The organism is Streptomyces sp. NPDC002536, assembly GCF_053594995.1.
This window is the reverse complement of the sequence record NZ_JBSFWU010000016.1, coordinates 1-89,043: the sequence shown is the minus strand read 5'-3', so window position 1 is coordinate 89,043 and position 89,043 is coordinate 1. Positions and strand designations below refer to the sequence as shown.

Annotated in this window: 86 protein-coding genes and 8 tRNA genes; 73 read left to right on the top strand and 21 right to left on the bottom strand. The window is 72.0% G+C overall.

Annotated features, from left to right (window positions below):
* Positions 1-106: 106 nt before the first annotated feature.
* Positions 107-775: a lysophospholipid acyltransferase family protein gene (locus tag ACWD4B_RS08945; protein ID WP_451420145.1), complete on the bottom strand. Its 669-nt coding sequence runs from the start codon at positions 773-775 to the stop codon at positions 107-109.
* Between the two features lie 222 nt (positions 776-997).
* Here ACWD4B_RS08945 and ACWD4B_RS08940 point away from each other — a divergent pair, with 222 nt between their 5' ends.
* The 3 genes from ACWD4B_RS08940 (at position 998) to ACWD4B_RS08930 (ending at position 3,388) form a co-directional block, all read left to right on the top strand.
* Entirely contained in the window at positions 998-2,167 is a 1,170-nt protein-coding gene (locus tag ACWD4B_RS08940) for a glycerophosphodiester phosphodiesterase (protein ID WP_451420144.1), read from the top strand.
* Between the two features lie 115 nt (positions 2,168-2,282).
* On the top strand, positions 2,283-2,813 hold the full coding sequence (locus ACWD4B_RS08935) for a sigma-70 family RNA polymerase sigma factor (RefSeq protein ID WP_451420143.1): 531 nt from the start codon (positions 2,283-2,285) through the stop codon (positions 2,811-2,813).
* 74 nt (positions 2,814-2,887) lie between these two features.
* Positions 2,888-3,388 carry a GNAT family N-acetyltransferase gene (locus ACWD4B_RS08930; protein ID WP_451420142.1) on the top strand — a complete coding sequence of 167 codons (501 nt, stop codon included), beginning with the start codon at positions 2,888-2,890 and terminating at the stop codon, positions 3,386-3,388.
* A gap of 134 nt (positions 3,389-3,522) precedes the next feature.
* On the opposite strand, the gene ACWD4B_RS08925 is transcribed toward ACWD4B_RS08930, so the two are convergent.
* Positions 3,523-3,975 (bottom strand): hypothetical protein, encoded by a 453-nt coding sequence (locus tag ACWD4B_RS08925; protein ID WP_451420141.1) that lies wholly within the window; start codon positions 3,973-3,975, stop codon positions 3,523-3,525.
* Between the two features lies 1 nt (position 3,976).
* Positions 3,977-4,336 (bottom strand): hypothetical protein, encoded by a 360-nt coding sequence (locus ACWD4B_RS08920; protein WP_336414313.1) that lies wholly within the window; start codon positions 4,334-4,336, stop codon positions 3,977-3,979.
* Between the two features lie 501 nt (positions 4,337-4,837).
* On the opposite strand from ACWD4B_RS08920, the gene ACWD4B_RS08915 reads away from it, so the two are divergent.
* The 8 genes from ACWD4B_RS08915 (at position 4,838) to ACWD4B_RS08880 (ending at position 15,694) form a co-directional block, all read left to right on the top strand.
* Complete coding sequence (locus ACWD4B_RS08915; RefSeq protein WP_336414314.1) at positions 4,838-5,887, top strand: methionine ABC transporter ATP-binding protein; 1,050 nt, start codon at positions 4,838-4,840, stop codon at positions 5,885-5,887.
* Positions 5,884-6,663, top strand: a complete 780-nt coding sequence (locus ACWD4B_RS08910) for a methionine ABC transporter permease (RefSeq protein ID WP_451420140.1) — start codon at positions 5,884-5,886, stop codon at positions 6,661-6,663. The genes ACWD4B_RS08915 and ACWD4B_RS08910 overlap by 4 nt, the downstream gene beginning before the upstream one ends.
* 91 nt (positions 6,664-6,754) lie before the next feature.
* Positions 6,755-7,624, top strand: coding sequence for a MetQ/NlpA family ABC transporter substrate-binding protein (locus tag ACWD4B_RS08905; RefSeq protein WP_451420139.1), 870 nt, complete (start codon positions 6,755-6,757; stop codon positions 7,622-7,624).
* A 154-nt stretch (positions 7,625-7,778) separates the two neighbouring features.
* Positions 7,779-8,429: a GNAT family N-acetyltransferase gene (locus tag ACWD4B_RS08900; RefSeq protein ID WP_451420138.1), complete on the top strand. Its 651-nt coding sequence runs from the start codon at positions 7,779-7,781 to the stop codon at positions 8,427-8,429.
* 108 nt (positions 8,430-8,537) lie between these two features.
* Positions 8,538-9,749, top strand: coding sequence for a precorrin-6y C5,15-methyltransferase (decarboxylating) subunit CbiE (gene cbiE, locus ACWD4B_RS08895; RefSeq protein ID WP_451420137.1), 1,212 nt, complete (start codon positions 8,538-8,540; stop codon positions 9,747-9,749).
* A 219-nt stretch (positions 9,750-9,968) separates the two neighbouring features.
* On the top strand, positions 9,969-13,478 hold the full coding sequence (gene cobT / locus ACWD4B_RS08890; protein WP_451420136.1) for a nicotinate-nucleotide--dimethylbenzimidazole phosphoribosyltransferase: 3,510 nt from the start codon (positions 9,969-9,971) through the stop codon (positions 13,476-13,478).
* Positions 13,479-13,595: 117 nt separating this feature from the next.
* Entirely contained in the window at positions 13,596-14,807 is a 1,212-nt protein-coding gene (gene cobA, locus ACWD4B_RS08885) for a uroporphyrinogen-III C-methyltransferase (protein WP_451420135.1), read from the top strand.
* 68 nt (positions 14,808-14,875) lie between these two features.
* On the top strand, positions 14,876-15,694 hold the full coding sequence (locus tag ACWD4B_RS08880) for an RNA methyltransferase (RefSeq protein WP_336414321.1): 819 nt from the start codon (positions 14,876-14,878) through the stop codon (positions 15,692-15,694).
* A gap of 3 nt (positions 15,695-15,697) precedes the next feature.
* Here ACWD4B_RS08880 and ACWD4B_RS08875 read toward each other — a convergent pair whose 3' ends face one another.
* Entirely contained in the window at positions 15,698-16,927 is a 1,230-nt protein-coding gene (locus ACWD4B_RS08875) for a protein kinase domain-containing protein (RefSeq protein WP_451420134.1), read from the bottom strand.
* 591 nt (positions 16,928-17,518) lie between these two features.
* Between ACWD4B_RS08875 and ACWD4B_RS08870 the strand changes: the two genes are divergently transcribed.
* Positions 17,519-17,728, top strand: a complete 210-nt coding sequence (locus ACWD4B_RS08870) for a hypothetical protein (RefSeq protein WP_336414323.1) — start codon at positions 17,519-17,521, stop codon at positions 17,726-17,728.
* A 189-nt stretch (positions 17,729-17,917) separates the two neighbouring features.
* Here ACWD4B_RS08870 and ACWD4B_RS08865 read toward each other — a convergent pair.
* The 6 genes from ACWD4B_RS08865 to ACWD4B_RS08840 form a co-directional block, all read right to left on the bottom strand.
* Positions 17,918-17,992, bottom strand: a tRNA-Val gene (locus tag ACWD4B_RS08865).
* Between the two features lie 23 nt (positions 17,993-18,015).
* Positions 18,016-18,087, bottom strand: a tRNA-Val gene (locus ACWD4B_RS08860).
* Positions 18,088-18,100: 13 nt separating this feature from the next.
* Positions 18,101-18,172: transfer RNA gene (locus ACWD4B_RS08855), tRNA-Val, on the bottom strand.
* 23 nt (positions 18,173-18,195) lie between these two features.
* Positions 18,196-18,267: transfer RNA gene (locus tag ACWD4B_RS08850), tRNA-Val, on the bottom strand.
* Between the two features lies 1 nt (position 18,268).
* Positions 18,269-18,342 (bottom strand) — tRNA-Cys (locus ACWD4B_RS08845).
* A 33-nt stretch (positions 18,343-18,375) separates the two neighbouring features.
* Positions 18,376-18,448 (bottom strand) — tRNA-Gly (locus ACWD4B_RS08840).
* Positions 18,449-18,608: 160 nt separating this feature from the next.
* Between ACWD4B_RS08840 and ACWD4B_RS08835 the strand changes: the two genes are divergently transcribed.
* The 3 genes from ACWD4B_RS08835 to ACWD4B_RS08825 are packed head-to-tail and all read left to right on the top strand — an operon-like array spanning position 18,609 to position 21,353.
* Complete coding sequence (locus tag ACWD4B_RS08835; RefSeq protein ID WP_451420133.1) at positions 18,609-19,676, top strand: chorismate-binding protein; 1,068 nt, start codon at positions 18,609-18,611, stop codon at positions 19,674-19,676.
* Positions 19,673-20,494, top strand: a complete 822-nt coding sequence (locus tag ACWD4B_RS08830) for an aminotransferase class IV (RefSeq protein WP_451420132.1) — start codon at positions 19,673-19,675, stop codon at positions 20,492-20,494. Before ACWD4B_RS08835 ends, ACWD4B_RS08830 begins: the two co-directional genes overlap by 4 nt.
* Positions 20,495-20,534: 40 nt before the next feature.
* A complete protein-coding gene (locus tag ACWD4B_RS08825) occupies positions 20,535-21,353 on the top strand; it encodes a GNAT family N-acetyltransferase (protein WP_451420131.1) in 819 nt (272 codons plus the stop codon).
* Positions 21,354-21,395: 42 nt separating this feature from the next.
* Here the strand turns inward: ACWD4B_RS08825 and ACWD4B_RS08820 are convergent, their stop codons facing one another.
* On the bottom strand, positions 21,396-21,905 hold the full coding sequence (locus ACWD4B_RS08820; protein ID WP_451420130.1) for a DsbA family protein: 510 nt from the start codon (positions 21,903-21,905) through the stop codon (positions 21,396-21,398).
* 165 nt (positions 21,906-22,070) lie between these two features.
* Between ACWD4B_RS08820 and ACWD4B_RS08815 the strand changes: the two genes are divergently transcribed.
* On the top strand, positions 22,071-22,520 hold the full coding sequence (locus ACWD4B_RS08815; RefSeq protein WP_451420129.1) for a hypothetical protein: 450 nt from the start codon (positions 22,071-22,073) through the stop codon (positions 22,518-22,520).
* A gap of 68 nt (positions 22,521-22,588) precedes the next feature.
* Positions 22,589-22,729 carry a hypothetical protein gene (locus tag ACWD4B_RS08810; RefSeq protein ID WP_336414329.1) on the top strand — a complete coding sequence of 47 codons (141 nt, stop codon included), beginning with the start codon at positions 22,589-22,591 and terminating at the stop codon, positions 22,727-22,729.
* A gap of 3 nt (positions 22,730-22,732) precedes the next feature.
* Here ACWD4B_RS08810 and ACWD4B_RS08805 read toward each other — a convergent pair whose 3' ends face one another.
* A complete protein-coding gene (locus ACWD4B_RS08805) occupies positions 22,733-23,266 on the bottom strand; it encodes a CGNR zinc finger domain-containing protein (RefSeq protein ID WP_451420128.1) in 534 nt (177 codons plus the stop codon).
* Positions 23,267-23,484: 218 nt separating this feature from the next.
* The gene (locus tag ACWD4B_RS08800) at positions 23,485-23,898 is read right to left on the bottom strand and encodes an SsgA family sporulation/cell division regulator (RefSeq protein WP_003959770.1); all 414 of its coding nucleotides are present in this window, start codon (positions 23,896-23,898) and stop codon (positions 23,485-23,487) included.
* 310 nt (positions 23,899-24,208) lie between these two features.
* Between ACWD4B_RS08800 and ACWD4B_RS08795 the strand changes: the two genes are divergently transcribed.
* From ACWD4B_RS08795 to ACWD4B_RS08785, 3 genes are all read left to right on the top strand, one after another.
* Positions 24,209-24,280: transfer RNA gene (locus ACWD4B_RS08795), tRNA-Val, on the top strand.
* A gap of 69 nt (positions 24,281-24,349) precedes the next feature.
* Positions 24,350-24,820 (top strand): SRPBCC family protein, encoded by a 471-nt coding sequence (locus ACWD4B_RS08790; RefSeq protein ID WP_451420127.1) that lies wholly within the window; start codon positions 24,350-24,352, stop codon positions 24,818-24,820.
* Positions 24,821-24,882: 62 nt separating this feature from the next.
* A tRNA-Val gene (locus tag ACWD4B_RS08785) sits at positions 24,883-24,954 on the top strand.
* A 58-nt stretch (positions 24,955-25,012) separates the two neighbouring features.
* On the opposite strand, the gene ACWD4B_RS08780 is transcribed toward ACWD4B_RS08785, so the two are convergent.
* Positions 25,013-25,738, bottom strand: coding sequence for an exonuclease domain-containing protein (locus tag ACWD4B_RS08780; RefSeq protein ID WP_451420126.1), 726 nt, complete (start codon positions 25,736-25,738; stop codon positions 25,013-25,015).
* A 165-nt stretch (positions 25,739-25,903) separates the two neighbouring features.
* On the opposite strand from ACWD4B_RS08780, the gene ACWD4B_RS08775 reads away from it, so the two are divergent.
* The 6 genes from ACWD4B_RS08775 (at position 25,904) to ACWD4B_RS08750 (ending at position 32,550) form a co-directional block, all read left to right on the top strand.
* A complete protein-coding gene (locus ACWD4B_RS08775) occupies positions 25,904-26,503 on the top strand; it encodes a DUF4365 domain-containing protein (RefSeq protein WP_451420125.1) in 600 nt (199 codons plus the stop codon).
* A complete protein-coding gene (locus ACWD4B_RS08770; protein ID WP_451420124.1) occupies positions 26,503-27,681 on the top strand; it encodes a hypothetical protein in 1,179 nt (392 codons plus the stop codon). Before ACWD4B_RS08775 ends, ACWD4B_RS08770 begins: the two co-directional genes overlap by 1 nt.
* 83 nt (positions 27,682-27,764) lie before the next feature.
* Positions 27,765-29,744 (top strand): threonine--tRNA ligase, encoded by a 1,980-nt coding sequence (gene thrS, locus ACWD4B_RS08765; protein WP_451420123.1) that lies wholly within the window; start codon positions 27,765-27,767, stop codon positions 29,742-29,744.
* Between the two features lie 70 nt (positions 29,745-29,814).
* The gene (locus ACWD4B_RS08760; protein ID WP_451420122.1) at positions 29,815-30,375 is read left to right on the top strand and encodes an HIT family protein; all 561 of its coding nucleotides are present in this window, start codon (positions 29,815-29,817) and stop codon (positions 30,373-30,375) included.
* 130 nt (positions 30,376-30,505) lie between these two features.
* Entirely contained in the window at positions 30,506-31,306 is an 801-nt protein-coding gene (locus ACWD4B_RS08755; RefSeq protein ID WP_451420121.1) for a polysaccharide deacetylase family protein, read from the top strand.
* Positions 31,303-32,550 (top strand): YVTN family beta-propeller repeat protein, encoded by a 1,248-nt coding sequence (locus ACWD4B_RS08750; protein ID WP_451420120.1) that lies wholly within the window; start codon positions 31,303-31,305, stop codon positions 32,548-32,550. Before ACWD4B_RS08755 ends, ACWD4B_RS08750 begins: the two co-directional genes overlap by 4 nt.
* A 28-nt stretch (positions 32,551-32,578) precedes the next feature.
* On the opposite strand, the gene ACWD4B_RS08745 is transcribed toward ACWD4B_RS08750, so the two are convergent.
* Both ACWD4B_RS08745 and ACWD4B_RS08740 read right to left on the bottom strand, forming a co-directional pair.
* The gene (locus ACWD4B_RS08745) at positions 32,579-34,234 is read right to left on the bottom strand and encodes a hypothetical protein (RefSeq protein ID WP_451420119.1); all 1,656 of its coding nucleotides are present in this window, start codon (positions 34,232-34,234) and stop codon (positions 32,579-32,581) included.
* Positions 34,235-34,402: 168 nt separating this feature from the next.
* Positions 34,403-36,610 carry an elongation factor G-like protein EF-G2 gene (locus ACWD4B_RS08740; RefSeq protein WP_451420118.1) on the bottom strand — a complete coding sequence of 736 codons (2,208 nt, stop codon included), beginning with the start codon at positions 36,608-36,610 and terminating at the stop codon, positions 34,403-34,405.
* Between the two features lie 231 nt (positions 36,611-36,841).
* Here ACWD4B_RS08740 and pgsA point away from each other — a divergent pair, with 231 nt between their 5' ends.
* Genes pgsA through ACWD4B_RS08725 form a run of 3 tightly spaced genes read left to right on the top strand, consistent with a single transcriptional unit; the run spans position 36,842 to position 39,617 of the window.
* On the top strand, positions 36,842-37,504 hold the full coding sequence (gene pgsA, locus ACWD4B_RS08735) for a phosphatidylinositol phosphate synthase (RefSeq protein WP_451420117.1): 663 nt from the start codon (positions 36,842-36,844) through the stop codon (positions 37,502-37,504).
* The gene (locus tag ACWD4B_RS08730) at positions 37,501-38,460 is read left to right on the top strand and encodes a phosphatidylinositol mannoside acyltransferase (protein ID WP_451420116.1); all 960 of its coding nucleotides are present in this window, start codon (positions 37,501-37,503) and stop codon (positions 38,458-38,460) included. Before pgsA ends, ACWD4B_RS08730 begins: the two co-directional genes overlap by 4 nt.
* Positions 38,457-39,617 carry a glycosyltransferase family 4 protein gene (locus ACWD4B_RS08725; protein WP_451420115.1) on the top strand — a complete coding sequence of 387 codons (1,161 nt, stop codon included), beginning with the start codon at positions 38,457-38,459 and terminating at the stop codon, positions 39,615-39,617. The genes ACWD4B_RS08730 and ACWD4B_RS08725 overlap by 4 nt, the downstream gene beginning before the upstream one ends.
* 12 nt (positions 39,618-39,629) lie before the next feature.
* Here ACWD4B_RS08725 and ACWD4B_RS08720 read toward each other — a convergent pair whose 3' ends face one another.
* Positions 39,630-40,340: a VC0807 family protein gene (locus tag ACWD4B_RS08720; RefSeq protein WP_451420114.1), complete on the bottom strand. Its 711-nt coding sequence runs from the start codon at positions 40,338-40,340 to the stop codon at positions 39,630-39,632.
* Positions 40,341-40,511: 171 nt separating this feature from the next.
* Between ACWD4B_RS08720 and ACWD4B_RS08715 the strand changes: the two genes are divergently transcribed.
* From ACWD4B_RS08715 to ACWD4B_RS08660, 12 genes are all read left to right on the top strand, one after another.
* Positions 40,512-41,054 carry a hypothetical protein gene (locus ACWD4B_RS08715; protein ID WP_451420113.1) on the top strand — a complete coding sequence of 181 codons (543 nt, stop codon included), beginning with the start codon at positions 40,512-40,514 and terminating at the stop codon, positions 41,052-41,054.
* An 83-nt stretch (positions 41,055-41,137) separates the two neighbouring features.
* A complete protein-coding gene (gene pdxS / locus ACWD4B_RS08710) occupies positions 41,138-42,049 on the top strand; it encodes a pyridoxal 5'-phosphate synthase lyase subunit PdxS (RefSeq protein WP_336414393.1) in 912 nt (303 codons plus the stop codon).
* An 89-nt stretch (positions 42,050-42,138) separates the two neighbouring features.
* On the top strand, positions 42,139-42,729 hold the full coding sequence (gene pdxT, locus ACWD4B_RS08705; protein WP_336414346.1) for a pyridoxal 5'-phosphate synthase glutaminase subunit PdxT: 591 nt from the start codon (positions 42,139-42,141) through the stop codon (positions 42,727-42,729).
* Between the two features lie 63 nt (positions 42,730-42,792).
* Complete coding sequence (locus ACWD4B_RS08700; protein ID WP_336414347.1) at positions 42,793-43,545, top strand: YebC/PmpR family DNA-binding transcriptional regulator; 753 nt, start codon at positions 42,793-42,795, stop codon at positions 43,543-43,545.
* Between the two features lie 144 nt (positions 43,546-43,689).
* Complete coding sequence (gene ruvC, locus ACWD4B_RS08695; RefSeq protein ID WP_336414394.1) at positions 43,690-44,238, top strand: crossover junction endodeoxyribonuclease RuvC; 549 nt, start codon at positions 43,690-43,692, stop codon at positions 44,236-44,238.
* Positions 44,235-44,861, top strand: a complete 627-nt coding sequence (ruvA, locus tag ACWD4B_RS08690) for a Holliday junction branch migration protein RuvA (protein ID WP_451420112.1) — start codon at positions 44,235-44,237, stop codon at positions 44,859-44,861. Before ruvC ends, ruvA begins: the two co-directional genes overlap by 4 nt.
* Positions 44,862-44,998: 137 nt before the next feature.
* On the top strand, positions 44,999-46,090 hold the full coding sequence (gene ruvB / locus ACWD4B_RS08685) for a Holliday junction branch migration DNA helicase RuvB (RefSeq protein WP_451420111.1): 1,092 nt from the start codon (positions 44,999-45,001) through the stop codon (positions 46,088-46,090).
* 166 nt (positions 46,091-46,256) lie between these two features.
* Positions 46,257-46,775 carry a preprotein translocase subunit YajC gene (gene yajC / locus ACWD4B_RS08680; protein ID WP_336414350.1) on the top strand — a complete coding sequence of 173 codons (519 nt, stop codon included), beginning with the start codon at positions 46,257-46,259 and terminating at the stop codon, positions 46,773-46,775.
* 151 nt (positions 46,776-46,926) lie between these two features.
* On the top strand, positions 46,927-48,693 hold the full coding sequence (gene secD / locus ACWD4B_RS08675; RefSeq protein ID WP_451420110.1) for a protein translocase subunit SecD: 1,767 nt from the start codon (positions 46,927-46,929) through the stop codon (positions 48,691-48,693).
* Between the two features lies 1 nt (position 48,694).
* A complete protein-coding gene (gene secF / locus ACWD4B_RS08670; RefSeq protein WP_451420109.1) occupies positions 48,695-49,828 on the top strand; it encodes a protein translocase subunit SecF in 1,134 nt (377 codons plus the stop codon).
* Positions 49,825-50,391 (top strand): adenine phosphoribosyltransferase, encoded by a 567-nt coding sequence (locus tag ACWD4B_RS08665; RefSeq protein WP_451420108.1) that lies wholly within the window; start codon positions 49,825-49,827, stop codon positions 50,389-50,391. The genes secF and ACWD4B_RS08665 overlap by 4 nt, the downstream gene beginning before the upstream one ends.
* Positions 50,392-50,556: 165 nt before the next feature.
* Positions 50,557-53,070: a RelA/SpoT family protein gene (locus ACWD4B_RS08660; RefSeq protein WP_451420107.1), complete on the top strand. Its 2,514-nt coding sequence runs from the start codon at positions 50,557-50,559 to the stop codon at positions 53,068-53,070.
* A gap of 60 nt (positions 53,071-53,130) precedes the next feature.
* On the opposite strand, the gene ACWD4B_RS08655 is transcribed toward ACWD4B_RS08660, so the two are convergent.
* Together ACWD4B_RS08655 and ACWD4B_RS08650 are read right to left on the bottom strand one after the other, a co-directional pair.
* Entirely contained in the window at positions 53,131-54,360 is a 1,230-nt protein-coding gene (locus ACWD4B_RS08655; protein WP_451420106.1) for a DUF349 domain-containing protein, read from the bottom strand.
* Positions 54,361-54,571: 211 nt separating this feature from the next.
* Complete coding sequence (locus ACWD4B_RS08650; RefSeq protein ID WP_451420105.1) at positions 54,572-55,075, bottom strand: peptidylprolyl isomerase; 504 nt, start codon at positions 55,073-55,075, stop codon at positions 54,572-54,574.
* Between the two features lie 526 nt (positions 55,076-55,601).
* Here ACWD4B_RS08650 and ACWD4B_RS08645 point away from each other — a divergent pair.
* The 4 genes from ACWD4B_RS08645 (at position 55,602) to ACWD4B_RS08630 (ending at position 59,742) form a co-directional block, all read left to right on the top strand.
* Positions 55,602-56,312 (top strand): MBL fold metallo-hydrolase, encoded by a 711-nt coding sequence (locus ACWD4B_RS08645; RefSeq protein ID WP_451420104.1) that lies wholly within the window; start codon positions 55,602-55,604, stop codon positions 56,310-56,312.
* A gap of 11 nt (positions 56,313-56,323) precedes the next feature.
* Positions 56,324-57,586 carry a histidine--tRNA ligase gene (hisS, locus tag ACWD4B_RS08640; RefSeq protein ID WP_451420103.1) on the top strand — a complete coding sequence of 421 codons (1,263 nt, stop codon included), beginning with the start codon at positions 56,324-56,326 and terminating at the stop codon, positions 57,584-57,586.
* Positions 57,587-57,644: 58 nt separating this feature from the next.
* Positions 57,645-58,295, top strand: coding sequence for a vitamin K epoxide reductase family protein (locus ACWD4B_RS08635; RefSeq protein ID WP_451420102.1), 651 nt, complete (start codon positions 57,645-57,647; stop codon positions 58,293-58,295).
* 88 nt (positions 58,296-58,383) lie between these two features.
* Positions 58,384-59,742 carry a replication-associated recombination protein A gene (locus ACWD4B_RS08630; RefSeq protein ID WP_451420101.1) on the top strand — a complete coding sequence of 453 codons (1,359 nt, stop codon included), beginning with the start codon at positions 58,384-58,386 and terminating at the stop codon, positions 59,740-59,742.
* A gap of 24 nt (positions 59,743-59,766) precedes the next feature.
* Here ACWD4B_RS08630 and ACWD4B_RS08625 read toward each other — a convergent pair whose 3' ends face one another.
* Entirely contained in the window at positions 59,767-60,483 is a 717-nt protein-coding gene (locus ACWD4B_RS08625; protein WP_451420147.1) for a DUF2470 domain-containing protein, read from the bottom strand.
* A gap of 188 nt (positions 60,484-60,671) precedes the next feature.
* Here ACWD4B_RS08625 and rpsD point away from each other — a divergent pair, with 188 nt between their 5' ends.
* The 15 genes from rpsD to nusB all read left to right on the top strand — a co-directional run bounded on the left by rpsD (position 60,672) and on the right by nusB (position 74,558).
* Positions 60,672-61,286, top strand: coding sequence for a 30S ribosomal protein S4 (gene rpsD, locus ACWD4B_RS08620; protein ID WP_336414362.1), 615 nt, complete (start codon positions 60,672-60,674; stop codon positions 61,284-61,286).
* A 198-nt stretch (positions 61,287-61,484) separates the two neighbouring features.
* Positions 61,485-61,916 carry a DUF948 domain-containing protein gene (locus ACWD4B_RS08615; protein ID WP_336414363.1) on the top strand — a complete coding sequence of 144 codons (432 nt, stop codon included), beginning with the start codon at positions 61,485-61,487 and terminating at the stop codon, positions 61,914-61,916.
* Between the two features lie 8 nt (positions 61,917-61,924).
* Positions 61,925-62,281: a DUF6167 family protein gene (locus ACWD4B_RS08610; protein WP_336414364.1), complete on the top strand. Its 357-nt coding sequence runs from the start codon at positions 61,925-61,927 to the stop codon at positions 62,279-62,281.
* Positions 62,281-64,950 carry an alanine--tRNA ligase gene (gene alaS / locus ACWD4B_RS08605; RefSeq protein WP_451420100.1) on the top strand — a complete coding sequence of 890 codons (2,670 nt, stop codon included), beginning with the start codon at positions 62,281-62,283 and terminating at the stop codon, positions 64,948-64,950. Before ACWD4B_RS08610 ends, alaS begins: the two co-directional genes overlap by 1 nt.
* A gap of 5 nt (positions 64,951-64,955) precedes the next feature.
* Positions 64,956-65,420: a Holliday junction resolvase RuvX gene (gene ruvX / locus ACWD4B_RS08600; protein ID WP_336414366.1), complete on the top strand. Its 465-nt coding sequence runs from the start codon at positions 64,956-64,958 to the stop codon at positions 65,418-65,420.
* A gap of 134 nt (positions 65,421-65,554) precedes the next feature.
* Positions 65,555-67,144, top strand: coding sequence for an endolytic transglycosylase MltG (mltG, locus tag ACWD4B_RS08595; protein WP_451420099.1), 1,590 nt, complete (start codon positions 65,555-65,557; stop codon positions 67,142-67,144).
* On the top strand, positions 67,141-67,986 hold the full coding sequence (locus ACWD4B_RS08590) for a shikimate dehydrogenase (RefSeq protein ID WP_451420098.1): 846 nt from the start codon (positions 67,141-67,143) through the stop codon (positions 67,984-67,986). Before mltG ends, ACWD4B_RS08590 begins: the two co-directional genes overlap by 4 nt.
* Positions 67,987-68,158: 172 nt before the next feature.
* Positions 68,159-69,343 carry a chorismate synthase gene (gene aroC / locus ACWD4B_RS08585; RefSeq protein ID WP_451420097.1) on the top strand — a complete coding sequence of 395 codons (1,185 nt, stop codon included), beginning with the start codon at positions 68,159-68,161 and terminating at the stop codon, positions 69,341-69,343.
* Complete coding sequence (locus tag ACWD4B_RS08580; protein WP_451420096.1) at positions 69,340-69,873, top strand: shikimate kinase; 534 nt, start codon at positions 69,340-69,342, stop codon at positions 69,871-69,873. The genes aroC and ACWD4B_RS08580 overlap by 4 nt, the downstream gene beginning before the upstream one ends.
* A 7-nt stretch (positions 69,874-69,880) precedes the next feature.
* Complete coding sequence (aroB, locus tag ACWD4B_RS08575) at positions 69,881-70,969, top strand: 3-dehydroquinate synthase (protein ID WP_451420095.1); 1,089 nt, start codon at positions 69,881-69,883, stop codon at positions 70,967-70,969.
* Positions 70,966-71,406: a type II 3-dehydroquinate dehydratase gene (gene aroQ / locus ACWD4B_RS08570; protein ID WP_451420094.1), complete on the top strand. Its 441-nt coding sequence runs from the start codon at positions 70,966-70,968 to the stop codon at positions 71,404-71,406. Before aroB ends, aroQ begins: the two co-directional genes overlap by 4 nt.
* 133 nt (positions 71,407-71,539) lie before the next feature.
* Positions 71,540-72,307, top strand: coding sequence for an AAA family ATPase (locus tag ACWD4B_RS08565; RefSeq protein ID WP_451420093.1), 768 nt, complete (start codon positions 71,540-71,542; stop codon positions 72,305-72,307).
* A gap of 87 nt (positions 72,308-72,394) precedes the next feature.
* The gene (locus ACWD4B_RS08560) at positions 72,395-73,504 is read left to right on the top strand and encodes an aminopeptidase P family protein (protein WP_451420092.1); all 1,110 of its coding nucleotides are present in this window, start codon (positions 72,395-72,397) and stop codon (positions 73,502-73,504) included.
* A gap of 50 nt (positions 73,505-73,554) precedes the next feature.
* Positions 73,555-74,121: an elongation factor P gene (efp, locus tag ACWD4B_RS08555; protein ID WP_451420091.1), complete on the top strand. Its 567-nt coding sequence runs from the start codon at positions 73,555-73,557 to the stop codon at positions 74,119-74,121.
* A gap of 2 nt (positions 74,122-74,123) precedes the next feature.
* The gene (gene nusB / locus ACWD4B_RS08550) at positions 74,124-74,558 is read left to right on the top strand and encodes a transcription antitermination factor NusB (protein WP_451420090.1); all 435 of its coding nucleotides are present in this window, start codon (positions 74,124-74,126) and stop codon (positions 74,556-74,558) included.
* A gap of 103 nt (positions 74,559-74,661) precedes the next feature.
* Here nusB and bldD read toward each other — a convergent pair whose 3' ends face one another.
* On the bottom strand, positions 74,662-75,162 hold the full coding sequence (bldD, locus tag ACWD4B_RS08545) for a transcriptional regulator BldD (protein ID WP_004948690.1): 501 nt from the start codon (positions 75,160-75,162) through the stop codon (positions 74,662-74,664).
* 219 nt (positions 75,163-75,381) lie between these two features.
* On the opposite strand from bldD, the gene pyrR reads away from it, so the two are divergent.
* The 13 genes from pyrR to ACWD4B_RS08480 all read left to right on the top strand — a co-directional run.
* Complete coding sequence (gene pyrR / locus ACWD4B_RS08540) at positions 75,382-75,963, top strand: bifunctional pyr operon transcriptional regulator/uracil phosphoribosyltransferase PyrR (RefSeq protein ID WP_336414377.1); 582 nt, start codon at positions 75,382-75,384, stop codon at positions 75,961-75,963.
* A gap of 93 nt (positions 75,964-76,056) precedes the next feature.
* Positions 76,057-77,040 (top strand): aspartate carbamoyltransferase catalytic subunit, encoded by a 984-nt coding sequence (locus ACWD4B_RS08535; protein WP_451420089.1) that lies wholly within the window; start codon positions 76,057-76,059, stop codon positions 77,038-77,040.
* A 2-nt stretch (positions 77,041-77,042) separates the two neighbouring features.
* The gene (locus ACWD4B_RS08530) at positions 77,043-78,329 is read left to right on the top strand and encodes a dihydroorotase (protein ID WP_451420088.1); all 1,287 of its coding nucleotides are present in this window, start codon (positions 77,043-77,045) and stop codon (positions 78,327-78,329) included.
* A complete protein-coding gene (locus ACWD4B_RS08525; RefSeq protein ID WP_451420087.1) occupies positions 78,326-78,892 on the top strand; it encodes a PH-like domain-containing protein in 567 nt (188 codons plus the stop codon). The genes ACWD4B_RS08530 and ACWD4B_RS08525 overlap by 4 nt, the downstream gene beginning before the upstream one ends.
* Positions 78,889-80,031, top strand: a complete 1,143-nt coding sequence (carA, locus tag ACWD4B_RS08520; RefSeq protein ID WP_451420086.1) for a glutamine-hydrolyzing carbamoyl-phosphate synthase small subunit — start codon at positions 78,889-78,891, stop codon at positions 80,029-80,031. The genes ACWD4B_RS08525 and carA overlap by 4 nt, the downstream gene beginning before the upstream one ends.
* Positions 80,024-83,335: a carbamoyl-phosphate synthase large subunit gene (carB, locus tag ACWD4B_RS08515; RefSeq protein ID WP_451420085.1), complete on the top strand. Its 3,312-nt coding sequence runs from the start codon at positions 80,024-80,026 to the stop codon at positions 83,333-83,335. The genes carA and carB overlap by 8 nt, the downstream gene beginning before the upstream one ends.
* Positions 83,336-83,392: 57 nt before the next feature.
* Positions 83,393-84,508, top strand: coding sequence for a quinone-dependent dihydroorotate dehydrogenase (locus ACWD4B_RS08510; protein WP_451420146.1), 1,116 nt, complete (start codon positions 83,393-83,395; stop codon positions 84,506-84,508).
* Positions 84,505-85,380, top strand: a complete 876-nt coding sequence (gene pyrF, locus ACWD4B_RS08505) for an orotidine-5'-phosphate decarboxylase (RefSeq protein WP_451420084.1) — start codon at positions 84,505-84,507, stop codon at positions 85,378-85,380. Before ACWD4B_RS08510 ends, pyrF begins: the two co-directional genes overlap by 4 nt.
* Positions 85,381-85,594: 214 nt before the next feature.
* Positions 85,595-85,918, top strand: coding sequence for an integration host factor (locus ACWD4B_RS08500; protein WP_390779081.1), 324 nt, complete (start codon positions 85,595-85,597; stop codon positions 85,916-85,918).
* 38 nt (positions 85,919-85,956) lie between these two features.
* Entirely contained in the window at positions 85,957-86,547 is a 591-nt protein-coding gene (gene gmk, locus ACWD4B_RS08495; RefSeq protein WP_451420083.1) for a guanylate kinase, read from the top strand.
* Between the two features lie 34 nt (positions 86,548-86,581).
* Positions 86,582-86,854, top strand: coding sequence for a DNA-directed RNA polymerase subunit omega (gene rpoZ / locus ACWD4B_RS08490; protein ID WP_049718421.1), 273 nt, complete (start codon positions 86,582-86,584; stop codon positions 86,852-86,854).
* Between the two features lie 98 nt (positions 86,855-86,952).
* Positions 86,953-88,155: a bifunctional phosphopantothenoylcysteine decarboxylase/phosphopantothenate--cysteine ligase CoaBC gene (gene coaBC / locus ACWD4B_RS08485; RefSeq protein WP_451420082.1), complete on the top strand. Its 1,203-nt coding sequence runs from the start codon at positions 86,953-86,955 to the stop codon at positions 88,153-88,155.
* A 208-nt stretch (positions 88,156-88,363) separates the two neighbouring features.
* Positions 88,364-89,043, top strand: a 680-nt coding sequence (locus ACWD4B_RS08480; protein WP_451420081.1) for an S-adenosylmethionine synthetase N-terminal domain-containing protein, incomplete at its 3' end; no start/stop codon positions are given.

Sequence of the window (89,043 nt, the reverse complement as noted above, 5' to 3'; positions counted from 1 at the left end):
GTGGGCTGCCCTGCGGTCGGTGGGCGCCTCCGCCCGCGGCTGGGAACCCTACGCCCACGCCCTCGGCATCCAGCCGGTGTTGCGCTTCGTACGTGGTGTGCGACCGTCAGGCCGCCCTGGCCTTGGTGGCGTACATGTCCACGTACTCCTGGCCCGACAGCCGCATGACCTCGCTCATCACCTCGTCGGTGACGGCGCGCAGCACATAGCGGTCGCGGTCCATGCCCTCGTAGCGGGAGAAGTCCAGCGGCTCGCCGAAGCGGACCGTCACCCGGGCGATGCGGGGCATCCCCTTGCCGCTCGGCTGCACCTTCTCCGTGCCGATCATCGCGAACGGCACCACGGGCGCGCCCGTCATCAGCGTCAGCCGGGCGATGCCGGTACGGCCGCGGTAGAGCCGGCCGTCGGGGGAGCGGGTGCCCTCCGGGTAGATGCCGAAGACCTTGCCCTCGTCGAGGATCCGGCGGCCGGTCATCAGCGCGGCCACACCGCCGTTGCCGCCGTCGCGGTCGACCGGGACCATGCCCGAGGAGCGGAAGAACCACGCCATCAGGCGGCCCTTGAGGCCCTTGCCCGTGACGTACTCGTTCTTGCCGATGAAGTAGACCGGGCGCTTGACGACCAGGGACACGAACAGCGAGTCGATGAACGTCGTGTGGTTCCCGGCGAGGATCACCGGCCCGGTCCCGGGGATGCGCTCGGCCCCCTCGACCTTCGGGCGGTACAGGACGCGCATGAGCAATCCGAGAATCGCCTTGAGCACAATGCGGGACAACGGGTCCTCCGGTCGTGGTGGTCATGCCGGCGCAGGGCGCTGACGATACTCGCGAGTACGGGGCATGCGCACCCCGGGTTTCGGCAAGGCGCAACAGAGTGTTGACGTGAGTTGTCCCTCTGTTCCCTCTACACCCTTCTGTGCGAGGGGCGGACGACTTTACGATCACCCCGTCTGACAGGTGCCGGACAGGCGCCGGAAGAACAACGAGCAGGAGCGTACATGCAGCAGGAGCAGCGTCCGGGCAGGCGTTCTTTGCTGGGGGCCGCCGCGGCCCTCGGCGCGGGAGCGGTCGTCCTGGGCAGCGGGGCGGGCCCGGCGGCAGCGGCGCAGCAGCGGAGCGCGGGCGGCCACGGCAAGGGCGGTTCCTACCAGGACCTCCCGGTGCCGACGATCATCGGGCACCGCGGTGCCTGCGGGTACCGGCCGGAACACACCTTCGGCTCCTACCAGTTCGCGCTCGACAACGGCGCGGACGTCATCGAGCAGGACCTCGTCCCCACCAAGGACGGGCACCTGGTCTGCCGTCACGAGAACGACATCACGCAGACCACCGACGTCGCCGACCACGCGGAGTTCGCCTCCCGCAAGACCACCAAGGTCGTCGACGGAGAGTCCCACACCGGCTGGTTCACCGAGGACTTCACCCTCGCCGAGCTCAAGCGGCTGCGCGCCAAGGAGCGCATACCGGGCAACCGGCAGCACAACACCCTCTACGACGGCCGCTGGGACGTGCCCACCTTCGAAGAGGTCCTCAAGTGGGCCGAGGAGCAGGGCCGCAAGCGCGGCCGGCGGGTCTGGCTGCACTCGGAGACCAAGCACGCCACCTACTTCCGCAAGCTGGGCCTCGGCCTGGAGGAGCCGCTGGCGAAGCTGCTGCGCCGGTACGGCCGGCACCGCGCCGACTCGCCGCAGTTCCTGGAGTCCTTCGAGCCGAGCAGCCTGCAGAGGCTGACGAAGCTGGGCGTCCACGCCCCGAAGATCTTCCTCCTGGACGACCTCAAGACCCGCCCCTGGGACTTCGTCGAGGCGGGCGACCCGCGCACCGTCGCCGACCTCATCACGCCGCAGGGCCTGAAGTGGATAGCCGGCTTCGCCGAGGGCATCGGGCCATGGGTGCAGCAGATCATCCCCCGGGACGCGGGCGGGAAGCTCGGCAAGCCCACCACGCTCGTCCGTGACGCGCACGCCGCCGGGCTCATCCTGCACCCGTACACCATGCGCAACGAGAACACCTTCCTGCCCGCGGACTTCCAGCGCGGCAGCGACCCGAACGCCTACGGCGACGCCTTCGGGGCCTTCAAGGCCTACTACGCCACCGGCATCGACGGCATCTTCTCGGACAACTGCGACACGGCGGCGTTCGCGCGGGCGGACTTCCTCAAGAAGTGACCCCTGGTCTCCTCTGATCTCCTTCGGTCTCCTCGTGGCGGTGGGTGATCACTCGGACGAGTGATTACCCACCGTTCCGGAAACCGCCCGGGCGGGGCCGGATGTCCCGTCCCGCATGACGCCGAACGATCTCCTCACCCGGCTGCGCCCCCTGCTGGCCGCCGAGTGCGCGGCCGAGGCCCACGCGGCGGGCATGGAGGCGGCCGACCTCGAACAGGCCGTCTGGCTCCGGCTGCTGAGTGGCGCCGGGGCACTGTCCCGGACGGCCGACACCGCCCTGCGGATACGGGCGGCGGTGCGCGCCGAGGCCCGCGCCTGGCGCCGCCGTGCCCGGCGCGAGGTGCCCTACGACCCGGTCGCCGCCGAACCGTCCGGCGAGCGGCTGGAGTCGGGGGTGGAACAGGCCGTGCTGGCCGCCGAGACCGGGCGGCAGCTGCGGGCCGCCGTCCGCCGCCTGCCCGGCCGCTGCCCCGGGCTGCTCTCGGCCCTGCTCTCCTCCCGCGATCCGACTTACCGAGAAATCGCAGGGGAGTTGGGTATCTCACAAGGATCTTTGGGGCCCGTACGTTCCCGCTGCCTGGGATGTCTGCGCAGAATGCTCATGGCGGAGATTGCGGCTCCTGGACGCGGGGGAGAGGAGCGTTAGACAACCGGCGCCACGGAGCGGCGTGCATCTGCGGCGGCTCCTGTCAGGGCGGACCGAATACGGGAGGCGTGCGCATGGGTATGAGCGTGACCATCTCGGCTGCAGGCGACAGCGATGCCGAGCAGATCCTCAAACTGCAGTACCTCTGCTACCAGGACGAGGCCGAGCTCCACGGGGACTGGTCCATCGACCCGTTGACCCAGAGCCTCGACGCCCTGCGCGCCGAACTGGCCGGGAGCCGCGTCCTGGTGGCCCGGCTCGGCGCGGAGGTCGTCGGCTCGGTGCGCGGCACCGCCGGGGCCGACGGCACGGCGGTCATCACGGGGCTCATCGTGCACCCGCGGATGCGGCGGCACGGCCTGGGCGGCCGGCTGCTGGTGGCGATCGAGGAGCGGCTGGCGGAGGAGTGCTCCGCCAAGCGCTACCGGCTCGCCACCGGCCGCCGCGGCGAGGGCGGCCTGCGGCTGTACCGCCGTTGCGGTTACGCGCCCGTCGGCACCGAAGAGGTCACCCGCACGCTGACCCTGATCACCCTGGAGAAGGACGCGGCGCCCGCCTATGTGACGAGCGCCTAGGGCGTGTGCGGCCCCGTAGGGGCACCGACGGCCTGCAGCCGACGCACCACCCCAGGCGTCCGGGGCGAAGCCCCGGGTACTTCGACTGCGGGTGCGTCGTGGCTGGTCGCGCAGTTCCCCGCGCCCCTACGGGGCTAGCCGCCTGCGGGCAACCGGCCGCCGGCCCGGCGCAGCCACATCATCGCGGTCAGCGGCAGGATCACCGGGATGAAGAGGTAGCCCATCCCGAAGTCCGACCACACGGTGGCGTCGGGGAAGGCGGACGGCTCGACGACGGTCCAGGTACCGACCAGCAGCACCCCGGCCAGCTCGGCGGCGCAGCACACCAGCGCCGCCCTGCGGGCCGTGTTCCCGCCGCGCACCAGGGAGTACGTGATGAAGGCGTACACCGCGGCGGCGGCCGCCGACAGGACGTAGGCCAGCGGTGCCCGGCCGAAGTCCAGGATCATCTGGACGATCGAGCGGGACGCGGCGGCGACGGTGAACACCCCGTACAGCCAGACCAGCAGTCGGCCCGGGCCCTGGCCGAGGTCGAAGCCGCCCTTGGACGCGGTGGTGGTGGGCTCGGTCACGTCGGCCTCGGTCACGTCAGCCTCCCCAGATGTCGTAGAGCCGTACTTCCAGCACGGCGAGGATCACGGCGCCCGCCGCCACCGTGGCCGAGCCCCAGCGGGTCCGCTCGGCCAGCGACATGAAGGCCGCGGCCGGGATCGCGGCGGCCGAGCCCAGCAGGTAGGCGACGAAGATCGTGGTGCCCTGGTGCGGCTTGTCTCCGCCGGCCAGCCGCACCACACCGACCACGAGCTGGATCACGGCGAGGAGGGTGACCACGGCCATGCCGATGAAGTGCCAGTCCTTGGTGGCCTGGTCGCGCGAGAAGGCGAAGCCGCACCAGGCGGCCAGCACGAGGGCGGTCAGACCGACGGCGAGCGTCAGCGCGTCGATCACCGCGGCCCCCGGGCGGCGCGGATGGACGGATGGGGCATGACAGGCATGGGACGACTGTAGTGGCCCGCGTGCGGGCCCCCGCGCGCGACCCCGGGGGTACCTCCCAGCGGTAGCTGGGGGACCGTCCACGGTGCGGTCGGCACTGTCCGGTATTCGGACAGGCGTGGCTGATTCGCACGCGCTTCTGTTTTACTGGCCCGCATGACCACGACGAGCAGCCGCACCTTTGCGACCGAGGCGATGATGACGCCCGGTGCTCGTTGCATGTGTCGAATGTGTGACTGCTGAGGGCCCCCTTTGCCTCGCGCCCCGAAGCGAGACCCCACCTGAGCCCGGTACTGGCCCTTCCGCCGTCCGGACCGCTCGGCCCCGCGTCACCAGGAACCCCCGACCCGCGCTCCAGCGCCTCCGGGGACGCTCCCCCCCTGATGCCGCATTCCGCAATGCATGCCCGTGCGCCGGCGTCACCATCGCCGCGCACTCGACAGTGACGGAAACTCTGTGATCACCACTACGGGCCTGACAAAGGTCTACCGCTCACGAGGCCGCGAGGTCACCGCCCTCGACGGCGTCGATCTGCACGTCCGTGAGGGCGAGGTGTACGGCGTCGTCGGCCAGAGCGGCGCCGGCAAGTCGACCCTCATCCGCTGCGTCAACCTGCTGGAGCGCCCCAGCTCCGGCACGGTCACCGTGGCCGGCCAGGACCTCACCGCGCTCGCCGGGCGCGGCCCGCGCGCCGGCGCCGAACTGCGCCGGGCACGCAGCCGCATCGGCATGGTCTTCCAGCACTTCAACCTGCTGTCCTCGCGCACCGTGCAGGCCAACATCGAGCTGCCGCTGGAGATCCTCGGAGTCTCCGGCAAGGAGCGCAGCCGCAAGGCGCTCGAACTGCTCGACCTGGTAGGCCTCGCCGACAAGGCCAAGGCCTACCCCGGCCAGCTCTCCGGCGGCCAGAAGCAGCGCGTCGGCATCGCGCGCGCCCTGGCCGGCGACCCCAAGGTGCTGCTCTCCGACGAGTCCACCTCCGCGCTGGACCCGGAGACCACCCGCTCGATCCTCCAGCTGCTGCGCGACCTCAACCAGCAGCTGGGCCTGACCGTCCTGCTCATCACGCACGAGATGGACGTCGTCAAGACCATCTGCGACTCCGCGGCCCTGATGAAGGGCGGCCGCGTCGTGGAGTCCGGCACCGTCGCCGAGCTGCTGGCCACCCCCGGCTCCGAGCTCGCGGCCGAACTCTTCCCCGTCGGCGGCGAGCCCTCCGGGCCCGACCGCACCGTCGTGGACGTCACCTTCCACGGCGAGGCCGCGACGCAGCCGGTGATCTCCCAGCTGTCGCGCACCTACAACGTCGACATCTCGATCCTGGGCGCCGCGATGGACACCGTCGCCGGCAAGCAGATCGGCCGGATGCGCATCGAGCTGCCCGGCCGCTTCGAGGAGAACGTCGTCCCCATCGGCTTCCTGCGCGAGCAGGGCCTGCAGGTGGACGTCGCGGACGTCAACACGCCGGCACCCGCCGCCGCTGCCCTGAAGGAGGGTGCCAAGTGACCTGGACCGAGATGCAGCCGCTGCTGCGCGACGCCTGTCTGGACACCCTCTTCATGGTGTGGTGGTCCACCGTCTACGCCGTCGTCGGCGGACTGCCGCTGGGCATCCTGCTGGTCCTCACCGACCGCGGTTCGCTGCTGCAGAACGTCGTGGTGAACAAGGTCCTCGGCGCGGTCGTCAACCTCGGCCGCTCGCTGCCCTTCATCATCCTCCTGGTCTGGCTGATCCCCTTCAGCCGCCTGGTGATCGGCACCTCCATCGGCCCCAGCGCGGCCGTGGTCGCCCTGACCATCGGCGCCATCCCGTTCTTCGCACGCCTGGTGGAGACCGCCGTCCGCGAGGTCGACCACGGCCTCGTCGAGGCCGTGCAGTCGATGGGCGGCGGCACCTGGACCATCGTCCTCAAGGTGCTGCTCCCGCAGGCCCTGCCCTCCCTCGTCGCCGGGCTGACCACCACCGTCATCGCCCTCATCGGCTACTCGGCCATGGCCGGCGCGGTCGGCGGCGGCGGACTCGGCAACCTCGCCATCACCTACGGCTACATGCGCCACGAGACCGGCCTGATGAACACCACCATCGTGCTGCTCATCGTCATCGTGACGCTCGTCCAGCTCGCCGGCGACCTCTTCGTCCGCAGCCTGTCCCGGCGCGGCGGCCGTCAGGCCGCCCCCGTGGGCCTGCGACGCCTGCGCCGGACGGCCGCCCCCGCCCCCGCTCCTGCCGCACAGCCCGTCCCCGTGCGGGACGGGGCGGCCGAGGTGGCGGAAACCCCCTGACCCCCGGGGCCGGCGGCCCCGCGGAACCCCCACGAGCCCGGACCCTTTGCCGGGCGGCATCACCTCGTGATCCAGGAAAGAGGCACTCTTCGTGCGTACCACCGTCAAGCTCACCGCCGCCGTCGCGGCCGCCGCCGCGCTCACCCTCGGCCTGAGCGCCTGCAGCGCCCCCTCCGACACCAGCTCTGTTTCGGAGAAGAAGGGCAAGGACGCCGACCCGGCGGCCAAGCTCGTCGTCGCCGCCAGCCCCACCCCCCACGCCGACATCCTCAACTTCGTCCGCGACCACCTCGCGGCCAAGGAGGGCCTGAAGCTGGAGGTGAAGGAGTTCAACGACTACGTCCTGCCCAACACCGCCACCCAGAGCGGTGAGGTCGACGCGAACTTCTTCCAGCACAAGCCCTACCTCGACGACTTCAACAAGAAGAACAAGACGGACATCGTGCCCGTCGTCAACGTCGAGATCGAGCCCCTCGGCCTCTACTCCAAGAAGGACAAGAAGGTCGCCGACCTCGGCTCCGGCTCCACCATCGCCGTCCCCAACGACGCCACCAACGAGGGCCGCGCACTCAAGCTGCTCGCCGACAACGGCATCATCAAGCTCAAGGACGGCGTCGGCGCCGAGGCCAAGCTCTCCGACGTCGAGGACGCCAAGGGCGTGAAGTTCACCGAGCTGGAGGCCTCCCAGATCCCGGCCCGCCTGGGCGACGTGGACGCCGCCGTGATCAACGGCAACTTCGCCATCTCCGCCAAGCTCAACCCGGCCAAGGACTCCCTGGCCCTGGAGAAGGCCGAGAACAACCCGTACGCCAACTTCCTCGCCGTCAAGAAGGGCAACGAGGCCGACCCCCGGATCCAGAAGCTGGCCAAGCTCCTCAACTCCGATGAGGTGAAGAAGTTCATCCAGGAGAAGTTCAGCAACGGCGCCGTCATCCCCGCCTTCGGCCCCGTCAAGAGCTGACACCTTGTAATCTCGGCCGTCCATACGGTCGCAGGCCCCGCGCACGCCCCGGCGTGCGCGGGGCCCACGCGCTTGGCGCACTCACATGCCGATGCTGCATGCTGGTGCACCCGAGCGAACCCGAGCCCACCCTCCCTCGGCGTTGGAGCAGCGCATGACATCCACCTTTCCGGACATCTCCATCAGTACGGACCGGCTGGTGCTGCGCCCGTTCGAGGCCGGGGACGTGCCCGCCCTCGCGGAGATGATGAACGACGAGCTCATCACCGCCTGGACCACCGCCCCGCACCCCTACACCACCGCCGAGGCCCGCGACTGGGCCCTGCGCCGCGCCCCCGAGGAACGCACCTCCGGTCGCGGAATCGTCTTTGCGGTCACCGAGTTCCTCACCTCCCGCCTCGTCGGCGCCGTGTACCTCCGCAACACCGACTGGCGCACGCTGTGCGCCGAGGCCTCCTACGTCACCGCGCCCTGGGCCCGCGGCGAGGGCTACGCGTGCGAATCCGTGCTCGCCGCCGCCCAGTGGCTGTTCCGCGACCAGAAGTTCGAACGCCTCGAAATGCGCACCGCCGCCGACAACACCGCCGCCCAGCAGGTCGCCCAGAAGATCGGCTGCATCAGCGAGGGCGTCCTGCGCAACGCCTGGATAGCGCGCAGCCGCACCGAGGACGGCGGCTGGACGGACATCCGCACCGACCTCATCGTCTGGAGCCTGCTCCCCGAGGACCTCGACGAGGTGCGCGAACAGCACACCGGCGGCTACGACCACTCCGACTACGCCGCCGCCTTCCCCGACTGGCGCTGACCGGCCTCCACCCGCCCCGCCCTGGTCCGGACCAGCCCGGGGTACTCTCACCCTGCCCGCACCGCCGTGCGCGGTCCGACCCGAGACAAGCCCAGGAGACAGACGACGATGGCCGACCGGGTCACGGTGATCGGGTGGGACGGCTCACCGCTGACGGACGCGGCCCGCTCCGCCGTGGGCGCCGCCACCCTGGTCGCCGGCGCGGCACACCACCTGGCCCTGCCCGAGATCCCGCCCGGCGCCGAGCGCATCCGCCTGGGCAGCGTCGACCTCGCCGCCCGCCGCATCGCCCAGCACCGCGGCTCGGCCGTGGTGCTCGCCGACGGCGACCCCGGCTTCTTCGGCGTCGTCCGCACCCTGCGCGCCCCCGAACACGGCCTGGAGGTCGAGGTGGTGCCCGCCGTCTCCGCCGTCGCCGCCGCCTTCGCCCGGGCCGGCATGCCCTGGGACGACGCCCAGGTCGTCGTCGCCCACGCCCGCGACCTGCGCCGCGCCGTCAACGTCTGCCGCGCCCACCCCAAGGTCGCCGTCCTCACCTCGCCCGGCGCGGGCCCCGCCGAACTCGCCCTGCTGCTCGGCCCCGTCCACCGCACCTTCGTCATCTGCGAGGAACTGGGCACCGAGCGCGAGCGCGTCACCGTCCTCACCTCCGACCGGGCCGCCGACCACACCTGGCGCGACCCGAACGTCGTCATCGTCATCGGCGGCTCCGGCACCGGCGCCACGGGCGGCGGCTGGATCGCCGGGCGCGACCCCGGCTACCCGCCGGCCGTCCGCGGCTGGGCCCTGCCCGCCGACGCCTACGGGACCCCGCTCGGCGAGGGCGAGTCCACCGAGCTGCGGGCCGCCCAACTCGCCCGGCTGGGGCCCCGCGTGGGCGACCTGGTCTGGGACATCGGCTCCGGCAGCGGCGCGGCCGCCGTCGAGGCCGGCCGGTTCGGCGCCGCCGTCATCGCCGTCGACCGCGACCCCGAGGCCTGCGCCCGCACCGCCGCCGCCGCGCGCCGCCACGGCGTGCAGCTCCAGGTCGTCCGCGGCACCGCGCCCCATGTCCTGGAGGACCTCCCCGAACCCGACGTCGTGCGCGTCGCCGGCGGCGGAGCCCCGGTCGTCGCCGCGTGCGCGGCGCGCCGTCCCGAACGGATCGTCAGCCACGCGGCGACCCGGGACGAGGCCGAGGCGGTCGGCCGCGTGCTCGCCGAGGGCGGCTATGCGGTGGAGTGCACTCTGCTGCAGGCAGTGGAGTTGGACACAAGCGCCTGGACCGAGCGCGAACGGGCCGTAACCTTCCTGCTCAGCGGCCATCGCCCCCACGGGTGAGATCGCGGACGTACACCCGGCCGGGGTAGGCTGGCGGACCGTTGTGCGGCCGCCCGGTGTCGGACACCACAGTCATCAATGCACCGAACGCGTCCCCCTTTTGGCGGGCACAGGGCAGGGTGGCAGCGGTGGCACGCACGTGCCGCGAGGCATGGACGCTCGTTGTGTGTATGGGCGTCAGCGGCTGGAAGGAGCACTACCGATGGGCGAGGGGTACGCATGACCGACACCGGCCGGTTCCCGGACGAGGGACAGCCGGAGAACGCAGGCGCACTGCCCGGGCACCCGCTCCCCGCGGATGCGCCGGCTCCTGCCGACACCGGAAGCCCGGCTCCGTACATCTTCCTCGACCAGGCGGACACCGCCGACGAGGACGACCTGCTGCTGATGCCGGGCGCCCAGGGCGCCTGGATGGAACAGCCGACCCTCCAGGGCGGCGGCACGCACGAGTCGGGCGGCCGGGACACCGGTTCCGTCGACTTCACCGGCGTCCGCACCTCGCCCCCTGCGGCTCCCGCCGCTCCGGCTGCCCCCGCGGCGGCCCGCCGTCCGCTGCACATGGGCCCGCCCGTGCCGGACCCGTCGAGCGGCGGCGTCGTCCGCTCCCTCGCGGACCGCGGCCCCGCCGCGCCGCAGCCGCCGGCCGCCACGCCGGTCCGCCCGCCCGTGCCCCAGGCCGACGCGGCCCCGACTGCACCCGCCGCGGAGCCGGTTGTGGCGTTCGTCCCGTCGCAGAACACCGGTGGCGTGCCGCCCCAGAGCACCCCGGCCGGGGGCGCCTCCGAGTCGATAGTGGCCGGTGCGGGATCGCCTGCCGGTGCTCCCGGGCCGGTGCAGCCGCCGGCCGAGGCGGCTGTTCCTGCGCAGGCTGTTCCTGTGCAGGCCGCGCCTGTGCAGCAGGCGCCGGAGCCGGTTGCCGTGCCGGAGCAGGCGGCGCCTGCCCCGGAGGAGCCGGTGCAGCCGGCGGAGCCCGAGCCGGTCGCCGTGCCGCAGGCCGCCGCCGTGGTCGTCCCGGAGGAGCCCGCGGCACCGGCCGCCCCGGTGCACGAGGAGCCTGCGCAGCAGGCCGTGGCCGCGGTGGTGCCGGATCAGGTCGCGCCCGTGGCGGCCGAGTCGGCCCCGCAGACCGGGCCCGTCCACCCCGAGCCCGTAGAGCAGCCGGTCGCCGTCGTGGAGGAGAGCGCTCCCGCGCCGGAGGCCGCCCCCGCGCAGCCCGAGCCCGTCCCGGCAGCAGTCGCCCCGGCGCCGGAGGAGCCCGCCCCGGCTCCGACGGTTCCTCAGGACCCCGCGCCGCAGGAGCCGGTGCCCGCCGCGCCGGCCGACCCCGCCCCGGTGCAGGCCGAGCCCGTGATGCCGGAGCCGGTCGTGGTGCCTCAGCCCGAGGCGGTTGCGGCGCAGCCCGAGCCCGTCGTGCCCGAGCCCGTCGTGCCGGTGGCCGCGCAGGCCGTTGTGCCGGAGCCGGTTGCCGTGGTGCAGCAGGCCGTTCCCGCCCCCGCCGAACCGGAGGCTCCGGTACCGGCCGAGGTGCCCGAGCCCGTGGCGGTCGAGGCGCCCGCTCCCGAGCCGGTCGCCGTGGCGCCGGCCGAGCCCGCGGCGCCGGAGCCGGTTGCCGAGGTCCAGGCCGAGCCGGCCGCCCCGACGGCCGTGCCCGAGCAGGCCGTTGCCCCGCACCCCGAGCCCGTGGCGCCCGAGCCGGCACCGGTGGAGCCGGAGCCGGTCGCCGTGGTCGAGGCCGAGCCCGCAGTGTTGACGGCGCCTCAGCCCGCCGCCGACCAGCACGCGGAGCCTGCGGCGCCCGAGCCGGAGCCGGTCGCCGAGGTCCGGGCCGAGCCCGTGACGCCGGTGGCGGCCGAGGCGGTCGCGCCGGAGACCGAGGTCCCCGCGCACCCCGAACCGGCCGCGCCCCGGCAGGACGCCCCGGCACCGGACGCCGAGGACCGGCCGCAGGCGGAGCCCGTCGAGCTCGTCGAGCCCGAGCCCGCCGAACCGGCCGGCCCCCCGGCCGACGGGTACGCCGCCGCCGAGCGCGAAGCGGTCCACCGCGTCATGCGCGAACGCCGCGACATCCGCAAGGGGTTCCGCACCGACCCGATCCCGCACGAGGTGCTGCTGCGCGTCCTCGAGGCCGCGCACACCGCGCCGAGCGTCGGGCACTCGCAGCCCTGGGACTTCGTCGTCATCCGCTCCGCCGAGACCCGGCAGACGATGCACGAGCTGGCCACCCGGCAGCGCGACGCCTACGCCAAGTCGCTGCCGAAGGCCCGGGCCAAGCAGTTCAAGGAACTGAAGATCGAGGCCATCCTCGACACGCCCGTCAACATCGTCGTCACCGCCGACCCCACCCGCGGCGGCCGGCACACCCTCGGCCGGCACACCCAGCCGCAGATGGCCCCGTACTCCTCCGCGCTGGCCGTGGAGAACCTCTGGCTCGCCGCCCGTGCGGAGGGCCTCGGCGTGGGCTGGGTCAGCTTCTTCGACGAGCGCGAGATGGTCCGCTCCCTCGGCCTGCCGGAGCACCTGGAGGTCGTGGCCTACCTCTGCATCGGCTACGTCGACGAATTCCCTGACGAGCCCGAGCTGATGCAGGCCGGCTGGTCCAAGCGCCGCCCGCTGTCGTGGGTGGTGCACGAGGAGACGTACGGGCGCCGCGCCCTGCCCGGCGAGGACCCGCACGACCTGCTCGCCGAGACCCTGCGCGGCATCCGCCCGCTGGACGCCAAGGCGCTCGGCGAGGCGTGGGAGCGCCAGAAGCGGATGACCAAGCCGTCCGGCGCGCTCGGCATGCTGGAGATCATCTCGGCGCAGCTGTGCGGCCTGTCCCGCAAGTGCCCGCCGCCGATCCCGGAGCCGGCCGCCGTCGCGATCTTCGCGGGCGACCACGGCGTCCACCACCAGGGCGTCACGGCCTGGCCGCAGGAGGTCACGGCCCAGATGGTCGCCAACTTCCTGGGCGGCGGGGCGGTCTGCAACGCCTTCGCCAACCAGGTCGGCGCCGAGGTCTGCGTCGTGGACGTCGGCGTGGCGGCCGAACTGCCCAGCACCCCCGGCCTGTTGCCGCGCAAGATCCGGCCCGGTACGAACGACTTCACCACCGGGCCCGCGATGACCCGCGAGGAGGCGCTGCGCGCCGTCGAGACCGGCATCGAGACGGCCCGCGACCTGGTCACGGCGGGCAACAAGGCACTGCTGACGGGCGAGATGGGCATCGCCAACACCACGGTGTCGGCCGCCCTCATCTCCGTCTACACGGGCGCGGACCCGGCCGAGATCACCGGCCGCGGCACCGGCATCAACGACGAGATGCACGCCCGCAAGGTCGACGTCGTGCGCCGCGCCCTGGAGCTGCACCAGCCGGACCCGGACGACCCGATCGGGGTGCTCGCCGCGATCGGCGGCCTGGAGCACGCCGCCATGGTCGGCCTGATCCTCGGCGGCGCCTCGCTGCGCACGCCGGTGATCCTGGACGGCGTGAGCGCGGGCGCGGCCGCCCTGGTCGCCCGCGCCATCGCGCCGGAGGCGCTCGCCGCGTGCATCGCGGGACACCGCAGCGCGGAGCCCGGCCACGTGGCCGCGCTCACCAAGCTGGGGCTGCGCCCGCTGGTGGACCTGGACCTGCGCCTGGGCGAGGGCACGGGTGCGCTGCTGGCGCTGCCGGTGGTGCAGAGCGCCGCCCGCGCGATGCACGAGGTGGCCACCTTTGACACCGCGGGTGTGACGGAGAAGGGTTGACGGACCCGTCGCAGGCGGGGTACGCCCCCAGGGGGTGTGCCCCGCCCGCCTGCTTCCCTGCACACAACGGCGTGTGCGCCGACGAACCCGTACCGCACTACGAGAGGCCGCACCGCCATGGCCGAGCACGCCCCCTACCCCGTCGGACTCCGTCTTGCCGGGCGGCGCGTCGTCGTTCTCGGCGCCGGCCAGGTCGCCCAGCGCCGGCTGCCCGCGCTGATCGCGGCCGGTGCGGACGTCCTGCTGGTGTCGCCCTCCGCCACGCCGTCCGTCGAGGCCATGGCCGAGGCCGGTGAACTGCGCTGGGAGCGCCGCCGCTACCGCGACGGCGACCTCGACGGTGCCTGGTACGCCCTGATCACCACCGACGACCCCGCCGCCAACGCGGCCGCCTCCGCCGAGGCCGAGGCCCGCCGCGTGTGGGCCGTGCGCAGCGACGACGCCACGGCCGCCTCCGCCTGGACCCCGGCCACCGGCCGCAGCGAGGGCGTCACCGTCGCCGTGCTCACGGGCAACGACCCGCGCCGCTCGGCGGCGCTGCGCGACACGATCGTCGAGGGCCTGCGCGACGGCTCGCTCGCCGCCCCGCACCACCGCCCCCGGCACAAGGGCGTCGCCCTCGTCGGCGGCGGTCCCGGCGACCCGGACCTCATCACCGTCCGCGGCCGCCGTCTGCTCGCCGAGGCGGACGTCGTCATCGCCGACCGGCTGGGCCCGCGCGATCTGCTGGACGAACTCCCGCCGCACGTCGAGATCATCGACGCGGCGAAGATCCCGTACGGCCGGTTCATGGCCCAGGAGGCCATCAACAACGCCCTGATCGAGCACGCGAAGGCCGGCAAGGCCGTCGTCCGCCTCAAGGGCGGCGACCCGTTCGTCTTCGGCCGCGGCATGGAAGAGGTGCAGGCCCTGGCCGAGCACGGCATCCCGTGCACCGTCGTCCCCGGCATCTCCAGCTCGATCAGCGTGCCGGCCGCGGCCGGCATCCCCGTCACCCACCGGGGCGTGGCCCACGAGTTCACCGTCGTCAGCGGGCACGTGGCCCCCGACGACCCGCGCTCCCTGGTGGACTGGGCGGCCCTGGCCCGGCTGCAGGGCACGCTCGTCCTCCTGATGTCGGTGGAGAACATCGGCAGGATCGCCGCGGTCCTGATCCACCACGGCCGCCCCGCGGACACGCCCGTGGCCGTCGTCCAGGAGGGCACCACGGCGGCGCAGCGCCGCGTCGACGCGACGCTCGCCACGGTGGGGGAGAGGGTGAAGGCGGAGGGCATACGCCCGCCCGCGGTCGTCGTGATCGGCGAGGTCGTGCGCTTCCGCGCCCCGTAGGGGCGCGGGGAACTGCGCGACCAGCCCCCACCAACCCGCAGCCGAACCACCGAGAAGAGCACACCCGCATGGCCGACCTGATCACCATCGACGACCCCGACGACCCGCGCCTGCACGACTACACGGGCCTGACCGACGTCGAACTCCGGCGCCGCCGCGAACCGGCCGAGGGCCTGTTCATCGCCGAGGGCGAGAAGGTGATCCGGCGCGCCCGCCAGGCCGGCTACGCCATGCGGTCGATGCTGCTCTCGGCCAAGTGGGTCGACACGATGCGGGACGTCATCGAGGAGTCCCCCGCCCCGGTGTACGCCGTCGCGCCCGAGCTCGCCGAGCGGGTGACGGGCTATCACGTGCACCGCGGCGCCCTGGCGTCCATGCAGCGCAAGCCGCTGCCCGACGCCGCCGGGCTGCTGCGCGGAGCGCGCCGCGTCGCCGTGATGGAGAAGGTCAACGACCACACCAACATCGGCGCCATCTTCCGCAGCGCCGCCGCCCTCGGCATGGACGCGGTCCTGCTCTCCCCGGACTGTGCCGATCCGCTCTACCGGCGCTCGGTGAAGGTCTCGATGGGCGCCGTCTTCTCCGTTCCGTACGCGCGCCTGGAGACCTGGCCGCGCGACCTGGAGACGCTGCGCGAGGCGGGTTTCCGGGTCCTGGCCCTGACGCCGGACGAGAAGGCCACGTCCATGGACGTGGCGGCCCCGCACCGTCTGGACCGCGTCGCGCTGATGCTCGGGGCGGAGGGTGAGGGCCTGTCGGCCCGTGCGCTGCGGGCTGCGGACGAATGGGTCCGCATCCCGATGGCGCACGGGGTCGATTCGCTCAATGTCGGTGCGGCGGCCGCCGTGGCGTTCTACGCGGTTACTTCGGGGCGCCCGGAGAGCTGAGCCTTACGGGGCGCCGGAGCGCGGCGCCTGTGATGTCACCGTCGCCGACTGCCCGTTCGTGTTGTGGGCCGGGCCCTGGCAGCCCTGTGCCGCCGCGATGCCCAGGGCGACGAGCAGCGTCACCACCACGAAGACGATCAGCCGCTGGCGCAGCAGCCGCCGGTCCGGCCCCGGGCGCCGGGTGCCGGGACGGGTGCCGCCCGGCCCCGCGGCGGGCGGCCGTGGGGCGCGGACCGTCTCGGCCGGCTGCGGATGCTGCCGGGCCTGCGGACGCGCGGGGGCGTGCGGGCGGGGCGTGGGCGAACTGCCCGGCTGCCGCTCGGTGCGCTGCCGCTCGTACTCCTCGGCCCGCCGTCCCTGCGGCCGGTCCGGCTCGCGCCGCGGCGCCGGCGGACGGACCTCCGACAGCCCGTGCGCCTCGCGCGCGGCGATCTCCTTCAGCCTCAGCGACAGTTGCAGCGTGCTCGGCCGGTCCTCGGGATCCTTGGCCAGACATGCGTGGAGGAGCGGAGCGAGCGCATCGGGCACGCCCATGAGCTGCGGCTCCTCGTGCACCACGCGGTAGAGCATGACCTCCGAACTGCCCTGCCCGAACGGGGAGTCGGCCGTGGCGGCGTAGGCCAGCGTGGCGCCGAGGGCGAAGACGTCCGTGGCCGGCGTCACCGCGGCCCCGCGCACCTGCTCGGGCGCGAGGAAGCCGGGCGAGCCGACGGCCGTGCCCACGTGGGTGAGGGTGCTCGCGCCGGTGGCCCAGGCGATCCCGAAGTCGATGATGCGGGGGCCCTTGGGGGAGAGCAGGATGTTCGACGGCTTGAGGTCGCGGTGGACCACTCCGGCATCGTGCACCGCCAGCAGCCCCTCGGCCAACGCGGCCCCGACGGAGGCGACCTGAGCGGCCGACAGCGGCCCCTCCTCGTTCACCTTGTCGTGCAGCGAGGGGCCGGGCACGTACTGCGTGGCGAACCAGGGCCGGTCCGCCTCCAGGTCTGCGGCCACCAGCCGCGCCGTACAGCCGCCGCGGATGCGCCGGGCGGCCGACACCTCGCGGGCGAAGCGCGAACGGAACTCCTGGTCCTCGGCCAGGTCCGGCCGGATCACCTTCAGTGCGACGCGCTGGCCGCGCCGGTCGGAGCCGAGGTAGACCACGCCCATGCCGCCCGCGCCCAGCCGCCGGTGCAGCCGGAACGAGCCGACGACACGCGGGTCCTCGCGCCGGAGCCGCATCATCGTCATCTTCGTCCCCTACCTCCGGTGGGGCCGCCCCACTTGGCCGCCCGCCGTACGCCCGGCGTCTGACGTGGCACAGCTTACGGATTGACGGCCGGGCGCGCTGAGAGGCCGCGCATGCGTCGGCAACGGGTTTGCCGGTGCCCGGCCGGGGTCCCTGGGAGGGGGCGCGGGGCGCCGGTTGCGGGCCTCCGGACCTGGGGGAGAGGCCAAGAAGCCATGGCGGAAGGGGGTTTGGCGGCCCCGCCGGACGGGCCGGGCCGCGTGGGCGCGGGAAGTGGCCGGGGACGGGCCGGAGCTGCGGCCCGGCAGGGCCCGAGTGATCGAAGTCACCTGCGGCCACGGGCCAGCGCCGGGGTGCGCCTCCGGGAAGTCCCCCAGGCGCGGGCCCGTGTTCTCCACCCAGGGGAGTAGCACCCGGGCTGCAGCCTCATCCTCGGGGAGGCCCGGCAATCGGTACGCGGGCATGACGTCCGGCCCCCGGCCCGCGCCTACTGTGGAACACAAGCGGCGGGCGACAGTACTCGTCCCCCGAGGTCGGACGCCCGCCGCCCTTGCAGCGGGACGCACAGGCAGGGAACGGAGGGAGGAGAGAGCATGTCGGACACGGCACGGCGCACCACGGCCGGCCGGGCGCAGCCGCCCGGTGCCGCGGAGATCTTCGGCGGGCGATCCTCCCCGACCCGCCACCCGCTGGTGGCCACGGTGATGGTGCTGCCCCTGGCGGCCTTCCTCGCGGTGGTCTTCGGCGGCTGGCACGCCGTCGTCACTCAGGCGTCGTCCGTGGCCGGAATGCTGGGGCGCTGAGCGCCCCGGGCCCGGGAGAGCGGCCCGGGCCGGGGACAGACCGGCACTGACCCCGTGGGGACGGGGGTGCGGCGGACGGCACGGCTGGCCGGGTACCTGGGGAGGTACCCGGCCAAGGCGTGTGTGCAGGCCGACGCCGCAAAAGGCCGGAGGCCGGAACACCGTGGTGCTCCGGCCTCCGGCCGATCATGGTGCGCGATACTGGGATTGAACCAGTGACCTCTTCCGTGTCAGGGAAGCGCTCTCCCGCTGAGCTAATCGCGCGGGGAAGATCCTTGCGGATCCAGTGGACGATACTGGGATTGAACCAGTGACCTCTTCCGTGTCAGGGAAGCGCTCTCCCGCTGAGCTAATCGTCCGGGCAGTGCTGCGTGCGCGATACTGGGATTGAACCAGTGACCTCTTCCGTGTCAGGGAAGCGCTCTCCCGCTGAGCTAATCGCGCGGGGAAGATCCATGGGGATCCAGTGGACGATACTGGGATTGAACCAGTGACCTCTTCCGTGTCAGGGAAGCGCTCTCCCGCTGAGCTAATCGTCCTTGGAGGTGGAGACGGGATTTGAACCCGTGTAGACGGCTTTGCAGGCCGTTGCCTCGCCTCTCGGCCACTCCACCAGGAGCGGGGGGTCGGGAAGATCCCCCACATCGAGCGGACGACGAGATTCGAACTCGCGACCCTCACCTTGGCAAGGTGATGCTCTACCAGCTGAGCCACGTCCGCAGTTTGTCGTTTCTCCGGGGCGCTTCCGCGTCCCGGCGACGTGTTGAACTCTAGCGGATTCCGGCTCCAGCTCAAATTCCGTTTCCGCAGCGTGCTGCGCTGATCCCGATCCGATCCCGTCCCCGGGTCGCCCGGAGGACCGCGCCATAGACTCGTTGACGTGCACGACCTCACCCCCATGGCCCGCTTCGGCGGGCTGCTCGCGACCGATCTGCGCGACGTGACCAGCGACCCCGCCGCTCTGGACTCCACGGGCTGGTGGGCGGTCGTCGCCGACTTCGAGGGCGGCCTGCACTGCGCCCGCTTCGCCGACGTCCGGCCCGCGCCGGCCCCCGCCCCGGTCCCCGGCCGCTGGCGCGGGCCCGCCCCGGACGCCTGGACCAGCTCGCTGGACCGGGACGCCTACATCGCGGGCGTCCGCCGCATCCGCGAGCACATCGCGGCCGGCGAGGTCTACCAGGCCAACCTCTGCCGGGTGCTGAGCGCGCCCCTGCCCGACCCGGCCGCCGCCGACGTCGACGCCCTCACCGCGCTGCTCGCCCGGGGCAACCCCGCCCCCCACGCGGGCACGGTGCGGCTGCCCGCCCACGGGGTGGAGGTCGCCACCGCCTCCCCGGAGCTGTATCTGCGCCGCACCGGCACCACGGTCGAGTCCGGGCCGATCAAGGGCACCGCCCGCACCGCGGACGAGCTGCTGGAGAAGGACTACGCCGAGAACGTCATGATCGTGGACCTGGTCCGCAACGACCTCGGCCGCGTCTGCGCCACCGGCTCCGTCACCGTCCCCGCGCTCTGCGCGGTCGAGCCGCACCCCGGCCTGGTGCACCTCGTCTCCACCGTCCGCGGCGAGACGGCGGAGAAGTACCGGGGACGGGCCTGGGCTGAGCTGTTCGCCGCCACCTTCCCGCCCGGCTCGGTCACCGGCGCCCCCAAGACCAGCGCCCTGCAGATCATCGAGTCCCTGGAGACCGCCCCCCGCGGTCCCTACTGCGGAGGCGTCGGCTGGGTCGACGCCGACCGCGGCACCGGCGAACTCGCCGTGGGCATCCGCACGTTCTGGATCGACCGGGCCGCCGTAGGCGGCCCCGTCCTGCGCTTCGGCACCGGCGCCGGGATCACCTGGGGGTCCGACCCGGAGGGGGAGTGGGCCGAGACGGAACTCAAGGCGGCCCGGCTGCTGGCGATAGCGTCGGGAACGTACCAGCCGCTCGGAGGGAGAATCCGGTGAAGATCTGGTTCGACGGATCCCTGTGCGACCCCGCGGACGCCAGGGTCTCGGTCTTCGACCACGGTCTGACCGTCGGCGACGGCGTCTTCGAGACGCTCAAGACCACCGACGGCCGGCCCTTCGCGCTCACCCGGCACGTGGCCCGGCTCGCCGCGTCGGCACGCGGCATCGGTCTGCCCGAGCCGGACCTCGACGAGGTACGGGCCGCCTGCACGGCCGTTCTCGGCGCCAACCCTGCGCCCCGGGGCAGACTCCGCATCACCTTCACCGGAGGGCTCGCCCCGCTCGGCTCCGACCGCGGCGACGGCGCCCCGACCCTCCTCGTCGCCCTGACCGAGGTCTCGCGCCGTCCGGACACCACGGCCGTGGTCACCGTCCCCTGGACCCGCAACGAGCGCGGTGCCCTCACCGGGATCAAGTCCACCTCGTACGCCGAGAACGTCGTCGCCCTGGCCCGGGCCCGCGAACAGGGCGCCTCCGAGGCCCTGTTCGCCAACACCGCCGGCCGGCTCTGCGAGGGCACCGGCTCCAACGTCTTCGTCGTCCTCGACGGCGCACTGCACACCCCGCCGCTCGCCTCCGGCTGCCTCGCCGGCATCACCCGGGCCCTCGTCCTGGAATGGGTCGGCGCCAAGGAGACCGACCTGCCCTTCGACGTCCTGGAACGTGCCGAGGAGGTCTTCCTGACCTCCAGCACCCGCGACGTCCAGGCCGTCCACACCCTCGACGGCCGCAGGCTCCCGGCCGCGCCCGGCCCGGTGACGGCGGAGGCGATGCGGGTCTTCGACGAGCACGCGGCGACCGTTCCCGATCCGTAAAGCCGGTGACGTACGGCCGCGTGGCCGGTACAACACCAACGTGACCACCACCCTGCGCCCCGCGGCCCCCGAACAGCGCACCGACGACGGCGGTCGGTCCCGCCGGTACGAGATCCGTGTCAACAGCCGCCCCGTCGGCAGCATCGACCTCGCCACCGACCGGCGCTTCGGACCCGGCGTCGGACGGATCGTCCGGCTCGGCGTCCAGGTGCCCGACCGGCGCCGCGGCCGGGGCACGGTCGCGGCCCTCGCCGCCGAGGAGGTGCTGCGCGGCTGGGGCTGCCGGCGGGTGGAGGTCTGCGTCGCCGCCGAACAGGCCGCGGCGGGCCTGCCGCTCGCCACCGCGCTCGGCTACACCGAACGCAACCGCACCATGGGCAAGCTCCTGTCCGCCGAGCCGCCGTCCCTGCCGGACGGCACCGGCGGACGGCCCATGACGGAGGCGGAGTTCGCGGTCTGGGAACCGGCCGCACGGGCGGAGTACGCGGAGCGCTGGACCGCATACGGCGTCCCCGCCGACCGGGCACGCGCCCAGGCCGAGGCCGATCACCGCGCCCTGCTCCCCGACGGCCGGAGCACCGAAGGCATGCTGCTGCGCGTCCTCACCCACCGCGGCATCCGGGTGGGCACCCTGTGGGCCGCCCTGCGCGGTTTCGTCTACCGGGTGGAGGTCGACCCCGGCCACCGGGGCCGGGGCCACGGCCGCTCCCTGATGCTCCTGGCCGAGACCGAGACCCGCACAGCCGGAGCGGACCGCCTCCGGCTCAACGTCTTCGCCGACAACCCCCCGGCACGGCGCCTGTACGAGTCACTGGGCTACGAGCCGGAGGAGTACCACTTGTCGAAGGAACTGCTCTAGCCGCGGGGAACTGCGCGATCAGCCACAGCCGACCTGCAGCGTTCAACCGGCCAGCAGCCGCTCGGCAATCTCCTCGACCCGCTGCCGCAGGCCATCCTGGCTCTTCCCGCCGTCCAGCCGCTCCCCGCCGATGACGTAGGTGGGCGTACCGGTCACCCCGATCGCCTTGCCCTCCGCCTGGTCGGCGTCGACGATCAGCATGTGCCGCCCGTCGATCAGCGCGGTGCCGATCTCCTCGGCGTCCAGCCCGAGTCCGGCCGCGATCTCGGCCAGCAGCGGCTCGCCCCGCTTCTCCAGTTCCTCGGCGCGGGCCAGCACCGCCTCGGCGTACGGCCACGCCCGTCCCTGCTCGGCCGCCTCCTCGGCAGCCTGCGCGGCGGCGTAGGAATGCTTGTGCTTCTCCAGCGGGAAGTGCCGCAGCCGGATCTCCAGCCGCTCGCCGAACCGGGCGCGCAGCGCACGCAGGTCGTCGAGGGCGGTACGGCAGTCGGTGCACTGGAGCTCGCACCAGACGTCGAGGACGACGGGGGCGGTGGTGTCGGTGTCGCTCATGGGACCAGTCTCCCAGCCCGTCCGGGGCGCGGAGATCTCGGTCCCGGGGAGGAGAACGCCCCCGAGACGACCCGGAGATCTCCCTGAGCCCCCGCCGGGCCGTGGCCTGCGCGGTCCGGGCCGGTGCAGGATGGAGGCAGAAGACCGTCACGACAGGAGGACCGGATGCTGACCTCGACCGTATGTGCCGCGGTGTCCGCGGCCGGCCTCGGCATCGCCGTGCTGACGGCCTACCGCAAGCGCTTCCTCGCCGCGACCCGCATCGCCGCCTACGCCCTGATCCCCGTCGGGCTGGTCCTGACCGGCGTCGTCGACTGGCTCACCGGCCTCGTCCTCAAGCCCTCCGTCTGGGCCGGCTTCGCCGTGCTCGCGCTCTCGGCCGTGCTGTTCGCGGTGAGCAGGGCCGTCGAGCGCCGCCGCGGGGGCAGCCGCAAGGAGCGCCGGGCGGCGGCCGCCGCCGCAGGGCCCGACGCCGTGGCCCCCGCCGCCTCGGCCCCCTCGCTCGGTCCCGCCCGCACCGAGCGCCCCACGGGCAGGACAAAGGCGAAGGCCCCCGCGTCCGACGGGGAGGATTTCTCCGACATCGAGGCGATCCTCAAGAAGCACGGGATCTGACGAACTCCCCTGCCGAGTTTGCGCGTTCGCCGGTGCACCGGGTCCGGGCTGCGCCATGATCGGCGGAGATGAACGACGAACCGGCCGAGATCACCGAGGAACCGCGCGGCTGCCTCTTCGCACTGTCGCAACCGCCCCTGATGTTCTTCCTGACCTTCATAGCCACCCTGATCCTGGTGACCGCGGTCCATGATCTCTACCGATGGTGACGCTCAGCCCGCCGCCTCCCGGCGGCGCGCCCGGTACGCGGCCACGTGGAGCCGGTTCCCGCAGGTGCGGCCGTCGCAGTAGCGGCGCGAGCGATTGCGCGAGAGATCGACGAAGGCCCGCCCGCAGTCCGGTGCCGCGCAGCGCCGCAGCCGCTCGCGTTCGCCCGCCACCAGCAGGAAGGCGAGCGCCATCCCGCCGTCCGCCGCCAGGTGCTCGGCCACGGAGGCGCCGGGCGCGAAGTAGTGCACGTGCCAGTCGTAGCCGTCGTGGTCGGTCAGCCGCGGCGTGGTGCCCGCTCCGGCGATCAGCACATTGAGCAACTCGGCCGCGGCCGGCACGGCCTCGGCGTCGAAGACCTGCGCGAACCGGTCCCGTACGGCCAGCACCGCCCGCAGGTCCTCGTCCTGCAGCACCCCGATCCCGCTGATCCCGTGGCGCTCGACGAAGCCCTGCAGTTCCTGCGGGTCGCCGGGGCCGCTGTTGAGGAGATCGACGACGGCATCCAGCGCACACCGGGTGTCATGGTTGATCAGCACGGATTCGGACGCTCCCTTGCCGGGCGGACGGGACGGGCGGGGCGGATGGTTCCGGGGCGGCATCTGTTCGACCGCGGGCACCGACCTTACCGGCGCCCGCAAGAGCGCAACGCGACGGCGCCGCCGCCGCGGAGGATCCGCGGCGACGGCGCCGTGTCGTGCCGTATGTGCAAGATGCTGCGCACTGCCTCCCCGAGTGGGCTGGTGCGCTCCGGAGGTCAGCTCTCGGCCAGGATGTGGGAAAGCTCCGTGTCCAGGTCGAAGTGACGGTGTTCGGTGCCCGGCGGGACGGCGGCGTCGGTCCGCTTCAGGAAGGACTCCAGCGCCCGGGCCGGGGCCTCCAGCAGCGCCTCGCCCTCGGGAGAGCTCAGCGCGATGCAGACGACGCCCTGACCGTGGCTGCGGGACGGCCAGACGCGGACGTCGCCGGTGCCGGTGGGCCGGTGCAGGCCCTCGGCGAGCAGGTCACGGGCGAAGACCCATTCGACCGTCTCTTCGGCTCCGGTGTGGAAGGTGGCGTGCACGGCATACGGATCGGCCGTGTCGTACCGCAGGCCTGCGGGTACAGGCAGTGAGGATTCGCTCGACACAACGAGGCGCAGGTGCAGCTCGCAGCTGACCGTGGTGTTCATAAGCGCCAGGGCCTTTCGCTCAGTGTGCGCTCGGGGATTCGCACGTCGGCGAAATCGACATGCCACCTACGGTGCCGTTGTAAACCCCTCTGACCGTTTTGAGGCTCTTCGGATACCTCGTACGGCCCAGTCGTGACGCCGTGTATACCGCCGAACCGGTCATTTCCGGAACGCGCCGGTGGACGTCGCGGTGCGCCGGGCGCGGAGAGCGGGGACACGGAGCGTGACGAACCGGGCGCAGCGGCGCCGCCGACCCCGCGCAGGGGGTTCGGCGCACCCTCTGACATGCGGTAATGTTTGCGGTGCGCCCGGGCGATTAGCTCAGCGGGAGAGCGCTTCGTTCACACCGAAGAGGTCACTGGTTCGATCCCAGTATCGCCCACCCTGGTACCGAGGGCCCGCAAGGAATACCACCTTGCGGGCCCTCGGTCTTTTGGTGTGCCCTGGCGGCATGCCCCGGCGCTCTCTCCATCGCTACCGTTTCCGCGACGCCTGGCCGCTGCCCGCACCCCCCGACGCCGTCTACACCGTCCTCGAGGCCGCGGAGGAGTATCCCGACTGGTGGCCGCAGGTCCGGCGGGTCGATCCCGTCGACGACACCGGCGGCACCGCGCGCTTCCGCTCGTTCCTGCCGTACGAGCTCACCGTCACCGCCCGCGAGACCCGCCGCGACCCCGCCGCCCGCGTCCTGGAGATCGCCATGACCGGTGACCTCGAGGGCTGGGCCCGCTGGACCGTCCTGGACCGCGGCAAGGCCGGCAGCCTGGCCCGCTTCGATCAGGAAGTGGAGGTCCGCAAGCCCGTGATGCGGCGCCTGGCCCTGCCCGGCCGCCCCTTCTTCCTCGCCAACCACGCGTGGATGATGCGCGCCGGCCGACGTGGACTGCGTGCCCGCCTGGACCGTGGGGCCCCGGGAATTTGAAGGAACGGCGCGATCACCTGTATTGTTCAGTGCGTTCCCGCGGGAAACCGCGAGAACGACCCGGGCGATTAGCTCAGCGGGAGAGCACTTCGTTCACACCGAAGGGGTCACTGGTTCGATCCCAGTATCGCCCACCCCGGCAAGGCCGGTCCGTCAACCGACGGACCGGCCTTGTGCGTTGTGGCCGGGCCCTCACGCCGCGGCGCGGATCTCCGGCCGCAGCGGCCATGCCGGGTCGCACTGTTCGTCGGAGCCGTTGCGCGCGAACCACGCCTGCAGGCCACGCGCCTGCGCCGCGTGCCACACCTCCTGCCGCGCGTGCAGCTCGGTCGGGCTCAGCCGGTCCAGGCGCGAGGCGAAGCGCCGCCCCACCGCCCGGACCACCTCCAGCGCCGCCACCGCGTCCGCGGACGCGTCGTGCGCCCCGGACAGCTCCACCCCGTAGTGCGTGCACAGGTCCGTCAGCGTCCGGCGGCCCTTGCGGTAGCGGTCCAGGTGCTTGTCGAGCACCCACGGGTCCAGCACGCACAGCGGCGACCCGGCCAGATACCCGGCCAGTGACGAGGCCCGGTGCCGGCGCAACTCGCGGTCCAGCAGCGTCAGATCGAACGGCGCGTTCATCACCACCAGCGGCACGCCGCGGGCGGCATGGCCGGCCAGCGCCCGGGCTATCTCCTCCATCACGGGGGACGGCCACCGGCCGTGCCGCTGCAGATGGGCCTCCGTCAGACCGTGGACGGTCGTCGCCCCTTCGGGGACCGGGACCCCGGGGTCGACCAGCCAGCGCGTCACCACCGGCGAGGCCCCCGCCTGTGACTGCGCCACGACCGCCGCCGACACGATCCGGTCGTGTTCGACGTCGACACCGGTGGTCTCGGTGTCGAAGGCGGCAAGTGCTCCTTCGAACCAGCACGGCATGTCACAACTCCTCGCGCTTGTCCGGCAAATGGCGTGTTTCCCCTCCCCGCCAGGTGATACCCGGCCGTAGTACGGACCGAACCGCCCCTGTTTGGCGGGGAGTTCGTGCGGAGACAACACAGTTGTACGGACCACAGGACAGGCGAGCCCGGAAGGCTTTCGGACATGGCGCTCGCGCAGCCCGACCCCGCCGCACCGACCGGCGGCCTGCTGACCCCACCGGTTCCCCCGCCCGGGCCGGTGCGCGGCACGCTCGCCGTCACGGCCTGCATGGAGACCCTGCAGATCGGCTATCTGCACGCGGTGGCCGCCGCAGCCGGCTGCTCGCTCGCCCAGCCCTTTCCCGACAACGGCATCGACTGGCACGTCAGCCACAGCGCCCCCGGGCACACCGCCGACGACGAGGTCACCATCAAGGTGCAGCTCAAGTGCACCTACCAGCTCGGCCCCTGGGCGGCGGTGCCCGGCGCCCGCACGTCGGTCCCGTTCACCCTCGACAACGACCACCTGGTCAAGCTCGCCCGCACCCCGGTCTCCGTGCACAAGATCCTCGTCGTGATGATCGTGCCCCGGAGCCCGGACGACTGGCTCCGCGCCGGCCACGACCACCTCGAACTGCGGCACTGCTGCTACTGGACCAATCTCGCCGGGCACCCCGTGACCGGCAGACGCCGGACCACCGTGCGGATACCGACCTCGCACGTCTTCGACGACCGCGCCCTCTGCGCAATCATGAACCGGGTCGGGGCGGGAGGGAGACCCTGATGCATCAACGGCCCGAGCACCGCCCCACCGCGGCCCGGCCCGCCCCGCCGCCCGACCCCCGCGTCCTCGCCGCCCTGCTCGCCCGGCACGGCTGGCGGCGCCGCGGCGGCGGCCACGGGCGCTACAGCCGCTGGACACCGCCCCAGGGCACCGGCGCCGGCACCAGCCTCCTCGTCCCGGAGAGCAGCGTCTTCCCCGACAGCGCCGACCTGCTCGCCGAGGCCCTCACCGCGCTCGAACGCAGTGCCGCCCCCTCCGCGCGCGCCGTCCTCATCGCCCTGCACCTGCCCAGTGACGAGATCCGCTGGTGGCGCGGGATCCCCGAACCCCGTGTCCCGGCCGCCGCCTGGACCGCGCAGGAGCGGCTGCGTGCAGGAGTCCGCGCCATGCTGCTCGCCGGCGCCCTCGCCGCCCGCGGCCCCGCCGGCCACCACGGTGCCCGGCGCCGCCGCGAGGCCGAGGCCTCCCTGGAGCCGCTCCTGGTGGGCCCCGCGCCGGGCGGCCGCGAGCTGACCGTTTTCGCCCCGGCGGACGGTTCCCGGGCCGTCGTCACCGCCCTGCTGCGCGCCCTGCAGGCGGCTCGCGACGGCTGCGACTACCAGCGGGCCACGGGGCGCTGGGACGCCCTCGACGCGGCCGTCGCGGCAGGGGTGAGCAGGGAGCTGACCGAGGCCGTGGTCGCGCTCGTCGGCGGCTCGGAGGGCATCCGCGTCGGCGTGGAGTGGGCGCCCGCCGCCGGTCCGCCCGGGGGCTTCGCCGCACGGCCCGAGCCCGTCGAGTTCAGCCCGGGCGACCTCCCGGCGCTGCGCGAGGCGGGCGCCCGGTACGTCCGGGACGAGCCCTCGGTGCCCGTCCTGCTCACCGCGGCCGTGGTGCGGATGCGCCGCGAGGCACAGGGCGGGGCGGGGACGGTGCGGCTGCGGGTGCTGGCCGGTGCGGACGTCACCCAGGTGCGGGCCCTGCTCGGTGCGGAGGACTACCGAATCGCCGGCTATGCGCACCTGCTCGGCCTGCCGGTCAGGGTGACCGGACGGCTGGAGAGCCGCAGCGGCTTCCGGCGGCTGGCCGACGCGGGCGGTGTGATGCCCGCGGAGGTGGACGAGGCGGAGCGGGACCGGCTGCTCAAATCGCTCCAGGAGAATCTCGAGGCCTTGGGGGAGAGGGACGGCGACGGCTGACCGTTTAGCGGGCAGTGGGCCCGGCTCGGTACGATTCAGGCCGCAGCGAACCGCTGTGGCATCCCGTGAGTCAGGAGAGACCGGTGTCAGACGTCCGTGTGACCATCCAACGCGATTCCGAGCGGGAAGAGCGCGTGGTGACCACGGGCACGACGGCCGCCGAGCTCTTCGCGGGCGAGCGCACCGTCGTCGCCGCCCGGGTCGCGGGCGAGCTCAAGGACCTCGCGTACGTCGTCGCCGACGGCGAGGAGGTCGAGCCCGTCGAGATCTCCTCCGAGGACGGTCTCAACATCCTGCGCCACTCGACCGCGCACATCATGGCCCAGGCCGTCCAGGAGCTCTTCCCGGAGGCCAAGCTGGGCATCGGTCCGCCGGTCAAGGACGGCTTCTACTACGACTTCGACGTCGAGAAGCCGTTCCACCCCGATGACCTCAAGGCCATCGAGAAGAAGATGCAGGAGATCGTCAAGCGGGGGCAGAAGTTCTCCCGCCGCGTGGTCACCGACGAGGCCGCCCGCGAGGAGCTCGCGGACGAGCCGTACAAGCTGGAGCTGATCGGCCTCAAGGGCTCCGCTTCGCACGACGACGGCGCGGACGTCGAGGTCGGCTCGGGCGAGCTCACCATCTACGACAACCTGGACGCGAAGACCGGGGACCTGTGCTGGAAGGACCTCTGCCGGGGTCCGCACCTGCCGACCACCCGCGTCGTCCCGGCGTTCAAGCTGATGCGCAACGCCGCCGCGTACTGGCGCGGCAGCGAGAAGAACCCGATGCTCCAGCGCATCTACGGCACCGCGTGGCCGACGAAGGACGAGCTGAAGGCGCACCTGGACTTCCTGGCCGAGGCCGAGAAGCGCGACCACCGCAAGCTCGGCGCCGAGCTCGACCTGTTCTCCTTCCCGGACGAGCTGGGCCCCGGCCTGGCGGTCTTCCACCCCAAGGGCGGGGTGATCCGCAAGGAGATGGAGAACTACTCGCGCCGCCGGCACGAGGACGCGGACTACGAGTTCGTGAACACCCCGCACCTCACGAAGGAACACCTCTTCGAGACCTCGGGGCACCTGCCGCACTACGGCGAGGCCATGTTCCCGCCCATCGAGTTCGACGGGCAGAACTACCGCCTGAAGGCCATGAACTGCCCGATGCACAACTTGATCTTCAAGTCGCGCGGGCGGTCCTACCGTGAGCTCCCCCTCCGCCTCTTCGAGTTCGGCACGGTCTACCGCTACGAGAAGTCCGGCGTCGTCCACGGCCTGACCCGCTCCCGCGGCTTCACCCAGGACGACTCGCACATCTACTGCACCAAGGAGCAGATGCCGGAGGAGCTCGACACGCTCCTCACCTTCGTGCTCGACCTGCTGCGCGACTACGGCCTGACCGACTTCGAGCTGGAGCTGTCGACCCGCGACCCCGAGTCGGACAAGTTCATCGGCTCGGACGAGGCGTGGGAGGAGGCCACCGAGGCGCTGCGCCAGGCGGCCGAGAAGCAGGGCCTGCCGCTGACTCCGGACCCGGGCGGCGCCGCGTTCTACGGCCCGAAGATCTCGGTGCAGGCGCGTGACGCGATCGGCCGTTCCTGGCAGATGTCGACCCTCCAGGTCGACTTCAACCAGCCCGCGCGCTTCGGCCTGGAGTACACGGCGGCGGACGGCTCGCGCCAGCAGCCCGTCATGATCCACCGGGCTCTGTTCGGCTCGATCGAGCGGTTCTTCGGCGTGCTGCTGGAGCACTACGCGGGCGCGTTCCCGGCGTGGCTGGCCCCGGTCCAGGCGGTCGGCATCCCGATCGGCGAGGCGCACGTGCCGTACCTGCAGGAGTTCGCCGCGGAGGCGAAGAAGCAGGGCCTGCGGGTGGAGGTCGACGCCTCCTCGGACCGGATGCAGAAGAAAATCAGGAACCACCAGAAGCTCAAGGTCCCCTTCATGATCATCGTCGGTGACGACGACATGAACGCGGGCACGGTGTCGTTCCGTTACCGCGACGGTTCGCAGGAGAACGGCATCCCGCGCGACGAGGCCATCGCGAAGATCGTCGACGTGGTGGAGCGCCGCGTCCAGGTCTGACGTTCCGCGGACGAACAACCCGAGGGGCGGCCCGCCAGGGCCGCCCCTCGGCGCGTCCCCGCCGGGGAATATGCTTCTCAGCATGACGAGTGAGCCGGAGCAGCAGTTCGGAGTCGGCGCTCCCGACGCCTTCCAGCGTCTGTGGACGCCCCATCGGATGGCGTACATCCAGGGGGAGAACAAGCCCACGGGTACGGGCGCGGACGACGGCTGCCCGTTCTGCTCGATCCCGGCCAAGAGCGACGAGGACGGGCTGATCATCGCGCGGGGCGAGCGCGTCTACGCCGTGCTCAACCTCTACCCGTACAACGGCGGTCACTGCATGGTCGTCCCGTTCCGGCACGTGGCCGACTACACCGACCTGGACGAGGCCGAGACCGCCGAGCTGGCCGAGTTCACCAAGCGCGCCATGCGGGCGCTGCGCGCCGCCTCCGGGGCCCACGGCTTCAACATCGGCATGAACCAGGGGGCGACCGCCGGCGCCGGCATCGCCGCCCACCTGCACCAGCACATCGTTCCCCGCTGGGGCGGGGACACCAACTTCATGCCCGTCGTCGGGCACACCAAGGTGCTGCCGCAACTGCTCGCGGACACCCGGAAGATGCTCGCCGACGTCTGGCCGACCGTATAGACCGGTAAACCGGTAAACCGGTAAACCGGTAAACCGGCTATTCGGCTGTACCGGCCTCTCCGGGAGGACACGGAACGGGGTAAATCGGGTAAACCACCCCGATTCCTACTAAAGAAGCTCTAATGGGACGGTGACTTTTCTTCACCGTCGCACCGTGCTGCGCGCAGCCGCAGGCGGCGCCCTCGCCGGAGCGGCCGGGGCGGGTGCCTCCGGCTGCACCGGGGACGGGGCACCGCCCCGCGCGCAGCCCTCCCGCCCGCCCGCGGCGAAGCCCCGGGTGTCCGTACCGCCGGGCGCGCCGCCCGTACTGCCCCGGCTGCCGGCCGGGCTGCCCGCCCAGATCGAGCACGGTCCGCGGCAGGGGCACGGCGTCGCCCTGACGTTCCACGGCCGCGGTGATGCGAAGTCGGCCCTCGCCCTGCTCTCCGAGGTGGAGCGGGCCGGGGCCCGGGTGACCGTGCTGGCGGTCGGCGACTGGCTGGACGCCCAGCCCCAGATGGCCCGCCGGGTGCTCGACGGCGGGCACGAGCTGGGCAATCACACCATGCGCCATCTCAGCATCTGCTCGATGGGCGCGAAGGCCGCCTACGCCGAGATCACCGAGTGCGCCGACCGGCTGCGCCGGCTCACGGGCGGCATCGGCCGCTGGTTCCGGCCGTCCCGGGCGCGGCGGGCCACCGACCAGGTGGCCCAGCTGGCGCGAAAGGCCGGTTACCCGCACGTCCTGTCGTACGACGTGGACTCCCTCGACTTCACCGACCCCGGCGCCGAGGCGGTCCGGCGTACCGTGCTGAATGCGGTGCGGCCCGGGTCGGTGGTGAGTCTGCACTTCGGGCATCCCGGCACGGTCGCCGCGCTGCCCGCGATCCTCGACGGCCTCCACCGCCGCGGTCTGCGTGCGGTGACGACTACGGAGCTGCTGACCCGATGATCCCGTTCTCGCCCGTTCGTCCCGGTCCTCGCCACCCCTTCCGTCCGGTCCGTTCGCGTCCGCTGCGCCGCCCCGCCGTGCTGGCGGCGTCCCTCTGCCTCGTTCTGGCGGCCGTCGCCGGCTGCGGCGGGGGCAGCAGCGGCAAGGAGGGGCCGGCCGCACGGCAGACGCATCCGGGCGGGCACGGCCAGGGGGCGGCGCGGGGGGTGCCGCAGGGGCTGCCGGGGATGCCGCCGCTGCTGGACCCGAACGACGTGTACGCGGCGGACCGGCCGAACGCTCTGTCGCCGGTGGTGCGGAACTTTCCGTCCCGGGTGTACGTGCCCAACACCGAGTCGGACACGGTCAGCGTGATCGACCCCAAGACGTACAAGGTCATCGAGACGATCCCGGTCGGCAACCAGCCGCAGCACGTGGTGCCGTCGTGGGACCTGAAGACGCTGTGGGTCAACAACGACCGCGGCCACACGCTCACCCCGATCGACCCGGCAACGGGGAAGGCGGGCAAGCCGGTCGACGTCCACGACCCCTACAACCTCTATTTCACCCCGGACGGCAAGTACGCGGTGGTGATGGCGTCGATGGACCGCGAGCTGGTGTTCCGGGACGCCCACACGATGAAGCGGATGAAGACCGAGCCGGTGAGCTGCCTGGGGGTCAATCACGCCGACTTCTCGCCGGACGGGCGGTACTTCATCGTCTCCTGCGAGTTCTCCGGTGAACTGCTGAAGGTGGACACGGCCCGGATGAAGGTGATCGGCCAGCAGAAGCTGCCGTTCGACGGGGCGATGCCGCAGGACGTGAAGATCGCCTCGGACGGGAAGACCTGGTACGTCGCGGACATGATGGCCGACGGGGTGTGGGTGCTGGACGGCGACAAGTTCACCGAGCCCTGGCTGATGCCGACGGGCAAGGGGGCGCACGGCCTGTACGTGAGCCGGGACTCGAAGTCGATGTACATCTCGAACCGGGGCGAGGGCTCGATCTCGGTGCTGGATCTGGCCACCCGCAAGCTGGTGAAGAAGTGGGAGCTGCCGGACGGCGGCAGCCCGGATATGGGCGGGGTGTCGGCGGACGGCAAGGAGCTGTGGCTGTCGGGGCGTTACAACAGCGAGGTGTACGTGATCGACACCAACGACGGTCACCAGATCGCCCGCATCCCGGTGGGGGCGGGGCCGCACGGACTGGCCTTCTACCCCCAGCCGGGTCGCTATTCGCTGGGACACACGGGGATCTTCAGGTGAGGCTGCCGCGCCCCGAAAGGGGCGCGGGTCACGCGTTGTAGACGTCGGCCTGACGCGGTGTCGGGTCCTGGATCGCACCGCTGAGCGTGTTGGCCCGGTTGCCGAACTTCTCGGTGTTCACGCCGTTTTCGGCGAGGACACGCAGCGCGGCCTGATGCACCACGCGCAGCACGGGAGTGGCCGCGCGCAGGGCGTCGTCGGCCATGAAGCGGTGCCGCCACGGCTTGTCGGCCCACGCGTGGCGCAGCCCGAACGGCTCGGGGAGGACGAGCTTGCCGCCCCAGTACTCCAGGAGCGGCGGGTACCAGGTGAGCGGGGCGCGCACGGAGAGGCGGACGACCTCGCGGGGCTCGACGACGCGCAGGGTGAGCTCCCGGGTCTCCCAGAACTTGAGGGCCTTGCGGAAGGTCCGGGTCCGGCTCTTGGGGCGGCCGTTGAAGACCGCGTGCGTGGGGCCGAGGGCGTGGCCGGTGGCCTCGATGCGCAGTGTCTTGTGCAGCACGGTGACGTTGATGAGCAGGGTGATGACCAACTGGCCGTCCCAGAGCACGAACTGGACGCCCAGGTAGTGCCGGTCGCCGCTGCCGAAGTGCTGCTTGTCGCAGATCTCCTGGAGCCGGGGACCCCTTATCTGGTACGTGGCCGAGTCGGTGCCGGCGGGGCGGGAGACGGCGCCGGCGCCCTCGCCGATGGGGGAGACCACCCAGTGCTCGACGTCGGGGGCGGTGAGGCCACCGGTGTTGATGGGGGTGCGTTCGAGCAGCTTGAGCTGGTCGTGGATGGCGCGGACGATGTCCCAGCTGCGGAAGGGGTTGATGTCCTTGCCGGGGTCGAGGGGGACGAGATCCTCGGCGAGCTGCCAGCTGCCCCAGCGGGTGCCCATGCCGAGTATGCCCTTGGGGCCGGCGTAGAAGACGACGTTGCTGTGCTGCTCGGCGGCGAGGCGTTCGAGGTTCTGGCGGAGCTGTTCGGCGGCGCTCTCGCCGGGGGTGGAGGGCACGGCCTCGGGGATCTTGGCGCCGATGCCGCCGCCGTCGAGCAGGCCCGTCCAGCGCTCGCGGAGGTCCTTGGCGGTGTGCTCGCAGATCTGCTGCGCCCAGAGACCGCCGATCACGGGGGCGACGAGCATGGCGCGCAGGTAGATGTACCAGAAGCCGGTGAAGGGCAGTTTGACGAAGAGGACGACGATGGCCAGGCCGAGCACGCCGAACAGGGCCACGCCCAGCGCGCCGGCGCGCTTGTCCTGGGATCCGGCGAGGGTGCGGCGGAGCTGGAAGGCGCCGAGCCAGAGCAGGACGCCGGGCAGGAAGAGCAGCCCGAACAGGACCATGATCAGGGTCAGCCGGGCGTCGCGCTCCTTGCGGATGCGGGAGGCGGCCAGGCAGTGCTCGACGATGACCTGGGGTTCGAGCCCGAAGGACTGGATGAGCGGCTTGCGGCCGCCGGCGAGCATCCGGTTCTGCACGGCGCGGGCGAAGGCCTCGCCCAGGTTGGGCTCGAAGAGGGAGATGCGGGGCGGTTTGACCTCGGAAGTGGCCCAGTCCGAATTGGCTTTGAGGAGTTCGTCCACCGGGCCGTCGCGGTAGGCGGCCGAGGCCAGTGCCTGGGTGGCGGCGGTCTGTCCGGCGCCGCCGGCGACCGGGATCTGTGCCCCCGGGCTGAAGTCGAACGCATCCCCTGCCACTTACGCCCCCAATGCCGCGCGCGTCCGGTGCTCCGGCCTGCTCCCGACCCCCCGGCCCGTGTTCTGTGTCATGGGCCGCATGCTCAGCGTAGTGGTGCGGGGTGCCGGCTGTCGCCGGAGATCGGAAAGCCGCCCGTCCTGGCCGAGTTGGGACGGGCGGCTTGTCAACTATGCCCCGTTTTCCGCCTGTTCGCGGATGCGGTCCGCCAGCTGAGGCGGCATCGGCTCGTGCCGGGCGTAGCCGCGGCTGAACCGCCCGGTGCCGTGCGAGAGGGAGCGCAGGTCCACGGCGTAGCGGCCGATCTCGATCTCGGGCACCTCGGCGCGCACCAGGGTGCGGCCCGCGCCGGACTGCTCGGTGCCGACGACGCGTCCGCGCCGTCCGGACAGATCGCTCATGATCGCGCCGACGAAGTCGTCGGCGACCAGGACCCGGAGTTCGGCGACCGGTTCCAGGAGGTGGATGCGGGTCTCGGCGGCCGCCTCGCGCAGGGCCAGGGCACCGGCGGTCTGGAAGGCGGCGTCGGAGGAGTCCACCGAGTGCGCCTTGCCGTCGAGGAGGGTGACCCGGACGTCGACGAGCGGATAGCCGGCGGCCACCCCGCGGGCGGCCTGGGCCCGTACGCCCTTCTCCACGGAGGGGATGAACTGCCGGGGCACCGCGCCGCCCACGACCTTGTCGACGAACTCGATGCCGGAGCCGCCGGGCAGCGGCTCGACCTCGATCTCGCAGATCGCGAACTGGCCGTGGCCGCCGGACTGTTTGACGTGCCGGCCGCGGCCGGCGGCCCTGCCGCCGAAGGTCTCGCGCAGGGACACCTTGTGCGGGACGACGTCGACCTGCACGCCGTAGCGCGTGCGCAGCCGCTCCAGGGCGACGTCCCGGTGGGCCTCGCCCAGGCACCACAGGACCACCTGGTGGGTGTCCTGGTTCTGCTCCAGCCGCATGGTGGGGTCCTCGGCGACGAGCCGGGCCAGGCCCTGGGAGAGCTTGTCCTCGTCCGCCTTGCTGTGCGCCTGGATGGCCACGGGCAGCAGCGGGTCGGGCATCAGCCAGGGCTCCATCAGCAGCGGATCGCCCTTGGCCGAGAGGGTGTCGCCCGTCTCGGCACGGGTGAGCTTGGCGACGCACGCCAGATCGCCGGCGATGGCCTGGGCGAGCTGGCGCTGCTGCTTGCCGAACGGGGAGGAGAGCGCGCCGACGCGCTCGTCGACGTCGTGGCTCTCGTGCCCGCGGTCCTCCAGGCCGTGCCCGGAGACGTGCACGGTCTCGTCGGGGCGCAGGGTGCCGGAGAAGACCCGGACCAGGGAGAGGCGCCCGACGTAGGGGTCGGAGGCGGTCTTGACGACCTCGGCGGCGAGCGGACCCTCCGGGTCGCAGCACAGCGGCGGGCGCGAGGTGCCCTCCGGCGTGGTGACGGCCGGCGCCTCGCGCTCCAGCGGGGTCGGGAAGCCGCCGGTGACCAGCTCCAGGAGCTCCACCGTGCCCAGGCCCTGGCGGGCGCCCTCGGCCGCCGGGGCGGCGGCGAGCACGGGGTGGAAACTGCCCCGGGCCACGGCCCGTTCGAGGTCCTCGACGAGGGTCTTGACGTCGATCTCCTCGCCGCCGAGGTAGCGGTCCATGAGGGTCTCGTCCTCGCTCTCGGCGATGATCCCCTCGATGAGCCGGTTGCGCGCCTCCTCGATCAGCGGCAGCTGGTCGGCGGAGGGCGCGGACTCGGTGCGCTCGCCGCCGGAGTAGTCGAAGACCCGCTGCGAGAGCAGACCGACGAGCCCGGTGACCGGACGGTGCCCGTCGGGGCCCTCCGGCCCGCGCAACGGGAGATAGAGCGGGAGCACGCCGTCGGGGGAGTCCCCTCCGAAGGCTGCGCGGCAGGTCTCCGTGAGCTGCTCGAAGTCCGCCCGTGCGGCCTCCAGGTGGGTCAGCACGATCGCGCGGGGCATGCCCACGGCCGCGCACTCCTCCCACACCATGCGGGTGGCCCCGGCGATGCCCTCGGCGCCCTCCGCGGCCGAGACGACGAAGAGGGCCGCGTCCGCAGCCCGCAGACCGGCCCTCAGCTCGCCGACGAAGTCGGCATAGCCGGGTGTGTCCAACACGTTGATCTTGATCCCGGCCCATTCGACGGGGACCAGGGACAGCTGCACCGAGCGCTGCTGGCGGTGCTCGATCTCGTCGTGGTCCGAGAGCGAGGCGCCGTCCTCGACCCGGCCGGCCCGGTTGACGGCGCCGGTGGTCAGGGCCAGCGCCTCCACCAGGGTCGTCTTCCCGGACCCACTGTGGCCGACCAGCACCACGTTGCGGATGTTCTGCGGCCGGTCGGCCGTCACTGCCCTGCCGGCGGCCCCTGGATGCGCATTCGTCTTTTCGCCCATGTGTCTCGCCTCTCCGGTCGACACCTGCGGTCCTTCGAGCTTTCCACCGTGGTCACGCTGCGTCCATACGTCGCACACGGGGGCGCAACCGTTTGAGTGGCCGGCAATCGCCCTCCGCCCCGGCGGGCGCAGCGGGGGTGGTGTGCGCGGCGGGTTCCGGCGGCCTGGCTACGATGGGCCAGCCGGTGGCCTTCCGACCATCCGGCCCGCATACGACCCTCCGGGAAGGCCATGCTGAACAAGTACGCGCGTGCGTTCTTCACGCGTGTTCTCACGCCGTTCGCCGCGCTGCTCATCCGACTGGGCGTGAGCCCCGACGCGGTGACCCTCGTCGGTACCGGTGGTGTGGTGGCGGGCGCGCTGGCCTTCTACCCCAGGGGCGAGTTCTTCTGGGGCACGATCGTCATCACCCTGTTCGTCTTCTCGGACCTCGTCGACGGCAACATGGCCCGTCAGCTCGGCCGCTCCAGCCGCTGGGGCGCCTTCCTCGACTCCACCCTCGACCGGGTCGCCGACTCGGCGATCTTCGGTGGCCTGGCCCTCTGGTACGCCGGGCGCGGCGACGACCTCGCGCTGTGCGCGGTGGCCATCTTCTGCCTGGCCAGCGGCCAGGTGGTCTCGTACACCAAGGCCCGCGGCGAGAGCATCGGCCTGCCGGTGAACGTCAACGGCCTGGTCGAGCGCGCCGAGCGGCTCGTCGTCTCGCTGGTCGCCTGCGGCCTCTCCGGGCTGCACGCCTTCGGCGTCCCGCACATCCAGATCCTGCTGCCCATCGCCCTGTGGCTGGTGGCCGTCGGCAGCCTGGTCACGCTCGTCCAGCGGGTGGTGACCGTGCGCCGCGAGGCCGCCGAGGCCGACGCGTCCGTGACGGCGGGCCAGGGCGGCGCCGGGTGAGGGAACAGCTGACCGACGCGCTGTACGGACTCGGGTGGACCACGGTCAGGACGCTCCCCGAGCCCGTCGCCACCGTGCTGGGCCGGCAGATCGCCGACGTGGCCTGGCGGCGGCGCGGCAAGGGCGTGCTGCGCCTGGAGTCCAATCTCGCCCGGGTGGTCCCCGACGCGGGACCGGAGGAGCTCGCCCGGCTGTCCCGGGAGGGCATGCGCTCCTACATGCGCTACTGGATGGAGTCCTTCCGGCTGCCGTCGTGGAGCAAGGACCGCATCCGCACCGGCTTCGACCCCGAGGACGTGCACCACCTGGAGGAGGCCCTGGCCTCCGGGCGGGGCGTGGTGCTGGCGCTGCCCCACATGGGCAACTACGACCTCGCCGGCGCCTGGCTCACCACCCGGCTCGGGGTGCCCTTCACCACCGTCGCCGAGCGGCTCAAGCCCGAGACCCTCTACGACCGGTTCGTCGCCTACCGCGAGGGGCTGGGCATGGAGGTCCTGCCGCACTCCGGCGGCAGCGCCTTCGGCACGCTCGCCCGGCGGCTGCGCTCCGGCGGGGTGGTCTGCCTGGTCGCCGACCGTGATCTGTCCTCCTCCGGGATGGAGGTCTCCTTCTTCGGCGAGGCCACCAAGATGCCCGCCGGACCCGCCATGCTGGCCGTGCAGACCGGCGCCCTGCTGCTGCCGGTGACGCTCTGGTACGACCGCACGCCGGTGCAGAAGGGCCGCGTCCACGCGCCCCTGGAGGTGCCGGCGACCGGCACCCGCGCCGAGAAGGCCGCGATGCTGACCCAGGAGATGGCCGACGCCTTCGCCTCCGGCATCGCCGCGCACCCGCAGGACTGGCACATGCTCCAGCGGCTGTGGCTCGCCGACCTCGAGCGGCCCGCCGAACCCCGCCCCGACACGAGCCCCGCGCAACCGGAGGGCTCCGGAAGCTCCGGAACGGAGAAGCCTTGAGGATCGGGATCGTCTGCCCCTACTCCTGGGACGTCCCCGGCGGCGTCCAGTTCCACATCAGGGACCTCGCCGAGCACCTGATCCGGCTGGGCCACGAGGTCTCGGTGCTCGCGCCCGCCGACGACGAGACCCCGCTGCCGCCCTTCGTCGTCTCGGCCGGACGGGCCGTGCCCGTGCCGTACAACGGCTCGGTGGCCCGGCTGAACTTCGGCTTCCTCTCGGCCGCGCGGGTGCGCCGCTGGCTGCACGAGGGCGACTTCGACGTCATCCACATCCACGAGCCGGCCACCCCGTCGCTGGGCCTGCTCTCCTGCTGGGCCGCCCAGGGCCCGATCGTGGCGACCTTCCACACCTCCAATCCGCGCTCGCGCGCGATGATCGCGGCCTATCCCATCCTCCAGCCGGCACTGGAGAAGATCAGCGCCCGGATCGCGGTGAGCGAGTACGCCCGCAGGACGCTGGTGGAGCACCTCGGGGGTGACGCGGTGGTCATCCCCAACGGCGTCGACGTCGGCTTCTTCGCCTCCGCCGAGCCGCGGCCGGAGTGGCAGGGCGGGACCATCGGCTTCATCGGCCGCATCGACGAGCCCCGCAAGGGCCTGCCCGTCCTGATGCGTGCCTTGCCCGGGATCCTCGCGGAGCGCCCCGGCACCCGGCTCCTCGTCGCCGGGCGCGGCAACGAGGAGGAGGCCGTCGCCGGCCTGCCGCCGGAGATGCGCGGCAACGTCGAGTTCCTCGGCATGGTCAGCGACGAGGACAAGGCGCGGCTGCTGCGCAGCGTCGACCTGTACGTGGCGCCCAACACCGGAGGCGAGTCCTTCGGCATCATCCTGGTCGAGGCCATGTCGGCGGGCGCGCCCGTCCTCGCCAGCGACCTCGACGCCTTCGCCCAGGTCCTGGACCAGGGGGCGGCGGGCGAGCTGTTCGCCAACGAGGACGCGGATGCGCTGGCCGCGGCGGCCGTGCGGCTGCTGGGCGACCCCGACCGCCGGGCGGAGCTCGGCGAGCGCGGCCGCCGGCATGTGCGGCGCTTCGACTGGACGACGGTCGGCGCGGACATTCTGGCCGTGTACGAGACCGTGGCCGCCGGCGCGGCCTCCGTCGCCACCGATGAACGGACCGGGCTGCGGGCGCGGTTCGGGCTCGCGCGGGATTAGGGGCTCGGCCGGTCACGGCCGTTCTGCGGGTGCAGGGCGGCTGTGGCTGGTCGCGCCGTTCCCCGCGCCCCTATCGGGGCGCGATATCCCGGATCGCGCCCCGAACAGGGGTATGCCGTGCCGGGTCCGGAAGCTGCGGCTGCGGTGGATGCTGAGCAGTGCTGCCAGGCCGATCAGGCCGAGCGAGACGATGCGGCCCACCAGCGGCACCACGTCCACCGGCAGCACCAGTGCGTTCACCGTGTTGAGCGCAGCGTCCAGCAGCTGTATGCCGCCCCACACCGCCGTCAACCCCCGCAGTGCGCCGCGGAATTCGGCCGATTCCCGCCATGCACGCTCCGCGGCCGCGGCGGCCTCCGGTCCGCGCAGCCGGCCGCCGAACTGGAAGGCGAAGGGGCGCGCCATGGTCAGCGTGCTCAGGATCCACAGGCCCAGGGCGGCGGGCAGCGCCGCGTCCTTCAGCAGCAGCACGCGCGGGCTCCCGCTGATCACCGACGTGCCGGCGGAGACCAGCAGCAGGACCAGGACGAACATGTCGAAGGGGTCGACCCGGCGCCGTATCACCGCCTCGCCGAGCGCGTGGAGCGCCGGCGGGGCGCTGCTGAGCAGGAGCGCCTGCCACTGCACCATGCCCGCGCCGCGCAGTACGTAGAACAGCACGAGCGGCAGGGCGACGTTGACCCCGAGCGAGGTCAACAGCGTGTGCCTGGAACGGGATTGCATACCGGATTGCATGGCGAGTCCTCCGTCTGCATCGATGTCTCGACGGTAGGAACCGGCCGGGTGGAGACGGATCGGAGCACGGGTGGGTCCTCAACCCCGGTGGCTCCACCCTGTCCGCTCCACCCTCGGGTGGAGCGGGCCCCGCCGGGCGGGCCGGTACTGTGACCCGGCGTGACCACATTGATCTGGATCGCGGCCGCGCTCGTCCTGGTCGGCGTCTACCTGAGCTGGACCGCCGGGCGCCTGGACCGGCTGCACAGCCGCATCGACGCGGCCCGCGCGGCCCTGGACGCCCAGTTGCTGCGGCGTGCCTCGGTCGCCCAGGAGCTCGGCACCGCAGGGGTGCTCGATCCCGCCGCCTCGATCCTCCTCTACCAGGCCGCGCACGCCGCCCGGCAGGCCGAGGAGGAGCAGCGCGAGGTCGCCGAGAGTGAGCTGAGCCAGGCGCTGCGCGCGGTCTTCACGGAGGGGCCGCAGGTGGAGGCCGTGCGCGAGGCCCCCGGCGGGGAGGAGTCGCTGGAGGAGCTGGCGCAGGCCGTGCGCAGGGTGCCGATGGCCCGCCGGTTCCACAACGACGCGGTGCGGGCCGCGCGGGCCGTGCGCCGGCACCGGGTGGTGCGCTGGTTCCGGCTCGCGGGCCACGCGCCCTTCCCCCTGGCCTTCGAGATGGACGACGAGCCGCCCATGGCGCTGGCGGACCGGACAGGCCACTGACCTCGGATTGGCCCTTTTTCGGCTTCCGGGCACTGGGTTGGATGAACCTGCCAGCATCACCGGCCCTTGATTAGTGAGGTCACATCGTGTCCACCGCCAGCACCCCGCAGACTCCCGAGACCGGCACGGCGCGCGTCAAGCGCGGCATGGCCGAGCAGCTCAAGGGCGGCGTGATCATGGACGTCGTCACGCCGGAGCAGGCCAAGATCGCGGAGGACGCCGGCGCCGTCGCGGTCATGGCCCTGGAGCGGGTGCCCGCCGACATCCGCAAGGACGGCGGCGTGGCCCGGATGTCCGACCCGGACATGATCGAGGGCATCATCGGCGCCGTCTCCATCCCGGTCATGGCCAAGTCCCGCATCGGCCACTTCGTCGAGGCCCAGGTGCTGCAGTCCCTCGGCGTCGACTACATCGACGAGTCCGAGGTGCTCACCCCGGCCGACGAGGTCAACCACAGCGACAAGTGGTCCTTCACCACCCCGTTCGTCTGCGGTGCCACCAACCTGGGTGAGGCGCTGCGCCGCATCGCCGAGGGCGCGGCCATGATCCGCTCCAAGGGCGAGGCCGGTACCGGCAACGTCGTCGAGGCCGTCCGTCACCTGCGCCAGATCAAGGGCGACATCGCCCGCCTGCGCGGCCTGGACAACCACGAGCTGTACGCCGCGGCCAAGGAGCTGCGCGCCCCGTACGAGCTGGTCAAGGAGGTCGCCGAGCTGGGCAAGCTGCCCGTCGTGCTGTTCTCCGCCGGCGGCGTGGCCACCCCTGCCGACGCCGCGCTGATGCGCCAGCTCGGCGCCGAGGGCGTCTTCGTGGGCTCCGGCATCTTCAAGTCCGGCGACCCGGCCAAGCGCGCCGCCGCCATCGTGAAGGCCACCACCTTCTACGACGACCCCAAGATCATCGCGGACGCCTCCCGCAACCTGGGCGAGGCCATGGTCGGCATCAACTGCGACACCCTCCCCGAGACCGAGCGGTACGCCAACCGCGGCTGGTGACACGGCCGTTCCCGGTGGGCGGTGCGCAGGGTCCCCTGCGGCCGCCCGCCGGCACGTGCACCGGCAGCAGAGCGAAGAGGGAGTATCCCGTGTCCACCCCCACCATCGGCGTTCTCGCCCTCCAGGGCGACGTCCGTGAGCACCTGGTCGCCCTCGCGGCGGCGGACGCCGTGGCCCGTCCGGTCCGCCGTCCCGAGGAACTGGCCGAGGTCGACGGCCTGGTCATCCCCGGCGGCGAGTCCACCACCATGTCCAAGCTGGCGGTCATCTTCGGCATGCTGGAGCCGCTGCGCGAGCGCGTCCGCTCCGGGATGCCCGTCTACGGCACCTGCGCCGGCATGATCATGCTGGCCGACAAGCTGCTGGACGGCCGCGACGACCAGGAGACCCTGGGCGGCATCGACATGATCGTCCGCCGCAACGCCTTCGGCCGGCAGAACGAGTCCTTCGAGGCGGCCGTCGACGTCCGTGGCATAGCGGGCGGCCCCGTCGAGGGCGTCTTCATCCGGGCCCCGTGGGTCGAGTCCACCGGAGCCGACGTCGAGGTGCTCGCCTCCCACGACGGTCACACCGTCGCCGTCCGGCAGGGCAACGTCCTGGCCACGTCCTTCCATCCGGAGCTCACCGGTGACCACCGCGTGCACGGGCTCTTCGTGGAGATGGTGCGCGCAGCGCAGTGACGGGATCCCGGTAGGATCTCTGTCGTTCGTTCCTGATTTGGTTACGCGAAGGAGACAGGCGAGATGTCCGGCCACTCTAAATGGGCTACGACGAAGCACAAGAAGGCCGTGATCGACGCCAAGCGCGGCAAGCTCTTCGCGAAGCTGATCAAGAACATCGAGGTCGCGGCCCGCATGGGCGGCGTCGACATCGAGGGCAACCCGACGCTCTACGACGCCATTCAGAAGGCGAAGAAGCAGTCGGTCCCGAACAAGAACATCGACTCCGCGGTCAAGCGCGGCGGCGGTCTCGAGGCCGGCGGCGCCGACTACGAGACGATCATGTACGAGGGCTACGGCCCGAACGGTGTCGCGGTGCTCATCGAGTGCCTCACCGACAACCGCAACCGCGCCGCCGGTGACGTCCGTGTCGCCATGACCCGCAACGGCGGCTCGATGGCCGACCCGGGCTCGGTGTCCTACCTGTTCAACCGCAAGGGCGTCGTGATCGTCCCCAAGGGCGAGCTCACCGAGGACGACGTGCTGGGCGCGGTCCTGGACGCCGGCGCCGAGGAGGTCAACGACCTCGGCGAGAGCTTCGAGGTCCTCAGCGAGGCCACCGACCTGGTCGCGGTGCGCACCGCGCTCCAGGAGGCCGGCATCGACTACGACTCGGCCGAGGCCAACTTCGTGCCCACCATGCAGGTCGAGCTCGACGAGGAGGGCGCGCGCAAGATCTTCCGGCTGATCGACGCCCTCGAGGACAGCGACGACGTGCAGAACGTCTTCGCCAACTTCGACGTCTCCGACGAGGTCATGGCCAAGGTCGACGCGTAAGACGTGCGATAGACGTGCGATAGATGTGCGTTGTGCTCGGCCGACGGGCCGGCGGGGTGGTTTCCCCGCCGGCCCGTCGGCGTGACCGGGCGTTGTCAGAGGCAGCCGATAGCCTGCGTGCAGGTGATCGAAGGGAGGGGCGCCATGCGGGTGCTGGGCGTGGACCCGGGGCTGACCCGGTGCGGCGTGGGGGTCGTCGAGGGGGCGGCCGGCCGCCGGCTGACCATGGTCGGCGTCGGCGTCGTCAGGACCCCGGCCGAGGCGGACACCGCCGAGCGCCTGGTCCTCATCGAGCGCGGCATAGAGCAGTGGCTCGACGAGCACCGGCCCGAATACGTCGCCGTGGAGCGGGTGTTCAGCCAGCACAACGTCCGCACGGTCATGGGCACCGCCCAGGCCAGCGCCGTGGCGATGCTCTGTGCGGCCCGCCGAGGACTGCCTGTTGCGCTGCACACCCCCAGCGAGGTCAAGGCCGCCGTCACCGGCTCCGGCCGGGCCGACAAGGCCCAGGTCGGCTCCATGGTGACGCGCCTTCTGCGGCTCGACGCCCCGCCGAAGCCGGCCGACGCCGCGGATGCGCTCGCGCTGGCCATCTGCCACATCTGGCGTGCGCCCGCGGCCAATCGCCTGCAGGAGATCGCCGCCGCCCACCGCAGCACCGTTCCCGCACGACTCCCGAAGGGCACCCGATGATCGCCTTCGTCTCCGGGCCGGTCGCGGCCCTCGCCCCCGACACCGCCGTGGTCGAGGTCGGCGGCATCGGCATGGCCGTTCAGTGCACGCCCGCCACCCTGGCCGCGCTCCGGATCGGACAGCCGGCCCGGCTCGCCACCTCCCTCGTCGTCCGCGAGGACTCCCTGACGCTGTACGGCTTCGCCGACGACGACGAGCGGCAGACCTTCGAACTGCTCCAGACCGCAAGCGGCGTGGGCCCCCGCCTCGCGCAGGCCATGCTCGCCGTGCACAGCCCGGACGCACTGCGCCGCGCCTTCGCCTCCAGTGACGAGAAGGCCCTCACGGCCGTGCCCGGCATCGGCAAGAAAGGCGCCCAGAAGCTGCTGCTGGAGCTGAAGGACAGGCTCGGCGATCCGGTCGCCTCCGGCGGCTCGCAGGCGGGCGTCGGCACGCCGGTCAGCGTCGGCTGGCGCGATCAGCTGCACGCGGCGCTCGTGGGCCTGGGCTATGCCACCCGCGAGGCGGACGAGGCGGTCGCGGCCGTGACCCCGCAGGCGGAGGCCGCCCTCGCCGAGGGTGCGCAGCCCCAGGTCGGCCAGCTGCTGCGGGCCGCTCTGCAGACGCTCAACCGGGCGCGCTGACCGATGGCGCCGCCCACCGGCCGCACTGCGCCGCCCGCCCGGGCGCCCCGCCGCGCCGTCGGTGCCGTGCGGCATGATCGCGTGCACCGGGCAGTCCGCCCGTACCCCGACCCGCCACGAACCATGAGGTCCCACCCGTGAACCCGTACGACGAGTCCGCACCCGCGAGCACGACCGGCCTGCCCGCCGCGGGCGGCCGGATCGTCGGCGGCGCCGCCGACGGGGAGGACCAGGCCGTCGAAGCCGCCCTGCGGCCCAAGGACCTGGGCGAGTTCATCGGCCAGGAGCGCGTCCGCGAGCAGCTGGACCTCGTCCTGCGGGCGGCCCGCGCGCGCGGCGCCACGGCCGATCACGTCCTGCTCTCCGGTGCGCCCGGCCTCGGCAAGACCACCCTGTCGATGATCATCGCTGCGGAGATGGGCGCCCCCATCCGCATCACCTCCGGCCCCGCCATCCAACACGCCGGGGACCTGGCCGCGATCCTCTCCTCCCTCACCGAGGGCGAGGTCCTCTTCCTCGACGAGATCCACCGCATGTCCCGGCCCGCCGAGGAGATGCTCTACATGGCCATGGAGGACTTCCGCGTCGACGTCGTCGTCGGCAAGGGCCCCGGAGCCACGGCCATTCCGCTGGAGCTGCCGCCCTTCACCCTCGTCGGCGCCACCACCCGCGCCGGACTGCTGCCGCCCCCGCTGCGCGACCGCTTCGGCTTCACCGGGCACATGGAGTTCTACGCCCCCGCCGAGCTGGAGCGCGTCGTCCACCGCTCGGCCCGGCTGCTCGACGTGGAGATCGCGGTGGACGGTGCGGCCGAGATCGCCGGGCGCTCGCGCGGCACCCCGCGCATCGCCAACCGCCTGCTGCGCCGCGTCCGCGACTACGCCCAGGTCAAGGCGGACGGCATCGTCACCCGGGAGATCGCCGCGCAGGCCCTGGAGGTCTACGAGGTCGACGCCCGCGGCCTGGACCGGCTGGACCGCGCCGTGCTGGGCGCCCTGCTCAAGCTCTTCGGCGGCGGTCCCGTCGGGCTGTCCACCCTCGCGGTGGCGGTGGGGGAGGAGCGCGAGACGGTCGAGGAAGTTGCCGAGCCCTTCCTGGTGCGGGAGGGGCTGCTGGCCCGTACGCCCAGGGGCCGGGTCGCCACTCCCGCGGCCTGGGCGCACCTGGGCCTGGTGCCTCCGCAGCAGGGTCCGGGAGGCCCCGGGCAGTCCGCGCTCTTCGGCGGGTGACGGCGCGGGGGCTGGTCCCGTCAGGAACCCCGGTGCCATGCTGAGCGTTGTTCCATAGGTGCGGACTCGCTTAGACTCCGCCGATGCCGTCCTTATCGGTGCGGCATACCACCCCCGTAGACCAGGCCGTGTCCCCATCGCGGTCGTGTGAAGGAAACCCCGTCCCGTGAATATCGTGAGTCTCCTGCCGTTCATCGTGCTCATCGGGGCCATGTTCCTGATGACCCGGTCGGCCAAGAACAAGCAGCGCCAGGCGGCGCAGATGCGCGACCACATGCAGCCGGGCACCGGCGTGCGGACGATCGGCGGCATGTACGCGACCGTCAAGGAGGTCAGCGACGACACGGTCCTCCTGGAGGTCGCCCCGGGCGTCCACGCGATCTACGCGAAGAACTCCATCGGTGCCGTCCTGGAGGACGCCGAGTACAACCGCATCGTCCACGGCATCGAGCCCGACGAGACGGTCGTCCCGGACGACGTCTCCTCGCTGACCGGGACCGAGGAGGCCGAGGCCGGGGCCGCCGAGGGTGAGCAGAAGACGGATCTGAGCAAGAAGACCGACCTGGGCAAGGAGACCGCCGCTGCGGCCGGCTCCGAGAACCCGGCCGACAAGGCCGACCAGCCCGGCGAGTCCGCCGAGGGGACGAAGGACGCCAAGCGCGACGGCGACGCCGACGCGAAGTAGCCGTGTCACGGAACCGCGGAGCACCCATGGAGCGGTGCACCGCGGTTCCGTTGCGGTCGTCTAGGCTCCGGCGGGGGCACGTCCCCACAAGACTTCGTGGCCGCCCGGCGCACACCCGACGCCCGGCGGTTGGACAGGGAGAAACGACAAGGTGGCAGCACCGAAGAAGGGCCGCAGGTCCCCGGGCGGCCAGGGCAGGCCGGGCAGAGTCCTGGCCTTCATCCTGATCGCCATGGTGGCGCTGACCGGGGGGATGTTCGCCTCCGGGCACACCACGCCGCGGCTGGGCATCGACCTCGCGGGCGGCACCAGCTTCACGCTGGAGGCCAAGAACCAGCCCGGCAGGCCCAACGCGATCAACCAGACCAACATGAACACCGCCGTCGGCATCATCGAGCGGCGTGTCAACGGTCTGGGTGTCTCGGAGGCCGAGGTCCAGACCCAGGGCGGCCGGCACATCATCGTGAACATCCCGCGCGGGACGAACGCGAAGCAGGCCCGCGAGCAGGTGGGCACCACCGCCCAGCTCGGTTTCCGGCCCGTGCTGGTGTCGACCTCCGGCGCCAAGGCCCCCGAGCCCACGCCCAGCGCCTCGGGCGGTGCCAAGGACAAGGGTGACCAGAGCAAGCCCTCCGGCTCGCCCTCGCCGTCCGCGAGCGCCAGCACCCAGGGCCGTGCCGTCACCGACGCCCTGAAGGCCTCCGGTCCCTCGGCGACGCCGTCCGCCTCCGCCTCGCAGGACGGCAAGAGCGACGGCAAGAAGAACGACCAGAAGTCGCCCACGCCCAGCCCGTCCGCCACGGACACGGCCGCCCTGCAGAAGAAGCTCGACGCGGTCGACTGCTCCACCAAGGAGGGCCGCTCCGACGCGGCCAAGGCTGCGGCCAACGCCCTGCCCACCGACCCCATCGTCGCGTGCCGCAAGGACGGCGGGGTCAAGGAGATCCTCGGCCCGGTGGCCGTCGAGGGCACCGGCGTCAGCAGCGCCAACGCCGCCTTCGACAGCCAGACCGGCAAGGGCTGGCTCGTCCAGCTGAAGTTCACCTCGGCCGGCTCCAAGAAGTTCGCCGAGGTCACCGGCCAGCTCGCCAGCAAGGCGCCGCCGCAGAACCAGTTCGCGATCGTCCTCGACGGCGAGGTCGTCTCCGACCCGTCGGTCAGCACCTCGATCGCCGGCGGCCAGGCGGAGATCTCCGGCAACTTCACCCAGCAGAGCGCCCAGGACCTGGCCAACGTGCTGTCCTACGGTGCCCTGCCGCTGTCGTTCGACGTGGTCAACGAGACCTCCGTGACCGCCGCACTCGGCGGTGAGCAGCTGCAGGCCGGTCTGATCGCCGGTGCCATCGGTCTCGCCCTGGTGGTCATCTACCTGGTGGCGTACTACCGCGGTCTCGCGCTCGTCGCCCTCGCCAGCCTCCTGTGCTCGGCGGTCCTCACCTACACGATCATGGTCCTGCTGGGTCCGGCCATCGGCTTCGCGCTGAACCTGCCGGCCGTGTGCGGTGCCATCGTGGCGATCGGCATCACCGCCGACTCGTTCATCGTCTACTTCGAACGCATCCGTGACGAGATCCGCGAGGGCCGCACCCTGCGTCCGGCCGTGGAGCGCGGCTGGCCGCGCGCCCGCCGCACCATCCTCGTCTCGGACTTCGTCTCCTTCCTGGCCGCCGCGGTGCTGTTCATCGTCACCGTCGGCAAGGTGCAGGGCTTCGCGTTCACCCTCGGTCTGACCACGCTGCTCGACGTCGTCGTGGTCTTCCTCTTCACCAAGCCGCTCATGACGATCCTCGCCCGCCGCAAGTTCTTCGCCAACGGCCACCCGTGGTCCGGGCTCGACCCCAAGCGGCTCGGCGCCAAGCCGCCGCTGCGGGCCTCCCGCCGTCGTCCTTCCGCCACCGTCGACCCGAAGGAGGCGTGAGATGTCGCGACTCGGCACTCTCGGCGCCCGGCTCTACCGCGGCGAGGTCGGCTACGACTTCGTCGGCAAGCGGAAGATCTGGTACGGCATCTCGATCCTCATCACCATCACGGCCATCGTCGGCCTGTCGGTGCGCGGCCTGAACATGGGCATCGAGTTCAAGGGCGGCGCGGTCTTCACCACGCCCAAGACCTCCGTCTCGGCGGAGCAGGCCCGGCTGACGGCCCAGAACGCCTCCGGGCACACGGCCACCGTCCAGAAGCTCGGTGACACCACCCTGCGCGTGCAGGTCAGCGAGCTGAGCACGGACCAGTCGCGCAAGACCCAGGAGGCGCTGGCCAAGAAGCTGGACGTCTCGACGAACAAGATCAACACGGACATCGTCGGCCCCAGCTGGGGCGACGAGATCGCCAACAAGGCCTGGACGGGCCTGGGCGTCTTCATGATCCTCGTGGTGATCTACCTGGCGATCGCCTTCGAGTGGCGCATGGCGCTCGCCGCCCTGATCGCCCTGATCCACGACCTCACCATTACCGTCGGCATCTACGCCCTGGTCGGCTTCGAGGTCACCCCGGGCACCGTGATCGGTCTGCTGACCATCCTCGGTTACTCGCTCTACGACACCGTCGTCGTCTTCGACGGTCTCAAGGAGAGCGCGAAGGGCATCACCAAGCAGACCCGCTTCACCTACAGCGAGCTCGCCAACCGCAGCCTCAACGGCACCCTGGTGCGTTCGATCAACACCACGGTGGTCGCCCTGCTGCCGGTCGCCGGACTGCTGTTCATCGGCGGCGGCGTCCTGGGCGCGGGCATGCTCAACGACATCTCCCTCGCCCTGTTCGTCGGCCTCGCGGCCGGTGCCTACTCGTCGATCTTCATCGCCACCCCGCTGGTCGCCGACCTCAAGGAGCGCGACCCGCAGATGCGGGCCCTGTCCAAGCGGGTGCTCGCCCGCCGTGCCGCCGCGGCCGCCAAGGCCGACTCCGGCGAGGGCGCAGGCCTGCAGGACGCCGATGACGACGACGGCGACGAGCCGGAGGACGCGTCCCCGGCCGGTGTCGTCGGACAGCGCCGCCAGGACGGCGGCCGCAGCCGCGGCAATCGCGGCGGCCGTCCCTCGGGGAGGCGCCAGTGAGCGCCGTCCGCCCCGAGGGCAGCGACCAGGAGCTGCGTGACCTGCTGCTCAGCCGCATCACCGACGTCCCCGACTACCCGAAGCCGGGGGTGATGTTCAAGGACATCACCCCCCTGCTCGCCGACGCCACCGCGTTCGGTGCGCTGACCGAGGCCTTCGCCGAGCTGTGCGAGCGCTTCCAGGCGGACAAGATCGTCGGTCTGGAGGCCCGCGGCTTCATCCTGGCGGCCCCCGTGGCCGTCCGGGCCGGCCGCGGCTTCGTCCCCGTCCGCAAGGCGGGCAAGCTGCCCGGCGCGACCCTGGCCCAGGCGTACGAGCTGGAGTACGGAACGGCCGAGATAGAGATACACGCGGACGCGCTGCAGCCCGGCGACCGGGTGCTCGTCATCGACGACGTCCTGGCCACCGGCGGCACGGCCGAGGCCTCGCTGAAGCTGATCCGCCGGGCGGGCGCCCAGGTCGCGGGCGTCGCCATGCTGATGGAGCTCGGCTTCCTGCCGGGCCGGCAGCGTCTGGAGGCCGTCCTGGAGGGCGCGCCGCTGGAGGTCCTGATCACGGTCTGACCGGCCGGTACGGATGTGGAGGCGGGCACCGGGGAGCACCCCGGTGCCCGCCTTCGTCGTCCCCCCGGTCGCCGGGCGAGCGGCGTACCCCCGGCCGGGATCGATACCATGGCAGTCCGGACGTCCGGACCTGATCGGGGGGCCGGACACCCCTGAGGAGTGCTCTTGCCAGACGAGGCCCAGCCGCTCACCGCCGCCCAGCAGGACAAATCGGCTCGCGAGGCCGCGGCGGCCGCGGGCACGCCCACGGGCCGCCCGCAGGGCGCGGACGGGTCCGCGCCGGCTCCCGCCCCGGACGGGCGCGGCGAGAAGTCCGCCGTCGGCGAGGCCCGCCCGGCCCCCGCCCCGGTCCGGTCCGCCCCCGTGCAGGGCCCCGCGCCCCGCCCCGGCTCCTCCAGCCGGGTCCGCGCCCGCCTCGCCCGCCTCGGCGTCCAGCGCCAGAGCCCGTACAACCCCGTGCTCGAACCGTTGCTGCGCATCGTCCGCAGCAACGACCCGAAGGCCGACGTCGCCACCCTGCGCCAGATCGAGCGCGCCTACCAGGTCGCCGAGCGCTGGCACCGCGGCCAGAAGCGCAAGAGCGGCGACCCGTACATCACCCACCCGCTGGCCGTCACCACGATCCTCGCCGAACTGGGCATGGATCCGGCCACGTTGATGGCGGGCCTGCTGCACGACACCGTCGAGGACACCGAGTACGGCCTCGACACCCTGCGCCGCGACTTCGGCGACCAGGTCGCTCTGCTCGTCGACGGCGTCACCAAGCTCGACAAGGTCAAGTTCGGCGAGGCCGCCCAGGCCGAGACCGTGCGCAAGATGGTCGTCGCCATGGCCAAGGACCCGCGCGTCCTGGTCATCAAGCTCGCCGACCGGCTGCACAACATGCGCACCATGCGCTACCTCAAGCGGGAGAAGCAGGAGAAGAAGGCCCGCGAGACGCTGGAGATCTACGCCCCGCTGGCGCACCGGCTGGGCATGAACACCATCAAGTGGGAGCTGGAGGACCTCGCCTTCGCGATCCTCTACCCCAAGATGTACGACGAGATCGTGCGTCTGGTGGCCGAGCGGGCCCCCAAGCGGGACGAGTACCTGGCGACCGTCATCGACGAAGTGCAGTCCGACCTGCGCGCCGCCCGCATCAAGGCCACCGTCACCGGGCGCCCGAAGCACTACTACAGCGTCTACCAGAAGATGATCGTGCGCGGCCGCGACTTCGCCGAGATCTACGACCTGGTGGGCATCCGCGTCCTCGTCGACACCGTCCGCGACTGCTACGCGGCGCTGGGCACCGTCCACGCCCGCTGGAACCCGGTGCCGGGGCGGTTCAAGGACTACATCGCGATGCCCAAGTTCAACATGTACCAGTCGCTGCACACGACGGTCATAGGGCCCAGCGGCAAGCCCGTCGAGCTGCAGATCCGCACCTTCGACATGCACCGCCGCGCTGAGTACGGCATCGCCGCGCACTGGAAGTACAAGCAGGAGGCCGTCGCCGGAGCCTCCAAGATCCGTACCGATGTGCCCAAGCACGCCGGCAAGAACCAGGACACCGTCAACGACATGGCCTGGCTGCGGCAGTTGCTCGACTGGCAGAAGGAGACCGAGGACCCGGGCGAGTTCCTGGAGTCCCTGCGCTTCGACCTCTCCCGCAACGAGGTCTTCGTCTTCACGCCCAAGGGCGACGTCATAGCGCTGCCCGCGGGGGCCACCCCGGTCGACTTCGCCTACGCCGTGCACACCGAGGTCGGCCACCGCACCATAGGCGCGCGGGTCAACGGGCGCCTGGTGCCGCTCGAATCGACCCTGGACAACGGGGACCTGGTGGAGGTCTTCACCTCCAAGGCCCCCGGCGCCGCTCCCTCGCGCGACTGGCTGGGCTTCGTCAAGTCCCCGCGCGCCCGTAACAAGATCCGCGCCTGGTTCTCCAAGGAGCGCCGCGACGAGGCCATCGAGCAGGGCAAGGACGCCATCGCGCGGGCCATGCGCAAGCAGAACCTGCCGATCCAGCGGATCCTGACGGGCGACTCGCTCGTCACCCTCGCGCACGAGATGCGCTACCCCGACATTTCCTCCCTCTACGCCGCCATTGGCGAGGGCCATGTGGCCGCCCAGGGCGTCGTGCAGAAGCTCGTCCAGGCGCTCGGCGGCGAGGACGCGGCAACCGAGGACATCGAGGAGACCGCCCCGATCCGCACCCGCTCCAAGCGCCGTTCCACGGCGGACCCGGGCGTGGTCGTCAAGGGCGTCGACGACGTGTGGGTCAAGCTGGCCCGTTGCTGCACCCCCGTCCCGGGCGACCCCATCATCGGCTTCGTCACCCGCGGCAACGGCATCTCCGTGCACCGCGCCGACTGCGTCAACGTCGACTCGCTCTCCCAGCAGCCCGAGCGGATCATCGACGTCGAGTGGGCGCCCACCCAGTCGTCGGTCTTCCTGGTCGCCATCCAGGTGGAGGCCCTGGACCGGTCGCGGCTGCTGTCGGACGTCACGCGCGTCCTGTCGGACCAGCACGTCAACATCCTCTCCGCGGCCGTGCAGACGTCCCGCGACCGGGTGGCCACCTCGCGCTTCACCTTCGAGATGGGCGACCCCAAGCACCTCGGGCACGTCCTCAAGGCAGTGCGCGGTGTCGAGGGCGTCTACGACGTCTACCGCGTGACCTCGGCCCGCAGACCGTAGGCGGACATGAGTAAGGGGCGCCGGTCGTCGGCCGGCGCCCCTTACTCATGTGCTGACGGCTCAGCCGCCGAACTCCTCAAGACCCTTCAGGGCCTGGTCCAGCAGCGCCTTGCGGCCCTCCAGCTCCTTGGTGAGCTTGTCCGCCTTGGCGGTGTTGCCCGCGGCACGCGCCTTGTCGGCCTGCTCCTGGAGCTTGTCGACGGCGGCCTGGAGCTGTCCGGTCAGACCGGCCGCACGAGCCCGCGCCTCCGGGTTCGTGCGCCGCCACTCCGACTCCTCGGCGTCCTGGATGGCGCGCTCGACCGCATGCATCCGGCTCTCGATCTTCGGCCGGGCGTCCCGCGGCACGTGGCCGATGGCCTCCCAGCGCTCGTTGATCGAACGGAAGGCGGCCCGCGCCCCCTTCAGGTCCGTGACGGGGAGCAGCTTCTCGGCCTCGGCGGCCAGCTCCTCCTTGAGCGTGAGGTTGCCGGCCTGCTCGGCGTCGCGCTCGGCGAAGACCCCGCTGCGGGCCTGGAAGAAGACGTCCTGGGCACCGCGGAAGCGGGCCCACAGCTCGTCCTCGGCCTCGCGCTGGGCGCGGCCCGCGGCCTTCCAGTCCTGCATCAGCTCGCGGTAACGGGCGGCCGTGGGGCCCCAGTCCGTGGAACCCGAGAGCGCCTCGGCCTCGGCGACCAGCTTCTCCTTGGCCTTGCGGGCGTCCTCGCGCTGCGCGTCCAGCGAGGCGAAGTGCGCCTTGCGCCGCTTGGAGAACGCCGAGCGGGCGTGCGAGAAACGGTGCCACAGCTCGTCGTCCGTCTTGCGGTCCAGCCGCGGCAGGCCCTTCCAGGTGTCGACCAGGGCGCGCAGCCGCTCGCCGGCCGACCGCCACTGCTCGCTGGCCGCCAGCTCCTCGGCCTCGGCGACCAGCGTCTCCTTGGCCGTACGGGCTTCCTCGGACTGCTTCGCCTTCGCCGCCTTGCGCTCCTCGCGGCGCGAGTCGACGACCGCGACGAGGGCGTCCAGCCGCTCGCGCAGCGCGGCCAGATCACCGACGGCGTGGTGCTCGTCGACCTGGGTGCGCAGGTGCTCGACGGCGGTCATCGCGTCCTTGGCCGACAGGTCGGTGGTCCTGACCCGTCGCTCGAGGAGGCCGATCTCGACGACCAGGCCGTCGTACTTGCGCTCGAAGTAAGCGAGAGCCTCCTCCGGGGAACCCGCCTGCCACGAGCCGACGACCTTCTCACCGTCGGCGGTACGCACGTACACGGTCCCCGTCTCATCGACGCGGCCCCACGGGTCGCTGCTCACAGCGCCTCCTCCACATGATGCCGGGGCCGGCGTGCGGCCCTCGCGCATCGTCCACAGTTGTTCCGGACGGGGCCGCGCCCCGACCGGTCCGACGGCTTGATCATCTGGGTGCGGGCAGCCGTCGGAGCAGGCACCCTACACAACGCCAACATAGGCGAACGGCGGCCCGGCTGTCCGTATCCCGCGCGACCGAAATTTCGCCTTCCGCGCATCAGGACTTGGTCACGGACGCCTTGTCGATCACCACGGTCGCATTCGGCGCGCCGTCGCCCGCGCCCGACTGCTCACCGGCGCCGGCGATCTTCTTGAGGGTCTTCATGCCCTCCTCGCCGATCGTGCCGAAGGGCGTGTAGTCGGGAGGCAGCGGACTGTCCTGGTAGACCAGGAAGAACTGGCTGCCGCCCGTGTTGCGGCCCTGTCCGGTCTGCGCGTTGTACTGGTTCGCCATCGCGACCGTGCCCGCCGGGTAGACCTTGCCCTTGAGCTTCGCGTCCTTGAGGTTCTCGTCGGGCAGCGTGTAGCCCGGGCCGCCCTGGCCGGTGCCCTTGGGGTCGCCGCACTGCAGGACGTAGATCCCGCCGGTGGTCAGGCGGTGGCACTTGGAGTGGTCGAAGAAGCCCTCGCCGGCGAGGAAGTTGAACGAGTTGACCGTGTGCGGGGCGTTCTCGGCGTCGAGCTTGACGTCGATGGCGCCGCAGGTCGTGTTCAGCTTCATCGCGTACGACGCCGACTTGTCGATGCTCATGTCCGGCTCGGACTTCCACGTCTTCGTGGAGGGCGAGCCCGGCGCCGGCTTGGCGCACGGGTCCGGCTTCGCGGAGGGCGAGGCGTCCGCCGCGGAGTCGGACGTGTCCTTCTTGCCGCTGTCGAAAGCGCCTGCGGCGTACGCGCCGCCACCCGCGGCCAGTACCGCGGCGAGGCCCGCGGCGATCACCGCGTTGCGGCGGCGGGCCTTGCGCCGGGCCTCCTCGCGGCGCTGCTGCTGCCGCTCGAACTTCTCACGGGCGAGCTGCCGTCGCCGCTGCTCGTTACTGACCACCGGGTCGTCTCCTCGTACCGTCTCGTCCGTGACTGTCGGTGTCACTGTCCGTCTGTCGTGCCACTGAGCCGCGAATCGCAGGTGTGTCCGTACCGTATACGGGTTCGCGGCTGCGGGAGTGGCGCCGGTAGGCTCTGAGAGGGCCGGAACCCTTCACCGGGGCTCCCGCCGGATCTCTGCTGGCCGACTTTTAAGGACGAACGTGCTGATTGCCGGGTTCCCCGCCGGGGCCTGGGGGACCAACTGTTACCTGGTCGCCCCGGCCGCAGGCGAGGAGTGCGTGATCATCGACCCGGGCCACCAGGCGGCCCAGGGAGTCGAGGAGACGCTGAAGAAGCATCGGCTCAAGCCCGTCGCCGTCGTCCTCACCCACGGCCATCTCGACCACGTCGCCTCGGTCGTCCCGGTGTGCGGCGCCCATGACGTCCCGGCCTGGATCCACCCCGCCGACCGCTACATGATGAGCGACCCGGAGAAGGCGCTCGGCCGCTCCATCGGGGCGCACCTCATGGGCGAGCTGACGGTGGGGGAGCCGGACGACCTCAAGGAGCTGTCCGACGGCGCCCGCCTCGACCTTGCGGGCCTGGAGCTCACCGTCGCGCACGCACCGGGCCATACCAAGGGGTCGGTGACCTTCCGGCTCCCCGAGACCTCCGAGATCCCCTCGGTGTTCTTCTCGGGCGACCTGTTGTTCGCCGGCTCCATCGGACGCACCGACCTGCCCGGCGGTGACCACGCCGAGATCCTCCAGTCGCTGGCCCGTGTGTGCCTGCCGCTCGACGACTCGACCGTGGTGCTGTCCGGCCACGGCCCCCAGACGACCATCGGCCAGGAGCGCGCCACCAACCCCTTCCTGCGGGAGGTGGCCGCCGGCCCTGGAGCCGTTTCCCCGGCTCCGCGACGAGGAATGTGACGAAAGTTTCCGTGAGCACCTTCAAGGCCCCCAAGGGCACCTACGACCTGACCCCGCCCGACTCCGCGGTCTACCTGGCCGTGCGCGAGGCCATCGCCGCGCCGGTCCGGCGCGCCGGTTACGGCTACATCGAGACCCCCGGCTTCGAGCAGGTCGAGCTGTTCTCCCGCGGCGTCGGCGAGTCCACCGACATCGTGACCAAGGAGATGTACACCCTCACCACGCGCGGCGGCGACGAGCTCGCCCTGCGCCCCGAGGGCACCGCCTCCGTGCTGCGCGCCGCGCTGGAGGCCAACCTCCACAAGGGCGGCAACCTGCCCGTCAAGCTCTGGTACTCCGGCTCGTACTACCGCTACGAGCGCCCGCAGGCCGGCCGCTACCGCCACTTCTCGCAGGTCGGCGCCGAGGCCATCGGCGCCGAGGACCCGGCCCTGGACGCCGAGTTGATCATCCTGGCCGTCGACGCCTACAAGTCGCTGGGCCTGCAGAACTTCCGCCTGCTGCTGAACTCCCTCGGCGACAAGGAGTGCCGCCCCGCCTACCGCGCCGCGCTGCAGGACTTCCTGCGCGGGCTCGACCTGGACGAGGACACCCGCCGCCGCATCGACATCAACCCGCTGCGGGTGCTGGACGACAAGCGCGAGGCCGTGCAGAAGCAGCTCGTGGGCGCCCCCATGCTCCGCGACCACCTGTGCGAGGCCTGCAAGGCCTACCACGAGCAGGTGCGCGAGCTGCTGACCGCGGCGGGCGTCGCCTTCGAGGACGACCCGAAGCTGGTCCGCGGCCTGGACTACTACACCCGGACCACCTTCGAGTTCGTCCACGACGGCCTCGGCTCGCAGTCCGCCGTCGGCGGCGGCGGGCGCTACGACGGCCTGTCCGAGATGATCGGCGGCCCCGCGCTGCCGTCCGTCGGCTGGGCGCTGGGCGTGGACCGCACGGTCCTGGCGCTCAAGGCCGAGGGCATCGAGCTCGAACTGCCCGCTGCCACCCAGGTCTTCGCGGTGCCGCTCGGCGAGGAGGCCCGCACGAAGCTCTTCGGCCTCGTGACGGAGCTGCGCCGCGCGGGCGTCGCCACCGACTTCGCCTTCGGCGGCAAGGGCCTGAAGAACGCCATGAAGTCGGCGAACCGCTCGGGCGCGCGTTTCGCGCTCGTCGCGGGCGAGCGCGACCTGGCGGAGGGTGTGGTGCAGCTCAAGGATCTGGAAAGCGGTGAGCAGCGGCCCGTCGCCTTCGACACCGTCGTGAGTGAACTCCTAGCTGCACAGGGCTGATTGTCAGGCCCCTGAGGCACAATGGGTGCAACGACCGACTGATGGGACCCACGGCACTATGACCACTTCGGCACTGGATCGTTCCGACACCGACGGCGTGGAGCGGGACGGGCCCGCCTCGGGTGCCGTGGGCGGCAGCCGGGCCTTCGCCCTGATGCTGGTGATCACCGGTGCCATGGGCCTGCTGGCGTCGTGGGTCATCACGCTCGACAAGTTCAAGCTGCTCGAGGACCCGAACTTCGTCCCCGGGTGCAGCCTCAACCCCATCGTCTCCTGCGGCAACATCATGTCGAGCCCGCAGGCCAAGGCCTTCGGGTTCCCCAACCCGATGCTGGGGCTCGTGTGTTACGGCGCGATCATCGCGATCGGGCTGGGGCTGCTGTCCGGTGCCCGCTACCGCCGCTGGTACTGGCTGGGGATGGAGGCCGGCTGCCTTTTCGGCGTGGGCTTCGTCTCGTGGCTGCAGTACGAGTCGCTGTACGTCATCGGGTCGCTGTGCCTGTGGTGCTGCCTGGCCTGGGTCGCCACGATCGTGATGTTCTGGTACGTCACCGTGCAGAACGTCCGGCACGGCTTCATCCCTGCTCCGGCCGGGCTCAAGCGGATGCTGCTGGAGTTCCACTGGGTGCTCCCGGTGCTGCACGTCGGCATCATCGGCATGCTGATCCTCACCAAGTGGTGGTGGTTCTGGACGGGCGGCACGGCCTGACCGCCCGCCTCCCTCAGATGTCTTGATCAACGCCGTCGGACCTCCTGGTCCGGCGGCGTTGTCAGTGCTGTGGCTTAGGGTTTCCGGAGTGGAGCCCGACCTGTTCACCGCAGCTGCAGAGGACCGCCAGGAGAAGGACCCGGCCGGCAGTCCCCTGGCCGTCCGTATGCGTCCCCGCTCGCTCGACGAGGTCGTCGGGCAGGGCCATCTCCTCAAGCCCGGCTCGCCCCTGCGGCGGCTGGTGGGGGAGGGCAGCGGCGGTCCCGCCGGGCCGTCCTCGGTGATCCTCTGGGGCCCGCCCGGGATCGGCAAGACCACCCTCGCCTACGTGGTCAGCCAGGCCACCAACAAGCGCTTCGTGGAGCTCTCCGCGATCACCGCCGGCGTCAAGGAGGTCCGGGCCGTCATCGACGGCGCCCGCCGCGCCTCCGGCGGGTACGGCAAGGAGACGGTCCTCTTCCTGGACGAGATCCACCGCTTCAGCAAGGCCCAGCAGGACTCCCTGCTGCCGGCCGTCGAGAACCGCTGGGTCACCCTCATCGCGGCGACCACGGAGAACCCGTACTTCTCGGTCATCTCCCCGCTGCTGTCCCGCTCCCTGCTGCTGACCCTCCAGGCCCTCACGGACGACGACCTGCGCGGCCTCGTCCACCGCGCGCTCACCGACGAGCGGGGGCTCGGCGGCACGGTGACCCTCGGCGCGGACGCGGAGGCGCACCTGCTGCGCATCGCGGGCGGCGACGCCCGGCGTGCCCTCACCGCCCTGGAGGCGGGCGCGGGCTCGGCCATCGCCAAGGGCGAGCCCGAGATCACCCTGGAGACCCTGGAGGACTCCGTCGACCGTGCGGCGGTGAAGTACGACCGCGCCGGCGATCAGCACTACGACGTCGCCAGCGCGCTCATCAAGTCCATCCGCGGCTCGGACGTCGACGCCACGCTGCACTACCTGGCCCGGATGATCGAGGCGGGGGAGGATCCCCGGTTCATCGCCCGCCGGCTGATGATCTCGGCGAGCGAGGACGTCGGCCTGGCCGACCCCACGGCCCTGCAGACGGCCGTGGCCGGCGCCCAGGCCGTGGCGCTCATCGGCTTCCCGGAGGCCCGCATCATCCTGAGCCAGGTCGCTGTGGCGCTGGCCCTCGCGCCGAAGTCGAATGCCGCGTACCTGGCGATCGACGCCGCCCTCGCCGATGTCCGGGCGGGCCTCGCCGGGCCCGTGCCGCCGCACCTGCGCGACGGGCACTACAAGGGCGCGGAGAAGCTGGGGCACGCGCAGGGGTACGTGTATCCGCACGACGTGCCGGGGGGTATCGCCGCGCAGCAGTACGCGCCGGACGCGATCCACGGCAAGCGGTACTACGAGCCGACGCGGTACGGGGCCGAGGCGAGGTATGCCGATGTCGTCGAGCGGGTGCGGGGCCGCTTGCGCGGCGGGGCGGAGGGCTGAGGAAGGGGGCGTGGCCCCCGGTTCCTATTCCAGCGCCGCATCGAACAGCGTGTGCATCGCCCTGCGCAGCCCCGCGATGTCGCGGACCGGCCGCGGGAATTCGAAGCGGGCGTCGAAGGAGCGGTCCGCCGCCGTGCCGCCGCCCCGGGCCCGGGTGAAGCGCACGCGGAGGCCGAAGCGGTCCAGGGCCAGCGGCACGGCGCGGTCGCCCGCGGTGCGGGCCCCCTCGGCCCGCTCGCCCAGCAGGGAGTACAGGCCGAGCACCTGCTCACCGTGGGCCGCGTGCAGGTGCTGCAGCAGCTCCGTCTCGTACTCCGCCAGCGGATCGGCGGCGGCCCGGGCGAACTCCTCCGGCTCGGTCTTCTCCACACCCCACAGGTCGTCCACACAGAGGTCGCCGAGTTCCAGCCGCAGCATCATCCGGCCCGGTTCGGCGACCCCCGGCAGGCAGGTGAGCCAGCCGGAGAGCCAGGCGCGGCCGCGGATCCGGTTGGGCACCGAGACGGGGGCCACGTCGGTCAGCTCCAGCACGGCCGTCAGCTCGTCGTCCACCGCGTGGGTGGCGGCCCGGACGGCGGGGGAGTCGGCGGGGAACACCAGCAGGACCTCGCCGTCGGGGCCCACCGTGCGGGCCTCGGGGACGAGCAGGTCGGGGCGCACGGCGTCGAGGCCGGGGATCAGCAGTGCTTCGGAGCATGTAGTCTGTACGAGAGTTCGTGTGCGCTCGGCTGCTGACGGCATCCGTGCGATTTCAAGTCCGCTGGGACGCGGCTGACCACGATCTGATCGGACCTCCGTCATGTCGACGCCATCGAGCGCGTCGTCCTCTTTCGTGCTGTCCGTGATGTCGCTGGTGTTCCCCGGACGAGACATGCGATCTCCTTGAGTAAGGTGAGCCTAACCTAACCTACAACGGAGGTCTGGAGAACGTGCCTAACCAGTCGCGTCCCAAGGTCAAGAAGTCCCGTGCGCTCGGCATCGCCCTGACGCCGAAGGCCGTCAAGTACTTCGAGGCCCGCCCCTACCCGCCGGGCGAGCACGGCCGTGGCCGCAAGCAGAACTCGGACTACAAGGTCCGTCTGCTCGAGAAGCAGCGTCTGCGCGCCCAGTACGACATCAGCGAGCGCCAGATGGCCCGCGCCTACGACCGCGCCAAGAAGGCCGAGGGCAAGACGGGTGAGGCCCTGGTGGTCGAGCTCGAGCGCCGCCTCGACGCCCTGGTCCTGCGTTCGGGCATCGCCCGCACCATCTACCAGGCCCGCCAGATGGTCGTCCACGGCCACATCGAGGTCAACGGTGGCAAGGTCGACAAGCCGTCCTTCCGCGTCCGTCCCGACGACGTCGTGATGGTCCGCGAGCGCAGCCGCGCCAAGGCCCTCTTCGAGACGGCCCGCGCCGGTGGCTTCGCCGCCGAGGGCGAGACCCCGCGCTACCTCCAGGTCAACCTGGCCGCGCTGGCCTTCCGCCTGGACCGCGAGCCGAACCGCAAGGAGATCCCCGTGATCTGCGACGAGCAGCTCGTCGTCGAGTACTACGCCCGTTGATTCGGCCGTAACACTCTCCTTCTGCTCAGCCCGTCGTCTCTCCGGCCCCTGTGGCCGGCGAGCCGGCGGGCTTGCGCGTTCCCGGAGCTCTTCGCGCAGGCCCCGAGCGCACGGTAATGCGGTGCGGGCCCGCAGGTCCGGCGCGATAAGGTCGGAACCCGACGTTTAGTGAGATGCAACAGCAGGGAGCGGTGCAGCGTGTCCGGTGGAGAAGTGGCCGGGATCCTCGTGGCCGTCTTCTGGGCGATCCTCGTCTCGTTCATCGCCTTGGTGCTGGTCCGCCTCGCGCAGACGCTGAAGGCCGCCACCGCGCTGGTCGCCGAGGTCACCGAGCAGGCCGTGCCGCTGCTGGCCGACGCCTCCGCGACCGTGCGCTCCGCCAACACCCAGCTGGCCCGCGTCGACTCGATCGCCGCGGACGTCCAGGAGGTCACGGCCAACGCCTCGGCGCTGTCCTCGACCGTCTCCTCCGCCTTCGGCGGGCCGCTGGTCAAGGTCGCGGCCTTCGGCTACGGCGTCCGCCGCGCGATGGGCCGCCGCGACCGGGACGCACCGCAGAGCACCGTCTTCGTCGGCAAGAGCCTGCCGTCCGCCCGGCGCGGCAGCCGCCGTACCCGTGGGAAGGGTTGACCCCAGAAATGTTTCGCCGCGCCTTCTGGTTCACCACCGGTGTAGCCGCCGGTGTGTGGGCCACGACCAAGGTCAACCGCACGCTGAACAAGCTCACGCCGGAGAGCCTGGCCCTGCAGGCCGCGGACCGCGCGGTCATCGCAGGCCGCCGGGTCAAGCTCTTCGCGCTGGACGTCGCCGACGGCATGGCACACCGCGAGGCGGCGCTCAAGGACGCGCTCGGGCTGAGCGCGCCGGAGCCGGAGCCCGGGCACCGCGCGCTGCCCGGTCAGCGCCCGCAGGCCGCCCCCGTCCGGCCGCACACCCAGCTCTACTCGCAGCACACCTACAACTCGACCAACTCGACTCGGAATGAGGACCACTGATGGAGTCGGCTGAAATCCGCCGCCGCTGGCTGCGCTTCTTCGAGGAGCGCGGGCACACCGTCGTGCCGTCGGCGTCGCTCATCGCGGACGACCCGACCCTGCTGCTGGTCCCCGCGGGCATGGTGCCCTTCAAGCCCTACTTCCTGGGCGAGGTCAAGCCGCCCTTCCCGCGCGCCACGAGCGTGCAGAAGTGCGTCCGCACGCCGGACATCGAGGAGGTCGGCAAGACCACCCGGCACGGCACGTTCTTCCAGATGTGCGGCAACTTCTCCTTCGGCGACTACTTCAAGGAAGGCGCCATCAAGCTCGCCTGGGAGCTGCTGACGACGCCGGTCGCCGACGGCGGTTTCGGCCTGGAGCCGGAGAAGCTCTGGATCACCGTCTACCAGGACGACGACGAGGCCGAGCAGATCTGGCGGGACGTCGTGGGCGTCCCCGCCGAGCGCATCCAGCGTCTGGGCAAGAAGGACAACTTCTGGTCCATGGGCGTCCCCGGCCCCTGCGGACCCTGCTCCGAGATCAACTACGACCGCGGCCCCGAGTTCGGCGTCGAGGGCGGCCCGGCCGTCAACGACGAGCGGTACGTGGAGATCTGGAACCTGGTCTTCATGCAGTACGAGCGCGGTGAGGGCGCCGGCAAGGAGGAGTTCCCGATCCTCGGGGACCTGCCGAGCAAGAACATCGACACCGGCCTCGGTCTCGAGCGCCTGGCGATGATCCTGCAGGGCGTGCAGAACATGTACGAGACCGACACCCTGCGCGTCGTGATCGACAAGGCCACCGAGCTGACCGGCGTCCGCTACGGCGCCGCCCCGGACTCGGACGTCTCCCTGCGCGTGGTCGCCGACCACATGCGCACCTCCACCATGCTCATCGGCGACGGCGTCACCCCCGGCAACGAGGGCCGCGGCTACGTCCTGCGCCGCATCATGCGCCGCGCCATCCGCAACATGCGCCTGATGGGCGCCACCGGCCCGGTCGTCGGCGAGCTCGTCGACACCGTCATCACGACGATGGGCGAGCAGTACCCGGAGCTGGAGACGGACCGCAAGCGCATCGAGACCGTCGCGCTCGCCGAGGAGGCCGCCTTCCTCAAGACCCTCAAGGCCGGCACCAACATCCTCGACTCGGCCGTCACCGAGACCAAGGCCTCCGGCGGCACCGTCCTGGCCGGCGAGAAGGCCTTCCTGCTCCACGACACCTGGGGCTTCCCGATCGACCTCACCCTCGAGATGGCCGCCGAGCAGGGCCTGTCGGTGGACGAGACCGGTTTCCGCCGCCTGATGAAGGAGCAGCGGGACCGGGCCAAGGCCGATGCCATGGTGAAGAAGAGCGGCCACGCCGACCTCTCCGCCTACCGCATCCTGGCCGACGAGTCCGGCGAGACCGCCTTCACGGGCTACTCCCACACCGAGAACGAGGCCACGGTCGTCGGTCTGCTGGTGGACGGCGTGCCCTCGCCCGCCGCCACCGAGGGCGACGAGATCGAGGTCGTCCTCGACCGCACCCCCTTCTACGCCGAGGGCGGCGGCCAGCTCGCCGACCAGGGCCGGATCAAGCTCGACAACGGCGCGGTCATCGAGGTCCGCGACGTGCAGAAGCCGGTTCCGGGCGTCAGCGTGCACAAGGGTGTCGTCCAGGTCGGCGAGGTCACGCTCGGCGCATCCGCCTACGCCGCCATCGATGTGACGCGCCGTCGGGCCATCGCCCGCGCCCACAGCGCCACCCACCTCACCCACCAGGCGCTGCGCGACGCCCTGGGCCCGACGGCCGCCCAGGCCGGTTCGGAGAACTCGCCCGGCCGCTTCCGCTTCGACTTCGGCTCGCCCGCCGCCGTGCCCGGCAGCGTGCTCACCGACGTCGAGCAGAAGATCAACGAGGTCCTCTCCCATGAACTCGAGGTCCACGCCGAGGTCATGAGCCTGGACGAGGCCAAGAAGGCCGGTGCCATCGCCGAGTTCGGCGAGAAGTACGGCGAGCGCGTGCGCGTCGTGACCATCGGCGACTTCTCCAAGGAGCTGTGCGGCGGTACGCACGTCGCCAACACCGCCCAGCTGGGCCTGGTGAAGCTGCTCGGCGAGTCCTCGATCGGCTCCGGTGTGCGCCGTGTCGAGGCCCTGGTCGGTGCCGACGCCTACAACTTCCTGGCCAAGGAGCACACGGTCGTCGCCCAGCTGACCGAGCTGGTCAAGGGCCGCCCGGAGGAGCTGCCGGAGAAGATCTCCGGGATGCTCGCCAAGCTCCGCGAGGCCGAGAAGGAGATCGAGCGCTTCCGCGCCGAGAAGGTCCTGCAGGCCGCCGCCGGTCTGGCCGAGGGTGCCAAGGACGTCCGCGGCGTGGCCCTGGTGACGGGACAGGTGGCCGACGGCACGGGCGCCGACGACCTGCGCAAGCTGGTCCTCGACGTGCGCGGCCGGATCCAGGGCGGCCGGCCGGCCGTCGTCGCCCTGTTCACGGTGGCCAACGGCCGTCCGCTGACGGTGATCGCCACCAACGACGCCGCCCGCGAGCGCGGTCTGAAGGCCGGCGACCTGGTGCGCACGGCCGCCAAGACCCTCGGCGGCGGTGGCGGCGGCAAGCCGGACGTCGCCCAGGGCGGCGGCCAGAACCCGGAGGCCGTCGGCGAGGCCATGGCCGCCGTCGAGCGTCTCGTCGCGGAAGCGGCCTGATCGCGGTGCGACGCGGCAGGCGTATCGCCGTGGATGTCGGGGACGCCCGGATCGGGGTCGCCTCGTGCGACCCCGACGGGGTCCTCGCCACCCCGGTGGAGACCGTTCCCGGCCGGGACATCCCGCAGGCCCACAAGCGGCTGGCGGCGATCGTCGCCGAGTACGAACCCCTCGAGGTCGTCGTCGGCCTGCCCCGCTCGCTCAGCGGGCGGGAGGGTCCGGCGGCCGCCAAGGTGCGGACCTTCGCCCGGGAGATGGCCCGGCGCATCGCGCCGGTCCCGGTCCGGCTGGTCGACGAGCGGATGACAACCGTCACAGCGGCACAGGGCCTGCGCGCCTCGGGCGTCAGTTCCAAGAAGGGCCGGTCGGTGGTGGATCAGGCCGCAGCCGTGGTGATTCTCCAGAACGCCCTGGAGACCGAGAAGGTCTCGGGGCGTCCCCCGGGCGAGACCGTCGACGTGGTCATCTGATCGCAATACGGTAACGTTCCGCGCGACATGGCAGCTGTTCGAATCTCTGCCGGGCAGGACGAGATATCGGACTTGCGCTCCGCGAGGCATCGAAGAGCGCTCATCGGCTGCCGCTGTGCGGCTCTAGGGGATAGATGACTGAGTACGGCCGGGGTCCCGGCTCCCAACCGTGGCACCCCGAGGATCCCCTGTACGGGGACCAGGGGTACGCCGCGCAGCAGCAGGTGCAGCAGCCCCCCTACGGTCAGCAGCACTACCCCAGTCAGCAGCAGTACGGCTGGGACCCCTCGCAGGACACGGGGGGTCCCTACGCCGCACAGCCCGGCGCGGTCCCGTACACGGAGCAGCACACCGGCCAGTACCCGGTCGGCCACGTGGTGGAGCAGGTGGACCACTACGGCCACACCGACCCCTACCCGCCGCCGCACCAGGAACAGGTGCCGCATCAGGAGCAGGTGCCGCAGCAGCAGACCGCGTACGTGGGCGAGCAGCGCACCGCCGAGGCGGAGCCCGCGGACGACCGGATCTCCCTCTTCGACGACCCGGCCGAGGAGGCCCCGGCAGTCCCCGCCGGGGCCGACGAGGAAGCCGACGAGGCGGCCGGGGGGCGCAAGCGCGGCCGGGAGCGGCGCACCAAGAATCCCAAGAAGCGCCGCAGTGGCACGGCCTGTCTGCTGGTCGCCGTGGTGCTGGTCGGCGGCGTGGGCGGTCTGGGGTACCTGGGGTACGACTACTGGCAGGCCAACTTCGGCCCCGCGCCCGACTTCGAGGGCGAGGGGAACGGCCAGGTCCAGGTGGTGATCCCCAAGGGGTCGAGCCTGACCCAGATGGGCCAGATCCTCGAGAAGAACGGCGTCGTCAAGAGCGCCCGCGGGTTCGCCGAGGCGGCCGACAAGAGCGCCAAGGGCAAGGGCATCCAGCCGGGCACCTACAGCCTGCGCAAGGAGATGTCGGCGCAGGCGGCCATCGAAATGATGAGCGACAACACCAACTTCCTCACCTTCGGCGAGGGCACCCGGGCCGTCGACGTCTACACGTCGATCGACAAGAAGCTCGACCTCAAGCCGGGCACGACCAAGGACGTCGCGAAGGACCAGGCGAAGAACCTGGGGCTGCCGGCCTGGGCGAACGACGACCCGAAGATCAAGGACCCGTTGGAGGGCTTCCTCTTCCCGTCGCAGTACAACGCGGGCAAGGGCACCAAGCCGGAGGACATCCTGCGCCAGATGGTGGCCCGCGCGAAGGAGAACTACGCGCAGCAGGACCTGGACGGCAAGGCCAGGGAACTCGGCCTGAAATCGCCGATGCAGCTCGTCACCGTGGCCAGCCTGGTCCAGGCGGAGGGCGTGACGCACGACGACTTCCGCAAGATGGCGCGGGTCGTCTACAACCGCCTCAAGCCCACCAACACCGAGACGAACGGCAAGCTGCAGTTCGACTCGACCTTCAACTACCTCAAGAACCAGAGCAAGATCAACATCGGCACGGCGGAGATCCACTCCGACCAGGACCCGTACAACACCTATGTGCACAAGGGCCTGCCGCCCGGCCCCATCGGCAACCCGGGCATGGTGGCCCTGCAGGCGGCCATGGATCCGGAGCCGGGGGACTGGTACTACTTCGTCTCCATCGACGGCAGGACGCAGTTCGCCAACACCCTCGCCGAGCACGACAAGCTCGTCCGCGAGTTCAACGACAGCCAGAAAAAGAAGAAGCAGGGATGAGTGACCTGACGCAGCACCGCCGCCGCGCGGCGGTGCTCGGTTCGCCGATCGCCCACTCGCTCTCCCCGGTGCTGCACCGGGCCGCCTATGCGGAACTGGGCCTGCAGGACTGGACGTACGACCGCTTCGAGGTCGACGAGGCCGCGCTGCCCGCGTTCCTGGAGGGGCTCGGCGGCGAGTGGGCCGGGCTGTCGCTGACCATGCCGCTCAAGCGCGCGGTCATCCCGCTGCTGGGCGAGGTCAGCGCCACCGCCCGCTCGGTGGAGGCCGTCAACACCGTCGTGTTCACCGAGGACGGCCGGTGCCTCGGCGACAACACCGACATCCCCGGCATCGCGGCCGCCCTGCGCGAGCGGGGCATCGAGAAGACCGGCTCCGCCGCCGTCCTCGGCGCCGGGGCCACCGCCTCCTCCGCCCTCGCCGCGCTCGCCCGCATCTGCACCGGCGAGGTCACCGTCTACGTCCGCAGCGCGGAGCGCGCCGCTGAGATGCAGCGGTGGGGCGAGCGGCTCGGCGTCGCCGTGCGCACGGCGGACTGGGCGGACGCAGCCGAGGCCTTCGCCGCCCCGCTGGTCGTGGCCACCACCCCCGTCGGCGCCACCGACGCCCTGGCCGCCTCCGTGCCCGAGCGGCCCGGCACGCTCTTCGACGTGCTCTACGAGCCGTGGCCGACCCCGCTGGCCGCCGCGTGGCAGCAGCGCGGCGGTGCGGTCGTCGGCGGCCTGGACCTGCTGGTCCACCAGGCGGTCCTCCAGGTCGAGCAGATGACCGGCCGCGTCCCGGCCCCGCTGGCCGCGATGCGCGCCGCGGGCGAGGCCGCGCTGGCCGCCCGCGGCCGCTGACGGCGTCCCACAACCTGACGCAGTAGGTCCACAACATGGACCGGCAGCCGGGGGAAATCCCGCGGCATGGGAGGATCGGGGGTAGCGGGCCGGGGCCGCTTTCCCGGCTACCGCCGGGAGGTGCCCCCAGGCCGCACCGCCAAGATCCGAGGCGTGAGCAAGAGGAGTCCCGTTGAGCAGGTTGCGCTGGCTGACCGCAGGAGAGTCGCACGGCCCCGCACTCGTGGCGACGTTGGAGGGCCTTCCCGCCGGCGTGCCGATCACCACCGACATGGTGGCGGACCACCTGGCCCGGCGGCGCCTCGGCTATGGACGCGGCGCGCGCATGAAGTTCGAGCGGGACGAGATCACCTTCCTCGGCGGCGTCCGGCACGGCCTCTCCCTCGGCTCCCCGATCGCCGTCATGGTCGGCAACACCGAGTGGCCGAAGTGGGAGCAGGTCATGGCGGCCGACCCGGTCGACCCCGATGTGCTCGCCGCGCTCGCCCGCAACGCCCCGCTCACCCGGCCCCGTCCGGGCCACGCGGACCTGGCGGGCATGCAGAAGTACGGCTTCGACGAGGCCCGGCCGGTGCTGGAGCGGGCCTCGGCCCGGGAGACGGCGGCGCGGGTGGCGCTGGGCGCGGTCGCCCGGTCCTTCCTGAAGGAGACCGCCGGCATCGAGATCGTCTCCCACGTCGTCGAGCTCGCCGCCGCCAAGGCCCCGTACGGCGTGTACCCGAAGCCCTCGGACGTCGAGCGCCTGGACGCCGACCCGGTGCGCTGCCTGGACCCCGAGGCCAGCAAGGCGATGGTCGCCGAGATCGACCAGGCCCACAAGGACGGCGACACCCTCGGCGGCGTCGTCGAGGTCCTGGCCTACGGCGTGCCCGTCGGCCTGGGCTCGCACGTGCACTGGGACCGCCGCCTGGACGCCCGCCTGGCCGCCGCGCTGATGGGTATTCAGGCCATCAAGGGCGTCGAGCTCGGCGACGGCTTCGAGCTGGCGCGGGTGCCCGGCTCCCAGGCGCACGACGAGATCGTGCCCACCGAGGACGGCCTCCGCCGTGCCACCGGCCGCTCCGGCGGCACCGAGGGCGGCCTGTCGACCGGCGAACTGCTGCGCGTGCGCGCCGCGATGAAGCCGATCGCGACCGTGCCGCGGGCGCTGGCCACCGTCGACGTGACCACCGGCGAGCCGGCCCAGGCGCACCACCAGCGCTCCGACGTCTGCGCGGTCCCCGCGGCCGGCATCGTGGCCGAGGCCATGGTGGCGCTGGTGCTGGCCGACGCGGTGGTGGAGAAGTTCGGCGGCGACAGCGTCGCCGAGACCCGCCGCAACGTCCGCGGCTACCTCGACAACCTGGCCGTCAAGTGACACCGGCCGTCGTCCTGGTGGGCCCGCCGGGAGCCGGCAAGTCCACCGTCGGTGCCCTGCTCGCCGAGCGGCTGGGCACCGGCTACCGGGACACCGACGCCGACATCGAGCGGACGGCGGGCAAGACCGTCCCGGAGATCTTCATCGACGAGGGCGAGCCGCACTTCCGCGAGCTGGAGCGGCAGGCCGTGCGCGCCGCCGTGGCCGAGCACCCCGGGGTGCTCGCCCTCGGCGGCGGCGCCGTCATGGACCCCGCCACCCGCGCCCTGCTCACCGGCCTGCCCGTGGTCTTCCTCGACGTCGAACTCGCCGACGCCGTGCACCGCGTGGGCCTGGACGCCCCGCGCCCGCTGCTCGCCGTCAACCCGCGCAAGCGCTGGCGCGAGCTGATGGAACAGCGCCGCCCCCTCTACACCGAGGTCGCCAGGGCCGTCGTGGCCACCGGCGGCCGGGCCCCCGCCGAGGTCGCCGACGCCGTGCTCGAGGCGCTCGGACTCCCCGCCGGCCCCACACCGGACATCACGCAGTGAGGAACCCATGACGGACGCCCCCACCCGCATCCAGGTCGCCGGCAGCGCGGGCACCGCGCCGTACGAGGTCCTGGTCGGGCAGCAGCTGCTGGGCGAGCTGCCCACTCTCGTCGGCCCCGCCAAGCGGGTCGCGGTGCTGCACCCCGAGGCCCTCGCCGCGACCGGCGAGGCGCTGTGCGAGGACCTCGCGGCCCAGGGCTACGAGGCCATCGCCATCCAGGTGCCCAACGCCGAGGAGGCCAAGACCGCCGAGGTCGCGGCCTACTGCTGGAAGGCGCTGGGCCAGTCGAACTTCACCCGCACCGACGTGATCGTCGGCGTCGGCGGCGGTGCCACCACCGACCTGGCCGGCTTCGTCGCCGCCACCTGGCTGCGCGGGGTGCGCTGGATCGCCGTGCCCACCACGGTGCTGGGCATGGTCGACGCGGCCGTCGGCGGCAAGACCGGCATCAACACCGCCGAGGGCAAGAACCTCGTCGGCTCCTTCCACCCGCCGGCCGGGGTGCTGTGCGACCTGGCCGCGCTGGAGTCGCTGCCGGTCCACGACTACGTCAGCGGCCTCGCCGAGATCATCAAGGCGGGCTTCATCGCCGACCCCGCCATCCTGGACCTCATCGAGGCGGACCCCGACGCGGCCCGCACCCCGCACGGCCCGCACACGGCCGAGCTGATCGAGCGCGCCATCCGGGTCAAGGCCGAGGTCGTCTCCGGCGACCTCAAGGAGGCCGGCCGCCGCGAGATCCTCAACTACGGGCACACCCTCGCCCACGCGATCGAGAAGAACGAGCGCTACAACTGGCGGCACGGCGCGGCCGTCGCCGTCGGCATGGTCTTCGCGGCCGAACTGGGCCGGATCGCGGGCCGGTTGGACGATGCGACCGCCGACCGGCACCGCACGGTGCTGCAGGCGGTGGGCCTGCCCGTCACCTACCGCGGTGACCAGTGGCCCAAGCTGCTGGAGACCATGAAGGTCGACAAGAAGACCCGCGGCGACCGGCTGCGCTTCATCGTCCTGGACGGCCTGGCCAAGCCGGCCGTCCTGGAGGCACCGGACCCGGCCATGCTGCTGGCCGCGCACGCGGAGATCGCCGCATGAGCCCCCGTCGGGTTCTCGTGCTCAACGGCCCCAACCTGGGCCGCCTCGGCTCCCGGGAGCCCGACGTCTACGGGTCCACGTCCTACACCGGGCTCGTCAAGGAGTGCACCGAACTCGGCGCCGAGCTCGGGTTCGCCGTCGAGGTGCGGGAGACCAACGACGAGGGCGAGCTGATCCGCTGGCTGCACGAGGCCGCGGACGGCTCGGTCCCCGTCGTCATCAACCCCGGTGCGTTCACGCACTACTCGTACGCCATGCGCGACGCGGCCGCCCAGCGCACCGCGCCGCTCATCGAGGTGCACATCTCCAACCCGTACGCGCGCGAGGAGTTCCGGCACACCTCCGTGATCGCGGCGGTCGCCAGCGGCACCGTCGCGGGGTTCGGCATCGGCTCGTACCGGCTCGCGCTGCGGGCCCTCGCGGACCAACTGGCCTGACCGGCGCGGCGCGTCGGGCACTCGGCGCCCGCCCCGGCCGTTGACCCCACTGCGGCCGGGCGGGCGGGCGCGCTCCGGTACTCTCCCGTCCGGCCGTGTTTGCGGCCCCTTCACCAGACTGGAGTGCCACCGGATGCAGCACGCAGTGGGAGCGCCGCTGCCGCCGCCCCACCCCCCGATGCCGCCGGGCCCCGCCCCGGCGCCCGGCTGGTCCGCGCCCGCGGCCCCTCCGGCGGTGCCGCCGGGACCGCCGCCGTCCCTGCCGTCCCCGCCGCCCGACGGGGCGACCGGGCACTTCGCCCTCGCCCCCGGCCTGCCCGTGCCGCCGCCCGTCGACGCGGCGCACGCCGCCGTGGCGGTGCTGCTCATCGGCCCGGCCGGGGCGGGCAAGACGACGGTCGCCCGGCACTGGGCCGACCGCCGTGCCGTGCCCACCGCCCACATCAGCCTGGACGACGTGCGCGAGTGGGTGCGCTCCGGCTTCGCCGACCCGCAGTCCGGGTGGAACGACAACTCCGAGGCGCAGTACCGCCTCGCCCGCCGCACCTGCGGCTTCGCCGCCCGCAACTTCCTCGCCAACGGCATCTCCTGCATCCTCGACGACGCGGTCTTCCCCGACCGCCCGGTCGTCGGCCTCGGCGGCTGGAAGCGGCACGTCGGCCCCGGCCTGCTGCCGGTCGTCCTGCTGCCGGGCCTGGACGTGGTCCTGGAGCGCAACGCCGAGCGCACCGGGAACCGCCGCCTCGCCGACGAGGAGGTCGCCCGGATCCACGGCCGGATGGCCGGCTGGTACGGCTCGGGGCTGCCGATCATCGACAACTCCCAGCAGGACGTGGCCGCCACGGCCCGGCTCCTGGACGAGGCCGTGGCCCGCGCCCTGGCCGGTGCTGCCGGCCGCTGACGGCCCGAGGCCCGCGGGGGCGCCGGAACCGCCCGGTCGGACGCGCTGAACCGGCCGGTCACCGCCGCCGAACGTACGCTCGGAGCCATGTCCGAGGTCTACGCGGCACGCCGCGCGCGGCTGCGCGAGCGCTGTGCGGCGGGCGGCAGCGAGGCCGCCCTGGTGTCCGGCGACGCCAACGTCCGGTATCTGTCGGGCGGCGCGCCGTCCGGTGCCGTCCTGCTCCTCGGCCCCGACCGCGACCTGCTGGTCTGTACGAGCGACCCGTACACCGACGCCACCGGCCGCAGCCGGCCCGGCGAGGAGGTCCAGGTCGAGGTGCTGACCGCTCCCGAGGGCGACCCGGCCGTGGCCGCCGCCGAGCGGGCCGGTGCCGCGGGGGCCCGCTCGCTGGCCGTCGAGGAGCACCACCTGACCGTCACCCGCCATCGCGCCCTGCGCTCCGTGGCGCCCGGACTGCGGCTGGGCGACCTGGGCCCGGCCGTCGAGCAGCAGCGGGTGGTCAAGGACGACGAGGAGATCTCCTGCCTGCGCATCGCCGCGGAGATCGCCGACCAGGCCCTGGGCGAGCTGCTGGAGTCGATACTGGTCGGGCGCACCGAGCGGCACCTGGCGCTGGAGCTGGAGCGCCGCCTGGTCGACCACGGCGCGGGCGGCCCGGCCTTCCCCACCTCGGTGGGGGCCGGGCCGAACTCCGGGCTCGCCGGGCACGTGCCCACCGACCGCCGGGTCGAGGAGGGCGATTTCCTCAGCGTCTGCCTGGGCGCCGACTACCGCGGCTACCGGAGCGAGATCGGCCGCACCTTCGTCATCGGCACCTCGCCCGCGGACTGGCAGATCGAGCTGTACGACCAGGTCTTCGCCGCTCAGCGCGCGGGCCGCGAGGCGCTGGCGCCGGGCACGCCGTACCGCGACGTGGACCGGGCCGCGCGTGTTGTACTGGAGGCGGCGGGCCTGGGGGAGCGCACCGGACCGAGGATGGGACACGGCGTGGGCCTGGAAAACGACGAGGACCCGCGGCTGGCGCCGTCGGCCATGGGTAAACTGGACGCTTGCGTGCCGGTCACCGTGGATCCGGGGGTTCACCTCCCCGGGCGGGGCGGCGTCCGGATCGATGACACGCTCGTCGTCCGCCCCGAGGCGGACGGCGGACCCGAGCTACTCACCATTACGACCAAGGAGCTGCTCGCGCTCTGACGGAGCGCATCGCACTCTCTGGTTCCACCAGCCCAGGAGATACCGCAACCGTGGCATCCACGAACGACCTCAAGAACGGCATGGTGCTCAAGCTCGACGGGGGCCAGCTGTGGTCCGTCGTCGAGTTCCAGCACGTCAAGCCCGGCAAGGGCCCCGCCTTCGTCCGTACGAAGCTGAAGAACGTGCTCTCCGGCAAGGTCGTCGACAAGACCTTCAACGCGGGCGTGAAGGTCGAGACGGCCACTGTTGACCGCCGCGACATGCAGTTCTCCTACATGGACGGCGAGTACTTCGTCTTCATGGACATGCAGACCTACGACCAGCTGATGGTCGACCGCAAGACCGTCGGCGACGCCGCCAACTTCCTCATCGAGGGCTTCACCGCCACCGTCGCCTCGAACGAGGGCTCGGTGCTCTACGTCGAGCTGCCGGCCGCCGTCGAGCTCGTCATCGAGCACACCGAGCCGGGTGTCCAGGGCGACCGCTCCACCGGTGGCTCCAAGCCCGCCAAGCTGGAGACCGGTTACGAGATCCAGGTCCCGCTCTTCATCACCACGGGCGAGAAGATCAAGGTCGACACGCGCACCGGTGATTACCTCGGTCGGGTGAACAGCTAACCGTGGCCGCCCGTAGCAAGGCCCGCAAGCGTGCCTTCCAGATCCTCTTCGAGGCCGACCAGCGCGGGAGCACCGCGCTCGCGGTCCTCGCGGACTGGGTGCGGCACTCCCGGTCCGACGACCGGCAGCCGCCGGTCAACGAGTACACGATGCAGCTGGTCGAGGGCTACGCGAACCATGTCGCGCGGATCGACGAGCTGATCGCCTCCTATTCGGTGGACTGGCCCCTGGACCGGATGCCCGTTGCCGACCGGAACATCCTGCGGCTCGGTGCGTACGAGCTGATCTGGGAGGACGGCACGCCGGACGCCGTGGCGATCGACGAGGCGGTGCAGCTCGCCAAGGAGTTCTCCACCGACGACTCGCCCGCGTTCGTGAACGGCCTCCTCGGCCGTTTCAAGGAGCTCAAGCCCAGCTTGCGCCGCGACGGCGCGTAGGCGCTTCGCTGAGCAGCGCAGTAGCGAAAACCGCCGGGGGCGGAAGGAACCGAATGGTTCCTTCCGCCCCCGGCGGTACGTTTCTCCCTGAAAATCGACAGGATCAGGCGTCCTCGTGCTGCACGGCGCGGCGGGCGTCCGCGTCGAGCACGCCCCAGCTGATGAGCTGCTCGGTGAGCACCGAGGGCGACTGGTCGTAGATCACTGCAAGGGTGCGCAGGTCGTCCTGGCGGATCGAGAGCACCTTGCCGTTGTAATCGCCGCGCTGGCTCTGGATGGTGGCGGCGTAACGCTGCAGCGGGCCGGCCTTCTCGGCCGGGACGTGGGCGAGCCGCTCCAGGTCCAGGACCAGCTTCGGCGGGGGCTCGGCGGCACCGCCGGGCGTGGTGCCCGGCAGCAGCTCCTGCACGGGCACACCGTAGAAGTCGGCCAGCTCGGCCAGGCGCTGTACGGTCACGGCGCGGTCGCCGCGCTCGTACGAGCCCACCACGACGGCCTTCCAGCGACCCTGGGACTTCTCCTCGACGCCATGGAGGGAGAGGCCCTGCTGGGTGCGGATGGCGCGGAGCTTGGCCCCGAGCTGTTTGGCGTATTCGCTGGACATAAAGCTCCCCGGACGCTGTATGACGTGCGGCTGCCGCCGCGTGTCTGGTAACTCACTGTGAGGTTACGCAGCGTAATCTCACTTCGTCAAGCCGAATGGTCCACCGGCTGGGCCGTCGGTGGTCGCGGCGCGTGCCCGCCGTGGGGCCTGATACGGTGAACAGGTAAATCCGACGTCCTTTAATGTCCGTCCCGTGAGGCGGAGAAGGAGGTCCGTTTCATGGACGCAGTCATTCCTGCGCCGGAACCCGCGCGTGCGGTGCTCGAAGCACCGGACATCGCCCGGGTCCTGACGCGCATTGCCCACGAGATCGACGAGCGCGCCAAGGGCGCCGACGACGTGGTGCTCCTCGGCATCCCCACGCGAGGCGTCTTCCTCGCGCACCGCCTGGCGGCCAAGCTGGAGCAGATCACCGGCAGGACGATGCCGGTCGGCTCCCTCGACATCACCATGTACCGCGACGACCTGCGGATGCGCCCCGCCCGGGCGCTGGCCCGCACGGAGATCCCCGGCGAGGGCATCGACGGCCGCCTGGTGGTCCTCGTCGACGACGTGCTCTTCTCCGGCCGCACCATCCGTGCCGCCCTCGACGCGCTGAACGACATCGGGCGCCCCCGCGCCGTCCAGCTCGCGGTCCTCGTCGACCGCGGCCACCGCGAACTTCCCATCCGTGCCGACTACGTCGGCAAGAACCTCCCCACGTCGCTGCGGGAGACGGTCAAGGTCCAGCTCACCGAGGAGGACGGCCGCGACAGCGTGCTCCTCGGCACGCGCGCGACCGCACCGGCCGACGGGCAGTAGCGACCCCTCGGCGGACCCGGCCTGCGCCGGTTCCGCCCAGTCGCACGCCCGCACCTCACCCCCGCATATCTCCTCAACCACGGAGCAAACCGGATGAAGCGTCACCTCATCTCGGCCGCCGACCTCTCCCGCGACGACGCCGTCCTGATCCTCGACACCGCCGAGGAGATGGCCCGCGTCGCCGACCGGCCGATCAAGAAGCTGCCCACCCTGCGCGGCCGCACCGTCGTCAACCTCTTCTTCGAGGACTCGACCCGGACCCGCATCTCCTTCGAGGCCGCAGCCAAGCGGCTCTCCGCCGACGTCATCAACTTCTCGGCCAAGGGCTCCTCGGTCTCCAAGGGCGAGTCGCTCAAGGACACCGCCCTGACCCTGGAGGCCATGGGCGCCGACGCCGTCGTCATCCGCCACCACGCCTCCGGCGCCCCCTACCGGCTCGCCAACTCCGGCTGGATCGACGGTGCCGTCGTCAACGCCGGCGACGGCACCCACGAGCACCCCACCCAGGCCCTGCTGGACGCCTTCACCATGCGCCGCCGCCTGGTCGGCCCCGACACCGGGCTCGGCAAGGACCTGTCCGGGCGCCGGATCACGATCGTCGGCGACGTCCTGCACAGCCGGGTCGCCCGCTCCAACGTCCATCTGCTGACCACGCTGGGCGCCGAGGTCACCCTCGTCGCACCGCCCACCCTGGTGCCCGTCGGCGTCGACAGCTGGCCGTGCGAGGTCTCCTACGACCTCGACCAGGTGCTGCCGAAGTCCGACGCCGTGATGATGCTGCGGGTCCAGCGCGAGCGCATGAACGCCGCGTTCTTCCCGACCGAGCGCGAGTACGCGCGGCGCTACGGCCTGGACGGCGACCGCATGGCGAAGATGCCCGAGCACGCCGTCGTGATGCACCCCGGCCCGATGAACCGCGGCATGGAGATCACCGCCGAGGTCGCCGACTCCGACCGCTGCACGGCCGTCGAGCAGGTCGCCAACGGCGTCTCGACCCGGATGGCCGTCCTCTACCTGCTGCTCGGCGGCTCCGAGCCGGCCGTCTCGACCACCCCCCGCACCGAGGAGAACAAGTAACCATGTCGAAGATCCTGATCCGTGGTGCGAAGATCCTCGGCGGCGAGCCGCAGGACGTCCTCGTCGACGGCGAGACCATCGCCGAGGTGGGCACCGGCCTGAGCGCCGAAGGCGCCCAGGTGATCGAGGCCGACGGCAAGATCCTGCTGCCCGGCCTGGTCGACCTGCACACCCACCTGCGCGAGCCCGGCCGCGAGGACTCCGAGACCGTCCTGACCGGCACCCGCGCCGCCGCGAGCGGCGGCTACACCGCCGTCTTCGCCATGGCCAACACCTTCCCCGTCGCCGACACCGCCGGCGTCGTCGAGCAGGTCTGGCGGCTCGGCAAGGAGCACGGCTACTGCGACGTGCAGCCCATCGGCGCCGTCACCGTCGGCCTGGAGGGCAAGCAGCTCTCCGAGCTGGGCGCCATGCACGACTCCGCCGCCGGGGTCACCGTCTTCTCCGACGACGGCAAGTGCGTCGACGACGCCGTGATCATGCGCCGTGCGCTGGAGTACGTGAAGGCCTTCGGCGGCGTCGTCGCCCAGCACGCCCAGGAGCCGCGGCTCACCGAGGGCGCCCAGATGAACGAGGGCGTCGTCTCCTCCGAGCTGGGCCTGGGCGGCTGGCCGGCCGTCGCCGAGGAGTCGGTCATCGCGCGCGACGTCCTGCTCGCCGAGCACGTCGGCTCCCGGGTGCACATCTGCCACCTGTCCACGGCCGGCTCGGTCGCGATCGTCCGCTGGGCCAAGTCGCGCGGCATCGACGTCACCGCCGAGGTCACCCCGCACCACCTGCTCCTCACCGACGAGCTCGTGCGCTCGTACAACCCGGTCTACAAGGTGAACCCGCCGCTGCGCACCGAGCGCGACGTGATGGCGCTGCGCGAGGCGCTGGCCGACGGCACGATCGACATCGTGGCCACCGACCACGCCCCGCACCCGCACGAGGACAAGGACTGCGAGTGGGCCGCCGCGGCGATGGGCATGGTGGGCCTGGAGACGGCCCTGTCCGTCGTCCAGCACACGATGGTCGACACCGGGCTGCTGGACTGGGCCGGGGTCGCCGAGCGCATGTCCTTCAAGCCCGCGCGCATCGGTAGCCTCGCCGGTCACGGCCGCCCCGTCGCCCCCGGGGAGCCCGCCAACCTCACGCTGGTCGATTCCGCTTACCGTGGTGTCGTGGACCCCGCGGGCTTCGCCTCCCGCAGCCGCAACACCCCGTACGAGGGCCGTGAGCTGCCGGGTCGCGTCACCCACACCTTCCTGCGGGGCCGGGCGACGGTCGTGGACGGGAAGCTGGCGTGACACCTGCACTGATCAATCTGGCGGTCGAGGAGAAGTCCCAGGCCGTGACCCACTGGGCCGCACGGGCCGGCTGGGTCGTGGGACTTCTGCTCTTCATCGCACTGCTCTACTGGCTGATGCGCGAGGGCTGGAAGTGGCGCGGCACGCTCCAGGGCGACCTGCCCGAGCTGCCGGCCGTCCCCGAGGACACCGGCGCGAGCACGCTCACGATGACCGGGCGCTACCACGGCTCGACCACCGCCGGGCAGTGGCTCGACCGCATCGTCGCGCAGGGCCTCGGCACCCGCAGCCGCGCCGAGCTCACCCTGACGGAGCAAGGCGTCCGGGTCGTCCGGCCCGGGGCACAGGACTTCTTCATCCCCACCGCCGCGCTGCGCGGCGCCCGCCTCGACAAGGGCATCGCGGGCAAGGTCCTCACCGAGGGCGGCCTGCTGGTGATCACCTGGCAGCACGGCGACAAGACGATCGACTCGGGCTTCCGCTCCGACACGGCCGCCGAACACGCGGCCTGGGTCGAGGCCCTCACCACCCACAGCACCAGCACGACGGAAGGCGCACGATGACGACCTCCAGCAGGGGAGCCGCAAGGGTTCCCGCCGTACTCGTCCTGGAGGACGGCCGAACCTTCCGCGGCCGTGCCTACGGGGCCCACGGAGTCACCTTCGGCGAGGCGGTGTTCTCCACCGGCATGACCGGCTACCAGGAGACCCTGACCGACCCCTCCTACCACCGCCAGGTGGTCGTCATGACCGCCCCGCACGTCGGCAACACCGGCGTCAACGACGAGGACCCCGAGTCCGCCCGCATCTGGGTGGCCGGCTACGTCGTCCGCGACCCCGCCCGCGTCTCCTCCAACTGGCGTGCCCGGCGCTCGCTGGAGGAGGAGCTGCGCCACCAGGGCATCGTCGGCATCAGCGGCATCGACACCCGCGCCCTCACCCGCCACCTGCGCGAGCGCGGCGCCATGCGCGTCGGCATCTTCTCCGGCAACGCCCTGCCCGACGAGGGCACCATGCTCACCGAGGTGCGCCAGGCCCCCGAGATGAAGGGCGCCGACCTCTCCGCCGAGGTCGCCACCAAGGAGGCGTACGTCGTCCCGGCGATCGGTGCGAAGAAGTTCACCGTCGCCGCGATCGACCTGGGCATCAAGGGCATGACCCCGCACCGGATGGCCGAGCGCGGCATCGAGGTGCACGTCCTGCCCGCCACGGCGACCCTCGAGGACATCTACGCCATCGACCCCGACGGCGTGTTCTTCTCCAACGGCCCGGGCGACCCGGCCACCGCCGACCACCCGGTCTCCGTGATGCGCGGCGTGCTGGAGCGCAGGACGCCGCTGTTCGGCATCTGCTTCGGCAACCAGATCCTCGGGCGCGCCCTCGGCTTCGGCACCTACAAGCTGAAGTACGGCCACCGCGGCATCAACCAGCCCGTGCAGGACCGTACGACCGGCAAGGTCGAGGTCACCGCGCACAACCACGGCTTCGCCGTCGACGCCCCGCTCGACAAGGCGACCGACACCCCCTACGGCCGTGTCGAGGTCTCCCACGTCTGCCTCAACGACAACGTGGTCGAAGGCCTCCAGCTGCTCGACCAGCCGGCCTTCAGCGTCCAGTACCACCCCGAGGCAGCAGCAGGACCGCACGACGCCGCGTACCTGTTCGACCGCTTCGTCTCCCTGATGGAGGGCCAGCGTGCCTAAGCGCACCGACATCCAGTCCGTTCTGGTCATCGGCTCCGGCCCGATCGTCATCGGCCAGGCCGCGGAGTTCGACTACTCCGGCACCCAGGCCTGCCGGGTCCTGAAGGCCGAGGGCCTGCGGGTGATCCTGGTCAACTCCAACCCGGCCACGATCATGACCGACCCGGAGATCGCCGACGCCACCTACGTCGAGCCGATCACCCCGGAGTTCGTCGAGAAGATCATCGCCAAGGAGCGCCCCGACGCGCTCCTGCCCACCCTCGGCGGCCAGACCGCGCTCAACACCGCGATCTCCATGCACGAGAACGGCGTCCTGGAGAAGTACGGCGTCGAGCTGATCGGCGCCAACGTCGAGGCCATCCACAAGGGCGAGGACCGCGACCTGTTCAAGGGCGTCGTCGAGGCCGTCAACGCCAAGACCGGCCACGGCGAGTCCGCCCGCTCGGTCATCTGCCACACCATGGACGAGGTCCTCGCGGGCGTCGAGACGCTCGGCGGCTACCCCGTCGTCGTCCGTCCCTCCTTCACCATGGGCGGCGCCGGCTCCGGCTTCGCCCACGACGAGGAGGAGCTGCGCCGCATCGCCGGCCAGGGCCTCACGCTCTCCCCGACCACCGAGGTGCTCCTGGAGGAGTCCATCCTCGGCTGGAAGGAGTACGAGCTGGAGCTGATGCGCGACAAGCACGACAACGTCGTGGTCGTCTGCTCCATCGAGAACTTCGACCCGATGGGCGTGCACACCGGTGACTCCATCACCGTCGCCCCGGCGATGACGCTGACCGACCGCGAGTACCAGGTGCTGCGCGACATCGGCATCGCGATCATCCGCGAGGTCGGCGTCGACACCGGCGGCTGCAACATCCAGTTCGCGGTCAACCCCGAGGACGGCCGGGTCATCGTCATCGAGATGAACCCGCGCGTCTCGCGCTCCTCCGCGCTGGCCTCCAAGGCGACCGGCTTCCCGATCGCGAAGATCGCCGCCCGGCTGGCCGTGGGCTACACGCTGGACGAGGTCCCGAACGACATCACGGAGAAGACCCCGGCCTCCTTCGAGCCCACGCTCGACTACGTCGTGGTCAAGGCCCCGCGCTTCGCGTTCGAGAAGTTCCCCTCCGCGGACGCCACCCTCACCACCACCATGAAGTCGGTGGGCGAGGCCATGGCCATCGGCCGCAACTTCACCGAGGCGCTGCAGAAGGCGCTGCGCTCGCTGGAGAAGAAGGGCTCGCAGTTCGACTTCGTGAGCGAGCCCGGCGACAAGGCCGCGCTGCTGGAGAAGGCCGCGGTGCCCACCGACGGCCGGATCAACACCGTCATGGACGCCATCCGCGCCGGGGCCACCCCGCAGGAGGTCTTCGGTTCCACGAAGATCGACCCGTGGTTCGTGGACCAGCTCTTCCTCATCCACGAGATCGCCGAGGAACTGCGCACGGCCGAGCGCCTGGACCCGGAGCTGCTGGCCGAGGCCAAGCGGCACGGCTTCTCCGACGTCCAGATCGCCGCGATCCGCGGCCTGACCGAGGACGTCGTGCGCGAGGTCCGGCACTCCCTCGGGGTGCGCCCGGTCTACAAGACCGTCGACACCTGCGCCGCCGAATTCGCCGCGAAGACCCCGTACTTCTACTCGTCCTACGACGAGGAGACCGAGGTCGCGCCGCGCACCAAGCCCGCCGTGATCATCCTGGGCTCCGGCCCGAACCGGATCGGCCAGGGCATCGAGTTCGACTACTCCTGCGTCCACGCCTCGTTCGCCCTGAGCGACGCGGGCTATGAGACCGTGATGGTCAACTGCAACCCGGAGACCGTCTCCACCGACTACGACACCTCCGACCGGCTCTACTTCGAGCCGCTCACCCTGGAGGACGTACTGGAGATCGTCCACGCCGAGCAGCAGGCCGGCCCGGTCGCGGGCGTGGTCGTCCAGCTCGGCGGCCAGACGCCGCTGGGCCTGTCCCAGGCGCTGAAGGACAACGGCGTCCCGGTCGTGGGCACCTCGCCCGAGGCCATCCACGCCGCCGAGGACCGCGGCGCCTTCGGCCGGGTCCTCGCCGAGGCGGGCCTGCCCGCCCCCAAGCACGGCACGGCCACCACGTTCGCGGGTGCGAAGGCCATTGCCGACGAGATCGGCTACCCCGTCCTGGTCCGTCCGTCGTACGTGCTCGGCGGCCGCGGGATGGAGATCGTCTACGACGAGGCGCGCCTGGAGTCGTACATCGCCGAGTCGACCGAGATCTCCCCGACCCGTCCGGTCCTGGTGGACCGTTTCCTCGACGACGCCATCGAGATCGACGTCGACGCGCTCTACGACGGCCACGAGCTCTACCTCGGCGGCGTCATGGAGCACATCGAGGAGGCCGGCATCCACTCCGGCGACTCCGCCTGCGCGCTGCCCCCGATCACCCTCGGCGGCTTCGACATCAAGCGCCTGCGGGCCTCGACGGAGGCCATTGCCAAGGGCGTCGGCGTGCGCGGCCTGATCAACATCCAGTTCGCGATGGCCGGCGACATCCTCTACGTGCTGGAGGCCAACCCGCGCGCCTCCCGCACCGTGCCCTTCACCTCGAAGGCCACCGCGGTACCGCTGGCCAAGGCCGCCGCCCGGATCTCCCTGGGCGCCACGGTCGCCGAGCTGCGCGCCGAGGGCATGCTTCCCAAGGAGGGCGACGGCGGCACGCTGCCGCTGGACGCGCCGATCTCCGTCAAGGAGGCCGTCATGCCCTGGAGCCGCTTCCGCGACATCCACGGCCGCGGCGTGGACACCGTCCTCGGCCCGGAGATGCGCTCGACCGGCGAGGTCATGGGCATCGACAGCGTCTTCGGCACCGCCTACGCCAAGTCGCAGGCCGGCGCCTACGGCGCGCTGCCCACCAAGGGCCGCGCATTCGTCTCGGTGGCCAACCGGGACAAGCGCTCGATGATCTTCCCGGCGCGCGAGCTGGTCGCCCACGGCTTCGAGCTGCTGGCCACCTCCGGCACGGCCGAGGTGCTCAAGCGCAACGGCATCAACGCCACCGTGGTGCGCAAGCAGAGCGAGGGCGAGGGCCCCAACGGCGAGAAGACGATCGTCCAGCTGATCCACGACGGCCAGGTCGACCTGATCGTCAACACCCCCTACGGGACCGGCGGCCGGCTCGACGGCTACGAGATCCGCACCGCCGCGGTCGCCCGCGCGGTGCCGTGCCTGACCACGGTCCAGGCCCTCGCGGCCGCCGTCCAGGGCATCGAGGCGCTCACCCGCGGCGACGTGGGCGTGCGCTCCCTGCAGGAGCACGCGGAACATCTGACCGCCGCCCGCGAGGCGTAAAGGCGACGGAGGGGGACACCGGGAGGTGTCCCCCTCTCCATGATCCGAAGGCTGGAAATGTACCGTCTCTTCTTCGACCTGATCTTCAAGCGCATGGACCCCGAGAAGGCCCACCACCTGGCCTTCGGCTGGATCCGGCTCCTCGCCCGCATCCCCGTCCTGCGCACCTTCGCCGCGGCCGTCCTCGCGCCCCGCCACCAGGCGCTGCGCACCGAGGCGTTCGGCCTGCGGATGCACGGCCCCTTCGGCCTGGCCGCCGGCTTCGACAAGAACGCCGCCGCCATCGACGGCATGAGCATGCTCGGCTTCGACCACGTCGAGATCGGCACCGTCACCGCTCAGCCGCAGCCGGGCAACCCCAAGAAGCGGCTGTTCCGCCTCGTCGCGGACCGCGCGCTGATCAACCGCATGGGCTTCAACAACGACGGCTCGGCGGCCGTCGCGGAGCGCCTCGCCACACGGAATCCGGTCTTCCGGACCACCGTCGGCGTCAACATCGGCAAGACCAAGGTGGTGCCGGAGGCGGAGGCCGTCGCCGACTACGTCACCTCCACCGAGCGCCTCGCCGCGCACGCCGACTACCTCGTCGTCAACGTCTCCTCCCCGAACACGCCCGGCCTGCGCAACCTCCAGGCGGTCGACCACCTGCGCCCGCTGCTCGCCGCGGTGCGCGAGGCCGCCGACCGCACGGTGACCGGGCGCCGGGTCCCGCTGCTGGTGAAGATCGCCCCCGACCTCGCCGACGAGGACGTCGACGCCGTCGCCGACCTGGCCGTCGAGCTCGGTCTGGACGGCATCATCGCCACCAACACCACCGTCGCCCGCGACGGCCTCGGGCTGCGCACCCCCCAGCGCACCGTCGAGGCCATCGGCGCGGGCGGCCTGTCGGGCGCCCCCCTGAAGGAGCGCTCGCTGGAGGTCCTGCGCCGTCTGTACGCCCGTGTGGGCGACCGGATCACCCTGGTCGGTGTCGGGGGCATCGAGACCGCCGACGACGCCTGGGAGCGCATCCTGGCGGGCGCCACGCTGGTCCAGGGCTACAGCGCCTTCATCTACGAGGGCCCGTTCTGGTGCCGCCGCATCCACCGCGGCCTGGCCGAGCGCCTCGCCGCCAGCCCGTACGCCACCCTCGCCGACGCCGTCGGCGCCGACCACCGGAAGGTGACCGCATGACCTCGCTCACCCCCTTCGGCGCGCGGCTGCGCCGTGCCATGGACGAGCGCGGCCCGCTCTGCGTCGGCATCGACCCGCACGCCTCGCTGCTCGCCGACTGGGGGCTGTCCGACGACATCGCCGGCCTGGAGCGCTTCACGCACACCGTCGTCGAGGCGCTGGCCGACCGGGTCGCGGTGCTCAAGCCGCAGTCCGCGTTCTTCGAGCGGTTCGGCTCGCGCGGCATCGCCGTCCTCGAACGGGCCGTCGCCGACGCCCGGGCCGCCGGCACCCTGGTGCTGATGGACGCCAAGCGCGGCGACATCGGCTCCACCATGGCCGCGTACGCCGCGACCTATCTCGACCCCTCCTCGCCGCTGTTCTCGGACGCCGTGACCGTCAGCCCGTACCTCGGCTACGGCTCGCTGCGCCCGGCGCTGGACCTGGCGCGCGAGAGCGGCACCGGCGTCTTCGTGCTCGCCCTGACCTCCAACCCGGAGGGCGCCGAGGTGCAGCACGCCGTGCGTGCCGACGGCGCGACGGTCGCGGCCACCATGCTGGGCCACCTGCGCGCCGAGAACGCCGCCGAGGCCGCCGCCGGGGCCATGGGCTCCTACGGCGCGGTCGTCGGCGCCACGCTGAGCGGCTCGCTCGGTGCGGCCGTCGATCTGGCCATCGACGGGCCGCTGCTGGCCCCGGGAATCGGTGCCCAGGGCGCGACCGCCGCCGATCTGCCGAAGGTCTTCGGCTCGGCCGTGCGCGACGTCGTCCCGAACGTCAGCCGGGGTGTCCTGCGTCACGGTCCGGACGTCGCCGCGCTGCGCGAGAGCGCCGCGCGGTTCGCCGGCGAAGTGCAGGAAGCGGTCGCGGCGAGCGGTCCGGCGGCGCATTAACGCCGAAATTGTTGGTTGTTATGTCCGGAAAAGTCCTGGTCGACGGAGTCTGACCAGGACTTTTCGCTTGTTCTCGCTGACTGGAGCGGGATCGGCCGCTAGTCTCCGACGAGAGCGAACGTGCAAGCGCGTTGCTCGTTGCTCCCCAGGTGTGGGCCGACTAGGTTCCTCACCGGTCCGTATCCGACAGTTCGACATCCGAGGTGACGTAGGCGTGGCTCTTCCGCCCCTTACCCCTGAACAGCGCGCAGCCGCGCTCGAAAAGGCCGCCGCGGCTCGCCGGGAGCGGGCCGAGGTCAAGAATCGACTCAAGCACTCCGGCGCCTCGCTGCACGAGGTCATCGAGCAGGGCCAGAAGAACGATGTCATCGGCAAGATGAAGGTCAGTGCCCTCCTGGAGAGCCTTCCCGGCGTGGGCAAGGTCCGTGCCAAGCAGATCATGGAGCGGCTGGGGATCTCCGAGAGCCGCCGGGTGCGCGGTCTCGGCTCCAACCAGATCGCGTCCCTGGAGCGTGAGTTCGGGGGCACGGCCGCCTGACGTTCCCAGGCACTCCCGGGAACCGGGATAATCGCTGCATGAGTACTGCAGTCTCCCGGGGGACGTCCCCCGTTCCCCCGGCCAGACAACCGCGGCTGACCGTGCTCTCCGGCCCCTCCGGGGTCGGCAAGAGCACGGTTGTCGCCCATATGCGCAAGGCCCACCCCGAGGTGTGGCTCTCGGTGTCCTGCACCACCCGCAAGCCGCGTCCCGGCGAGCAGGAGGGGGTCCAGTACTTCTTCGTGGACGACGAGCAGTTCGACAAGCTCATCGCCAACGGCGAGCTGCTGGAGTGGGCCGAGTTCGCGGGCAACCGCTACGGCACCCCGCGCCAGGCGGTCCTGGACCACCTGGAGGCGGGCGTGCCGGTGCTGCTGGAGATCGACCTCCAGGGCGCCCGGCAGGTCCGGGAGACCATGCCGGAGGCCCGGCTGGTCTTCCTGGCGCCGCCGAGCTGGGAGGAGCTGGTCCGCCGGCTCACCGGCCGGGGCACCGAGTCGCCCGAGGTGATCGAGCGCCGCCTGCAGGCCGCCCGCGTCGAGCTGGCGGCGGAGTCGGAGTTCGACACCACGCTGGTCAACACCTCCGTGGAGGACGTTGCGCGCGAACTGCTAGCCTTGCTGCGCTGAACATCTTTCTTCACCCCCCTTCGGAAGGCAGAGAGTGTCCTCTTCCATCACCGCGCCCGAGGGCATCATCAACCCGCCGATTGATGAGCTGCTCGAAGCGACCGACTCGAAGTACAGCCTCGTGATCTACGCCGCCAAGCGCGCTCGCCAGATCAACGCGTACTACTCGCAGCTCGGCGAGGGCCTGCTGGAGTACGTCGGCCCGCTGGTGGACACCCACGTCCATGAGAAGCCGCTCTCCATCGCGCTCCGCGAGATCAACGCGGGTCTGCTGACCTCCGAGGCCATCGAGGCCCCGGCGGCCTAAGCGGCGACGTTCTTACCCGAGGGCCCGGCAGCACGGCTGCCGGGCCCTTGGTGTGTCATAGAGCTTGTAGGAAACGCGAGCGCGGGGAGCAGCCGGCAATGGACAAGCCGAAGGTCGTTCTGGGGGTCAGCGGCGGGATCGCCGCCTACAAGGCGTGTGAGCTGCTGCGGCGGCTGACGGAGTCCGGGCACGACGTGCGGGTGGTTCCGACGGCGTCCGCGCTGCACTTCGTGGGCGAGGCGACCTGGTCCGCGCTGTCCGGCCACCCGGCCGGCACCCAGGTCTGGGAGAACGTCCACGAGGTGCCGCACGTGCGCATCGGGCAGGAGGCGCAGCTCGTCGTCGTGGCTCCGGCCACGGCGGACATGCTGGCCAGGGCGGCGCACGGGCTCGCCGACGACCTGCTGACGAACACCCTGCTCACCGCCCGCTGCCCGGTCGTCTTCGCGCCCGCGATGCACACCGAGATGTGGGAGAACCCGGCCACCCAGGAGAACGTGGCGACCCTGCGCCGCCGCGGCGCGGTCGTCATCGAGCCCGCCGTCGGCCGGCTGACCGGCGTCGACACAGGCAAGGGCCGGCTGCCCGACCCCGAGGAGATCTTCGAGGTCTGCCGCCGGGTGCTGGCCCGCGGCCCGCAGCCCGCGGACCTCGCGGGCCGCCATGTGGTGATCAGCGCGGGCGGCACCCGCGAGCCGCTCGACCCCGTGCGCTTCCTCGGCAACCGCTCCTCGGGCCGCCAGGGCTATGCACTGGCCCGGACCGCGGTGGCCCGTGGTGCCCGTGTGACGCTCGTCGCGGCGAACAGCGAGCTGCCGGACCCGGCCGGGGCCGACGTGGTCCACGTCGGCACGGCTGTTCAACTGCGTGAAGCGGTGATCAAGGCCGCGGCCGACGCCGACGCCGTGGTGATGGCGGCCGCCGTCGCCGACTTCCGGCCGGCGCAGTACGCCGCGGGCAAGATCAAGAAGCGGGACGGGCAGGACCCCGAGCCCGTCGCCCTCGTCCGCAACCCCGACGTCCTCGCCGAGCTCTCCGCCGACCGTGCCCGCCCCGGCCAGGTCGTTGTCGGCTTCGCCGCGGAGACGGACGACGTGCTGGCCAACGGCCGCGCCAAGCTGGCGCGCAAGGGCTGTGACCTGCTGGTTGTCAACGAGGTGGGGGAGCGCAAGACCTTCGGCTCGGCGGAGAACGAGGCCGTCGTGCTGGCCTCCGACGGCTCCGAGACCCCCGTCCCGCACGGCCCGAAGGAAGCCCTCGCGGACGTCGTCTGGGACCTCGTCGCCCGCCGTCTCGGCTGACGCTCCGGCGGACTCCTGCCCTCCGGTTTCCCTTGCGCCGCTTGGGACTCCGGAGGTGAGTGTCGCAGGTCACGCCGGTGGCGATCCGAGACGGGATGCCCGAAGCACGAGAACGCCGGATAAACTGGCACCGGTTCCAGGTCGAGCGCAGCTCTCGGCCGGGTCCGTCAATGATCAGCCAGCAGCCGCTGCAACCCCAGGGAGCGATGTGTCCCGCCGCCTGTTCACCTCGGAGTCTGTGACCGAGGGTCACCCCGACAAGATCGCTGACCAGATCAGCGACACCATTCTCGACGCTCTCCTCCGCGAGGACCCGACGTCCCGGGTCGCCGTCGAGACGTTGATCACCACTGGCCTGGTGCACGTCGCCGGTGAGGTCACGACCAAGGCGTACGCGCCGATCGCGCAGCTGGTGCGCGGCAAGATTCTTGAGATCGGTTACGACTCGTCCAAGAAGGGCTTCGACGGCGCTTCGTGTGGCGTGTCGGTGTCCATCGGCTCGCAGTCCCCGGACATTGCTCAGGGTGTCGACACGGCGTATGAGTCGCGTGTCGAGGGTGATGAGGATGAGCTGGACAAGCAGGGTGCGGGCGATCAGGGCCTGATGTTCGGCTATGCCTGTGACGAGACCCCCGAGCTGATGCCGCTGCCGATCAGCCTGGCGCACCGCCTCTCGCGCCGCCTGACCGAGGTCCGCAAGAACGGGACGATCCCCTACCTGCGTCCGGATGGCAAGACGCAGGTGACGATCGAGTACGACGGTGCGAAGGCCGTCCGTCTCGACACGGTGGTCGTGTCCTCGCAGCACGCGTCGGACATCGACCTGGATTCGCTTCTGGCGCCGGATGTCCGTGAGTTCGTGGTGGAGCACGTTCTCAAGGAGCTGGT

What these genes read in the sequence shown, in the direction of transcription:
- pyrF (WP_451420084.1), top strand. Translation starts at nt 84,505, where the DNA reads ATGACCTCGCTCACCCCCTTCGGCGCGCGGCTGCGCCGTGCCATGGAC.
- ACWD4B_RS08750 (WP_451420120.1), top strand. Translation starts at nt 31,303, where the DNA reads ATGATCCCGTTCTCGCCCGTTCGTCCCGGTCCTCGCCACCCCTTCCGT.
- ACWD4B_RS08635 (WP_451420102.1), top strand. Translation starts at nt 57,645, where the DNA reads ATGACCACTTCGGCACTGGATCGTTCCGACACCGACGGCGTGGAGCGG.
- ACWD4B_RS08510 (WP_451420146.1), top strand. Translation starts at nt 83,393, where the DNA reads ATGTACCGTCTCTTCTTCGACCTGATCTTCAAGCGCATGGACCCCGAG.
- ACWD4B_RS08775 (WP_451420125.1), top strand. Translation starts at nt 25,904, where the DNA reads ATGGCGCTCGCGCAGCCCGACCCCGCCGCACCGACCGGCGGCCTGCTG.
- secF (WP_451420109.1), top strand. Translation starts at nt 48,695, where the DNA reads ATGTCGCGACTCGGCACTCTCGGCGCCCGGCTCTACCGCGGCGAGGTC.
- ACWD4B_RS08820 (WP_451420130.1), bottom strand. Translation starts at nt 21,905, where the DNA reads ATGAGCGACACCGACACCACCGCCCCCGTCGTCCTCGACGTCTGGTGC.
- gmk (WP_451420083.1), top strand. Translation starts at nt 85,957, where the DNA reads ATGAGTACTGCAGTCTCCCGGGGGACGTCCCCCGTTCCCCCGGCCAGA.
- ACWD4B_RS08880 (WP_336414321.1), top strand. Translation starts at nt 14,876, where the DNA reads ATGGCCGACCTGATCACCATCGACGACCCCGACGACCCGCGCCTGCAC.
- pgsA (WP_451420117.1), top strand. Translation starts at nt 36,842, where the DNA reads ATGCTGAACAAGTACGCGCGTGCGTTCTTCACGCGTGTTCTCACGCCG.
- ruvA (WP_451420112.1), top strand. Translation starts at nt 44,235, where the DNA reads ATGATCGCCTTCGTCTCCGGGCCGGTCGCGGCCCTCGCCCCCGACACC.
- pyrR (WP_336414377.1), top strand. Translation starts at nt 75,382, where the DNA reads ATGGACGCAGTCATTCCTGCGCCGGAACCCGCGCGTGCGGTGCTCGAA.
- ACWD4B_RS08935 (WP_451420143.1), top strand. Translation starts at nt 2,283, where the DNA reads ATGACGCCGAACGATCTCCTCACCCGGCTGCGCCCCCTGCTGGCCGCC.
- ACWD4B_RS08930 (WP_451420142.1), top strand. Translation starts at nt 2,888, where the DNA reads ATGGGTATGAGCGTGACCATCTCGGCTGCAGGCGACAGCGATGCCGAG.
- ACWD4B_RS08875 (WP_451420134.1), bottom strand. Translation starts at nt 16,927, where the DNA reads ATGACGATGATGCGGCTCCGGCGCGAGGACCCGCGTGTCGTCGGCTCG.
- ACWD4B_RS08700 (WP_336414347.1), top strand. Translation starts at nt 42,793, where the DNA reads ATGTCCGGCCACTCTAAATGGGCTACGACGAAGCACAAGAAGGCCGTG.
- aroQ (WP_451420094.1), top strand. Translation starts at nt 70,966, where the DNA reads ATGAGCCCCCGTCGGGTTCTCGTGCTCAACGGCCCCAACCTGGGCCGC.
- ACWD4B_RS08650 (WP_451420105.1), bottom strand. Translation starts at nt 55,075, where the DNA reads ATGAAGCTGAACACGACCTGCGGCGCCATCGACGTCAAGCTCGACGCC.
- coaBC (WP_451420082.1), top strand. Translation starts at nt 86,953, where the DNA reads ATGGACAAGCCGAAGGTCGTTCTGGGGGTCAGCGGCGGGATCGCCGCC.
- ACWD4B_RS08610 (WP_336414364.1), top strand. Translation starts at nt 61,925, where the DNA reads ATGTTTCGCCGCGCCTTCTGGTTCACCACCGGTGTAGCCGCCGGTGTG.
- ACWD4B_RS08760 (WP_451420122.1), top strand. Translation starts at nt 29,815, where the DNA reads ATGCTTCTCAGCATGACGAGTGAGCCGGAGCAGCAGTTCGGAGTCGGC.
- ACWD4B_RS08815 (WP_451420129.1), top strand. Translation starts at nt 22,071, where the DNA reads ATGCTGACCTCGACCGTATGTGCCGCGGTGTCCGCGGCCGGCCTCGGC.
- ACWD4B_RS08625 (WP_451420147.1), bottom strand. Translation starts at nt 60,483, where the DNA reads ATGCCGTCAGCAGCCGAGCGCACACGAACTCTCGTACAGACTACATGC.
- ACWD4B_RS08810 (WP_336414329.1), top strand. Translation starts at nt 22,589, where the DNA reads ATGAACGACGAACCGGCCGAGATCACCGAGGAACCGCGCGGCTGCCTC.
- mltG (WP_451420099.1), top strand. Translation starts at nt 65,555, where the DNA reads ATGACTGAGTACGGCCGGGGTCCCGGCTCCCAACCGTGGCACCCCGAG.
- ACWD4B_RS08565 (WP_451420093.1), top strand. Translation starts at nt 71,540, where the DNA reads ATGCAGCACGCAGTGGGAGCGCCGCTGCCGCCGCCCCACCCCCCGATG.
- cobA (WP_451420135.1), top strand. Translation starts at nt 13,596, where the DNA reads ATGGCCGAGCACGCCCCCTACCCCGTCGGACTCCGTCTTGCCGGGCGG.
- ACWD4B_RS08770 (WP_451420124.1), top strand. Translation starts at nt 26,503, where the DNA reads ATGCATCAACGGCCCGAGCACCGCCCCACCGCGGCCCGGCCCGCCCCG.
- aroB (WP_451420095.1), top strand. Translation starts at nt 69,881, where the DNA reads ATGACGGACGCCCCCACCCGCATCCAGGTCGCCGGCAGCGCGGGCACC.
- ACWD4B_RS08780 (WP_451420126.1), bottom strand. Translation starts at nt 25,738, where the DNA reads ATGCCGTGCTGGTTCGAAGGAGCACTTGCCGCCTTCGACACCGAGACC.
- ACWD4B_RS08535 (WP_451420089.1), top strand. Translation starts at nt 76,057, where the DNA reads ATGAAGCGTCACCTCATCTCGGCCGCCGACCTCTCCCGCGACGACGCC.
- ACWD4B_RS08590 (WP_451420098.1), top strand. Translation starts at nt 67,141, where the DNA reads ATGAGTGACCTGACGCAGCACCGCCGCCGCGCGGCGGTGCTCGGTTCG.
- ACWD4B_RS08530 (WP_451420088.1), top strand. Translation starts at nt 77,043, where the DNA reads ATGTCGAAGATCCTGATCCGTGGTGCGAAGATCCTCGGCGGCGAGCCG.
- ACWD4B_RS08940 (WP_451420144.1), top strand. Translation starts at nt 998, where the DNA reads ATGCAGCAGGAGCAGCGTCCGGGCAGGCGTTCTTTGCTGGGGGCCGCC.
- carA (WP_451420086.1), top strand. Translation starts at nt 78,889, where the DNA reads ATGACGACCTCCAGCAGGGGAGCCGCAAGGGTTCCCGCCGTACTCGTC.
- cbiE (WP_451420137.1), top strand. Translation starts at nt 8,538, where the DNA reads ATGGCCGACCGGGTCACGGTGATCGGGTGGGACGGCTCACCGCTGACG.
- bldD (WP_004948690.1), bottom strand. Translation starts at nt 75,162, where the DNA reads ATGTCCAGCGAATACGCCAAACAGCTCGGGGCCAAGCTCCGCGCCATC.
- ruvC (WP_336414394.1), top strand. Translation starts at nt 43,690, where the DNA reads ATGCGGGTGCTGGGCGTGGACCCGGGGCTGACCCGGTGCGGCGTGGGG.
- ACWD4B_RS08720 (WP_451420114.1), bottom strand. Translation starts at nt 40,340, where the DNA reads ATGCAATCCCGTTCCAGGCACACGCTGTTGACCTCGCTCGGGGTCAAC.
- ACWD4B_RS08790 (WP_451420127.1), top strand. Translation starts at nt 24,350, where the DNA reads ATGCCCCGGCGCTCTCTCCATCGCTACCGTTTCCGCGACGCCTGGCCG.
- ACWD4B_RS08740 (WP_451420118.1), bottom strand. Translation starts at nt 36,610, where the DNA reads ATGGGCGAAAAGACGAATGCGCATCCAGGGGCCGCCGGCAGGGCAGTG.
- ACWD4B_RS08560 (WP_451420092.1), top strand. Translation starts at nt 72,395, where the DNA reads ATGTCCGAGGTCTACGCGGCACGCCGCGCGCGGCTGCGCGAGCGCTGT.
- ACWD4B_RS08900 (WP_451420138.1), top strand. Translation starts at nt 7,779, where the DNA reads ATGACATCCACCTTTCCGGACATCTCCATCAGTACGGACCGGCTGGTG.
- ACWD4B_RS08870 (WP_336414323.1), top strand. Translation starts at nt 17,519, where the DNA reads ATGTCGGACACGGCACGGCGCACCACGGCCGGCCGGGCGCAGCCGCCC.
- alaS (WP_451420100.1), top strand. Translation starts at nt 62,281, where the DNA reads ATGGAGTCGGCTGAAATCCGCCGCCGCTGGCTGCGCTTCTTCGAGGAG.
- cobT (WP_451420136.1), top strand. Translation starts at nt 9,969, where the DNA reads ATGACCGACACCGGCCGGTTCCCGGACGAGGGACAGCCGGAGAACGCA.
- ACWD4B_RS08800 (WP_003959770.1), bottom strand. Translation starts at nt 23,898, where the DNA reads ATGAACACCACGGTCAGCTGCGAGCTGCACCTGCGCCTCGTTGTGTCG.